This is a genomic window from Nostoc sp. PA-18-2419, from assembly GCF_005869855.1.
Classification (GTDB): Bacteria; Cyanobacteriota; Cyanobacteriia; order Cyanobacteriales; family Nostocaceae; genus Nostoc.
Window position 1 is genome coordinate 1 of record NZ_SZNH01000021.1, and the last position, 115,343, is coordinate 115,343.

Genomic DNA, 115,343 nt, shown 5'->3' on the forward strand with positions numbered 1-115,343 from the left:
TTTTTTATTTTTTTTTATTTGCCAATTCAATTTGCTGATTCAAAGTTAAGTCAGAGGATGGTTTGAGACCACTTTACCGCTAGTATGTTGTAGCAAATGGCGTTGTGGAAAACCTTTTCACCAATTAATTTAAAAGCTAACCTCTTTCTTAGGAACTGGAATCCCGACAATACCGAACTTCTGCCGCAACTACCATCGGCAATGCAAAGCATTACCGTAGATATCGCTGTCCAAAGTTTTAGTTTGAAGCTATCGATTGACTTTTGCCAAAAGCATTAGAAAAAATTAAGCATTCTCAATCACTCTTCTTGCTTAATTCGGCGTCGGACTGAATCAGCATGAGAAGGCAAGCCCTCCGCTGTTGCTAGCACATCAATGGCACTAGCCACATTTTGCAGTGCAGTTTGGGAGTATTGAATAATACTAGAGTGTTTGAGGAAAGTTTCCACCCCTAATGCCGAAGCGTACCTAGCAGCGCCAGAAGTCGGCAAGGTATGGTTAGGTCCTGCCAAATAGTCTCCTACTGCTTCTGGTGTTGAGTAACCCAAAAAGATTGCTCCAGCATGGCGAATCTGTGGTAATAACGCCCAAGGGTCTTTGATTTCTAATTCTAAATGTTCTGGGGCAAATTCGTTGGAGAGTTCTGCTGCTGCTGCCAAAGATTCCACAACAATAATCAAGCCGTAATGAGCAATCGCTTTTTCTGTATCTATTCGCCGAGGGTGATCGACTAGCTGTCTTTCCAAAGCTACTTGCACGTTCTTGGCCAAAGCAGCATCTGTAGTCAGCAAAATAGCTGCCGCCATCGGATCGTGTTCGGCTTGGGCTAATAAGTCAGCAGCTACATACACTGGGTTGGCAGTTTCGTCGGCAATCACCAGCACTTCGGAAGGGCCTGCCAAAGAATCAATCCCAACGGTGCCGTAGACAAGTTTTTTAGCTAAGGTCACATAAATGTTGCCAGGCCCAGTAATCACATTCACTTTGGGAATTGTTTCTGTGCCATAGGCTAAAGCACCGATCGCTTGTGCCCCCCCAATGCGATAAATTTCTTGCACTCCTGCTTCTTGAGCAGCTACCAGGACTGCTGGGTTAACTGCTCCACCTGGACCTGGTGGTGTTACCATCAGTACATGGGGTACACCAGCTACCTTTGCCGGAATTGCATTCATCAGTACAGTACTGGGATAAGAGGCGCGACCACCAGGCACATACAACCCCGCTCGGTCTACTGGGGTGTAGCGTTTGCCGAGTACTACTTCATCGTCGCCAAAATGTACCCAGCTTTTCGGTACTCGCTGACGATGAAATGCTTCAATTTGGCGGCAAGCTAGCCGAATTGCCCCCATCAACTCCTTGGACACCTGTTGATAGGCTGCATCGAGTTGAGAGCCTGTAACACGGAGTTCTTCTGGCTTGAGGGTTTGTTTATCAAATTCGGCGGTGTAATGCAGTACAGCTTTGTCGCCTTGGCGCTTGACTGCTTGCAAAACTTCCCGCACCGTTGCTTCTTTGTTGAGCACCTGTTCGTCATGGGTGCGATCGCAGATCCGTTGTAGTTCTGCTCTGACGTCTGCCTGCTGAGTAATGATTCGCAGCATGGAGTAAGGACAATGCCAAAATTATAATATTCCTACTTGAGATTTAGTATTGCTCTTAACCCATCTGGGTGTGGAAGCTGACTCTAATTCTCTTCTCTAGCTTAACCTGGATTTTTTTGATACTCCCAAGGTTGCCAGCAGATGCCTTCTTTCAAAAGGCGACTTAATTACTTAATCCGATCAGCCTGAATGACCGATCAGTAAAAAGGGGGCGTGCCATTTCCCACTATTCTTGTATCCTTACCCTCACTCCTTAATATGGCTAAAAATCGTGTGCTTCCACATCCAATTTTCCGGATTTACAGGGGGTAGGGTCTGAGTATAACTTTTACTTATTTTCCTAACTTTTAGTAGTTAACATGTGTACAGATACGAGATATGGGCTCTACACTATAAAGTCCCTAAAATTTATATTTTTACAGTTCTTTACCTCTGAATAATGCATCTACTTGAAGGACTACTTAATATTGACAATCGCACTCCCTGATTCAGTTAGTGGCGAGTTAGAGTGAATATTTTATTATTGATGTATTCTATTTTAACGCATTTCCTCAATTCATGACATACTCAATTGGGTATGGGGGACTGAGGTATCAGGGATTAGTTATTGGTCTTTGCGTCCTTGTAGATCCTTATTTCTCTAATTCCTTCAATCTACTTCGTCTTCCCTAGTCACCGCTCCATACTACCCATTAACATAATTTTTTTAGGAAATTCTAACATTGGCAATTTGAATGCTATATTAGTAAGTCTAGTAGTGTGTGTACATGTTAGTATATTTTCTGGAATTGACTAGTGGCGAATACAAAGTCTGCTCTTAAGCGTGCCGAAATCGCAGAACGCAATCGACTGCGTAACAAAGCTTACAAATCAGCAGTCAAGACGCTGATGAAGAAATACTTTAATGCTGTAACTGTCTATGCAGCTAATCCTACCCCAGAATTAAATCAAGAAGTACAGTCTAGATTATCTGAAGCTTACAGCAAAATCGATAAAGCAGTAAAACGGGGTGTGCTTCACCCGAATAATGGGGCAAGGAAAAAATCAAAGTTGGCAATGAGACTAAAACCCGTCACACAAACAGCTCAGTAGTCATCGTCGTTTGTCCCTAGTCGTTTGCGATGGGGACAAAAGACTAAGTGCAGAATAGAGCCAGTGACTTAAGTTAGTTACTGGATTTGTGTGTAAACAGCCAAAGGGCGGCTCTTGCTAGAGTACTGGTGTTGAGCTAAGGGTTCGTGAGGTTGAGAATTTTGTCAAAAACAAGAAAAAACAAAGCACAAAGTCACAGATCGGAGGTTTTATTTGATGACTTTGCCATCCTGCAGGGTACAGACGCCACTGAAGGAGCCGATAACCCCTAGTCGAGCAGTGGCTCAACGGCAGTTCCTTTAAGCGAGGTAACCCCGCCAACGGACTGCCTTAACTTTGTGATAGAAGACAAAGGACTAATGATGCAACTGATAGACACGCACGTCCATCTCAACTTTGATAATTTCCAGCCAGATTTACTAGCAGTTCGATCACGGTGGCAACAAGCAGGTGTAGTACATTTAGTTCATTCCTGTGTTTACCCTGAGGAGTTTCCCAGTATTCAAGCTGTAGCGCATGAGTTTCCAGAAATCAGTTTTGCTGTTGGATTGCATCCTTTAGATGCTTACAAATGGAATCAAGACACAGCCGAGAAAATTAAATATTTGGCGAGTTCTAGCTCGAATGTGGTAGCAATTGGAGAAATGGGGCTGGATTTTTACAAAGCTGATAACTATCAGCAACAATACATGGTGTTTGAATCGCAGTTAGTGATCGCATCTGAACTCGACTTACCAGTAATTATCCACTGTCGCGATGCTGCTGTCCAAACCAGAGAAGTATTAGAAAAATGGCGCTCACTTAAAGGAGATAGAGTGCGCGGCGTCATGCATTGTTGGGGAGGAACGCCAGAAGAAACTCAATGGTTTCTCGATTTGGGCTTTTACATTAGTTTTAGCGGAACAGTAACGTTCAAAAACGCCAAAGCTATCCAATCCTCAGCGGCGATGGTAAGTAGCGATAGGTTACTTATTGAAACAGATTGCCCTTTTTTAGCTCCAGTTCCCAAACGTGGCGAGAGGCGCAATGAGCCTGCTTACGTCCGTTATGTAGCAGAGCAAGTAGCTAAACTGCGTCAAGAACCTGTGGAGATTATCGCCCAGCAAACCACCGAAAATGCCTGTAAATTATTCGGTATATCAATATAAAGTGTCCTTTAGTCTATTTTATCCAGTTGCATTCAAAAAAATAAAACTTTAGGAGGACAAAAATATGCTAAGATCGTTCCCTCCAAAACATTTTGCTTGCGCCATAATGATAAAGGAAGGAACGTAAAACTTTTGAGCTTAGTTTTTGTGCTGTTATTCGGCTTGGCCATCCTTAAAATCTCTACAAGCGGATGCTCTCCACACACGACTGACCGTGCCAACTCAGGTTGAGCCATAATTTTGCACAACATCGGTTTGGTGTGTATTTAATCTATACAAAATCGTTAAATGAAATTGCCTTGTGATTACAATCCAGCAAAATAAAGTGATTCTGATTCAAAGCCAACAAAATGCGGATCGTTTCCTCAATCTTAGGATATTTAGGATATCACTGAGAAGATAGATCTTAGGCGTGGATTTAAGACACATAGTGTAGAGCTGCGTAAGCAAATTAACGCGCTTTTTGGAGGGAAGGTGAGGAAAGGAGATCGAATTGACGAATATCTTAATTGTGGATTAGGGAACTCAGACCCCCAAAAAGTTGGAATTAGGCAATGGGAATAGGCAAGAGTTTCTCAGTACCCAGTACCTAGCAACGGTTCCCGATTAGGAGTGATTACCCTCTTAGTAAAATCGCTGATTCCAGGTTTGATTGCTGGGTTTGCCCACATTTGTAAATAGTAAGTGTATAAAGAGTTTCCAAACTCGGACACTAGCTAGCAGTGGGAAGGATTAAATTACAGTGTCCAAAGAAAAATTTAACCAGGTTGACAAAGGTAGAGGCATGATTAAAGAAACATATATGGAACCCGCCTTTCTGTTGCCCGACTTGATTGAAATCCAGCGTTCTAGCTTCCGCTGGTTTTTGGAAGAAGGGTTGATAGAAGAACTCAACTCATTTAGTCCGATTACAGATTACACGGGCAAACTAGAACTGCACTTTTTGGGTCAAAACTACAAACTTAAAGAACCAAAGTACAGCGTTGAAGAAGCGAAACGGCGGGATAGTACTTATGCTGTACAAATGTATGTTCCCACACGTTTGATTAATAAGGAAACCGGGGAAATCAAAGAGCAAGAGGTATTCATTGGAGATTTGCCTTTGATGACCGATCGCGGCACCTTTATTATCAACGGAGCTGAGCGGGTAATTGTCAACCAAATAGTGCGGTCGCCAGGAGTTTACTACAAATCAGAAATCGATAAAAACGGGCGACGTACTTATTCAGCTAGCTTAATTCCCAACCGGGGGGCATGGCTGAAATTTGAAACAGACCGTAACGATTTGGTGTGGGTACGCATCGACAAAACCCGCAAACTCTCAGCCCAGGTATTATTAAAAGCTTTAGGCTTATCAGACAACGAAATATTCGACGCCTTACGCCACCCAGAATATTTCCAAAAAACCATCGAAAAAGAAGGGCAATTTTCGGAAGAAGAAGCCCTGATGGAGTTATATCGCAAATTGCGTCCTGGCGAACCACCTACAGTCTTAGGTGGACAACAGCTCCTAGATTCTCGTTTCTTTGACCCGAAACGTTATGACTTGGGTCGCGTTGGGCGGTACAAGCTGAACAAGAAATTGCGGCTTTCTGTACCCGACACCATGCGGGTGCTGACCTCCAGCGATATTTTGGCAGCAGTGGATTACTTAATAAACCTAGAGTATGACATTGGCAACATTGATGACATTGACCATTTAGGTAACCGTCGTGTAAGAAGCGTTGGTGAATTGCTGCAAAATCAAGTGCGGGTAGGCTTAAACCGCTTGGAGAGAATCATTCGGGAACGGATGACTGTATCCGATGCCGAAGTACTCACCCCGGCTTCCTTGGTAAACCCCAAACCACTGGTAGCAGCAATTAAAGAATTTTTTGGTTCCAGCCAATTAAGTCAGTTCATGGATCAAACCAATCCCTTAGCAGAACTGACTCACAAACGCCGCTTGAGTGCCCTCGGTCCCGGTGGTTTAACTCGCGAACGTGCAGGGTTTGCCGTGCGGGATATTCATCCTAGTCACTACGGACGCATTTGCCCTATTGAGACACCAGAAGGCCCTAATGCTGGCTTGATTGGCTCCTTGGCGACCCATGCACGCGTAAACCAATACGGGTTCTTGGAAACACCATTTAGACCTGTGGAAAATGGGCGGGTTAGATTTGATTTGACGCCAGCCTACATGACAGCCGATGAAGAAGATGACCTGCGGGTTGCTCCTGGAGACATTCCTGTAGATGAAACAGGGCATATTATCGGGCCGCAAGTACCAGTACGCTATCGTCAGGAATTCTCCACTACAACGCCGGAGCAAGTGGACTATGTAGCGGTATCTCCAGTACAAATCGTGTCGGTAGCTACCAGTATGATTCCCTTCTTGGAGCATGATGACGCTAACCGAGCGCTGATGGGGTCAAACATGCAACGCCAAGCAGTACCCTTGCTGAAGCCAGAGCGGCCATTGGTGGGCACAGGTTTGGAAGCCCAAGGAGCAAGAGACTCCGGGATGGTAATTGTATCGCGTACTGATGGCGATGTCACCTACGTAGATGCTACAGAAATCCGCGTGCGTCCGAAACCCAATACATCAGAAATTAAGTACACCCTTTCTAAGTACCAACGCTCAAACCAAGACACTTGTTTGAACCAGAAGCCCCTCGTTCGCATTGGTGAAAAAGTAGTGGCAGGTCAGGTACTAGCTGATGGCTCCTCCACCGAAGGCGGTGAATTGGCGCTAGGACAAAATATTGTTGTTGCTTACATGCCTTGGGAAGGCTACAACTACGAAGACGCGATTTTAATTTCTGAGCGACTGGTGCAGGATGATATCTACACCTCAATTCACATTGAAAAATATGAAATTGAGGCTAGGCAGACGAAATTGGGGCCAGAAGAAATCACTAGAGAAATTCCCAACGTTGGGGAAGATGCCTTGCGGCAGTTAGATGAACAAGGAATTATCCGCATTGGGGCATGGGTAGAAGCAGGCGATATCCTGGTGGGTAAAGTAACACCCAAAGGTGAATCCGACCAACCACCAGAAGAAAAATTGTTGCGGGCGATTTTCGGGGAAAAAGCACGGGATGTGCGAGACAATTCCCTGCGAGTACCTAACGGTGAAAAAGGGCGTGTGGTTGACGTGCGCTTGTTTACCCGCGAACAAGGCGATGAATTGCCACCAGGAGCCAATATGGTAGTCCGGGTGTATGTCGCCCAAAAACGCAAAATCCAAGTTGGTGACAAAATGGCAGGACGCCACGGCAACAAAGGGATTATTTCCCGGATTTTGCCAGCGGAAGATATGCCTTATTTGCCTGATGGTTCACCAGTGGACATCGTACTTAACCCCTTGGGCGTACCCAGCCGGATGAACGTCGGACAAGTATTTGAGTGCCTCTTGGGTTGGGCTGGTCATACCTTAGGAGTGCGATTTAAGATTACTCCCTTTGACGAAATGTACGGTGAAGAGTCATCCCGGAGAATCGTGCATGGCAAATTGCAAGAAGCACGGGATGAAACCAGCAAAGACTGGGTATATAACCCGGATGACCCAGGTAAAATCATGGTGTTTGATGGTCGTACAGGCGAACCCTTTGACCGACCAATCACCATCGGTGTGGCTTATATGCTGAAGCTGGTGCATTTGGTAGACGATAAGATCCACGCCCGTTCCACAGGCCCATACTCACTGGTGACCCAGCAACCCTTGGGTGGTAAAGCCCAACAAGGTGGTCAGCGGTTTGGGGAAATGGAAGTGTGGGCATTGGAAGCGTTCGGTGCAGCTTACACCTTACAAGAATTGCTGACAGTGAAATCCGACGATATGCAAGGACGGAATGAAGCGTTAAATGCGATCGTTAAAGGTAAGGCAATTCCCCGACCTGGAACACCAGAGTCCTTTAAGGTGTTAATGCGCGAACTACAATCATTGGGGTTAGACATTGCCGTACATAAGGTAGAAACCCAAGCAGACGGTAGCTCATTAGATGTGGAAGTCGATTTGATGGCGGACCAATCAGCCCGTCGCACACCTCCCAGACCCACCTATGAATCTCTTTCCCGCGATTCACTTGAAGATGACGAATAATTTGTAATTGATAATACTTGCCTTTGGCGAGAAGCAAGCTATGTAATTCGCAATTGAATAATTCAATTGCGAATTACAAATTAAAAATTGTTAATTACAAATTAGAAATTGTTAATTACGAATTACTAAAGATGAGACCAGCCCAAACTAATCAGTTTGACTACGTAAAAATCGGCTTAGCATCACCAGAACGTATTCGCCAGTGGGGCGAGAGAACTTTGCCCAATGGTCAGGTAGTTGGTGAAGTCACTAAGCCAGAAACGATTAATTACAGAACTCTTAAGCCAGAGATGGATGGCTTATTCTGTGAGCGGATCTTTGGTCCAGCGAAAGATTGGGAATGTCATTGTGGCAAGTATAAAAGAGTGCGTCACAGAGGGATTGTCTGTGAGCGATGTGGGGTAGAAGTTACCGAGTCACGGGTGCGTCGTCACCGCATGGGCTATATTAAACTCGCCGCGCCAGTAGCTCACGTTTGGTATCTCAAAGGCATTCCTAGCTATATTTCCATCCTGTTGGATATGCCCTTGCGGGATGTGGAGCAGATTGTCTATTTCAACTCTTATGTTGTCTTAAGTCCAGGCAATGCCGAAACTTTAACTTACAAGCAGCTACTGAGCGAAGACCAGTGGCTGGAAATTGAAGACCAAATTTATAGTGAAGATTCTCAGCTACAGGGCGTAGAGGTAGGCATTGGGGCCGAAGCGCTGCTGCGATTGCTTGCGGATATCAATTTGGAGCAAGAAGCTGAAAGCTTACGGGAAGAAATTGGTAACGCCAAGGGACAAAAGAGAGCCAAGTTAATTAAACGACTGCGGGTAATTGACAACTTTATCGCTACTGGTTCTAAACCAGAGTGGATGGTGATGGCAGTTATTCCGGTGATTCCCCCAGACTTGCGCCCAATGGTGCAGCTAGATGGCGGACGGTTTGCTACCAGCGATTTGAATGATTTATATCGGCGGGTAATTAATCGGAATAATCGTTTGGCACGCTTACAAGAAATTTTGGCGCCAGAGATTATTGTGCGGAACGAAAAGCGGATGCTGCAAGAAGCAGTGGATGCTTTGATTGACAATGGTCGTCGCGGACGGACTGTGGTAGGGGCAAATAACCGACCCCTGAAATCTTTGTCCGACATTATTGAAGGTAAGCAAGGACGTTTTAGACAAAACTTGTTGGGTAAACGAGTTGACTACTCTGGACGTTCAGTAATTGTGGTGGGACCAAAGCTGAAAATTCACCAATGCGGTTTGCCTAGAGAAATGGCAATTGAGCTATTTCAACCATTCGTGATTAACCGCCTGATTCGTAGTGGCATGGTGAATAACATCAAAGCTGCGAAAAAGCTGATATCACGTAACGACCCGAGTGTTTGGGATGTACTCGAAGAAGTAATTGAAGGACACCCAGTGCTACTTAACCGGGCACCAACACTGCACCGCTTGGGTATTCAGTCTTTTGAACCAATCTTGGTAGAAGGGAGAGCAATTCAACTGCATCCTTTGGTGTGTCCAGCATTTAACGCTGACTTTGATGGCGACCAAATGGCGGTACACGTGCCGCTGTCATTAGAAAGTCAGGCTGAGGCGCGGTTATTAATGTTGGCTTCTAACAATATTTTGTCACCAGCCACAGGTAAACCGATTATCACACCTAGCCAAGACATGGTATTGGGAGCATATTACTTAACAGCAGAAAATCCTGGTGCTACCAAAGGCGCAGGCAAGTACTTTGCTTCCTTAGATGACGTAATTATGGCTTTCCAGCAAGAGGAAATTGACTTGCACGCTTATATTTATGTGCGGTTTGACGGTGAACTCGAATCAGACCAACCCGATACAGAACCTCTTGAGGTACAAGAAAACGAAGATGGCAGCCGGACATTAAAGTATAAGTTCCGCCGAGTTAGAGAAGACGCTAAGGGAAATCTGGTTTCACAGTATATCCGGACAACACCTGGTCGGGTTATTTACAATAAAGCGATTCAGGAAGCACTAGCAAGCTAATTCGTAATTTCTAATTCGTAATTCGTAATTGAAGAATTAATTACGAATTACGAATTATGTTAATGACTAAGGACTAATGACTAATGACTGAAAACATGATTTTTCGGAATCGGGTGGTGGATAAGGGTCAACTGAGAAATTTGATTTCTTGGGCCTTTACGCATTACGGTACAGCGCGAACCGCAGTGATGGCGGACAAACTCAAAGATTTGGGATTTCGTTACGCCACCAAAGCTGGGGTTTCCATTAGTGTAGATGACTTGATGGTGCCTCCAACTAAGCGATCGCTCCTAGAAGCAGCCGAAGAAGAAATTCGTGCCACCGAAGCTCGTTACCAACGGGGTGAAATCACTGAAGTAGAACGCTTCCAAAAGGTAATTGATACCTGGAACAGTACTAGTGAAGCCCTCAAAGATGAAGTAGTTGTCCACTTCAAAAAGACTAATCCCCTGAACTCCGTATACATGATGGCATTCTCCGGAGCGCGGGGTAACATCTCCCAAGTCCGACAATTAGTAGGAATGCGGGGACTGATGGCAGATCCCCAAGGGGAAATTATCGACTTGCCCATCAAAACCAACTTCCGCGAGGGGCTAACGGTGACGGAATACATTATTTCGTCATACGGTGCGAGAAAAGGATTGGTGGATACCGCCTTGCGGACGGCTGACTCTGGTTATCTCACCCGACGTTTGGTGGACGTATCCCAGGATGTGATTATTCGGGAATTTGACTGTGGCACCACTAGAGGCATTCCCATTCGCCCAATGACAGAAGGTGCCAAAACTTTGATTCCTCTAGCAAATCGCTTGATGGGACGGGTAGTTGGCGAAGACGTGGTACATCCAATCACAAAAGAAGTGATTGCACCACGCAACACCCCAATTTCTGACGACTTGGCCAAGGAAATTGGCAAATCTGGGGTGAAAGAAGTTGTAGTGCGGAGTCCCCTAACTTGTGAAGCTGCACGTTCTGTCTGTCAACATTGCTATGGCTGGAGTTTAGCCCACGCCAAAATGGTAGACTTGGGCGAAGCCGTGGGAATTATCGCCGCCCAAAGTATCGGCGAACCAGGCACCCAGCTAACCATGCGGACATTCCACACAGGTGGTGTATTTACTGGGGAAGTGGCACAACAAGTCCGCTCTAAAATTGATGGAACTGTAAAAATTCCTCGCAAATTGCGGACAAGACAATATCGTACCCGCCACGGTGAAGATGCTTTGTATGTTGAGGCCAATGGCGTAATCGTTTTAGAACCAAAAAAAGAAGGTGATGCCACCCCAGCTAACCAAGAAGTGCAGGTGACTCAAGGTTCTACATTATATGTATTTGATGGCAATCAAGTAAAACAAGGTCAGTTGTTGGCAGAAGTTGCCCTTGGTGGACGCACAACTCGGACTAATACAGAAAAAGCCGTTAAAGATGTGGCTTCTGACTTAGCAGGGGAAGTGCAATTTGCCGAAGTTGTCCCAGAACAGAAAACCGACCGTCAAGGCAACACTACAACCACAGCTGCACGGGGTGGCTTGATTTGGATTTTGTCTGGGGAAGTTTACAACTTGCCACCAGGTGCGGAATTGGTAGTGAAAAATGGTGATGCGATCGCTTCTAATGGTGTATTAGCAGAAACCAAATTAACTACTCTGCACGGCGGTGTGGTGCGCTTACCCGAAGCTACTCCAGGTAAGAGTACCAGGGAAATTGAGATTATCACCGCTTCTGTGGTCTTAGACCAGGCAACCGTAACAGTCCAAAGTTCCCAAGGTCGGAATAACTACTTAGTCTCCACTGGCAACAACCAAGTATTTAATCTCCGCGCGACACCGGGCACAAAAGTGCAAAATGGTCAAGTTGTAGCCGAGTTAATTGATGACCGCTATCGCACAAGCACTGGTGGATTCCTGAAATTTGCGGGCGTAGAAGTCCAGAAAAAAGGCAAAGCCAAACTGGGTTATGAAGTTGTCCAAGGTGGTACACTTTTGTGGATTCCGGAAGAAACCCACGAAGTTAATAAAGATATCTCCTTGCTGTTGGTAGAAGACGGTCAGTTTGTGGAAGCTGGCAGCGAAGTTGTGAAGGATATCTTCTGCCAAAACAGCGGTGTGATTGAAGTTACCCAGAAAAACGACATTCTGCGGGAAGTGGTGGTGAAGCCAGGGGAACTGCTGATGGTGGACGACCCCGAAGCAGTCATGGGACGAGATAACACCTTCATCCAGCCAGGTGAGGAATTTCAAGGTACTGTCGCCACAGAATTACGCTATATCCAGTATGTGGAGACACCAGAAGGCCCTGCTCTGTTGAGTCGTCCAGTAGTCGAGTTCGCCGTACCGAACAATCCAGATGTGCCATCGACCACATCGGTAAGTCAACAAACTGGGCGTTCCATTCAGTTGCGTGCTGTGCAGCGCTTGCCTTACAAAGATTCTGAACGGGTGAAATCTGTCGAAGGTGTGGAACTGCTGCGAACCCAACTAGTGTTGGAAATCGAGCAAGAAGGCGAGCAAGACCACAATGCCTCCCCCCTAGCAGCAGATATTGAATTGGTACAGGATACCGAAGATGAAGAAGTTCAGCGCTTGCAGTTGGTGATCTTGGAGTCTTTGGTAATTCGTCGAGACATTACCGCTGATGCTACCCAAGGTAGCACCCAGACAACACTAGAAGTCCAAGATGGACTAACCATCGCCCCTGGTTCCGTGGTCGCACGTACTCAAATCTTGTCTAAAGAAGGCGGGATAGTCAGGGGTGTGCAAAAGGGAACTGAAAATGTGCGTCGATGTTTGGTGTTGCGGGAAACTGACATGATTACCGTAAATACCAGTAGCCAGCCGAAAGTAAAAGCGGGTGAATTGCTTGTAGCAGGTAAAGAAGTTGCCAGTGAGGTTTTTGCTGATGAATCTGGGCAAGTAATAAATGTCAAAAAAGTAACGAGTGCTGAATCTAGAGTGTCGAGTCAAGGAAATACTCAGGACTCAGCATTGAGTACTCAAAACTACGCTATTACTATCCGCCTCGGTCGCCCCTACCGAGTCAGCCCGGGTGCTGTGTTGCAAATAGAAGATGGTGATTTGGTACAACGGGGTGATAACTTAGTATTGCTGGTATTTGAACGCGCCAAAACCGGAGACATTATTCAAGGTTTGCCTCGGATTGAAGAATTGCTTGAAGCTCGCAAACCGAAAGAGGCGTGTATCCTAGCACGGCGAGCCGGAGAAGTCAAGGTAGTTTACGGTGATGGTGATGAAGCGATCGCCATTAAGGTCGTAGAATCAAATGGCGTAGTTACAGATTATCAGCTAGGTCCGGGACAAAATTTAACTATCCCAGATGGATCTCAGATTTCAGCCGGACAACCGTTGACCGATGGTCCATCCAACCCACATGAAATCTTGGAAATCTTCTTTAGCTTGGGTTCCGAAGACGGAGTTTATGCTTGTGCTAGCCATGCTTTGCAGAAGGTACAGACATTCTTAGTGAATGAAGTGCAAATGGTGTATCAGTCTCAAGGGATTGATATTTCCGATAAGCACATTGAAGTAATTGTGCGCCAGATGACCAACAAAGTCCGGATTGATGATGGTGGAGACACCACAATGCTTCCCGGCGAATTGGTGGAACTGCGCCAAGTTGAGCAGGTGAACGAAGCAATGGCAATTACAGGTGGTGCTAGGGCACAATATACCCCAGTATTGCTGGGTATTACCAAAGCATCGTTGAACACTGACAGCTTTATTTCTGCTGCATCCTTCCAAGAGACAACACGCGTCTTAACCGAAGCAGCTATTGAAGGTAAATCTGACTGGCTGCGGGGATTAAAGGAAAACGTGATTATCGGGCGATTGATTCCCGCTGGTACTGGTTACAATACCTATGAAGAAACCAGTGCGATCGATGACTATGCTGTTGATATTAGCAGTAGTGTCTTAGATGAAGTTGACGATCCCCTGGATATGGTTTTAGATGACCGCACAGCTCGTACCTATAATTTAGATTCTCCTACCCTTGGGGAATCTAGCTATGGCAACAGACGTGCAGAAAGGTCAATTTTAGATGACGACGATGACTTAATCGCCGATGAAATAGCAGACGAAGACGATTACGAAGAAGACGACGAAGAAGACGAAGACGATTTCGACGACGAGTAAAAGTACAGATGCGATTAATCGCGTCTGTACAAAAATAAAAAGGCAAAAGAAGATTTTCTTTTGCCTTTTTAGTTTGTTTTCAAGAAACACATTACAAAATTTTGATTTCTAGCATTAAACCTAAGATTATGAAGTTTTTTTACATTGTAGTAGTAGGGAATAATTTTGATGTTGATGGTTTTTTAGCTACAACTGATATTCAAGCAGATTTCTGATGGCATAAAGACGATAAAAGAATTGGTTGTGTTACAAGTTTTTCAAAATGTAGCTTTATTAAATTATTCTGAATTTTTACTATAAAAAAATCCTCTACACTTCATGATTCTTAATCATCTGAGCTTCCTTTTTTAGCTGACAGAAGTCGCACAATCTAATAGGCTAATGTTAAAGTCGTGATTTTTCACAAAGCTCAACTAATAAAAAAGTAGGCTTTGTGGTCAGTATTTTGGATTACCATGTGCAAAATGTTGCCTAACCTTTATCATCACTGAGTTGTTAATAAGTATCTATAAAGAAAATGCGTTTTAAAATCGTCCAGAACTTTGATGCCAGTTTCACTCTCGAATCACAAGCAAAAGAAACTTTATCTAAATTATTAACGAGTGAAGCTTTTTTAAACCAAATATGCCAACAATTACAGTGTAAAAAAGTTGAATTTACAGAATTACTCTTCCAGCCAGTTCCTTATAGCTTAACTACCACTAAAGGAATGCCGGCAGAATTTGAAAAGTATCATGAATCTGATGAATACGCCATCATCAACGTACCACCAAACTTTATGTTTAGTGCTAAGATTTTTCAACCTAGTCGCCTTTGTGCTATTTATCAAAAATTTGATAATACTTAATTTAGAAGAAACTTTTATTTAATCAGTAATTTTTAATTTACAGGCAATAATAACTTTTAAATTTAGTTTATGAATACTCAAACAAATACTCCTGCTTTAACAAGCTTAGAATTCAATCATTACATTGGCGATCGCGGTCAACTACCCGAACAATTTCAAGGCAAAATCGGCGTATATGCTATCTTTGACCGAGAAAAAACGCTGCAATTTGTGGGATATTCCCGTGATGTTTATCTTAGCCTCAAGCAGCATTTAGTACGTCAACCGCAACAATGTTATTGGGTGAAAGTTCAAACTATTGAACGCCCCAGCCGCACAGTTTTAGAAAATATTGAAAATGCTTGGATTGCTGAAAATGGCAGTGTGCCAACCGGAAATGGGGATAACAAGGAAAAATGGACTAATCCCATTAATGTGAAAATAGTAATGACACCCGAAGAACAGGCAAATTATCAAAATCCAGTTAATGATGAATTAACACAAATAAAAATTATTAAAAATGTGGCACGGCGAGTAGAAGCAGAAATTTCCAAAGAATTAGAAGCGCGTGGTTTGCAACTAGAAGTTCGCTTTAATCCTAAATTGAAAGAACAAGGGTTACTGGATTTGAAATGAAGGTAGTTTTGGGAAAACTATCTTATGAATATTGCTGGTAATCTGCTATGACAACACAGCTATTAAATGATCGCTATCAAGTTATCCGCACATTGGGTGCTGGTGGGTTTGGTGAAACCTACTTAGCAGAAGATACCTATATGCCCTCAAAGCGCCGTTGTGTGGTCAAACGGCTAAGACCAATTCAGAACAACCCCCAGATTTATCAGCTAGTCCAAGACAGGTTTCAACGGGAAGCAGCTATTTTAGAAGAACTTGGTGGCGCAAATGACCAGATTCCGGCATTGTATGCTTACTTCTCTTCAGGCGGGGAATTTTACTTAGTTCAGGAGTGGGTTGAAGGTGATACCCTAACCGCGAAAGTCCAAAAGCAAGGACTATTTAGTGAAGTGGCCATCCAGGAATTATTCATGAATATCTTACCCGTCCTGGATTACGTCCACTCGAAAAATATCGTTCACCGCGATATCAAACCCGATAACATCATCGTGCGTTATCGCGACGGGAAATCGGTACTAATTGATTTTGGTGCTGTGCGGGAATCAATGGGAACCGTAGTCAATTCCCAAGGCAATCCTACTAGTTCGATTGTAATTGGGACACCTGGGTATATGCCCAGCGAACAAGCCGCAGGTAGACCAGTTTATTCGAGTGATTTATACAGTTTGGGAATGACAGTAATTTATTTACTGACTGGGAGAGTAGGACAACAACTAGAGACAGATTCCCGGACTGGTGAAATTGTTTGGCGACAGTATGCTAGTCATATTAGCCAAATGATGGCAGAAATAATTGATCGCGCCATCGCTTATCATCCACGCGATCGCTATCCCACAGCTAGAGCAATGCTAGATGCTTTGCAGAGCATAGCAAATCCAATTCCCCCAACGCAACCCGTCTTGACTCAAGCAACTGTAGTATCTGCACCAGCGCTTCACACAGTCCCCGTTCAGCCACAGCTAAACCCACCAAATAAGAGTCAGAATAATATCCTCATCGGTAGTTTAATTGCAGGTGGATTAATCGGTGCAGCTGTAATTATTGGTCAAATGCTGACAAAATCTTCTCAATCGACAGCAGACAAAACAGTATTACCTTCACAAACACCGTCAACTATTTCCAGTCCGGCGATCCAAACTCCTACATTTACACCAACGACTCCATCTATTCCTACTCAATCTACACCAACTCCCACTCCATTAATAACGCCAGCCGATAACACCAGTGTTAATACTTATTTTTGGCTTTCTCAAAAACCTGTAACTGATGCAGATTTAGACGGTAAAAGCGGTTTTGAATTAGATATTATGCGAAATTCAATATTTGCTAGCCACGGTCGTCGTTTTGATACACCTGAATTACAAGATTACTTTAATAACCAATCTTGGTATCGTCCTATATATTCACCAAAAGAATTTTCACCTAAATTGCTTTCAAAGTTAGAGCAACAGAATGTAAACTATATCAGTAAATATCAAGACCGTTACGGCTTGAGATATTTTAAAAAATAAATTACTGATGCGCTTGTAACCAAACTACTAAATCTTAGATAGTAGAAAAATCTAAAAAGCTTCACCAAGTGCTTTCACTTAACTACTGGAAAGCTGTTGAATTTGTGCTTGCAACTGGGGAGAAGGTGTAGCCAGTCGGCGCATAAGTTGACGCAAAGCTAGTGATATCAAGTTCGGCTAATTACTTATAATATGTTGGTCTTTTTGGTAATTAGGAATTGAAGGTCTATTAATTACCCATTACCCATTACCTATTACCGACCCTCACAGATATCATAAGTATTCAACCGGACATAATATGACACTTTTCTCCTGACTCTCTACAAAGAACCCCCTAACCCTATCTTGTTCTGATTACCCATCTGGATACTGCATAAAGCTGGACTGATACTAAAGTTACAAGTGTAGGTTGCTAAAGATTCTTTTTGATAATTGAATACCCGAACATTGTAACCAAAGTTTCGTCCAGTGCTACCTAAACGATTCACAAAATCATAGCGCTGTACATAGTCTAATAAGCTCCAAATTTGCTGATTTACTATTAAATCTACTCGAGCAGGTTCTTTTGCAAAAGCAGGATATGCAATCCAATTATCCAATAGCTTTTCCTCAGAATTTTGTTGTGCCCACCAGAAACTAGGAACAGTTAATTGTGTTGGATTAATGGTGTTAGCTGTAATTACATAGTCTTTTGGATTGGTTAATAAATCTAGTTCTAAAGGCGCACTAGAAGGCGAGGGAATTGGGAGTGTTTGTGCTAGTAAAGGCGTGGTTAGTAAAGCAGTCAGGCTAATAGTTAGTAGTAATAAAAAAGATGTTTGGTGATGTCTCACGACAAGCCGCTTCTCTACGAGAGGCTTCTTCTGACAAAGACGCTTCGCGTAGCTTGCTTCTCGGTAGGAGTATGCCAAGGCGTCTGTGCAGAATTTAGGTATATCCATAAGTGATACTAATTCGTAATTCGTAATTCGTAATACTCGCCAGAGGCGAGTAGCAAGCTACGTAATTCATAATTAATGTGCGAATCAATATTCGCACAATTTAAATTTTAATAGCAACGATGCGAATTCTTCGATAGTCTGCCTGCCAAGTTCCCTGTTGATACAGTGTTGGCTTCAGATATTCCTCTACGACGCGAATTACTTGTATTTGTTGCTCATTAGGAAGTCCTGCTAAAAAACTGCTGGCGAACATCCGAATCCAGTTTGCCATCCCTGCTTCTCCCTGTGTTAAAGGAGTTGGACGAGCAAATAGGATGCTGTAGATGACATCAAAGCCTTGCTGTTCTAATAGGGTAGCGTACTCACCAATGCTGGGATAATACCAAGGATTCAGTGCTTGTGCGGAAATATTAATTGCTTCTAAGGCGTTGGATAAAGCTGTGACGATCGCCTGTATATTCCCCTTACCACCAAATTCTGCAACAAAACGCCCTCCAGGTTTTAGGGCTTGGCGTATGGAAGCGATCGCCCGATCTGCTGGTTTCACCCAATGCAATACAGCGTTGGAAAACACAGCATCAAACGGCTGCTCAATTTTAAAATTTGTCGCATCTGCAACATCAAAGCGGATATGGGGATAGTTTTCTTTTGCCTTTTCTATCATTGCGGGTGCGCTATCAATCCCCCAGACTTGAGCGCCAGTTTGGGCAATTTTGTCAGTGAGTTGTCCAGTCCCACAGCCAAGATCCAAAATCGATTCTCCTGGCTGGGGGTTGAGTAATTGCAACAAGTCTTCGCCATATTGCCAAACAAAGGCGTGTTTATCTTCATACAGAGATGTGTCCCAATTATTATTCAGTGTCGAAATCTTATTCATAAAACTGCGAAATTACAATGTGTTGATTTGTCAATCCTCAATTATGTGCTTGAGGTTGATGAGTGCCTAATCACTACAGTAGAAAAGATTTTTAATCATGTCCAATATATATTTTCACCCTAACTAATATTTTAAAGATATGAGTTCAGGTAACAGATGGAACTACGACACTTGCGCTACTTTATGATCTTGGCAGAGGAACTGCACTTTGGGCGGGCAGCAGAACGCTTACATATTGCCCAACCTCCCTTGAGTCAACAAATTCGGCAGCTAGAAGGGGAATTAGGTTTTGAACTGTTTCATCGCACGAAACGAAATGTGCAGTTAACAGAAGCGGGACAAGTGTTTCTCGGTGAAGTCCAGCAAATTTTCAGGCAATTACAACAAGCAATCCAAGTTGGGCAGCAAACCAGTCGGGGCGAAATTGGACAGTTAGTGGTTGGCTTTGTGAGTTCTGCTGCCTATAATATCTTGCCAACTATTCTGCGAACCTTTCGTAGTTTAGTTCCTGGTGTGAGCTTAGAATTACACGAACTAACTAMAGATCAACAGTTAGAGTGGTTGCCAGAAGGTCGAATGGATGTAGGGTTTGTGCGTCCACCTGTCGAAGAAAATAGATTTAGTTGGGAAATAATTTTTCAAGAGTCGCTAATGGTGGCATTACCTGAAGCACATTTGCTAGCTAATGAGTCTGATGTGTGTTTGACATCGCTTGCCAATGAACCGTTTATTTTATTTCCCAGGATATTAGCACCAGGACTTTACGACTTAATCATTAGTCTTTGCCAACAAGCAGGCTTTAGTCCCAATGTTGCCCAGGAAGCTATCCAGATGCAAACGATAGTTAGCCTAGTTGCAGCTGAGATGGGTGTGGCGATCGTGCCAGCATCTTTGCAAAATCTCCAACGAACTGGGGTAGTTTATAAAACTGTACAAGAATCTACACCAAAAGTGGGTATTGCGATGATTTTGCGAAAAAACGAGACATCCCCAACTGTGCTGAAGTTTGTGGAGATAGTCAGACAAGTTGCAAAGCAATTATGAACATAGGGTGTCTCGTTAAGAAATTCGATATAGTTTACTTTCTATCAGTCAACTTATCTAAGAAATCCATTTTCCCAGCAAAGTTGATAATATCTTGACCTATACGAAAATCTTTGTACTCAGCATTATTCAGAGCCATTTGATTACGAGTCAGAATAGAAGTAGGTATTGATTTCAATCCCAAATGACTGTACTTAATTTAGTACCCTGACTTATTGAAAAAGTCGGGGTTATGAGGGTCAAGTGAGTAATAGCAAGTAATTTTGCTAAACTCTGAATCATCATCAGGAGTAAGTGTAATGTTTCAAGCCTTACCGAAAACAATTACTTTTGAAGAATTCCTAAATTGGAAACCAGATGGCGGATGTTATGAACTACACGATGGGGTAATTGTTGAAATGCAGCCAGTAGGAGACCATGAAGAGATTAATGGTTTTTTAGCTAAAAAATTAAACGTCGAATTTGAACGGCTAAGTCTTCCATATCTCATACCCAAACAAGCATTAGTCAAAGTTCCTGATAAAGAATCAGGTTATTCGCCTGATGTTGTAGTGATAAATCAAAAGAATCTTTTGTCAGAACCAATGTGGAAAAAATCCTCAACGGTTATTCAAGCTGCATCGGTTCCCTTAGTTATTGAAGTTGTCAGTACTAATTGGAGGGATGATTATGCATCCAAGCTGGTTGACTACGAAACTTTTGGCGTTCCTGAATACTGGATTATTGATTATTTAGCTTTGGGCGGTAGAAGATATATAGGTAATCCCAAACAACCGACTATTTCCGTTTATTATTTGGTGGATGGAGAGTATCAAGTTAATCTGTTTCGGCATAATGACCAGATTATATCTCCTACATTTCCAGAATTAAACTTGACCGCTGAACAAATTTTTCAAGCTGGGCGTTTAGAAAATTAATTATGACCGCAATGCAGATACTCCCATTGGCCCACGAGTTACGCCCAATTGATTTTGCAACTTCAACTCTCGCCACAGTTGGGAACCTGTGATTTCACCTTGGAGTAGTTGACGATAGCAATGTATTGTTTTAGTCACTTGTTCTGCTTTCTCATTCACAAACTCAATCCGGAAGTGACGTAATCCCAGTTCTATGAGACGCTGTACATACTCGGCTCCCGTCTGAGCAGTACCGTTAAATACAGTATTACGACAGCCAACATCTGCTTTTAGAACGTGTTCGCTACCTACACGGTCTTTTAATTTCACTTCATGCTTTTCACAAGGTCGTCCACAGTTTGTGTAATCTGTTCCTGTTGAAAGAAAGGCACAAAATACACAATGTTCCATGTGAAACATCGGCATATGCTGATGAATTGTCACCTCAAACCACTGAGGTGGACAACTGGTGAGCAGGTCTTCAAGTTGGCTAATATTTAAGTCATAGGATGCTGTTAGCCGCTCCAAACTATAGCGCTGCTGAAAGTAGTCTGCCGTTAAAGAGTTGGCAACATTAAGCGAAAAATCTCCGATACAACGGTCTTGGGCAAAGAATTGCAATTGGTCATAGTTGCGTATCAGATATCCATCTGCCTTTGAAGCACGTACTTGCTGTAAAATCCAGTTTTCTCCCGGTTTAGTAATTCGGGGTGGTGCTACCCAAATAGTGGGGAGTAGGGATTGTTGTCTTTGTTGATGTACTAGCTGTACTGCTTCTCGGTAGGTGCGAGGGTCTTCAAATTCACAGTAAAGTGTCTCAATACCAGCTTTGAGGGCGGCTTGGAGTTGCTTGAAGTTTCGTACTAGAACTATGAGTGAAGGAGATGAGAGGGATAACGCAGATGAGGAGGGGAGTAAATCTTGGAAACAGATATTAGAACGTAATTCCCAACGCTTGGGTTGACTCCGCAATTCTTCCAACTGCGCCACTATATCTCGCCGCATCCGGTTTAACTCACTTACGGGCAGCATAACAGTATCACTCAGATGGTTGGTTAGCTCTCCCAAACAGAAAGGTGTATTACCGAGACGACCGAATTGTTCTTGCAAACGTTCTGTATCTAGCGGTTTGGTATGCGCCTCCACCAGTGAAATTGCAGACTCTACTTGTACAATATTACCGAGTTCATCGCTCGCGATCGCTATCAATGGCTGACCAACTTCTCCATAAATCTCCAAGTCAATCGGACGTTGGAATTGGGGATTTTCTCCAGCAAAACTCTGACGCAGTTGTTTATCGAGTTCCGGGTCACTAGTTTTCCAAACCTTATCGCCTACATGCACCCGACGTAAGTTCAAATCACTTCTACCAAACGTCAGCAGAGTTTCCTTACCTTTGGACACTACACCATAAACCCGACCGCCTTCTTCCTTCGCCTCTGGATGACCGTAGTCAAAAACAATTCCATCTCCCGGTTTGACGGGTGCTTCTAGTTTGACTGCTATCTGTTCATTGTGAATGCGAGTCACTTCACCGAGATAAACACCGCGTTTTTTACCAAAACGGGCATGAACTAATTGCTGATTATTAATCCCACCAAACCACCCTGTATACAGTCCACGAGAAAATGCCATCTCCAGGTTGTAGTGTTCTTGAGAAGCACAAATTTGTTGTACCACTTTCCCCGCGTCTAATTCCTCCATCACTCTATCCAAAGCTTGGCGATATACATGGGTAACATTAGCAACATACTCAGGGGCTTTCAAACGACCTTCAATCTTCAGACAAGTTACACCTGATTTCACTAAATCTGGCAGCACTTCTAATCCTGCTAGGTCTTGAGGACTGAGTAAGTATTTGCGTTCTTTTAAATTCACAACTTTCCCATCAGCGATTAACTCGTAGGGCATCCGGCAAGCTTGGGCACATTCACCTCGGTTAGCAGAACGTCCGCCTAAAGCCTCACTAGTCAAACACTGACCGGAATACGCCACGCACAAAGCACCGTGAACAAAAACCTCTAGGGGTAAGGAAGCATCTTGGTGGACAATCTGCTGCTGAATTTTATTGATTTCTTTGAGAGAACATTCACGCGCCAGCACCACCAATTGACAGCCGAGAGACTTGGCAAATTCCACTCCAGCCGCACTGGTAATCGTCATTTGGGTGGAAGCATGGATGGGCAAATCGGGCGAGAGGTGACGGATGAGACGGCATATACCAATATCTTGAACAATCACCGCATCTACACCTGCTGCAATAATTGTGCGGAGATATTGTTGCGCTTGTGCTAGTTCTTTAGGAAATATTAGTGTGTTGACAGTGACATAACCCTTTACGCCCCGACGGTGCAGAAATGTCATCAATTGGGGCAAGTCTGCCTCAGTAAAATTTTCTGCCCGCATTCTAGCGTTGAAGCGATTCAAACCGAAGTAAATCGCGTCTGCCCCATTTTCTACAGCAGCTTTCGCACATTCCCAGTTACCTGCTGGCGCAAGTAGTTCAGGACGTTGAAGAGAAGGTGGGGAAGAAGGGCGTAGCCCATCGGAGATATCGCTTTTCATTAGACTTGGGGTTAAGTAGCACCATAGTGATTTTATCGAAGTTATTGGGGGATGGTGGGGAAGGGAGGCGATCACTATAGTATGGTAATTCAATGGTCAGATGAAGATAATTGCTACTTAGTACACTTACCGGAATTCCCTTGGCAGCAATTCCATACTTATGGCAAGACTTATGAAGAAGCCGCTAAACACGGGCAAGAGGTGATTGAGTCTCTGATTGAATGGTATAAAGAGCAAGGAAAAGCTTTACCAGAGCCAATTACTTTTCCTCATAAACCATTAAAAGTAGCTTCAATCTTTTTAAGATGCTTTGCACAAGTAGGGTAATCGCACCTTACCCCAATCCCTCAATATCAGCACTTTCCCCTTCTGACTCTACAGGCTCAAACTTCACTTTGTTGTATAAATCTTGTAGAGAAATTTCAAATGGGACGGTTACAAGTGCGATCGCTTCATCTTCTTCGTCATATTCACGAAGCGTCCATTGCTTTTTCCCAGTTTGAGAAAATTGATCTACATGAATCCGAGTTTGGTCAATTAATAGATATTCTTGGAAGGTAGAAATTGTCCGGTAAGCCTCAAATTTATCTTCGCGATCATAGCCTTTGGTAGATTTTGATAAAACTTCCACAATAATCTGCGGATTGACAATTATATCGCTCCGGTTGTTGAAATACTCCGGTTCACCTGCCAGAATCATTACATCTGGATAGGTGTAGGTATGCTTTTGGTGTATCCACAGACGAACATCACTCATAAAAATCCGGTAATTCTGCTTTTTAAATGCAAAATTCAACTCAGTACTTAAGTTAAGTGCTATTTGATTGTGATTTATAGTTCCACGCACCATAGGAATTATTTGCCCGTCAATGTATTCACTTTTGTAATCAGCAGCTTCTTCTAGCTCTAAATATTCCTCTGGGGTATAGTATCGCTGTTGTATTATTTGCATAGTTCTATTGAGTAGTAATTTTTAATGGTATGAAGCGTCCGACACTAAAGAGATTTCACGCATCTTTACCGAACAGTTTAACGTGGTTAGATAGAGGTGTTATGTGCTTTGTACAAAGTGAGCGTAGGCGCAGCTATTTGGATTTATTAAAAAACTCGCTTCACAGATAAACGGTGTGAGGGCTGGTAGCCCCTTTTTCTATTGATAACCAGCTGCTTGTAACGAAAACAATTTAGCGTAACGTCCTCCTGCCTGTAATAATTCTTCGTGAGTTCCTTGTTCTATAACTTCGCCGTTTTCTATAACCAGGATTTTGTCAGCCATTCGTACTGTGGAGAAGCGATGGGAAATCAAAAGTACCATCTGATTTTGGGTAATAGCGCGAAAATGATTGAAAATCTCAAACTCAGCTTGGGCATCTATTGCTGATGTTGGTTCGTCTAACACCAAGATATCTGCTTGCGATCGCATAAAAGCACGAGACAAGGCAATTTTCTGCCACTGTCCTCCAGAAAGTTCTTGTCCTCCCTTAAACCAACGACCAAGTTGAGTCTGGAAGTTCTGGGGTAATTGGTCAATAAAAGATTGAGCCATGCCTTTTTCGGCAGCAGTTTGCCAACGGGTATTGCTTTCGAGATGTTCTACATCACCGACGCCAATATTCTCACCCACAGTGAACTGATAGCGGACAAAGTTCTGAAAAATCACACCAATGCGACGCCGCAGCACATCTGCGTCCCATTCCTGCAAGTCCAAACCATCTAAGAAAATTCGCCCCGAGTCAGGAGTGTAGAGTCGGGTAAGTAGTTTGATTAAAGTAGTCTTACCAGAACCGTTTTCGCCGACAATTGCTAGTTTCTCTCTAGGTTTTAAATGCAGCGAAATGTTTTTTAACGCTGGCTTGGAACTTCCTGGATAAGTAAATGAGACGTTCTCAAAACGAATACCATCTTGGGAATTTAAACCAATGGTTGCTTTACCCCAAGACTTTGGTACTTCTTCTTCCAAGAAATCATAGAGGTTTGATAGATATAAATTGTCCTCATACATCCCTCCAATAGAAGTAAGGGCATTGGAAAAAGTAGACTGTCCTTGGCGAAACACAGTCAGATACATTGTCATATCTCCCAAGGAAATCTTACCTAGCACTGTTTCCAGCACAATCCAAGCGTAAGCTAGGTAAAAAGCACCAGTACTGAGTAAACTTAGGAGATATCCCCACAATCCTCGCCGCAGAGTCAAATCCCGGTCTTCCTCATAAAGTAGATCGAATAGGTGGCGGTAACGTTCTAGTAGCATCTCTCCTAGCTGATAGAGTTTGACTTCTGTGACAAAATCTTCTCTTGCTAGCAGATTTTCTAGATAGTGCTGTTGACGAGTTTCTGGCGCACGCCAACTAAACAAGCGAAAGGCTTCTCCAGCAAACTTTGTTTCTGCAATAAATACAGGCATGGCTGCCAAAATCAGCACCACCACTGCCCAAACGGAGAAATTTACTAGCAAAATACCGTAGGTGAATAGAGAAAGGGCACTTTGCACTAACCCAAAGGTGCGGTTTACTAAAGAAAGGGGACGAACCGATGCTTCTCGTCGGGCATTGGTCAATTTGTCATAAAATTCTGAGTCTTCAAACTGCCTAAGATCCAGTGTCAGCGCCTTTTCTAAAATTAGTACATTTACTCGTTGACCCAGTAGCGCCCGCAATAACGACTGACAAATGACGATTCCTCGCTGACTACCTGCTAGTAAAATTACAGCGATCGCTTCTAATCCTACATACAATAATGGGTGATAAATATTGACACTATTGCTGTTTGAATTAACTTGAGAGGCAAATACCACCGCATCAACAATCAACTTACCGAGGTAGGATATCGCCGCCGGTAAAAGACCAGCTACTAAAGTTAAACTAGCCAGAAAAATAGTCAGCGATCGGCTAGTAGTCCATACTAAGCTTACAGCCCGTCCACTATACCGGAAAACCTTCAGTGATTGGCGTAGAATACTTCTTTTTTTTTAATTTTCATCTTTCTTTGGACGAGATACCCCTGGTGCAGCGATTTTTTGTAACTCTATATTAATCTTAATAAATTTTACATCTTTATCCCCACAATCTCCTACCTGGTTTGCCATTTAATCTCTGGTGAGTATCTGCCAATAAAGCTGGAATATCTAATTTTTCTGGACATCTTGGTAAACAGTCGCCGCATTCTGTACAGCGGTTAGCTTTCATTCCGGGGAACCAGTGACCGGCATTTTCAAACATTCCGTAACGATATTGTCCATAGTCTGTCATCTCGTATGCTAATGCCAGGTTTCTTAACCGTAATATCTCTGGAATATTGATATTTTCTGGGCAAGGCAAACAAGCATAACATTGGCTACACTTATCGATTCCTAAAGCAATTTTTTGATGATTTTCTAATCGCTCAAATGCAAAAATTTCTTCTGGTGTGAGTTGATTATCTCGGTCAGCAACTTGCAAAGGTTCGATTAATTCTTCTGGATTGGCTGCCCCGATACTCAAAGTAGTAATACGGTTATCTGCTAGTAAAAATCGATAGTTTAATTCTAAGGGTGAATACGGCTGACACAGGTCTTTTAGAGTTTGGGGTGGTGTGTAGAGGCGTCCTCCCTTATCGGCAGGGGAAATAATGAAAATCCCCATATCCTTTTGGGCTGCTAGTTGAATTGCTGAGGCGTGGCGTTGGAAAAAATAGTAATAATGCAGATTAACAAATTCAAAAAAATCTGTATTTATAGCTGCCTGAATTAGCTCTAACGAGCCGTGGGTGGAAAAACCAACGTGTCGCACTCGACCATCAGCAACAGCTTCTTCTACAGCTTGCATACAACCATTTTTGGCTTGCACCCACTCTAAATGTTGCCAAGTGTTCAAGCCATGAATGCCTAAGCAATCTAGATAATCTATTTGTAATTGTTCTAACGATTCATCGATGCACCGACGCATGGTGTCAACATCTKCTGTGGCTGGAATTTTGGTAGTGAAGTGCAGCCTTGTTCGGGGTACTGATAGACCAGCTTTTAGTGCCTGACCAAGATATTCCTGACTTTTGCCGTAACCTCTGGCAGTTTCTAGATGATTAATTCCTAAGGCTAAGGCTTGTTCGATGGTTTGCTGAGCATTTTCAAAATCAGCTAGGTAGCGCATTGTTCCTAAGGAAAAAACCGAGAGGCGTAAATTTGTTTTCCCAAAGCGTCGGTATTGCATCATCAACAGAGTTAGAAGTTTGGAGACGCGATTAATCGCGTCTGTACAAGAGTTAGGAGTTGAATCAAAATAACTCTTAACTCATAACTTAGCTGTCGCCATTACCAAAGCGCTTGATCAAATCCTCAGGACGAAGATTGGAAATAAATTCACGGAAGGCTTGCTGTTCGGCTTCATCTGCATCGCGGTCAACAGGAATAGAAGCATCAGCGATGACTTCTTCCATTACCCAAATTGGGGTATTTGTACGCAGCGCAATGGCGATCGCATCGCTAGGACGGGCGTCAATTTCCTTTTTGACCTCGCCTTGCTGGACAATTAAGGCTGCATAAAATGTATCCTTTTGCAGGGAATGAATAATCACCTTCTCTAGAGTCATGTTCCAAGTCTCTAGAAGATTCACCATCAAATCGTGGGTTAAGGGTCTAGGAGGCTTCTGATTCTCCAGTGCGCCCATAATTGCCCTGGCTTGTTCTTGACCAATATAAATTGGCAAAGCCCGCCGATCAGAAGAATCTTTCAAAAGGACGATCGGGCTACGGGTTATGGCATCTAATGCTATGCCAGCGACTTTCATTTCAATCATTGGCTAAGCCTCTACAATTTGTTGAGAGCTTTGGATGCTGTGTAACAAATAGTACCCTTTTTTGGGTGGTTTGGCGACAGTAATAAACATAAGCATTCGTTCTCTATAATTGCTTCTATTAAACTCCGAACTTGTGGTGAACACCAGAGTAAATCAAATGGGTCTACTTAAACAATAAGCTTCTTACCCAAGTATGCCTTGTGAAGGATGCTAATGTGTTAATATTCCTTATATAAAAAAAAGTCAGAAAATATACTAAGATATTCACAATCTTTGTGACAATTACTAATTAATTTCAGTCAAAATTAGGCAATAAATAGAGTTAGTTTGGCAAAAAAGTCGTGTTTACAGGATTAATCCAAGCATTAGGAACGATGAAACCCTTAGGGGGCGATTCTTGGCAAATTACTTGTGTTAGCCAGTCAATTGAAGTCATGATGCAAGATTTGGCTTATGGTGACAGTGTGGCGGTAGATGGCGTTTGTTTGACAGTAGAAAAAGTTTTAAAAGATGGGTTTATCGCCACTGCTTCACCGGAAACGCTGCGCCGCACCACTTTAGGAGGTGAGCAAACCCAGCAGAAATATGTCAATTTAGAAGCGTCGCTCAAAGTTGGCAGCAAAGTGGGCGGTCATTTTGTCATGGGTCACGTAGACGGCATCGGACGATTGCTAGTGGCAGAACAAACGGCTAGTTCTTGGGAAATGACTTTTAGTGCATCAGAGGCGATCGCACGCTACATTGTCCCCAAAGGTAGCATTGCCGTCAATGGCATCAGCCTKACAGTAGCCGCATATGAGCCAGAATTTTCGCAATTTAAGGTGGCTGTTATCCCCCTTACTTATGCTGAGACAAATCTTCGTTATTTGGCTGCTGGTAGTTTAGTAAATCTAGAAGGAGATATTCTTGGCAAATATGTGGAAAAATTCTTCCATTCAGGCAAGCCACACACCACAGACCCTGATAACAATAGTATAAACGACATTACACCCGCATTCTTAGTAGAACACGGGTATTTGTAATTTAAAAATGGGGAATGGCGCATTAGCCAAACAGGGAGTTAGGAATTCTCTCTCCCTCATCTCTCCCAGTCCCTAGTTAACTTCCTGGTTGCTGGCTGACCTGAGCAGTCTGCAAGCTTCGGACTAACTGGCTGAGGGCGCTTTGTAAATCCGCGCCTGGGTCAGCAGCAACCCACCCGTTCGGTGTTAAGTGGCGGACTTCAAAGTGCAGGTGAGGCCCTGTAGAGTTCCCTGTACTCCCAACTCGCCCGATCATAGTCCCTGCTTGTACCCATTGACCGGGTTGAACAAAGATTTCTGACATGTGGCCGTAGAGAGTTTGCTCAGCAGATTTGTGATTAAGGATAACGGTTAAACCATAACCACCAACCCAGTTAGCAGTTTCTACGGTTCCAGGAGCAGCAGCCAAAACTGGTGTTCCCATAGGCGCACCCAAGTCTGTACCAGCATGAAAGCGTTGGTTACCTGTAATTGGATGAATTCGCCAACCAAACAAAGAAGTGATAGGAGCAGGAATCGACAGTGGATACATCATTCCTGTTCCACCATAGGCAATTGTGGGACTGTAGGGGATTTGTGGCAATACTGAGGCTAGTGAGAAGTCATAAGCTACGGTGCTGGGGCGAGGTGCAACGTTGCCATCTGCCATTGGTGGCGGTAAAGTACCACCGCTGGGTGCAATGGGAGTTGCACTCACCTTCGTAGTGCTGAATTCACTGGGGTTAGGAATAAACCGATTCGGGCGGAATGCAGTCTTGCTTTCACTGTTGGAAACACTTTGAACAGCACGCCACCTGCCATTGCTAGGAGCGGTTGCAACCTGTTGCACTGGTGAAACGACTGCCAACTCTGCGTTTTGACTTCTTCTGAGCCAACTAGGTGCTAATTTACCATTAGAATTAGCTACACGCCCAGCTGGGGGCACTTTAGCGCAAACCCCACCAGATACGCCTTGTCCTGAAGGCAAAATGGCTCGGCAACCACTAGAGCGTTCTGTGAGGATTACGGAATTTGGTGCTTGATAAGTGCCTGTTGCGCCGATATCATAACTATTGGGGTCAATATAGGCGTTATTATAATCCTTAGTTTTCTGTGTCGCTGCCCTAACAGTAGTGTTTGAGTTATTTGCTGGTTGAGCAACTTCCGGGAGTTTTTCAGGTAAGGAGCGGGCAGGAGTATTAGGTTTTTGCTGTCTCACCCTTGCAGGAGCAATTTGAGAAGTTTCTGACTTGGGGTTTGACTGTCTGATAATTACAACAGGTTTAGCAGCTTCAATGGGTGTAGACTGCTTGATTGGCTCTTTTGATTGAGCAACTTCTGGCTTGTTGCGTAATCTCTGTTTGAGTCTGGCTCGCCGTTGAGCAAAATCTGACTGTGTTTGAGCTACTTCAGGAGTAACAGTCTGTTTTTTCGCTGGATTTATAACTACTGTTGGCTGGGAACTTTCAACAGTAGGAACGATATTGTCTATTTGTGTTTCCGTTTGAGCAGACACGAAGCCGCCGCTCAGGAGACTGATGCTGCTTAGCCAACAGAGACTCTGTGCTGGTAGCGTCGAGGCAAAACGTTTTTTTGTCACATCTCGCTGCCATAAGTAGTGCAAACGATGATGGGCAGAATTTTTGCGCTGCGTCATTTGTTCTCTCAGTTGTGTGTAATTAGCCTAAAGAGATGATGCTAGTAGTTTGTCTTGTCCAAAGAGCTATATTTTAGACAAACCTCAAATTTAAACGGAAGATTTATGGTATCCCAAACTGATTGTACCGGGTTGAATATAAATTTCCGGTGTGATTAGTTCTTTTGTGCCATAAGTTTCTAAATCAACTCGTAAATTTCCTTGAGGAGTCACCCCGACTATAGTACCCGAAAGATTATTGACGTACACCTTATCGCCCATGTTTGTAAGCAAGTCTAAATAGCGAGACAAGAGTATACTTATTCCTTCTTGGAAAAGGCACAGCATACCGGATTCTATTCCCAGTAAAACTGTAGAGGTGAGCATTTCCAAACAATAAATTGGTCTGGAATTTTGGGAAGCTTGCCACGATTCCAGATTAATTCCAGTTTCTGGTACTGGGTTTGCCCAGTTAATACCAACACCAATTATTGCTTGCGTAATTTGTCCTTTGTTTACTTTGGTTTCTGTCAAAATGCCGCCTAGCTTGCGACCATTTAAAATTAAATCATTGGGCCATTTTATCCCAACATTTACGTTATGCTGGCGCAATTGAGACGCTATTCCCCAAGCACTAGCAAAAGTTAACTGGTAACTGTCGGTAGCTGCTATTTTTTGGTCGAAAGAAATTGCTAGCGAAAGATACAATCCCCCAGTAGGAGAAATCCATTGGCGTCCCCATTGTCCCCGTCCAGCAGTCTGTGAAGTTGCAATTACTACTGTTCCCGAATTAGCCCCAAGGCTTAACATGTCCCAAAGGGTTTGGTTGGTTGAAGAGACGCTTTCAAAAAAATGCAGATCGAATGGTAAATATGGATGTTTACGTGCCGCTTTTAAAGCTGCTTCTAAATTTTGCAAATCAAATACCACAGCAGTTAACCCAAATAGCGTTGTTCAAGTTAGCATTAATTGGCTGATGAGTAGATTTTCTGTTTAGGTTTGGTTAACGATGCACACATGGTACTGGTGTAATTGGGAAGGACTGCCCTATCTGAGGTGTAGTATTCTGGATTGGGATCACGGTTTCTTTACCCAGCAGTTTTGGCCGCGATCGCCACAAGATCTCACACTAGTACTCCAACCGGAGGCATCAGTCTATCGTTTAAAGCAGGTACATGGCAATACTGTTCTCACCCCCCAAGAAATTGCTAAGAGTACTCTTGAGGATGGTTTAGCATCCGCAGATGGTTTAATTAGCGAACAGCCGCTACAAGCTATCTGGGTCGCTAGTGCAGATTGTACGCCCGTGCTGATTGGGGATGTGAAAACCGGACAAGTGGCAGCAGTACACGCTGGATGGCGGGGTACTGCCAAGAAGATTGTCCCCCAAGCGATCGCTCGATTACAATCCCAAGGCAGTCAACTCGATGATTTACGTGTGGCGATGGGGCCGGCGATCGCTGGTGAAGTTTACCAGGTTTCTGTTGATGTAGCTGCCGAAATCGGAGCCAGTATCATACCACATAATGAAGAACAAAAAATTGTCCAAGCATTACATCAGCTACCCAATTCACCTTTATTAGCAGACCCCAATCCAGAAAAGGTCAGGCTAGATGTCCGGCGGATAAATGCTTTACAACTAGAAAGTTTGGGAATTAGTGGAGAACAAATTGCGATCGCTCCTTATTGTACTTTCCAAACTCCAGAGCATTTCTTTTCTTACCGCCGCGAACAAGAGAAAAAAGTCCAGTGGTCAGGGATTGTCAGTGCTAAAACTAGTCAATAGCCTATATTTTTATCAATCGAGTAAAGCTGCAACAGGAAATAAAATTTCTTGACTTTTAGTCAAGTTAATGCGCTATACAAAACTTCACGATGCATTAATGCTCTATCTACTAAAGATTGTATTTGCTCAGGTGATAAAGGATCGCCATTGGCATAATGCTCTATCCAAGTCAGACTAATTAAATTTGGGTCATCTGGTAAAGTTGCTAAATCCCACCCAGGTATTGCCAATTCTTCCATAAGACGATTTACTTTTGGATCGTAACTGAGAGCAAAGCAGCGACAACCTTCAGCAGCAGCCATAATTAAGCTGTGCAAGCGCATTCCAATTGCCATTTCCACACCGCGAAACACGCCTTTCAAAAGTTGCGGATCTTCCAGATACAAAATTTTGCTAACATCTTTGAGATGTGGTTGAATAGCTTCAGCAATAGTTAAATCTTCACTTTTTTGAAACGGCAGTAATAAAATGAAAGCTTGCGTAGCTTTTTGAAAATCTACTAAAGCACGAGTTAAGTTTGCTAGGCGTGTTTGTGTAAGTTGGGGATGCGATCGCAATGTTATTGCAACTCTGGGCGCAGGTAAATCCCAAAGTCCTGGGACTGGTTGAGATTCCAATGCCCAAACTGGGTCTGGAGCTATAATACAAGGAATTTGCCAATCAGATAACAAAGCAGCACTGGCGCGATCGCGGACACTGATTTTGGTACAATTACCAAAGGTTTGCCGTGCCAACCAGCGAGTTTGCGGACGCAGCAAAGGGCCGATACCCTGCGCCCAAGCAACAGTTTTCAAATTCATTTTCTGCGCCAACGCCATTAGTCCGCCATAATAAAGTGGGCTGATGGCACTGGTAACATCTTGAATGATACTCCCACCACCCCAAATCAAGGCATCACAAGAGCGCAAAGCTTGCAGTACAGGTAAGGCAGCCATGCGATCATAGGTTTCTACATTGTGGCGATCGCGGGTTTGGTTTGGATTGCCCGAAAGCACTACAGGCGTCACATCAGGTGGTAACATTTGCAAAAGCGTTGCCAATAAAGCTTCGTCACCACCATTACCTTTACCGTAATATCCAGACAACAACGCCCGCATCTTTGCCATTTAAAATTTTGGATAAAAGGATTTTAGATGATCAACTTTTCTTAAAAATTGATCAGATGTTAGCCATCCTACCAACAACAGATAAATTTTCTTATGGGAAGATGATGTTATGGAAAGACAAGAGAACTAAATTATTCTTACCTTTTGACTTTTAACTTTTGACTTGTTATGCACGCCCTTTCAATTCCCACCTGGATTATTCATATTTCTAGCGTTATTGAGTGGATTGTCGCCATTTGGTTAATCTGGACTTACGGCGAACTCACTGGTAACCGCAATTGGTGGGGATTGTCCCTTGCCATGTTACCAGCTTTGGTCAGCGCCATGTGTGCTTGCACCTGGCATTATTTCGATAACGCCGAATCTTTGGAATGGCTGGTAACGCTTCAAGCTACCATGACCTTAGTTGGTAATTTTACACTTTGGGCAGCAGCATATTTGATTTGGCGTTCTACCAAGCCTGCTAATACTGTTGAACCAAAACCTATCAAATCAGAGCAATGATGTCTAAAGGAACCCTGTTTGCCCTTTCTCTGTTTCCCTATTTGGGTTTCTTGTGGTTTCTCAGCCGCAGTCCGCAAATGCCGCGTTTTGCTCTATACGGATTTTACGGCACTCTTGTATTTGTTGCCGTCACTATTCCAGCAGGAATTTACGCGCAAGTGCATTATGGAGAGTCTTTAGCAAATGTAGATTGGTTGCACGGCAGTGCAGAAGTATTTTTGACCCTTTCTAACATTTTGATTGTGCTAGGTTTTTGGCAAGCAATCAAACAATTAAAAATTAAACATTAAAGATACCAAACCCAGCTATAGCTAGTGTTTGATTGCATTAAGTTATGAGGAACAAGTAAATGGATGTAATTCCAGCAATAGATTTACTAGAAGGTCGTTGCGTGCGATTGTATCAGGGAGACTACGATCGCTCGCAAGTTTTTAGTGAAGACCCGGCTGATGTTGCTAAACAGTGGGTTGAACAGGGTGCTACCAGATTGCACGTGGTCGATTTAGATGGTGCAAAAGCAGGTAAAGTAGTAAATCTTCGAGCAATAGAGGCGATCGCTCAAGTGGTATCGGTGCCAATTGAAATTGGTGGAGGATTGCGCGATCGCACCAGCGTTCAACAAGTGTTTAATTTGGGCGTACAGTGGGCAATTCTCGGCACCATCGCTGTAGAACAACCCCAACTAGTGCAACAACTGTGTGAAGAATTTCCCAAACAAATTATTATCGGTATTGACGCCCGTAATGGCTACGTAGCAACTCGCGGCTGGTTAGAAACTTCAGAAGTTTTAGCAACCCAACTGGCTGTGAGAATGCAAGAATTAGGTGCAGCAGCTATTATTTACACCGATATCCACCGTGATGGTACACTTATAGGCCCGAATTTAGAAGCTTTGCGAGAACTAGCTGCGGCAATTTCCATACCAGTAATCGCTTCTGGTGGAGTTAGTTCCGTTACCGATTTGTTAAGTTTGCTGGCGTTAGAACCACAAGGCGTAACTGGTGTGATTGTCGGACGTGCCTTGTACACTGGGGATATTTTACTCAAAGAAGCATTGCGAGCGATCGGCCCTGGACGGATTCAGGATATACCCCCCAATTTCGGTTTCTCTAGCTTTGCTTGACAAACTACCCCTGTTCTGTCACTCTCCGAAAACATTTGCCATTTGTGAATTCTAGAGCTTTTATCTACCAGGCGATCGCTCGATTATTTTCTAATAACAAATACAAGACCTATTTTTTTCTAATAGTAAAGCCTGTATTGACCGACTGATATAGCTTTCAAAGATTGGTTACTCGGAAAGTGACAAAAGAGGGCTACACACACTGACTCGTCCTTTTGAGTACAGTGTTGTCTGTCTTAACTAGTCTGGCTATTTGTTCTAGCTAAACAATCAACACTACGGGGGATGAGATGGTTGTTACATTGCAACTGCGCCAAACCGAAGTTCAACCAGGCCAGTGCTTGATATTGCGCGAGATTAGTTGGGCAGAGTTTGAAGCAATTCTAGAGGAACTTGGAGAACATCGTGCTACACGAGTTGCTTACTATCAAGGGCTGTTAGAGATTCGGATGCCTTCACCAGAACATGAAGTAGACAAAGAATTAATTGGTGATATGGTTAAAATCCTACTTGATGAGTTACAACTTGATTGGGAACCTTACGGCTCGACAACACTGAAGCGATCGCAAATGGCAGCAGGTGTAGAACCGGATACCTGTTTTTATATCCAAAATGCTGGCCAAATTATTGGCAAGCGACGATTAGATTTGTTGGTAGATCCACCACCAGATTTAGTAATTGAAATCGATGTTACCTCAAAGACTCAGCTTAGTGCTTATGTGGCCTTGGGCATACCTGAGTTTGGTGTTACGGAAATGGCAAGTTGCGAGTATTTGTCTTAAATCAAGCAGAATATATTGAGATGAAAACTAGTCCCACATTTGAAAAGTTACCTGTAATTGAGGGAATATTGCAGTTTTTGCAACTCAGCCTAACACAAGGATCTAGTACAGCACGACGAGCATTTAGGCAGTGGGTGCGTGAAGCAATAGCATAGTAAGAAATATCAAGTTTGGTTAAATATCCCTCGATATAGATTGGGTAGAACGAAATTTAGGTGTTGCTGATTGAAAATATGAATCTGCCTTAGGCAATATGATATTAGATTACCTATTTGCTATAGCCAGCGAGCACTAACTCATATATTAAGATTTGTACCTGTTTTATTAAAAGTTAAGCTGACTACAAAGGCAAGATTATCTACTAACTTTTTTCAATAAATTTAAATTTTTTTCAAATATTTCTGTAATCGACAATACCCGTAATGTAGATTAAATGGTACTAAATTTAAAAATTAAATATTATGGCTAATCAAGAGCAACATTCCAACCAAGCGTTGAATCAAGCACAGGCTAACGGAACAAAGAAGAAACTACAACCTCCCCCAGACATCAAAAGACCAAAGAAAACTGAATAAAAACTGTATTTGGTGTTGTCAAGAAAATATTGCAGCTATTTAAAAATTTAAAGATTTATAGCTACTAACTAAAGACTATAAGCGCTCCCAGCCACAGCGTTTTATAATCAAAGTAGAGCGCTGTGGCCTATGTAACTTTTTGTAAAGGAAATCTAAAAGAATTGACCTTAGTAGAAGCGCGGTTGCACTTAGGCTAGATAATAGATGTAATCATCCTAATTGATACAACCACAGTCCTAGACTTTTGTGATATCAATGTATACCAGTGAATCGACCAAATACTCTGCCAGAACGGACATTGGACAAACCAGCCGGATTTTGGTAGTAGAAGATGAAGAACTAATCCAGGAAATGGTAGCTGTAGCCCTGGAAGAAGAGGGTTACGGGGTGATAACTGCGCCCGATGGGCGGTCTGCTGTTGAGTATCTCAAAAGTTTTGAAACCAACTCAGGGGAACTTCCCTTTGACTTAATCGTTCTTGATTTGATGCTGCCTCAGATCAATGGTTTAGATATTTGCCGTTTGCTACGTCACCAAGGAAACCCAGTACCAATTTTAATGCTCAGTGCTAAGGGTAGCGAAACCGACCGCGTTTTAGGTTTGGAAGTAGGAGCAGATGACTACCTCACTAAACCCTTTAGTATGCGGGAGTTAGTGGCTCGCTGTCGTGCTTTACTGCGGCGTCAGCGCTTAAGTACTTTGCCACAGCTACCGGTATTGAAATTTAAGGATGTAACCTTAAATCCTCAAGAATGTCGCGTACTGGTTCGTGGTCAAGAGGTAAGTCTTTCCCCCAAAGAGTTTCGCCTGCTGGAACTGTTTATGAGTTACGCCCGTCGGGTGTGGTCGCGTGAACAATTGCTAGACCAGGTTTGGGGTCCAGATTTTGTAGGGGATAGTAAAACCGTAGACGTTCACATTCGTTGGCTGCGTGAAAAATTAGAGCAAGACCCTAGCCATCCAGAATATATTGTGACTGTACGAGGTTTTGGCTATAGGTTTGGATAATTAGTTTAGATAGTTGTTAGTTTTGAGTAATCATCAAAAAACTAACAACTCAAATGCTCTTATTGGGATTTTTTCTGGGTTTAGCGGTAGGCATTGGGTTTTGGGTTTGGCAACAGGTTCAACTTAACCGCTACCTGAGGCGCGTACTCCAACCGTTAACCCCACATTTTCACAAAGTGGGACTGCTACTAATTCCTGGGTTACGGCAGGAAATTATGCTCTTGAAAGAGCAGCGACAAGATTTACAACAGTCGCTGCAAACTTACCAAGACTTGCTGGAATTTGCACCAGTGGGATATTTACAGGTAGATGAAGAAAATCAACTGCTGTGGTGCAATCAGCAGGCACAGGAAATTTTATATCTGCAAAGGTGGCAACCAGGACAAGTACGGTTGCTGCTGGAGTTAGTACGGTCTTATGAACTTGATCGCTTAATTGAGCAAACTCGTGATTACCAAAAACCACAGACAAAGGAGTGGGTGTTTCATCCATCTTGTGATAGTGCAGCAGAGATACAAACAGTAAAATCTTTAACTTTGCGGGCTTCTAGCTTGCCTTTACCCGATGGACAAGTAGGAGTGTTTCTAGAAAATCGTCAACCCCTATTGGATATAAATCAAGCACGCGATCGCTCTTTTTCTGATTTAGCACACGAACTCAGAACGCCGTTGACTTCGATTCGTTTAGTTGTAGAAACTTTACAAAACCGTTTGGAACCACCTTTAAATCGCTGGGTTAACCGTCTGATGCAAGAAGTTGATCGGCTGATTAACTTGGTGCAAAGCTGGTTAGAACTCACCCAAATGGAAACCAACCCCAACATCCAATTGCAAACCGAAGCTGTAGAATTGCGATCGCTAATTGCATCTGTTTGGGAAAATCTAGAACCTCTAGTACAACGGCAAAATCTGTCTCTGAGTTATTCGGGGCCAGAAAATCTTTGGATTAAAGCAGACCCAGCCCGCATCCACCAGGTTTTTCTCAACTTGCTGGACAATAGCATTAAGTATAGTCTTCCTTCTACTTGCGTTCACGTCCAGGCAAAAATTCTATCGATGAGTAATAATGGCGGCAATGCTAGTTTCTCATCTGTCGAAATAAATCTTATTGATTCTGGGTTAGGTTTTTCCCAAGCAGATTTACCCCACGTTTTCGAGCGATTTTATCGGGGAGATAAAGCTAGAACCCATTCGCAGCAGGATAATAATTCTATAGGGGCGATTGTTGGCAATGGTTTAGGGTTAGCGATCGTTCAACAAATTCTTCTGGCTCACGGCGGTTCAATCAAAGCGATGAACCATCCAGAAACAGGTGGAGCTTGGATGCAAATTCAATTTCCTCAAGTCATGGCAAACTCTTTAAGCCAAGACTATAGTTAAAAAATATCTTCACGTTTGAGATTACAAGTGTGAAAGCTGTCCGTTACAGTCCCAATCCTCAGAGACCCCAACTGGCACGCGCTATTAGGCGTTTAGAACGGGATGTATTACGCATGGGAGCTTTGGTAGAACAATCATTTCGCCTCAGCCACCAAGCGTTATTTGCTCGTAACTTAGCAGCAGCGGAGGAACTTCCCCGGTTAGATAAAAAAATTGATCGTTTTTATAGACAAATAGAATCAGACTGTACAGCAATTATGACGTTGCAATCACCTACAGCACAAGATTTGCGTTGCTTGAGTGCTTTTATGCAGCTAGTGCGAGACTTAGAGCGCATTGGTGATTATGCTAAGGATTTAGCTGAGATTGCAATTAAAATCTTTCCCTATGCGCCTCATATGTCTTTACCAGAGATTGAAGTTATGTCCCGTCACGCTCAAGCAATGTTAGCAACTAGCTTAGTGGCTTTAGCAGATTTTGATGAAGCAGGTGGACGAGGTTTAAAGCACTTGGATGATACTGTAGATGATGCTTATGATCGCGTTTATCAGACTTTAGCTCAACAACGCGACGTACCAGGCGTTGTTGAGCCAATTGTACTGTTGGCACTGGCGATTCGTTGTTTGGAACGTATGGCCGATCATGCGACTAATATCGGTCAAAGGGTTGCATATATCGTCACTGGTCAACGCTCTTAAATCTAATCAGCGAACAATTACCACTTATCAGTTATCAGATTTATCTTGATAACTGATAACTGTTCGCGGTTGACTGATAAAGCTTGGTTGGATCGGAAGTTTCCAAGACAGTCAATTATAGCCGTAGCCATATCAGAAAATCCCAAAACTGAGAATAAAAAATAAATATATCCTACTTTCTACTTTCTTTTTTTAAAGTAAAGAACACGAAGAAATAATTCAGATAATTCTTGCGTAACTACCTAACTCAAACCAAGCTCTGTTATAAAATATTTATCAATAGTATGAGTTTTTCTAATCTATCAAATAAAATTAAGTTAACTAGATATTTTACAAAAAGCTTACCTTTTCTTAAACTTACACAATTAAGGTAACGGATAAATAGCTAAATGATTTTCAACTATCTCTTCGTGAGATAGTTGGATATAAAAGTTATTGACTACAAATGGAGCATTATTTTGTAGTTACTAAAATCAACTAATTATTCAAAGAGTTGCAGGTTTGGGAACCCACGTTTAAAAACGATTGCAAAAAAGACACCGTTCTTCTGGTGCTATGCGTCCCCTGAAAACATCTTTTTTTTAATAGGCTTTAAACCCATAACTAAAGTTTTTATTAGAATTCCCCCACACCCTAACCAGGCAACCCCACGCCCTGTTATTTGTAACTCTAATTCAGCAGAATATTAACTTGCTTGTGTTAATTAGAGGAGATAAGGTATAATCGGTGCTGTGATTTTGTGTGAAATCACCATAGGTAAAGTGTTGATAAACATGTTGCCATGATTCGATTTAATTAGGTGTGAGTGAAAGTAAAAACATGACAAAGCAATTTTGGAATCTAGTTAAGGTTAGTCCAATTGTGATCGTGGCTACATTTTTAGCTGCAAATAGTGCCTTTGCTGCTGAAATTAACGAAGAAGTGACAACTGTTAATCAGTTATCTCAAGCTGAAGATTCAAACAATATTGATCAAGTAACATCTGTTTCTCAGTTTTCGGATGTGCAGCCCACAGATTGGGCATTCCAAGCTTTACAATCCCTGGTTGAGCGCTACGGTTGTATTGCAGGTTATCCCAACAGTACCTATCGCGGTAACCGTGCTTTGACCCGTTATGAATTTGCCGCAGGTTTGAATGCCTGTTTAGACCGAGTTAACGAATTGATTGCTACAGCCACCGCTGATTTGGTAACTAAACAAGACTTGGCTACCTTACAGCGTTTACAAGAAGAATTTTCTGCGGAACTAGCAACTCTGCGGGGTCGTGTAGATGGGTTAGAAGCCCGCACTGCGGAGTTGGAAGCTAATCAATTCTCCACTACTACCAAGTTGGTTGGAGAAGCAATTTTCGCCGTGTCTGATGTTTTTGGCAATCAAAGGGCTGATACAGATGCTAACCCTGACAATAACCCAGACTTAGATAGCAATGCCACTTTTTCTGACCGGGTTCGTTTGAACTTATATAGCAGCTTTAGTGGTAAAGACCAGTTGCAAATCCGTTTGAATGCTAATAACACTATCTCTAATGCTGGTGTGAGTGGGACTAACATGACCCGTTTGGGTTTTGATGGTAATAATGGCAACTCTGTTGTCATCGATAAAGCTAACTATGCTTTCAACTTCTCTGATGCAGTGCGTGTCAAAGTTGATGCCACTAATGGAGAATTATACGAAAACGTTAATACCTTCAACCCTGACTTTGCTAGCTCCGGTAGAGGTGCGCTCTCTCGTTATGGACGTTTCAGCCCAATCTATCGCCAAGGTCAAGGTGGTGCAGGTTTAACTGTTACCCTCAATCCTAAAGGACCGATCAGTTTGACTGGTGCTTATCTAGCCAGGACTGCTAACGATCCTACTGATAATAATGGTCTGTTTAATGGTGATAACGCTATCTTTGGTCAGTTATCTTTCCAACCCACCAAAGCCTTTAATATTGGTCTAACTTACGCCCGTACTTATCAAAGTGATGGTGCTGCTAACAATTTTTTCCAAGGTACAGGTAGTATTTTCGCGAACAATCCTTTTGGAGCTGGTACTCGTAGTCTAGCCAATAACTATGGTGTAGAAGCTAGTTTCCAATTTAGTCCTAAATTGGTCATTAGTGGTTGGGGAGGTTATACAACTGCTGATGCTAAAACTGGTATTAATGCGGGTGCAGATGCAGATATTTGGTACTGGGCCGGATCGCTTGCTTTGAAAGACTTTGGTGGAGAAGGTAACGTCTTAGGCGTTATCTTTGGTCAACCACCTAGAGTTAGTGGTGGAAGTATAAAAAATGCTGCCGCCAATGTTGATTTAGACGACGATACCTCTTATCACTTAGAGGGTCTTTACAAGTTTAGAGTCTCCGATAATCTGCAAATCACCCCTGGCTTGTTAGTAATCTTCAATCCAGAGCATAATAACAACAACGATACTGAATACGTAGGTACTTTGCGTACTACCTTCAGCTTCTAAAATTGGCAATTATGATGAACAAAAACCCCATTTTGAAGTGGGGTTTTGTTTAGCAAAAAATTGGCTATGTTGGATTATAATCTGGCTGGTTGGATAAATCTTTTGGGCGGCGATCGCTACTCCAAGCCCACCATACACAACCACATTGGCAATAATAGAACTCTTGCCATTTACGACGACGGTCTTCTGTAAGTACAGGCGAGCGCCGATTTAACCAAACTTTTTCAGCTTCAAGGCTACTTGAGTAACAGCTAGGACAGCAAAACTCATAAGCGTGTACTGCCTTATTCGTCCATTCAGGTGGGAGCAGAGCAAAAGCATCCATGATCGAGACAGGGAGTAGAGAGTAGTGTAATTCAATCAATTGAAAAACACTGTAAAATGAGTGAATCAATATTCTTAAAAGCTTGTCTATTTGATTGATAAATCTGAATTTGCAAAATCTTTCACCAATAAAAGACTTATTTTTTAAGAGTATTAAAGAGAGATTACAAATCAAAGATTAACACAAAAAGTCAATCTTTTTCGGGTCTTCGACTCATGGGTAACCCCACAAATCTATAAAATTACTGTAGATGAGCAGCTTAGCCATCCTACTATTATCAATTATAAAAGACTGATAAATAAAAAAATATCTCAACATTTACAGTCATCAGTCATCAGGAGACCAACTTCAAGTATTGTTTTTATTTCTTGGAGTTCCCTAACAAATTTGATATTTTAGGAACTGCTCAACTATGGACATTATGGCTAATAATTAAAATTATGGAGCCAAATGCTGAAATTCGTCGTTTATTAGATGTCATGCCTGCTTCTGGTCGGATGATGACAAAAATTGTTAGCAAGCCGGAGCAGGCAAAAGTAATTGACGCCTCCTTTCCTCAACCCTGGAATCAGGCGCGACCGATATATATTAATTTTGATTTGTGGCGTCGTCTGACAAAGCCGCAAAGAGACTTACTGTTGTTGCAGATGGTTAGCTGGTTAACAGGGGTAAAGTGGTTTAAACCCGACATTTATCAAGGTGTAGTGCTGGCAGGGCTGTTGGGTGGATTATGGGAAGCAGCACAATCGGATGCGGTGGGTGTAGTGGTAGCTGGGGGATTAAGTGCGATCGCCTTTGTTCGCATCTGGCGGGCTAACAAATCTCAAGAGTCAGAGTTAAATGCTGATGCAGCAGCAATTCGGGTAGCACAACGACGCGGTTATTCAGAAGTTGAAGCAGCACAGCATTTGTTATCGGCAATTGAAGCCCTAGCCAAAATTGAAGGGCGTTCCAGTTTAAATTTTAGCGAATTGATTCGTTGTCAAAATTTACGAGCGATCGCTGGTTTGTCACCAGTGAGTATGCCTGAAAATTATCAGTAGAAATGAGTCATAATTTCAGATTTAGCAGATGAAGTTAAAAGCTGCTTAGTCAGTTCATTTCATTAATTCAAATTTTACATTTAATTATGTCTACCTATTTCAAAAGTAGAAATAAATGTCTTTGTAAATCAGGGAAAACCAACTGCATATATAAACTTTAGCAAAATCAATTTAATTTTTAGCCAACAATGTTAAATAAAAAAAATATCAATTTAACTTCAATATTACCTTTTCGTTCTCCTTGGTTTCTTATCATCATTTTTTCTACTCTTGGTTTAATTGGTATTCTCAACCATTCGATGTGGCGAGATGAACTAAATCCCTGGCTTATCGTTAGAGATAGTAAATCTTTGGCAGATTTAATTGCAAACATTCATTATGAAGGTCATCCTGTTCTCTGGTATTTTTCTCTCGCATTTATGAGAAAAATAGTAGATCATCCTATTATTATGCAAATTTTTCATTGGGCAATTACTGTTGCTTCGGTTACTCTTTTTTGCCTATATAGCCCTTTTAACTATCAACAAAAACTTCTGTTCTGCTTTGGTTACTTTACTTTTTATGAATATCTTTTAATTTCTCGAAACTATGCCTTTAGTATGTTGTTTATTTTCGCATTTTGTACAATTTTCCCATCCAGAAAAATAACTTATATTTATTTGGCAATTTTATTGAGCCTACTAGCAAATAGTAGTGCTTATGGTTTACTAGTATCATTTTCTTTATTATTAACTTTACTAGTTGAATTTTGTTTTGATAGTGAACATCGCAATCGATATTTTAGTCAAAGTCAAAAATATGATTTATTTTTAAGTATTTTGATTATTATATTTTCTTTTGTTTTTTCAATTTATATTTTAACACCTCCAGCAGATAGTTATCTTTATGGGGGCTTAAATAATGGTTGGGTAATTCAATTAGATTTTCGCCATTTTTTGAGAAGCATAGGTAGAATATTTGGTGGTTATTTATTAATTATTCCTCAACACAAAAGATGGCTCGATTTAATTATTTGTGCAACAATTGTTTTATTTATTACTATCTTAATATCACTCAAATTATCTAAAAAACCAGTTATTTTATTTTTTTATATTATAGGAAATGGTGTAATATTTGCCTTTACATACTTGAGATTTTTAGGTATGCCGAGGCATTTTGGACATTTCTATTTAATTTTGATAGCAGCTTTATGGCTCCAAAGCTATTATCAAGAGTCTTTAGCTATAGTCAATAAATTTCCTGTAGGTTCCCATTCAATTGCATTTGTTCGCAATTGGTATAATATCGCTTTCATGTTAATTCTTTATGTTCATTTTCTGGGAGGTATTTATAGCTTCTCAAGAGATTTAGTCGTACCATTTTCTGCCAGTCGGGAAACAGCCCAATATCTTCAAAAAGCTGGTTTAGATAATGAATTTATTGTTGCCAGTCGCGATGCAAATATGGCTCCTTTATCGGGTTATCTGAATCGCCAGTTCTACTATCCTGAACTCAAAAAAATGGGAAGCTTTACTCTATTTAACAAAAGTCGTCAAGATGTTGAACAAGTTGAGATTTTAAGCCAAATTAATTCTCTACTAAAACAAGATGGGCAAAAGAAAATTTTGCTGATTCTAAATAAAAAACTAAATATCAGCCACAATAATTTGAAGATTGTTCCGATTAAAGATTTTGAAAGAGACTGGGTGGATAGCGAACGATATTATCTTTATTGGGTAAATGAAGTATAAGGATAATACACCAAAGATTTTTGGAGTTTTCAGGCAGAGATTACGGTAATCTTTAGTAAAAGATATTTCATAAAAGCTACAGCAAGGAACTAATCCTGCTATCATAGGCGTTTTACAGCACTGTTCTGTTTGAGAAAATAAAGGCTTGTTTGTTCTACAAGCAGAATGTATTGCCACTCCCAAAAATCAAGCTTTTACATCCTTTGACTAGCTGCGATCGCTAAAGCTACTTTACACTGGAATATGAGAATCAGAGACTAAGGAGTTTATTCATACCTTCTTGGTATTGGTTATAAACTACTTACCTTGTGTAGAAAAACTTAATTTAAATTCTGTCAGTGACTAACGGAGTTGATGAGAATGAACTTTATTCTTTTTGTCTTAGCAGTGGTTTATGTAGGCGGCGCTTGGAAGTTTTGGAATGGGTTTACACGGACTAATTTTAATCCAAGTTTGACCAATCGCATCGGTTTATCTTTGCTATGGCCAGCTTTGTTTATTACTAATCAATCCTATCGTCGAAACTTTAGAAAGGCATTAAAGGGTTAAAATTTACTATTAAGTAAATCTAAACTTAACAGTGACATCTATCTTAATATAAATCTAACACACAATCCCCCTTTCTTATTAAGAAAGGGGGGTTAGATTTACTCATCCGAAAATGAGATAAGTTTTGGATAAATTCCTAATGTTATCGATAGTAGGAATTATTTACCATTGGTGAGAAGATGGATTGCTCCACCGACAGCTGCACCATCAACAGCGTTACCAAGGGTATCTCTACGATCACCAGTAATTACGCCGGTCAATGCGCTAGCGCCTGCACCGACTCCGACATCTTGAACAGCACTCCGGTGACGATGATTTCTTCTGAGTCCGTTTGCACCGTTGACGGCTGCACCAGTGGCACCACCCTTAACAGCATTACCTAATACCCCACCATTTCCTCTGATGGCTCCGGTCACTACGTTAGTAGCAGCGCCTATACCGATATCGCGTAATACTTGATCATCAGCTGCAGCCGGTTTAGCGGGTGCTAAAGTTACACCAGCTAGACTTGCAGCCATCAGGCTAGGTAAAAGTGTACGTTTTAAAATTGTATTCATTGTGTCACCTTCTCAAAACATCAAACAATTGAATAAAGTTCAAAGTTACTGGAGTCAGACAAAATCTGATTTTTTCGTTTGGACAACAGCAACTATTTATTGTTTGAGAACACATACATGATGACATTTACAAAACCATAATTACTTCTACTACAAGCATGAGTTTACATTCAGTCTAGAGAAGGTCTTGCAGATTTAGTAGATAATTCTGGGGATTACATATTGACAAAATGAATGAAATATAGTTTAAAGTTTTTAGGATCTGAGATCTGTAGTTTTTCATGACTAGTAAGGGATTTGTGATGCTAAACCCTATGCGGTTTACCCTATCTATCTAAAGGTAGTTGCCAAAATAGTTAAACTAAACTAGTAGAGTTAAAATTTAATTATCAAGCTTAGCAGCCAAGCGTTTTGCTCGTAGCCTGTGCTTTCTTTGGGCGATCGCTGTTTGTTGCTTCTTGCTCAGTATCTCCTGCGCCTAAAGCGGTTCGATTTGCACGATTCGGGAAATGTAATACCAATTTGAAAAAAGAATGGGACAGATGCATATCTCCAAAACCTTGTCCTGTCTGGATTCTTAATGCGTGAATTTTGAATTGGTATAATTGCCTGCTCATACTTAAAATCAAGTGAAACATCAAGCGATCGCTAGGCTATCTTGAGTATCAAGCTGAAACTTGAGCCTCCAAGGCGCAAGTGCAGCAATAATTAACCTGACAACCACATCAACAATTAGAAACCACATAGATGTTTGGATCTTAAAAGATAGCCGTGTATGGTATAGAAATGTATAGAATCTTGAAAAGATATAAAATATAGTTTTTAAATGCACACATTTTCACCATCTTCCTCAATGCAGCTGTCTGTACCGCCAAAACACTTTCAGCCTATGAAGATCGTCGCACTGGGGGACAGCTTAATATATGGATTTGGCGACCCGGAAAAAGGGGGTTGGATTGAACAACTACGGCGATGGTGGATGTTGCCGGATAGTGTCGGTCATGTTCTTTATAATTTAGGCGTTAGGGGCGATCGCACGCAACAAGTAGCCCAAAGGCTGGAAGTTGAATTTCGCCATCGTGGTGAACTGCGAAATCGCGTTCCTGACTTGATTATTTTATCAGTAGGCGTCAACGATTCAGCGCGTTTAGCGCGTGCTGATGGGCGAAGTTACACAGATTTTAACTTATTTGAAAAGGAAATCGCTTCTCTGTTAGATTTGGCACAGCAACTCTGTCCTGTGTTGTTTGTCGGTATGGTGCCAGTCGATGAAGCTAAGATGCCATTTTTAGATTGTTTTTACTATAATCATGCGGATCAGTACCGCTACAAACAAGCAACGCAGATTGCTTGTTATAAACGGCAAATTCCCTATTTAGATATTTTTGATAAATGGATGGAACGCGGTGAACCTTGGCGGCTCAAACGTTTGAGCTATGACGGACTACATCCTAATACACTAGGTTATCAAGCCTTATTAGAAGATGTGATAAATTGGGACGCTATTGCAAATTATCACTCTCTAAATTTGGTTACCAGCTAAAATCATGCCAGTTTGAGATTTTAGGTTGCATCTTTAGTCCGCTGACAGCACAACTTTAATTTGGAATTGAAATTAAAATCTCAAATCCAGAATGATTGACCGAATAATTTGTAATTGGTAATGACGCTCCTACGTCGCTATAAATTACGAATTATTTTGACTTTTAACTCTCTACTCTTCACTCATGACACCAACTTTATTTGGTCGCTGGCAAACTCGATTATTATTACTTGCAACTGTAGGCGTACTTATATCTTTACCCTTTGCAATAGGTTTGATTGGTTCTGGTGCTAACTCAGTTTATTTTTGGATACTTGGTTATATCGCTGTCTTTGGCTTAGGTTGGGATTTACTTTATAACTATCTCCAAAAATTTCGCTGGGACAGGGATTGGCCGGCAGTTTATCAACTTTTAGCTGGTATTTGGGAATTCATTTTTGTCTTCTGTGGAATCAAAGTATTTGGCTTCTTACCAATACCTTTACCAAAGGAAGAACTGTCACCAACAGATTTTTTATTGCACTATAGTGTCGTGTGGTTAGCAGTTTTTATTACTTCTCAAAGCCTGATGCGAATCATCTTTCTCCGTTGGCGTTTCCGGGGTGGGCAGTGGTTATAATTCGTAATTTTTGAAAATAAAATTTTATCTGCATTTATAAATACTTGTATTTGTCATTAAATAGTACTAATGTGCTACCCAGCCTTTGTATTCAAATAAAACGARATGTATTGTAAGTTAAATCTTTAGCTATAAGAGTTGATTTATAAAATAAATCTTAAATTGTAGAGTACGTTATGGCCACGCCTAACGCACCCATAAAGATGCTGCGTTAGGGCTAATCCTGATTCCCTCTATCTCCCTCCCGAATCCTTGCATAGCCTTAAGACAGCCTACTTAATGTCTATTTTAGAAATACCCTCTAAACCCTATCTACACAGATGACAAAACAAGGAACTTAAGCTCCTTGTCGTTTTTCTCTTAGCTGATAAAGATGGGCTACTTTTATATAAAATTCTATTCACAATTGCTGAATTTGACACCAATAGGTATTACTGTGCTAATAAAAATATACTCGTATTATTGTTGACTTCAATTTCAACCATAAAATACTAATGTCAACAGCAAGTTGCTGTTTTTTTAACTCATGCTAAAACTGCAATAAAGGATATTTCCAGGTCTAACCTGGAAAAGATATTTTCTCGGAGGGAAATCAAGTAAGTATTTTATACTTCTTAAACATTCTCTAAAGGTTTTCAATTTTAATTTCTACTCAATAAAGTACAATGTCGAATTTTCAACTAGTTATTCAGCTATTTCTGCAACTCACGCTAATTTTAGCTACTTGTCGGGTCATCACGATTTTAGGACGCCGCTATCTTGGTCAAACTGATGTTGTTTGCGAAATGATTGCAGGTGTCATGCTAGGGCCATCATTTTTAGGTTTGATTGCACCAAATTTTCAGCAGTGGCTATTTCCTAAACTGCCAATTATTACTGCTTTAGGAGATAAGATACCCAATCCATCAATGTCGATTTTATATGCTATTAGCCAAATTGGGTTAGTAATTTATATGTTTTTGATTGGTTTAGAGTTCAATACAAAACTCTTGAAACACCATATCAAAAGCGCAGGTTTGTTATCTGCTGCCGGAATTATTACTCCGTTTATCTTAGGAGCGATCGCTTCTTTTTGGTTATATCACAATGGCAATTTCTTTCAGCCAAAAGTAGTGCCTTGGTCAGCGGCTTTATATCTAGGTGCATCGATGACAATTACCGCTTTTCCGATGTTAGCTCGCATTCTTTACGAACGCGGACTTGCACAAACTCGCTTCGGGACTTTGGCTTTAGGCGCAGCATCAGTAGATGATGGAGTTGCTTGGTGTTTGCTGGCGATCGTGCTTGCCAGTGTGAAAAATTCGATCAACATCGCCATATTAGCAATTGGTGGTGGCATTTGCTACGTATTATTTGCAATTTTTATTGGACAACGTGGACTTAAAGTTTTCACGCGCATGACAAAACGTGATGGGGGTGTGAACAGACAAACGCTGACTTTATTGTTAATAATTTTGATGTTTTGTGCCTGGTTTACTGATATCACAGGTATCTATGCAATATTCGGTGCATTTGTGTTGGGAGCAATAACACCACGCGGAGAGTTTGCCCAACAAATTCGCCAATATACAGAGTTTTTCACTACTTCTTTTTTGTTGCCGATATTTTTTGTCTTTTCTGGATTAAACACTCAAATCGGATTAGTAAACACACCTGCATTATGGGGAATTACCTGCTTAGTTGTGGCGATCGCAATTCTCGGTAAAGGTATTGCTTGTATGTTAGCAGCAAAATTAGCAGGAGAAAATTGGCGGGAATCAGCAACTATTGGCGCTCTGATGAATGCTCGCGGTTTGATGGAGCTAATTATCCTCAATATTGGGCTTGAACAAGGTATAATCACCCCTACTTTATTCACTATCATGGTTATCATGGCTGTAGTTACTACACTCATGGCATCACCGCTGATTACCTTTTTGTTGCAGGGTACAAGTTATGAAAAATTTACCGTTTAAGCACATCTATATAGAAAATTAAGTATCAATTCCTGATATTAACTACTCCACTGCTGTTAACGGTAGTGGGGCGTTTGGCCTGGTATTGTTAGCTTTCTTCTCTACACGAGGCTACGTCAACAGGGCATTTAGCCCGTCCTGAGTTTGAGTAAAGAGTTAGGTAGAGACGCGATTAATCACCTCTGTACAAGAGTTAAGGAACTCCGAAAAATAAATTATTCCGTTTAAAGCGTTGACTGTTGAGTGTTGACTCTGAGTAATAGTAATGGAATATTTTTTACTTATCAGTTCCTTATTTTCTCTCATTTACATCACCTGCTTACCCTCTCTCTCTTACTAACAGCAACTAATATCGCAAATAAGTACAAATTAATCTTGAATGTATTTAAGAAAATTGCTTTAATAATTCCTAATTCATAATTAATCGTACAAGCCGATAAATTGATTCATTCAGATGTTAATGCCTGAATTTGCAATTTTTAATTTCTAGTTTGTGTAGTCTATCAGTTAGAGCAGGGGTTGACATTTTCCAGTCTGATAAACAATTATCTTAGTGAAACCAGATAGTTACTTTTGAGGAAACCATGCACACAGTTATTCTCGTTCTGGTTGAGGTGCTGATTGTTATTGGACTTTCACGGCTAGTAGGGCTAGGATTTCGCTCTATTAAGCAACCGCTGGTAATTGGTGAAATTGTTGCTGGGATTATGCTTGGCCCATCTTTATTTGGTTTAGTTGCTCCTCACGCCGCAGTCACTTTATTTCCACCAGAAACTATTCCTTTTCTAAATGTTTTGTCTCAGGTGGGACTGATATTTTTCATGTTTCTGATTGGGCTAGAACTAAATCCAAAATACCTCAGCGGTCAGCTAGAAGTGGCAGTTTTAACTTCTCATGTCAGTATTTTGGTGCCTTTCTCCTTAGGAACGTTACTAGCAGTGGTGCTTTATCCCCTGGTTTCCAACGCTAGTGTATCGTTTACCGCCTTTGCCTTATTTTTGGGGGCGGCTATGTCGATTACTGCCTTTCCGGTATTAGCACGAATCATTACAGAGAGTAATTTACAAGGAACACGCTTAGGAACATTAGCATTAACTTGTGCAGCGGTGGATGATGTCACAGCTTGGTGTCTATTAGCAGTAGCGATCGCTGTAGTTCGGACTGGAAATTTTATTGGTGCAGTACCGACAATTATTGTCAGCATAATCTATATCGGCTTCATGCTGACGCTAGGACGTTGGTTGCTCAAAGGTCTTGCCAAACATTACCAGCGTGCGGGACGCCTCAGCCAATTGCTGTTAGCCGGGATTTACATGGCAGTGGTTGCATCGGCACTAATCACTGAACTGATTGGCATTCACTTAATTTTTGGGGCATTTTTATTGGGAGCAGCAATGCCCAAAAATGAAGATTTAGTGCGGGAATTGGCAGTCAAAACCGAAGATTTTGTCCTGATATTCTTGCTGCCAATATTTTTTGCCTATAGTGGTTTGCGGACACAGATTGGCTTGCTCAACCGTCCAGAATTATGGCTATTGTGTGCATTAGTTTTAGCAGTGGCGATCGCAGGTAAATATGTTGGCACTTATGTAGCGGCTCGTGTCAGTGGCATTAATAAGCGGGAAGCTTCGGCACTCGGTTGGTTAATGAATACTCGCGGCTTGACTGAGTTGATAGTGCTAAATATTGGTCTGGAGTTAGGAGTAATTTCTCCTTTAGTGTTTACCATGCTGGTAATTATGGCGCTGGTAACTACATTTATGACCTCGCCACTGTTGGAATGGACATATCCGAAAAAGCTCATCAGGTTAGATGTTGTAAAGCCACAGTCAGAATCAGAAACCGAAAAAGATTTAGGTACAGAAAATACCATTATTCAAGATGAAACTTACACTCGTTCCTACCGGATTTTAGTGCCAGTGGCGAATCCGAATACGCAAAAAGGTTTAGTACAGTTGGCAGTAGCAATTGCTCTCAACTATCGACAACCAGCTGTTGTTCATCCCCTGAGCTTGATTGAATTTGAAGAAGACTATGCCTTCGAGAGTACCCCAGTTGAAGCAGACCGACTAATCGCTCAGCGCCGTCAGCAGTTAGAAGAATTAATTAATACTCTCGAGCCTCCACAAACACGCTCTTACGTGCATCCCATTGTTCGCACATCCAGCAATGTTGCACGGGAAACAGCACAGATTGCCGCACTAGACCAAGTTGATTTAATTCTCGTGGGATGGCATCGCCCAGCTTTTAGTAGTAACCGCTTAGGGGGAAGAGTCGGCCAAATTCTTACTACTGCACCAGTGGATGTAGCAGTGTTTGTAGACCGAGGAGGTGAGCGATTAGAAAGCTTATTAGTACCTTATTCTGCAAATATTCACGATGATTTAGCATTAATACTTGCTTTGAGACTGCTAATCAATCATGAAACTTGTATGTTGCATATTTTACACGTTTTACCAGAAAATCGCCTCAAAGATGAATTGAGTTACGAACTGGACATGATGATGGAGCAATTACCGAATAGTGTACGCGATCGCATAGAAATCAAACTTGTCCAAGCCCCAGATCCCATCCAAGCCGTCGTCGAAGCCTCAAAAAGTGTAGACTTGACAATCGCCGGCACCAGTCGCACTTGGGGTATTGAGCGTCAAACCTTGGGAAGATATACAGATCAACTAGCCATCCAATGCCGCTCTTCCCTGCTGATTACCCGCCGCTACAGTCAAGTCACTGCTCATCTGGCTTCCGTACTTCCTGAGGTTATGAGTCAACAGCCAACAACTCAAGAGTTGAGATTATGAATTATTCTAATTTCAAATCTTTGGCTTTTTATGGACTAACAATAGCTTCAGTTTTACTGTTGTTTAAAACTGTAACCGTTTATGGAGAAAACAATCTCAAAGCTCCTGCTAAAGTTAGCAGGAGCTATCGTCTAACACTAGCTGAAAATTTGCCCAACTGTAAAAAATCCGATACCCTGATATTAAATATTGAACAGTCGGGTATCTACTTAAACGCCTCTGTCTCACCGACAAACACCAACGCTAACACTGACGAAAAGTATTCTCTCATCGGCATCTTAAGAAATCAACAGTTAAATTTGTCTGGTAAAGTTAACAGTTCAAGCTTTTGTAATATTCGTCATTCCCAGAACGAGCCTTTGAACTCAGTCACAATTCAAATGCAACTAGTCAACAGAGGTAGTATACCAGGGCAATTAACTTTTAATGGCATTCCACAAACTCTAAAATTTACTGCTGTGTCAGAAAAAGTTCAAGAATCTCAAAAGTCTAACAGCCATTAAAAGGAGATTGGGAGTGCTGAGTTAGGTAGTTAGCAATTGGCAGTTGTGAGTTAGGTAGAAATGCAATTGAATCGCCTCTGTATAAGAATTAAGAGTATTCTCCCCCATCTCCCAGTTGGTGAGTTTCGACTACGCTCAACTACCACCAAGTCGAACCACATCTCCCTTATCTCCTTCATTTATGACCAAAGCTTTCAAAGTCTTCGGCGAGGCTGCTGAATTCTGCTATAAAAAGTTAAAAGTATAATTTTATTCATAGCTTATACTAGAAATTTCTCAAAATTTAATATTAAAGGCATGAATATAATGGCTCAGAGATTAAAGACCTGGTATTACTACTGGAGCAAACAGCTACTTAGCTTTAGTGTATTCGGTTTTTATGCAGCGATCGCTTTTGAAACTTCCACCATTGCTGCTACACCAGTGGCAAAGCTAAATAATTGGCGTTTTTCTCCGAAAACACAGCAACTCGAAATCACCCTCTCAACAGCCACAACTCCTCGTTATTTCTACCTTGCCCAACCACCTCGTCTGGTTGTAGATCTACCGAATACCAAGTTAGGTTATGTTACCACTCAACAAAATTATTCTGGAGCCATCAAAAGCATCCGTGTTTCTCAACTCAATGAAAAGGCCACACGTATTGTTTTAGATTTAGCACCGGGAATTGTTGTAAATCCCAAACAGGTACAACTGCAACCAGTTTCCCGAAAAAACCCCACTCGCTGGGTATTTCATCCTGTTATTTCTGGTAAAAGTACTGCCGTCAAAACAGCAAACTCACCAGCTTCACCCAAAAAAACACCTCAAAAACCGCCTACTAAACCAGTTGTAACTACTAATTCACAACCGCTGACTAAGCCACCCCTAACTACTCCTAATTCCCAACCACCTACTAACCTACCCGTAATTACTCCTAACTCACAACCGCCTTTACTCACAGCTCCCCCTGTATCGAGTCAGCTGCCCTCAACCACTACTAACTCAAGTCAACCTTTTGTAACTGTACCTCCCCTGACCCCCAATGCATCTTCTGAACAACCTAGTTTTACTCTCCCCCCTGCTTCTTTCTCAAATCAATCTGGTACATTGAATAGCATTCCTACTTTCGGTATGTCTGAATTTCCAGTCCCAACAGCCCCTAATGTTCCCAACCCCCAAATTATTGAGTTTGGTCAACCTCTTCCTAAAACTAAGTAGAGAATCAGGAGTGGAGAGTGCAAAGCTAAGGAAGTAGATGAAGCAGACAAGGGATAGCCTGAGATGAGGAAGAAAAAACTTTCAATAAACAAGACAAAAGGCAGGAGGCAAGAGGATTTGACTTGTTTGTTTCATTTATAGCGAATGGTAGCGCTGCCAGTAAGGCTGCTTCTAAGGAACTTCCTTTTTAGAAAATACCCCCCTCTCCACAGTTAACCGTCAACTGTCAACAGTCAAGACTCTTAATACTCCATTCCTAATCTAAAATCTGTCCGTTTCCTGGGGTGTTCCAACTGCTCCTGGTTGAGCTGTGAAGAAGTTTTGAGCAGCTTCATTCTGATATATACATCTGATATCAGGTTTGTCACTATCCAAGTTCCCTGTAAAGCCAAATGTGTTCAAACGATTCTTACAATCTCTTACCTGATCAGATGTCACTAATTTACGTTGTTCTAAAAGTGCCCAGTTATTTTGTCGAAGCACGCATCCAGGACGCATACTCGGCTGAGAAACATAGACATTGAACGGGTTGAGAGTCACGAACAGTCTAGCGTCCATCACCATAGCACTGGCTCCATACTGCACACAAATCTCAGGGTTCGGTGCTTTAGTGTCAATAAATTCACGGGAAGCCACATTTGATGGAGCTAACGTGGTTGTAGAACTAAAAGCAATGCCAATTCCAATCCCCAAAATCAACACCCCTCCCATAATCGCTATGGTGAAGAGGTTAAACATCGGAGATAGGAAACTAGAGGGTTTAGAAGTGCTAGCCGGTCTAGCAGTAGATTTACGTCTCATTGTTGCTTAATCACCTTCACGCCAATTGGGTAGGGAGTAGTCTCAAGTTTGCTCCCTCTTTCAGTATGCCTAGTCTTGACTACAATTGCTCGGAACTTTTTGTCTAACATTCTTATAAGATGACGAAAATAGCAAATCATTTAGATGAATCAATCTAATTTTAACCTGAGTTGCTTCTAATTGTTATCTGCAATAATTAGCTATTAATGTTATTTGTTTTAAAAATCAGAAATTTTATGATTTATCTTTATAGTTTTTCTCTGATTATTTATAGGCTAAATAAACTTAATTAGGCACTCAATAATATTAATAAATTATGAGATTTTATGATTTTCAGATAGTCTCGTTTCAATAGGCTAGCAAAATGCATAACTAAGATGCATTTCGCATTTTTTCATTTGAAAAAATTTTTACCTCTAGTAATTAATGTATCAAACAATGTAAATTAAGCTTAAATACAATTTAAATACGTAATTACAAGCAAGTGAGATTTCAAAGAGCGCTACTATCGGACAAGAGGTTCAAAACTTCACAATTTAAAATGCTCCTAGCTGATAGTCTAACTATTTTTTGGGGAGATTGGCTGGATTTACGTGTAAGAGTTGTACAAGTTGCTGCATCAGGTCTAATATCTCCACTGATATATATTTTAGCTTTTGGCTTAGGTTTGGGTAGTTCCATCAAACCCGGCTCAGCTATTAGTGGTAACTACAATAGCTATTTGGAATTCATATTACCTGGAATGGTGGCGCTGTCGTCAATGACCATTAGCTTTGGTGGGACGACATTTTCCATTTGTGGAGACAGATTATTTAGCAAAACTTTTGAGGAATTGTTATTGACTCCCATACATCCGTTAGCAATGCATATTGGCAAAATGTTGGCGGGAGTAATACGAGGGTTGATGACATCCGGTTCCGTAATTTTGGTAGCGGTAGTATTTACTGGAAACTGGAATTTTCTTAACCCGGTATTTCTACTTTTACTTGTACTCAATTGTGCTGTATTTGCTGGTTTAGGGGTGATTGTAGGGTTGAGTGTGCGATCGCTCGAATCAGTCGGACTCTACAACAATTTTATAATCATCCCTATGTCTTTCTTAGGAGCCACCTTCTTTGACCCTGGGACATTACCAATAGCTCTGAAAGTTCTAGTTTACGTCTTACCCCTAACCTATGCCAGCATTGGACTACGTGCAGCTGCTCATTTACCTTTGTCCGAGTTTCCTTGGTATAGCATACCGATTTTGTTAGTAATAGCGATCGCTCTTTCTCTGTGGGGTGGCTATAAATTTGCTCGCCAACAAGATTAGATTTAAATACACCAAGGAAATTTTCTCTTAAAATCGAATATTTTATTATGGTGATTCGCCGAGCTACTACAACTGACGTACCCCAAGTTTTACCAATGGTTGCCAAAATTTGTGCTTTGCATGAGTCTTGGGATGACGCTAAATATGGTTTTCTAACCTATCCAGAACAGCGCTATGAAAAATGGTTAACGCGTTTGGCAAATAACGAGCGCAGTGTATTTTTGGTAGCAGAAAATCAAGGGCAACTTATAGGGTTTTTAGTAGCGACAATTGAGCAAGAAATCCCAATTTATCGTTTACAAGAATTTGCTTTTATCCATGATATTTGGGTTGAGCCAGAATATCGGCAAAAGGGAATTGCGCGACAAATGGTAATGCAAACTGTTGAAAGCTTTTCTCAAATGGGGGTCAAGCAAATTCGGCTAGATACAGCGAATGCAAACGAATCTTCGCGGCGGTTGTTTGCATCCTGCGGTTTTCGGTTCAGCACTATCGAAATGTTAATTGAATTAAGTCATTAGTCATTAGTCATTCGTAAAAAATAAATGACTATGACTAAGCGCAAAGTCTGAGTGCCAGCTTCCGGCGTAGACGCCCAAAGGGCGACTTGCCGGAGGCATCAGTTAGCGCAGCGTTAGCGACGCAGCGAAAAGTCGGAGCGATGGCTTTTGCCTATCTGAACTTTTCAAGACAGGAGCGTCACTTTGTAACAGGGGACAAATGACAAAGGACTAACTAGCTAACAGAGTCTTTTCTAGAGAAGTCCAACGGAAAGCGCGATCCCCACCCCTCTCAATGACTACTCTCACTCGTGGTTCTAGCTTCGGCAAGTTCGCTAAATATTCAATTTCCTGATCGGAAAGAATATTCCCTTCGATAATCCACAAGACCAGCCCTTTTGATTTTGGTGATAGCTGTTCTAAGTGAGTACTGATAAGTGGCGGCGCATAGTATACATGACCTACCGCTGCACCGTTACCAGTAGTTTTTTTGCCCAGATGAGGAGGTCTAACTCCATGAATTCTTGTGAGATACGCAGCTACGTCGCCTAGTCCTCTAGCAGTAATGTGCAGTGTGGTATAGCCAGCCGCACGTAATCGGCGCTGATAGCGACCTTCATAACCTCCTTCTAGAGGTACATACACTCCAAGAGCGCCAAATTTTTCCAGATCCCGGATTAAAGCGTTGCCAGTGGTAATTAGTGCCATAGATTTTTGTCTTATCCCACCTTAGATATCTCTATTATTTACCGTGAATTGAGAGATAAAGCATTTTTTTCGGTATTAACAATGTTGACTGTTGATGGTTGACAGTTGAGCTTATCTGTTTCATCTTCCTAAAAAAAATACTAGACAATCATAAATAAATGATTTATATTATTAGATTGTGACCAAACGCGCAAATTTAGCTTGCCGAACTTATGTCATTCTGAAATAGTGTTAGCATCGAAGGCTGATTAGTCAATTTCAAGGTGATAACTTAACTTAGATTGTTCATAGGCTGGTAAACTAAGAAAGCTTCAGGTTAACATTGAAGCTTATGCAGGAATAAGCTAAGCTAATCCTCAGCTTCAGACTAAGTTGACTAATGCGCCTCTCAAAAAAGGCAAAATCTTAAACTACTGTTTAAGGTGTTTGGAAAACTAAAAACTGAGCAGCAATGCTGGCTTAGTTAATGGATACTGGGTGGTAAAACCAGCCTAAGTCCAACTGCAACAAGGCAGTCGCCAACCTCAGGGAAGCCGTCCTTTGGGCAGATACAAATCGAAAACCCAGCGGCAACGCTGCCTGCAAAAAGTGCCACAGCAATTGCTTGGACAAAAGCATTGCTGCACACAGTTCAAAGCTGTAGCGCATTGCATTGATTCCAAAAGTTACTCCTTCCCAAAGGGAAGAGACTTGTGGCTGTTTTGGTAATCTCGTGAGTGAAACTAAACAGATTCACCAAGCAGTACGGACACGGTTTGTTGTGTCCCAAAGTGTTTGGAGGGTTTAAAGCCATTCCAAATTTCCCAGGCCGTAGCCTAAACTGATGCGTACAAAGCGTGTCCTCTAGAGTCGGATTCCAAGGTCAGTAAGTAGAAAGGAGAACCAGTTACTGTGTCTGTAGGTATTCTCGGCACCAAGCTGGGCATGACCCAAGTGTTTGATGAGGCAGGAGTAGCCATTCCTGTCACCGTTATTCAAGCAGGGCCATGCACTGTTACACAAGTTAAAACAAAACAAACCGATGGTTACGCCGCCATTCAAGTTGGTTATGGCGAAGTAAAACCAAAGGCACTGAACAGACCACTGTTGGGTCACTTAGCCAAATCATCTGCCCCAGCATTGCGTCATTTGAATGAGTATCATACCGATAGCTCTAGTGATTATGCTTTAGGTCAACAGATTAAAGCAGATATTTTTAGTGCAGGTCAAACTGTAGATGTAATTGGTACAAGTATCGGTCGCGGCTTTGCGGGTAACCAGAAGCGTAATAACTTTGGTCGGGGGCCGATGTCACACGGTTCTAAAAACCATAGAGCGCCCGGTTCTATTGGTGCTGGTACTACACCCGGTCGTGTCTATCCAGGTAAGCGGATGGCAGGACGTTTAGGCGGTAGCCGCGTCACAATCCGCAAACTGACTGTAGTGCGAGTAGACGCAGAACGCAACTTACTGCTAATTAAAGGAGCCATTCCTGGGAAACCAGGCGCTTTAGTAAGTGTTGTACCTGCTAAGCGAGTCGGCTAGTCAAAGGACAAATAATAAACATGGTTGAAAGTGTAGTTAAAAATTGGCAAGGAGAAGAAGTCGCCCAGACCAGCTTTGAGTTGCGAGTTGCTAGAGAGCAAACGGCGTCTCATATTGTACACCGTGCTTTAGTACGGCAATTGACCAACGCCCGTCAAGGAACTGCCAGTACAAAAACTCGTTCCGAAGTTAGAGGTGGTGGACGCAAACCTTGGCGACAAAAAGGTACTGGTCGCGCTCGTGCTGGGTCGATTCGTTCACCACTATGGCGTGGTGGTGGTGTAATCTTTGGACCAAAGCCCAGAGACTTCAACCTGAAAATGAACCGCAAAGAGCGGCGTTTAGCACTGCGGACAGCATTTATCGGTCGCGTTGACGATTTGATTGTGGTCGAAGAATTTGGCGAACAGCTATCACGCCCAAAAACCAAAGATTTAGTAGCAGCATTGGCTCGTTGGGGAGCAGATCCAGAAAAGAAGACACTATTAATACTGTCAGAGTTTCCAGAAAACGTTTATTTGTCTGCCCGCAACATCGAAAATTTAAAGGTAATTGCAGCTGATCAGTTAAATGTTTACGATTTACTGCACGCTGACAAGATTGTGCTTACAACATCAGCCTTAGAAAAAATTCAGGAGGTCTACAGTGCCTAGCTTTGACCCCCGTGACCTTGCGGATTTAGTGCGTCGCCCAATTGTTACCGAGAAAGCGACAATCTTAATGGAGCAGAATAAATACACCTTTGAAGTAACTCCAAAAGCGTCTAAGCCAGAAATTAAGGCAGCGATCGAAGACTTATTTCAAGTTAAGGTTGTAAAAGTTAATACCGCAGTACCACCACGTAAAAAACGGCGTGTTGGCAAATTTGTTGGTTATAAGCCTCTATATAAGCGAGCCATTGTCACTGTTGCACCTGGAGATGTAGATAAGATTAGACAAGTTCTATTCCCAGATGTTTAAAAAAGTTAGGAGTTAGAGCAAAACCGGAGATTTGAAAGCTCCGGTTATGAGTTAGGAGTCACTACACTCAAAACTTATAACTCCAAATCCACCACTGGCTCAACGCCTTGTTGGCGCAGCCTCTCGTAGAGAAGAAAGCTAACAGCACTCAGCACTCAAAAAATATGGGTACTCGTTCTTATCGCCCTTATACCCCCAGCACTCGCCAAGTTACGATTTCTGACTTTTCAGAAATCACCAAAACAGAGCCAGAAAAATCCCTAACTAAATCCGTACACCGCGCCAAAGGTCGGAATAATCAAGGGCGGATTACCAGTMGTCGCCGGGGTGGCGGACACAAACAGCTTTACCGAATTATTGATTTTAAAAGGGATAAGCGTAATATTCCCGCCCAAGTCGTAGCAATTGAATACGATCCTAACCGTAATGCCCGGATTGCTTTGTTGCATTATGAAGATGGGGAAAAACGTTATATCCTCCAACCGAACGGCTTGAAAGTTGGCACAACAATTATTGCTGGACCTGAAGCTCCTTTTGAAGATGGTAATGCCCTACCGCTATCGAATATTCCCTTAGGTACTAGCGTTCACAACGTAGAACTGACTCCAAACAAAGGCGGTCAAATTGTGCGTGCGGCTGGTGCTAGCGCCCAAGTAGTAGCAAAAGAAGGTAATTATGTAACTCTCAAATTACCTTCAGGAGAAGTGCGCTTGATTCGGCGGGAATGCTACGCCACTATCGGTCAAGTAGGCAATACCGACGCGAGAAACCTGAGTGCAGGTAAAGCAGGGCGAAATCGCTGGAAAGGCCGTCGTCCTAAGGTCAGAGGTAGTGTGATGAACCCAGTTGATCACCCACATGGTGGTGGTGAAGGTAGGGCACCTATCGGTAGATCTGGGCCTGTAACACCTTGGGGTAAACCTACTTTGGGTGCCAAGACACGCAATCCCAAGAAACTCAGCAGTAAATATATCGTGCGTCGTCGTCGGAAATCTTCTAAACGCGGTCGTGGTGGTCGTGAATCTTAAAGAGTTAGGAGTTAAGAGTTATGAGTTAAGAGAAAAGTTTAACTTCTCACTCCTAAATTTTAATTCCTAAGTTCTAATTCATAAATCTAAAATCCAAAATTGAACTATGGGTCGTTCTTTAAAAAAAGGTCCTTTCGTTGCGGATCATCTCCTCAAAAAAATTGAAAAGCTCAACGACAATAATAGAAAAGAAGTTATAAAAACTTGGTCGCGAGCTTCAACAATCCTGCCTCTAATGGTTGGTCATACCATAGCTGTTCATAACGGACGCCAACACGTTCCAGTATTTGTAAATGAACAAATGGTAGGACACAAGTTGGGTGAGTTTGCCCCAACACGCACCTACAGAGGTCATGGCAAAAGTGACAAAAAATCAGGTAGGTAGTCATTAGTCATTAGTAGAGAAGCTATTAATCGCTTCTGTACAAGATTCATTAGTCATTCGTTCTCAAGAAAGGACAAAGGACAAAGCACAAAGTTTGCAGACGCTTCTGCGGCTTAAGGCAGGGTGTAGAGGTTTCGTCCGATCAGAACTTTGTAAGAGAGGACAAATGACAGAAGACAAATGACAAAAATGGAGAAAATTATGGCTACTGATACTACTGAAGTCAAAGCGATCGCCCGTTTTATACGCATTTCTCCTTTGAAAGTGCGTCGTGTCCTCGATCAAATCCGGGGGCTATCGTATCGAGAAGCATTAATTATCCTGGAATTCATGCCCTATCGTGCCACGGAACCGATATTGAAGGTTCTCAGAAGCGCTGCTGCTAACGCCGAACACAATGCAGGCTTAGATCGGACTCAATTAGTAATTACTCAGGCTTATGCCGATCAAGGACCAGTGCTGAAACGATTCCAACCAAGGGCTCAAGGTCGAGCTTACCAAATTCGCAAGCCGACGTGTCATATTACTGTCGCCGTTGCAGCCGCCCCAGAAAAATAACGATTCAGTCAGAAATTTTAGAGGACGCATTCGTGGGACAGAAAATTCATCCAGTTGGTTTTCGCCTGGGTATTACACAAGAACATCAATCCCGTTGGTTTGCCGTTCCGGAACGCTATCCAGAACTTTTACAAGAAGACCACAAACTCCGTACATATATAGAACAAAAGCTCGGTAGACTCGCTCAAAACAATGCCGGAATTTCTGAGGTGCGGATTGAGCGCAAAGCCGATCAAATCGACTTAGAAGTACGCACAGCTAGACCAGGGGTAGTAGTGGGTCGTGGTGGACAAGGAATCGAATCCTTGCGTACTGGACTCCAAGGACTATTAGGTAGTAATCGCCAAATTCGCATTAACGTAGTTGAAGTACAACGAGTTGATGCTGATGCCTACCTAATTGCTGAATATATTGCTCAACAATTAGAACGCCGTGTTTCCTTTCGGCGGGTAGTGCGACAAGCGATTCAGCGTGCCCAACGTGCTGGTGTCCAAGGTATTAAAATTCAAGTCAGCGGTCGGCTCAATGGCGCAGAAATTGCTCGCACAGAGTGGACTCGTGAAGGTAGAGTACCTCTACATACCTTACGGGCTGATATTGACTACTCTTATTGCACCGCAAAAACTATTTACGGTATTTTAGGCATCAAAGTATGGGTGTTTAAGGGAGAAATTATCCCCGGACAGGAAGAAACTGCACCACCACCCGCAGTTCGGGAACGTGATCGCGGCGAACGCGAACGCGAACCACGTCGTCGTCAACAACAACGCCGTCGTCAACAATTTGAAGACCGTTCAAATGAAGGGTAAATCGGGACTGGGGACTAGGCACTGGGTAAAAATTCTCAATCCTAATCCCTAATCCCCAATCCCTAATCCCCAGTACCTAGTACCCAGTACCCAATCATGTTAAGTCCTAGAAGAACTAAATTCCGCAAACAACAGCGCGGACGGATGGAGGGACTAGCCAGCCGTGGTAGTACCCTTAACTTCGGTGATTTTGCACTTCAAGCTCAAGAACCTGCTTGGATTACCTCCCGGCAAATAGAAGCTTCTCGTCGGGCAATGACTCGCTATATCCGCCGGGGTGGACAAATTTGGATTCGGATTTTCCCTGATAAACCTGTAACCATGCGTCCCGCTGAAACCCGGATGGGTTCAGGTAAAGGTTCACCCGAGTTTTGGGTAGCTGTAGTCAAGCCAGGGCGCATTTTGTTTGAAATAGCTGGGGTTTCAGAAGAAATCGCTCGTGAAGCTATGCGTTTAGCCTCATTTAAGCTGCCAATAAAAACTAAATTTATTGTGCGCTCTCAACCACAGGAGCAGGAGTAGGTTATGCCTCTTCCCAAAATTTCAGAAGCTAGAGAATTAAGTGACGAGAAAATTTCAGAAGAAATTCTCGCTGTTAAAAGACAACTATTTCAATTGCGCTTGCAAAAAGCTACAAGACAGCTAGATAAGCCCCACCAGTTCCGACATGCTAAGCACCGCTTATCCCAATTGCTGACGGTCGAGGGAGAACGCAAACGGGCAGCAAATCAACCGCCGCAACCAGAAAAGTAGGAGATTATGGCAGTTAAAGAACGAGTTGGCTTGGTAGTGAGCGACAAAATGCAAAAAACGGTAGTAGTCGCTGTAGAAAACCGCGCTCCTCATCCCAAGTACGGCAAGATTGTAGTCAACACCCAGCGCTATAAAGTTCACGACGAAGAAAATCAGTGTAAAGTGGGCGATCGCGTCCGGATTCAAGAAACTAGACCTTTGAGTAAAACCAAACGCTGGAAAGTCACAGAAATCCTCAACGTCAAACCTACTTAAACTTCATGGTTGTTATTTTAACAACATTATAAAGGACTAAAATCGTGATTCAACCCCAGACTTACTTAAATGTCGCAGATAATAGCGGTGCCCGTAAACTAATGTGCATCCGTGTATTGGGCGGTGGTAACCGTCGTTATGGTTTTATTGGCGATAAGATTATTGCTGTTGTTAAAGATGCTACACCCAACATGGCTGTTAAGAAGTCTGATGTTGTGGAAGCAGTAATTGTCCGGACTCGTAAAGCCGTAAATCGTGATAGTGGTATGAGTATTCGTTTTGACGATAACGCCGCTGTAATTATTAACAAAGACGGTAATCCAAGAGGAACGCGGGTTTTTGGCCCAGTTGCTCGGGAACTACGCGATAAAAACTTTACCAAAATTGTTTCTCTGGCTCCGGAGGTGCTGTAATGGCAGCCAAACAGGGTACGCCCAAAGTATTCCACAAAATGCACGTCAAAACTGGCGACACCGTACAAGTAATTGCAGGTAAAGACAAAGGAAAAGTTGGGGAAATTATCCAAGCGCTTCCCCAACTGAGTAAAGTTGTCGTTAAAGGTGTCAATATTAAAACTAAGCACGTCAAACCCCAGCAAGAAGGAGAATCAGGGCGGATTGTCACCCAAGAATTCCCCATTCATAGCTCCAACGTCATGCTTTATTCCACCAAGCAAAACGTTGCCAGTCGTGTTTGTTATACCTTTACGCCAGAAGGCAAAAAAGTCAGAAAGCTCAAAAAAACTGGTGAAATTCTGGATAAATAGTTATTAGTCGTTGGTCATTTGTCACTTGTACTAAGCGAATGCCAGTGCGTCTGGTAGAAAAGCCGAAGTATCAGTTATTGGACAAAGCGCAAAGTGTGAGCTAAGGCTTTCTTAGATCAGAACTTTGTAAGAGAGGACGAATAACAAACGACAATAAAGCTTCCCTGACCAAGTCCAGGGATATAGGACAAAAAACTATGGCGACAACAAGACTCAAAACCTTATACCAAGAGACAATCATCCCTAAACTGACTTCTCAGTTTCAATTTACCAACGTTCATCAAGTACCAAAGTTGGTAAAAATTACTCTTAATCGCGGTTTGGGTGAAGCAGCTCAAAATGCGAAGGCGCTGGAAGCATCTATCAACGAAATTGGGGTAATCACTGGTCAAAAACCAGTAGTGACGCGGGCGAAAAAAGCGATCGCTGGCTTTAAAATTCGTCAAGGTATGCCTGTGGGGATTATGGTAACCCTCAGAGGCGAGAGAATGTATGCCTTTCTCGACCGACTCGTTAGCCTGTCACTACCCAGAATTCGAGATTTTCGCGGTGTCAGTCCTAAAAGCTTTGACGGACGCGGTAACTATACTCTGGGTGTCAGAGAACAGTTAATTTTTCCAGAGGTCGAGTACGATAGCATCGATCAAGTCCGTGGTTTAGATATTTCTATCATCACCACAGCAAAAAATGACGAAGAGGGTCGCGCCTTACTTAAAGAATTAGGAATGCCCTTTCGCGATCAATAAGTTCATCTATAGAGGGAACGATGGCGGCTAACGACACAATTGCAGATATGCTGACGCGCATCCGCAATGCCAACCTGGCACGGCATCAAACTACACAAGTGCCAGCTACAAGAATGACCCGTAATATTGCCAAAGTGCTGCGGGAAGAAGGTTTTATTGGTGAATTTGAAGAAGCAGGAGATGAAGTAAAACGCAATTTGGTGATTTCCTTGAAATACAAGGGTAAGAATCGTCAGCCTCTGATCACCGCTCTCAAGCGAGTCAGTAAGCCTGGTTTGCGTGTTTACTCCAATAGAAAAGAATTACCAAGGGTACTAGGCGGCATTGGCATCGCCATTATTTCCACATCCAGTGGCATTATGACTGACCGTGAAGCGCGGCGTCAAAACTTGGGTGGCGAAGTACTTTGCTACGTTTGGTAGTCATTTGTCATTAGTCATTGGTCATTAGTCATTAGTCATTAGTCATTGGTCATTAGCAAAGAACAAGGGACAAATAACAAAGGACAAAGAACGAAGGACAAAAGACAAATAACAGATAACAAAGGACAAAAAGTCATGTCTCGTATTGGTAAACGTCCAATTACTATTCCCGCCAAAGTACAAGTGGCGATCGATGGTACTAAGGTTGTGGTGAAAGGACCTAAAGGAGAACTTTCTCGCAATTTACCTACTAACGTTATGGTCTCCCAAGAGGGAGAAATATTACAAGTAACTCGCCGAGATGATACCCGTACTTCCAGACAGCTACACGGTTTAAGCCGAACTTTAGTTGCCAATATGGTTGAGGGAGTTTCCCAAGGTTTTCAGCGGCGTTTGGAAATTCAAGGGGTTGGTTATCGGGCACAAGTTCAAGGACGTAACCTAGTTTTAAATATGGGTTACAGCCATCAGGTGCAAATTGAACCACCAGAAGGAGTTCAGTTTGCAGTAGAAGGTACCACTAACGTCATCGTTAGTGGCTACGACAAAGAAATTGTCGGCAACACAGCAGCTAAAATTCGTGCCGTTCGCCCACCAGAACCTTACAAAGGCAAAGGTATTCGCTATGCGGGCGAAGTGGTGAGACGTAAAGCTGGTAAGACTGGTAAGAGTGGTAAGAAGTAAAAATGAAACTTACTCGTAGAGAATCAAAACAGCGTCGCCATCGACGCGTTCGTGGCAGAGTTATTGGCTCCGCAGAACGCCCGCGTTTAGCAGTATTTCGTTCTAATGAGCATATTTATGCCCAAGTAATTGATGATACACAGCATCACACTATAGTGGCAGCATCAACTGTAGAACCAGAGTTGAAAYCGAGTTTAGCTTCAGGTGCTAACCGCGACGCATCGGTACAAGTTGGTAAGTTGATCGCAGTGCGATCACTAGAAAAAGGTATCACCAAAGTAGTCTTTGATCGTGGTGGCAACTTATATCATGGTCGTGTTCAAGCACTAGCTGATGCAGCCCGCGAAGCTGGTTTAGATTTCTAAAGTCATAAGTCATTAGTCATTGGTCATTAGTTATTGGTCATTAGTTATTAATCATTAGTTATTGGTCATTAGTCATTTGCAAAGGACAAATGACAAAGGACAACTGACAAATGACAAAGGACAACTGACAAACGACGAAAGACAAATGACAAAAGACAAATGACAACTGACAAATGACACTAAGAGAACATTGATTATGGCAACAGAGCGTAAAAGTCGAACCAAGCGTGCCAAAAAAGAAGAAACTACTTGGCAAGAGCGGGTAATTCAGATCCGACGCGTGAGCAAGGTCGTCAAAGGCGGTAAAAAACTTAGCTTCCGCGCGATCGTTGTTGTTGGTAATGAACGCGGTCAAGTTGGTGTCGGAGTAGGCAAAGCCTCAGACGTAATTGGTGCAGTAAAAAAAGGTGTAGCCGATGGCAAAAAACACCTCATTGATATTCCAATCACCAAATCAAATTCCATTCCCCATCCCATTGATGGTGTCGGTGGTGGTGCCAAAGTAATTATGCGTCCAGCTGCACCTGGTACTGGGGTAATTGCTGGCGGTGCTGTACGGACTGTATTGGAATTGGCAGGAGTTCGCAACGTCTTAGCTAAGCAACTTGGCTCTAATAATCCGCTCAATAATGCTAGAGCCGCAGTCAACGCTTTATCTACACTGCGTACTCTTTCTGAAGTTGCTGAAGATCGCGGTATTACTATTGAAAATCTCTACATCTAATTTAGTCATTGGTCATTAGTCATCGGTCATTACTTATTTGCAAACGACAAATGACAAAGGACAAATGACAAACTACAAAGGACACTTTTAGCTTATGAGACTCAACGATGTTAAGCCGCAAGTCGGCTCAAAAAAACGCCGCCGCCGTGTAGCTAGGGGTATTTCTGCTGGTCAAGGTGCTAGTGCTGGTCTAGGTATGCGGGGTCAAAAATCTCGCTCTGGTAGTAGTACTAGACCAGGTTTTGAAGGTGGTCAACAGCCATTGTACCGCCGCTTGCCCAAACTCAAGGGCTTTCCGATTGTGAATCGGAAGAATTACACTACGATTAATGTAGAGAAGCTCGCCTCCCTTCCCGCTAATACAGAAGTTACTTTGACCTCCTTAAAAGCAGCAGGTATCATCACTGGTGCTAAAGGGCCGTTAAAAATTTTAGGTAACGGGGAATTGAATGTTCCGCTCAAGGTACAAGCGGCAGCTTTCACAGGTACAGCTCGGAGCAAAATTGAAGCAGCTGGTGGGAGTTGTGAAGTTTTATGAGTGAGCCGGAATAGCGCACTTAAATGCAAGCCAACTCGCTGCCAGCGCCTGGTTCACTATAAAGGTAGCACTCTATGATCAGTCGAGACAAAGCCCCAACGGCTCAAGAAACTTTTATGCAGATGGCACAAGCAGCTGGGCTTAGAGGTAGGCTGCTTGTGACTGTTGGTATTTTAATTTTGGTTCGCTTAGGCATCTTTTTGCCTGTGCCAGGAATCGATAGAGGGCGGTTTCATGACGCCATATCGGGCAATAATTCCATATTCGGTTTATTGGATATATTCTCCGGGCGAGGACTTTCAACTTTGGGAGTCTTTGCTTTAGGAATTTTGCCGTTCATTAATGCGTCTATTATCATCCAATTGCTTACGGCTGCAATTCCATCTTTAGAAAATTTACAGAAAAATGAAGGTGAAGCTGGTCGGCGGAAAATATCACAAATTACCCGCTATGTATCCTTAGGGTGGGCAATTGTTCAAAGTACCGCTTTTTCGGCATTATTCTTGCAGCAGTTTGCCTTAAACCCAGGGCCACTATTCGTAGCTGAAACTGCGATCGCCCTGACCGCTGGTTCCATGTTCGTCATGTGGGCATCAGAACTAATTACAGAACGGGGAATTGGCAATGGTGCATCATTGTTAATTTTTGTCAACATTGTTGCATCATTACCAAAATCTTTAGGTCAAACCATTGAGTTGGTGCAAGTCGGCGGTCGGGAAACAGTAGGTCGCGTAATCGTGCTAATCTTAGTTTTCCTGGCAACAATTGTTGGTATTGTGGTTGTGCAGGAAGGAATGCGTCGCATCCCAATTATTTCGGCTCGTCGCCAAGTAGGTCGGCGAGTTTTGGCAGAACAGCGCAGCTTCCTACCCTTGCGGCTGAATCAAGGCGGCGTGATGCCAATTATTTTTGCTGCTGCTATCCTCAGTTTGCCACTATTAATCGCCAATTTCACCAAAAATGCGGAATTGGCAAACATAGTTAACACTTACTTGAGTCCCAGCGGTTCTAGCTCTTGGGTTTATGCTTTGGTGTACATGATCTCCATCGTTTTCTTTAGCTACTTCTATTCTTCGTTGATTCTCAACCCAGTAGATGTGGCGCAAAACTTAAAGAAAATGGGTTCTAGTATTCCTGGTATTCGTCCTGGTAAGGCAACTAGCGAGTATATCGAACGGGTGTCGAACCGACTTACTTTTTTGGGTGCTATCTTTTTAGGCTTAGTCGCTATTATCCCAACTGGTGTAGAAAGTGCTTTAGGAGTACCTACATTTAAGGGATTGGGTGCTACGTCTTTGTTAATTTTAGTTGGTGTGGCGATTGATACGGCAAGACAAATTCAAACTTACGTTATCTCTCAGCGCTATGAAGGAATGGTGAAACAATAGTGACGCGACTAATCTTCTTGGGACCGCCTGGAGCTGGTAAAGGAACACAAGCCAAGACATTAGCTGACCATCAACATGTTCCCCATGTTTCCACGGGTGACATATTGCGCCAAGCATTGTCCAATCAAACCCGTTTGGGCATTAAAGCTCAAAGTTATATGGATAAAGGTGAACTAGTCCCAGACATTCTAGTACAGGAAATGGTACAGGAGAGGCTGAATCAGTTAGATGCCAAGTATGGTTGGATTCTCGATGGTTTTCCTCGGACTGTTAAACAAGCAGTTTTTCTTGAGGAATTACTCGAACAATTAGACCAGTCTGGTGAAAGAGTAGTCAGCTTAGAAGTCCCAGATGAGATAGTAATAGGACGTTTACTTGCACGAGGACGACAAGATGATAACGAACAAGTGATTCGTCGTCGTTTAGAAGTTTATCGTGCTGAAACTGCACCTTTAATTAATTATTACCGTGATCGCCAAAAACTCTTAACAGTCAATGGCAATCAGTCCCAAGAAGAAGTCACTAATGAGCTGCAAAAGATAATTGCTTAAGTATGAGTGAGATTAGAGGGATAAGGGAATGTGGAAAGATGAGGGAGTGTAAAGAGATGATAAAAAAGCTTTCTATTTCTACATCTCTCCCACAATCCTTGTTTGACACATATCCACTCAGGAAGTTGAACAAATTTAGCTAAAATATATTAAGAAACTGTTGATATATTTCTTAAAGTATGTTCTATGGCAGATAAAGTACTGCAAATGAACTGGAGATTATTGAGTTGAGGAAAAAACAAATTGTCTAAGCAAGATTTGATTGAAATGGAAGGCACGGTTACAGAGTCTTTGCCTAATGCGATGTTTCGCGTTGACTTAGACAATGGTTTTAACGTGCTGGCACACATTTCGGGCAAGATTCGCCGCAATTATATCAAGATTTTGCCTGGCGATCGCGTCAAGGTAGAGCTAACTCCCTACGACTTGACTAAAGGCAGAATTACCTACCGATTGAGAAAGAAGTAAGTATATGTAGAGGATATTACCATAAAACCATCTTTTTGACTGTCTCTTAATCACTTAGCTGAATATTTTCCTAATAAATGCTATAATTTACTATTTGGAGTCAAAATATAAAAGGCATGAAAGTCAGAGCCTCAGTAAAGAAAATCTGTGAAAAATGTAATGTGATCAAACGTCGTGGTCGCGTTATGGTGATTTGTGTTAACCCCAAACACAAGCAACGTCAAGGATAGCACTCTCAATCAACATAGTAGAGTTGCAATAGGCATAATCATTATTAAACGAAAAGACGCGATTCATCACGTTTTTCCAACTACCAGTAATTGCGAAAAAAATAGGGAGAGTTGATTGTGGCACGTATTGCCGGAGTAGACCTTCCACGCGATAAGCGCGTTGAGATTGGTCTGACTTATATTTATGGAATTGGGTTATCGCGATCGCAAGAAATTCTAGCGAGTACAAGTGTCAACCCAGACACCCGCGTTAAAGACTTAAGTGATGCTGATGTAGCCAACCTGCGAGCAGAAATAGAAACCAACTATGAAGTTGAAGGTGACTTACGGCGCTTGGAGTCCATGAACATCAAGCGCTTAGTTGACATTGGTACCTATAGAGGCCGTCGTCATCGCATGGGCTTGCCAGTCAGAGGACAGAGAACTCGTACCAACGCTAGAACCCGTCGAGGTAGAAGGCAGACAGTCGCTGGTAAGAAGAAAGCACCAGGTAAATAAATAATTTGACAACCCTTGCTAAACAAAGCAAGTCTTACCTTAAATCAATAAAACAAGTATGGCCAGACAACCAACTAAAAAATCTGGGAGCAAAAAGCAGAAACGGAACGTCCCCAATGGGATGGCCTACATCCAGTCTACTTTCAACAATAGCATTGTCACCATTACTGATCAAAATGGAGATGTGATCTCTTGGGCTAGTGCAGGTTCGAGCGGTTTTAAGGGAGCAAAAAAGGGAACTCCCTTTGCAGCGCAAACCGCAGCAGAAAGTGCAGCTCGTCGAGCCATTGATCAAGGGATGCGCCAAATCGAGGTAATGGTCAGTGGTCCAGGAGCAGGTAGAGAAACAGCTATCCGCGCACTTCAAGGAGCAGGACTGGAAATTACATTGATTCGGGATATTACTCCGATTCCTCACAATGGTTGCCGTCCACCCAAACGCCGTCGAGTTTAATTATCAAAACTTGGGCAGTGAGGACGAAAAGTCGCAGTCAAAGTCAATTCACTTGCAATGTTGATCGCTTGGGCGTCTAGTGGTGAAACGGCATTGAATCAAGGCTGAAACTTTGGACGATTTGGGCGACCAGAAGTGCCTCAGATCTTCTTATAAACAGAGCTGTTAAACTTCGGTCAACCAAAAATACTATCAACCTATTTTGGATTTGAGATTTGCGATTTGAGATTAATCCTGAACAAAGGTGGGGACTTTGTAGATTTTAAGTTAATGATAGCCCAGTCAAGCCCATCGAGGATGTTTGAGATTTATTCCCTCTATAAAAAGAGGAAATGAACCGAAAATATACAATCTAAAATCAAAAATCCGTCTTGAAAAGGTTTGAGTGCCAGCTTTTGGTAATCAAACTTTTTGCTGAATCTAAAATTGACACTCATTTTGGGAGGCAATTGATTTGTCTGCTAGCAGCACCTTAAAAGAGGGAGGCTAATCCGTGGCGCAGTTTCAAATTGAATGTGTAGAGTCTTATACTGAAGAAAGCCGCAACCATTACAGTAAATTTGTTCTGGAACCTCTAGAGCGCGGTCAAGGAACAACGGTTGGCAACGCGCTGCGGCGAGTTTTACTGTCGAATTTAGAGGGTACGGCAGTAACAGCAGTCCGGATTGCAGGCGTTTCACATGAGTTTGCTACAGTTGCGGGCGTGCGAGAAGATGTGCTGGAAATCCTCATGAAAATGAAGGAAGTCATCCTAAAAAATTATTCTTCGCAACCCCAGATTGGTAGATTACTCGTTAATGGGCCAGCAACAATTACTGCGGCGCATTTTGATTTACCTAGTGAAGTAGAAGTCATCGATCCGACCCAGTATGTAGCCACCATTGCTGAGGGTGGAAAGCTAGAAATGGAATTTAGGATCGAGAAAGGTAAAGGTTATCGCACTGTAGAGCGAGGGCGTGAGGAAGCAACATCGTTGGACTTTCTTCAAATCGACTCAGTGTTTATGCCAGTGCGAAAAGTAAACTATAGTGTAGAAGAAGCGCGTGGGGATGGCTCAATTACCAAAGACCGACTATTGTTGGAAGTTTGGACAAATGGCAGCATCTCTCCCCAAGAAGCACTATCCTCCGCTGCTGGAATCTTGGTAGATTTATTTAATCCGTTGAAAGACATTTCCTTAGAACCAACAGATACAGGTTCGGAAATTTCAGAAGACCCAACTGCTCAGATTCCAATTGAAGAGTTGCAACTTTCTGTACGGGCATATAACTGTCTCAAACGGGCACAAGTGAATTCTGTAGCCGACTTGTTGGATTATACCCAAGAAGACCTCCTAGAAATTAAAAACTTTGGTCAAAAGTCAGCAGAAGAGGTCGTAGAAGCTTTGCAGCGTCGCTTAGGCATTACCTTGCCCCAAGAAAGAGGCTCTAAACATCCTTAAGTGATTATCGAGTCTGGTTAATTACTTATTATTGAAACAGACACACAGACACAGAAAGTTTTTTTAATAAGTGATTAAGTGGACATGATATGAAAACCGTTTGTAGTTCATAAGTGCTTAATTATGCGTCACCGTTGCCGCGTCAAAAAACTAAGTAAACCAGCAGACCAGCGCCGCGCTTTACTGCGATCGCTCACCACCGAACTGATCCGTCATGGTAAAATTACTACCACTTTAATTCGCGCTAAAGTTTTGCGAAGTGAAGTAGACAAAATGATTACCCTAGCCAAAAACGGCTCCTTGGCTGCACGCCGGGAAGCCCTTGGCTACATTTTCGACAAAGACTTAGTTCACGCTCTGTTTGAACAAGCTCCCACTCGGTATGGTAATCGTCAAGGCGGTTATACTCGTATCCTACATACCGTACCGCGTCGGGGCGATAAGGCCGAAATGGCAATAATTGAATTGGTTTAACTCATCAGTTCTTGGTCATTAGTCATTAGCAAAAGACAAATGGCAAACATAGAAGTCTGAGCTAAGCTTCCTTAGATCAGAACTTCACAGACAAAATCTGTATGTTAGAAAGCCACCAGCCTAAACAAACTCATCGAGTAGCCTTGGTAATCCAATACCTGGGCACTCATTTTCATGGCTGGCAAAGGCAAAAAAACCAGCGTACAGTCCAAGAAGAAATAGAAAAAGTGATCGCTACTATTCTTGGACATCATGTGACATTACACGGTGCCGGACGAACCGATGCTGGCGTCCACGCTGCTGCTCAAGTCGCCCATTTTGAAGCAACAGGTTTAATTCCGGCTCACAAGTGGGCAACAATCCTCAACAGCTATCTGCCACCAGATATATTAATCAGGGCTTCAGCTGGTGTAGACTGCCGTTGGCACGCTCGCTTTAGTGCAGCCTATCGGCGGTATCGCTACACAATATACACTGAAGATCGACTTAACTTGTTCGTCGAACCCTTCAGTTGGCATTATTATTATGCACCCCTAGATGAATCATTAATTCAAGCTGCTCTCAAACCTCTATTAGGAAAGCATCACTTAGCTGCTTTTCACCGTGCAGGCTCAAAGCGATCGCATTCCTGGGTAGAAGTGCAAGCAGCAGAATGTCATCGCAGTGGGTCATTTATCCATATTGAAATACAGGCAGATGGATTTTTATATGGCATGGTACGGCTGTTGGTAGGGATGTTAGTACAAGTAGGTTCTGGACAACGGACACTTACCAACTTCACCGAACTCTGGAAAGAGCAACGCCGCCAAGAAGTCAAACACGCCGCACCAGCTCAAGGTTTGTGCTTGTTGCGAGTCGGCTATCCAGATTTTCCCTTTCCAAAAGAGATTTGGTACGATACTCTGCCAAAGTTGGTCATTAGTCATTAGTAGAGACGCGATTAATCGTGTCTGTACAATAGTCATTCGTCATTAGTAAATAACAAAGGACAAATGACAACTGAACAAATGACAAATTATAAAGGACAAAGGACAAATAACAAATGACGATAGTTAAAACATACCTTCCTCCTCAAGCATCCCTTGAGCGTGAGTGGTACGTAGTAGATGCTACCGATAAACGCCTCGGACGCCTGGCTAGTGAAATCGCTCAAGTCTTGAGAGGCAAAAACAAACCCGAATTTACACCCCACCTAGATACAGGTGATTTCGTGATTGTCGTCAATGCTGAAAAAGTAGCAGTCACAGGTAAAAAGCGCACTCAAAAAGTGTACCGTCGCCATTCTGGTCGTCCTGGCGGGATGAAAACGGAAACCTTCACTAAGCTGCAACAGCGTCTACCAGAGCGGATTATAGAACACGCTGTCAAAGGTATGCTACCCAAAAATAGTTTAGGTAAGCAGTTATTTACCAAGCTGAAAGTTTACGCTGGGCCAACTCATCCCCACGATGCTCAAAAACCCAAAGAACTAAAAATTAGTACAATTCCTGGAGAACAAAATTAATGGTAGCAACAGACACTAACAGTGGTCGCGCCGTGTACTGGGGTACTGGTCGTCGGAAGTCCGCAGTAGCAAGAGTACGTTTGGTTCCAGGTACTGGTCAACTAACTGTGAACGGTAAAGATGGAAACTTATATTTCCAATTCAATGCCAACTACCTGGGAGTGATCAAAGCACCCTTAGAAACTTTGGGACTAGAAAACGAATATGACATTTTGGTAAAAGCAGAAGGCGGCGGCTTAACCGGACAGGCTGATTCTGTTCGCTTAGGAGTTGCTCGTGCTTTGTGTCAACTAGATCCAGATAACCGCCCACCCTTGAAAACCGAAGGTTATTTAACTCGCGATCCTCGGGCAAAAGAACGGAAAAAATATGGTCTACACAAAGCCCGGAAAGCACCTCAGTACTCTAAGCGTTAGGCGATTGGATACTGGGGATTGGTATTAAATAAAAGCAAGTCAGTTTTTTGTTTCTTTTGCCAGTCCTCAGTCCCCAGTCCTTAGTCCTAATTGCAAGCGAAAAGTTATAATTCTTTATAGATTCACCATAAAAGGAACAATGGCTAAATCTGATATTCATCCCAAGTGGTATCCAGAGGCTAAAGTCTACTGTAACGGTCAGGTTGTGATGACCGTTGGCTCTACCAAGCCAGAACTACACGTAGATGTTTGGTCTGGAAATCACCCATTTTACACCGGCACTCAGAAGATTATTGACACCGAAGGGCGAGTGGAGCGTTTCCTTCGCAAATACGGTATGTCAAGCGAACAAACCTCCGGCACTAAAAAGAAAAAGTAGCGGGTTGGCTCTGCTGTTAACGACGACCCTGCAATTTTTCGGGGTCGATTGTCATTTATATGCTCGAGCCAATTTGTTATTTTTTTAAGGAGCGATCGCACTCGTCATGGCTGAAACATACTTACTGGAAAAACTAAAATCCGTTGAACAAACCTTTAATGAATTAACGCGTCGTCTTGGCGACCCCGATACCGCTAGCAACCCTGATGAGTATCAACAAATTGCTAAGTCTCGTTCTTCTTTGGAAGAGGTAGTTAATACCTATGAAACTTGGAAAACAGCCCAAGAAGACTTGATCGGAGCACGTCAGGTTTACAAAGAATCTGCCAGTGACCCAGAGTTGCAAGAAATGGCAGCACTAGAAGTTGATGAACTTGAGGAAAAAATAGAGTATTTAGAGTCTCGCTTGAAAGTCTTACTGCTACCACGCGACCCCAATGATGAAAAGAATATCATGTTGGAAATTCGCGCTGGCACGGGTGGCGATGAAGCCAGTATTTGGGCTGGGGATTTGATGCGAATGTACACTCGCTACGCCCAAACTCAAGGTTGGAAAGTTTCTCTGGTGAGCGAATCTCTAGGAGAAATGGGTGGCTGGAAAGAGGTCATTCTAGAAATTAAAGGTGATGACGTTTACAGCCAGTTAAAGTTTGAAGCTGGAGTGCATCGTGTGCAGAGGGTGCCCCTTACAGAGGCAGGTGGGCGGGTTCATACTTCCACTGCTACGGTGGCAATTATGCCAGAGGTGGACGATGTCGAAATTCATATTGACCCGAAAGATATTGAAATGACCACGGCTCGTTCTGGTGGTGCTGGTGGACAAAACGTCAACAAGGTAGAAACAGCCGTTGACTTGATGCACAAACCAACGGGAATTCGGATTTTCTGTACGGAAGAACGCAGCCAGTTGCAAAACAAAGAACGGGCAATGCAAATTCTGCGGGCGAAGTTGTATGAGATGAAGTTACGCGAACAACAAGAAGCTGTAACTTCAATGCGGCGATCGCAAGTTGGTACAGGATCGCGATCGGAAAAAATTCGCACCTATAATTATAAAGACAACCGCGTTACTGACCACCGTTTAGGTCAAAACTATTCTCTTAACCCTGTGTTGGAAGGTGATTTAGAGACTATTGTCCAATCTTGTATCTCCCAAGACCAACAAGAACGTCTAGCTGAATTGGCAACTGCTAGCGCTAATTAATTTTTATTAGTAAAAATTCTATTAAACCGCTTGTTGTACTGTTATTTTTAACACATGCAAGCGGTTTTCTCATGCAGGGCAAAGTGCATCTTCAATTTCACTGAGATATAGCAGAAGGCAGTTCGCGTAGCATGTCGAAGACGTTGGTTTTTAAGAATTAGGGAACAGCGTCGTGCCATCCACAGGCATTTGCGACAGAACCATAGCTTAAAGTCTCGAATAGAAGAAACCTTGTTAGATGGCTTTGAAGCAGGAGTCGATTTAGCGCTACGAGAAACTAACTTACCATTAAGAACTTTTCCAGAGTACTGCCCTTATCTATTTGATGATGCGCTCGCAGACAATTTTCTGTGCGATACTTGTCAAGATTGGAAAAATAATTCCTGCAATTTTTTTGATTAATTTATAACGGTATACCTGAACAGTGAATGATTGATTTTAATCATATAAATATTGAGGAAACCACTAATTATCAATTACTTTTTCAGTATCTTTAGGCTTTTATTTAGCTATATAGTGACAAAAATTGCAAGGTTATAAGTAGGATTAATTGATGAAAATATGGTGAAAACAGACCAGTAATAAGGACTGAAATATCAAGTAGCCCAAGACCCCGCTAGTAATTATAAACTTATGACAATAAATACTATTAACCATCTGAGCAAAATCTCCCTACTGGCAGGTAATAAAAAATGGTTTTAAAATGGTGAAATCTTAAATGATTTAGAGGGGTGTCTATGTCGCTACGCAATCAACCTTTAGACTGGCAAGTTGAAACGAACAATGCTTATATACCAATTTACCATCAAGGCAATTTAGTTGAATTTTTTAAACAAGAATACGCAAGTGAAATAATTAAGTTTTTAAATGAAGAAGAAGTTTTAAAAAAAGCACTTAAGCAAGCTTGCACTGATTTAATCAAAAAAATGGGTGGTGACACTAATAAGGTAAATTATTTAATTCAAAAATATGTCAAAAGTAGCGAACGCCCCAAGTATGGAACTAGAGCGATCGCTCTTTTACTTCGGGACCGACAAAAGGAACTTGACTTAAGTAATCAGGAATTTGCTAAATTTTGCGATACTTTTAAATTATCGCCCACTGAACTGAATAATATTTATGCGGGAGAAGTGTTTGATGATAGTTTATTAGCACCAGTTTCACGGATATTAGGAATAACAAAAGAGCGGTTGCTAGAAGTAAGAGACGGTTCAGAAAAAGAAAGTTACGTATGAACTGCAAATCAAAAGTCCTGAAGTTTAAAAAATTATGAAGACAGACAGTATTTTTTACCGTCTCTTTCAAGAATTTCCTAATATCTTCTTTTAACTTCTTGGTAATCCGTCCGAAGAAGCGAGCCTTTATCGATTTTCATCAATTGAAATCAAACAAACAGCATTCAGAATTGATGGTGTATTTTTGCCTAAACAAGGAACTGAGAAGCAAATTTATTTTGCTGAAGTACAGTTTCAGGTTGATGCAGAAATTTATTCATGACGATTTGCCGAAATATCTTTATACCTCCGTCAAACCAACCAAAAAATGACTGGAATGCTGTAATTTTATACCCCAACAGAAGTCTAGATACAGGAGATATTAAACATTATCGTGAATTCTTTGCCAGTCAGCGAGTCAGACGAATTTATTTAGATGAATTAGGTGAAACTGCATCGCTTCCAATTAGTATTGGAACTGTTAAATTAGTAATTGCAGCCGAAGATATAGCAATTCTAGAAGCAAGGAAGTTGATAGATAGAACCAAATTAGAGATAGACTCACTACTAAAACAGCAGCAATTATTACAATTTATAGAAACTATTTTGGCTTACAAGTTTCCGACAATGGGTAGGGAGGATATAGAGAAAATGTTTGGCTTAAGTGAATTAAAACAAACCAGATATTTATCAAGAAGCCTTTCAGGAAGGTATTCAACAAGGGATTGAACAAGGTAAACTAAAAGCGGTACGACCCATGTTGACAGCAGGTTTGACTGTAGATTATATAGCACAAGCCTTAGATTTGAGTATCGAAGAAGTAAGACAAGCCGCACAGTAGCAAGGTTCATGTTTGGCTCAAGCTAAATTTTATTTGCAGCTTCAGAACTTTGCGGCGACAAATTTACAGTTAATTTTTGTTAAGATTGGAAGCGGTATTAGTACTTCGTCCTCAATCACCCATTTCCTACCTGAGAGAAACTTAATGCTGCGACTTGAACATATTAGTAAAATTTATCCTACAGGCGAAGTTCTCAAAGATATCAACTGGGAAGTTAAACCAGGCGATCGCATTGGCTTAGTTGGTGTTAATGGTGCTGGAAAATCCACCCAACTCAAAATCATCACCGGGGAAATTGAACCTACAGCTGGAGAAATCATTCGTCCCGCGAGTTTACACATAGCTTACCTCAACCAAGAGTTTGAAGTAGACCCCACGCGCACCGTTAGAGAAGAATTTTGGACAGTTTTCAAACAAGCCAACCAAGTACAGTTATCTCTGGCGCAGGTGCAACGTGATATGGAAGCGGCTACCCCAGAGGAACTGGATCGGTTAATCAACAAATTAGACCTTTTGCAGCGCCAATTTGAAGCCTTGGATGGCTATGGCTTAGACGCCCGCATTGGGAAAATCTTACCAGAAATGGGGTTTGGGGTAGAAGATGGCGATCGCCTCGTCAGTGCCTTCAGTGGCGGTTGGCAAATGCGGATGAGTTTGGGTAAAATTCTCCTGCAAAAACCGGACTTGTTGCTGCTGGATGAACCGACTAACCACCTAGATTTAGAAACCATTGAGTGGTTGGAAAATTACCTCAGAGGGCTGGTTACGCCGATGGTAATAGTCTCCCATGACCGAGAGTTCCTTGACCGCCTCTGCACGCAAATTGTGGAAACTGAACGTGGTGTTTCCAGTAGTTACCAAGGTAACTACTCGGCATATTTGTCACAAAAAGCTGAAAATCAATCAGCACAACTTAGTGCCTACGAACGCCAACAGAAAGAATTAGAGAAACAGCAAACCTTTGTTGATAGATTTCGCGCCAGTGCTACCCGCAGTACCCAAGCAAAAAGCCGGGAAAAGCAATTAGAAAAAATCGAGCGCATTGAAGCACCTATAGCTGGAGTAAGAACTTTACATTTCCGTTTTCCGCCTGCACCCCGCAGCGGACGCGAAGTGGTGAACATTAAAGATTTAACTCATATTTATGATGATAAGATTTTGTTTTTGGGAGCCAATCTCTTAATTGAAAGAGGCGATCGCATTGCTTTTCTCGGCCCCAACGGTGCTGGAAAATCGACACTTTTGCGCCTAATTATAAATATGGAACAATCCACAGAGGGTATTGTCCAATTAGGGGATCACAACGTTCTTCCAGGCTACTTTGAACAAAACCAAGCTGAAGCTTTGGACTTGAAAAGAACTGTCATGGAAACAATCCATGATGAAGTTCCCGATTGGAAAAATGAAGAAGTTCGTACACTTTTAGGACGATTTTTATTCACTGGGGATACAGTATTTAAAGCAGTTGGAGCATTAAGTGGGGGAGAAAAAGCTCGTTTGGCGTTGGCAAAAATGCTTTTACGTCCTGCCAATTTATTAATTTTGGATGAGCCGACAAATCACTTAGATATTCCCGCCAAAGAAATGCTGGAAGAAGCGCTGCAAAACTATGATGGCACAGCAATTGTTGTATCCCATGACCGCTACTTTATCTCTCAGGTAGCTAATAAAATCGTCGAAATTAGAGATGGCGAATTCCGCGTTTATTTAGGAGATTATCATTACTATCTCCAGAAAATTGCGGAAGAAAAAGAAGAAGCAAGATTAGCAGCGATCGCTGCCGAAAAAGCCGCTAAAAAAGCTGCTAAAGCTACTAAGGCTGCCACAAAACAAAAATGAGCAACTAGAAAATTGCTTAATAGTAAAGCTTAACAGTGATCATTTGTTAGTTTTCTGCTTTGGTTAATAGCCTCTTTGCCCTACAGTTATCAGTGATACTGATAACTGTTCAATCATTTAAAGTGTAAATTATACAGTTATTAACTGTATAATTTACACTTTAAATGCTATTAACCTAACGCGCCTAGATGTTGGATTTTTTTCAAGCTCGTCATTAGTCATTAGTCATTTAGTCATAGGTTACAACCAACAAATGATCAAAGACAAACGAGAAAGGACAACCTGATGAGTTGATGTGCAACTTAAATAGATGACAGTTTACTAAATAATCACTCTTTATTCAAGAGCAAAAACAACATAGAAAAATTACTAATATTTAAAAAATGTCTCAAAAAGCTGCAAGTCGTTCATGAAATAAGTTAATAAGCAGAAATTCACTTGCGGCGGTGATTAGCAATGGTATCATTCGGGTATTACAAAAAGTAAAGGGCAATTTTACTATGACCAAAGCACCTGTTGCTCCTGTGGTGCTAGTCATTTTAGACGGATGGGGCTACTGCGAGCAGACGCGAGGAAACGCTATTGTTGCTGCTAAAACTCCGATTATGGATAGTTTATGGGCAGCTTACCCGCATACCCTCATCCATACATCAGGAAAAGCCGTAGGGTTGCCAGAGGGTCAAATGGGCAACTCAGAAGTTGGTCATTTGAACATTGGTGCTGGGCGAGTGGTACCGCAAGAACTGGTACGCATCTCTGATGCGGTCGAAGACGGTTCCATTACTTTAAATCCAGCACTTGTCAAAATTTGCCAGGAAGTTCGCTCTCGAAATGGCAAGCTACATCTAATAGGGCTTTGTTCTGAGGGAGGGGTACATTCGCATATCACCCATCTGTTTGGACTACTTAACTTAGTCAAAGACCAGCAAATTCCAGAAGTTTGTATCCACGCAATTACTGATGGTCGTGACACCGCCCCAACCCAAGGCATAAAAGCGATCGCGCTTCTACAAGATTATATAGACCGCATAGGAATTGGGCGTATAGTCACCCTCAGCGGTCGCTATTATGCGATGGATCGCGATCGCCGCTGGGATCGGGTAAAACGCGCCTACGATGTCATGACACAAGATGGTGTAGGTGATGGTCGCAAGGCTGTGGAAGTTTTGCAAGCATCTTACGCCGAAGGGGTAAAAGATGAGTTTGTCAACCCAACTAGAATTGCTCCTGGTGCAGTAGAACCAGGTGATGGAGTAATATTCTTCAACTTCCGCCCCGACCGCTCTAGACAACTGACTCAAGCTTTTGTCAGTCGAGAATTTATCGGTTTTGAAAGACAGCAAATTACACCGCTATCGTTTGTCACGTTTACCCAGTACGACCCAGATTTACCCGTGGCTATAGCTTTTGAGCCACAGAATTTCAATAATATTCTGGGACAAGTGATAGCCAATCATCAACTCAAGCAATTACGTACCGCCGAAACAGAAAAATACGCCCACGTTACCTATTTCTTTAATGGGGGTTTGGAAGAACCTTTTGCCGGAGAAGACCGGGAACTAGTAAGCAGCCCGATGGTAGCGACTTACGACCACGCCCCAGCAATGTCAGCAACAGCAGTTACAAATGTAGCGATCGCTGCCATTCAAAAGGGTTTATATTCTTTAGTTGTGATTAATTATGCCAACCCAGACATGGTAGGGCATACTGGTCAGATTGAAGCTACCGTTACAGCCATTGAAACAGTCGATCGCTGTTTAGGACGCTTATTAGAGAGCATTAGCAAAGCTGGCGGCACAACAATTATTACTGCCGATCATGGCAACGCTGAGCATATGCTAGATGAACAGGGAAATCCCTGGACAGCTCACACCACCAACCCAGTCCCCTTTATCCTCGTGGAAGGAGAAAAAGTCAAAATCCCTGGATATGGTACAAATGTCGAACTGCGAACCGATGGCAAGCTAGCCGACATCGCCCCCACGATTCTAGAGATTTTACAGTTGCCTCAGCCACCAGAAATGACAGGGCGATCGCTGCTCAAAACAGCAGAATATGACCTGCAACGCACTCGCACCCCTGTGCAAGTAGGCTGATAAAAGAGTTAGGAGTTAAGAGTAATGAATTAAGTCTTTTCTAACTTTTAACTCCTGACTCTGCTAATTTTAGATTTTGAATTTTGAATTTTGGATGAAACGAAAATCTAAAATCTAAAATTGAATAACTCCTGTTTTTTTAAACTTCTTAATAAATGAGATTGCTACCATGATAGTTACTAGTATTGTGCAAGGCATTTGGGCATTTTCTGCTGTCGGTCTAATTATTTTGGTTTTGCTGCATAGCCCCAAAGGTGATGGTATTGGAGCCATTGGCGGACAAGCTCAACTATTTAGCAGCACTAAAAGTGCAGAAAACACCTTGAACCGGGTTACTTGGGCATTAACAGTCATTTTTCTGGGTTTAACAGTAGTTTTAAGTGCTGGTTGGCTGCCTAAATAAAGATAGGTGAGGGGGAAATGAGGAACACAAGAAAATATCCAATATCTAAAACCCCAAAAAATTTAATTAGACAGCAATTATTAGCAGCCCTTGGCTTAAGTATAGGCACAGGGCTGCTAGTTATTTTTACTAACCTGGGGTATGGCGCATTGGGCATGGAAAGAGATATGGGGCAGGGAGCAGGAGGCAGAGAAGAAAATTCCTCATCACCCCTTGGCTCAAAACCTCATCCCCTACCACCCACACTCGCACAATGGCAAGATAACACCAACAGTGGTGACTACTTTTCCCAAGTCAGAACAACTCAAGTTGGTTATTTGGTTTGGTCAAAATTTCCTATTCGAGTTTACGTAGAAACACCAAAAGCCGTTAATGAAAAACAAGCTCAAACATGGGTTAACGGTGTCTTACAGGCTATCCAGGAATGGAGTGCTTATTTGCCTTTGACAGTAATCCAACAGCCAGAAGTTGCTGATATTAGGATTCTGCGAAAAGCACCACCTCTACAAATTTCCCCAGGTAGTAATATACCTCGTGCGCGATCAGCACAAACGACTTACGAGTTATACACCAACAATAATGTTTTATGCCACCGCTTCACCATCTTGCTAAGTCCCAGTCAAACAGGTGAATACATCCAAGCAGCAGTTCGCCACGAACTCGGACACGCCTTAGGAATTTGGGGTCATAGTCCGCTACAAACTGATGCTTTATACTTTTCCCAAGTTCGTAAACCGTTGCCTATTTCTTTGCGGGATGTGAATACTTTGAAGCGAGTTTATCAACAGCCAACTACTTTGGGATGGTCTATTTAAGTTTAAGKTAAGCAATTTTTATCCAAAATTTGCTCTAAGGCATAAGGACATAATTCAGGTAAATTAGTTAGCTTTGTTTTAGCCTTAATATAATCTAAGGCATGACTATAAATTATGCTGAAATTTGCCTCTAAATGATTACGTAAATTTGCACTTAAATCTTCATTAATTTGATTACGAAAACTAATAATTTCCGCAGCCCAATGAGCGATATTTCTTAAGTTTTTTAAATCCCAATATTGATAAAGCAATAAATGTCTAATAATCTGTTCCAACAGACTTCTGACTCGCCTTTTTTCATTTTTTACCAAATCTTCCAGTTCTTCTATTAAGTTTTTATAGTCAACCTCTTCTAATTGCCTAGCTTTGAGACATTTAATAGTCTTTTCTAACCATTGTAGGTAATTGGATTTATATAATTCTGGAGTCAGTCGAACAGTCACAACTTCGCTTTGAGACATCAGCAACTCTCCTTTTATCAGTCATTCTAACTTTGTATATTCGATGTATACAAGCGAATACTGATGAATAAAAGGTGTCTGTACATAATAAGACGAGCCTAAAAATACGTGGGTGCAGCCCGCCGTAGGCATCTCACTTTTTTCCCTACGCTCTGCGAGTGAGCGGTAAAGGTTGGTGTGTTAAAACTTGTTTATAAAGTTCTTCTAACAAAGTAATATTCTTACTGAGGGTGTAGCGGTCTAATACACGCTGTCTAGCTTTTTGCCCCAGTAGCGTTGTTAACTCTGGATGATCTTGTAACACTGGTAAGAGAGTTCTCAATTGCGATCGCACTGTTTTGGTATTAATAATTATACCCGCTCCCTTTTCCAATACTTCTCCATCTGCACCGACATCTGTTCCCAAACAAGCCACCCCAGATGACATTGCTTCTAACAAAGACAAAGACAGTCCCTCTACCATTGAAGGCAAAATAAACACATCTGCGCCGCGCAAAATTTCGATGCGCCGAGCTTCACCAGCAACAAATCCTAACCAAATAATCCCGTATTCCCACCCATAAAATGGCTCTAAAGAAGACTTCAAAGGCCCATCGCCAACAATCAAAAGCTTACTATTAGCCTCCATTGGTGACTGCTTCCAAGCTCTCAAGAGGGCCTCAACATTTTTCTCTGGTGCTATCCGACCTTGATAAACAAACAAGCGTTGGGCTTTAAATTCTGCTTTGACTTGAGAAGCCCCTGGAGAATACTTAATCGTATCGACACCATTGGGAATTACAGCAATATTTTGTTCTCTTACACCCATACGCGCCAATAATTCCCGCTGAATTTGAGAAAATACAATCACGCGATCGTAGTTAACCAAAAAAGGCGCGTAGAGTTGATAAGCTAAAAGTTGTGTTCCTGATATCAGTTTTGCTCCTTTACCAGCAAAAGGTGTATGAAAGGTAGCAATTAAAGGCAACCTCAGTTCCTCACAGATTTCTGGTAGAACAAAGTCAAGCGGAGATAGGGTTAAGGAAGCATGGACTATATCTGGTTTAATTTTCCGCAGCGACTCGGTTAAAACTTTAGTCGCTTTCAAAGTGGGAATTGTGTAAACCTGGGATTTATAAATAAAAGGCAGAGGAACTTCTTGGAGATTTGGCCAATTCTCAGGTTCTGATTCTTCTTGGGCGAAGTGGAGAAAACTGACTTGATGTCCCTTGTCTAGCAAGGCATTTGTAATTTCTCTACTATAGGTGACATTACCGCAAAAGGGCGATTTTTTTCCAATCCAGGCTATACGCATTCTTTATTCAGCTGTAAGAAAAGCAGGTTTGATGTATCAGTTTTGCATCCTTTGTTGCTTTTATCGTGTTATACTTGCTGATTTTTTTTATTATAAATAAATGCCAAAAACTAGCTTAAAAAGCTAATTTTTAGCTAATTAAACTGGTGAACTTATGGCTTTATTTATTTCCTAATAAATTGTTAATCTCTTGTATTTCAACAACTTATTCTGGCTAATGTCAGATTAATATCCGGCAAGTATGCGATAAATTTTGGCTGGTCTTAGTTTAGCACGAAGACAAATTTTTTAAGTAAATTACTAATTATTTCAAGTTAATGAATAATAGCTCCTGTTGATAACTACTTATGTGAGTTATACCAAGTTAATATTCCTCCCGAAAAAACGATCGCTGCTAATCCCAAAAAAACTGCCTGTAATCCCACAAAAGTTTCTGCTACACCAGCTAATGCCAAAGGTAAAGACAGAGCAATGTTAATTACATTGTTCTGTAGACCAAAAACTTTACCACGCATTTCTGGAGGTGTTTCTGTCTGGATCGCAGTTTGCATAGGAATGCCTATTAATGCCCCAAAGATCCCTACTAAACTTATTAGCAATAAAACTAACCATAAATATGTTGTAAATACTGAAATTCCAATCAGGGATGCTGCCATACCGAAACAACCACACAGACTTAGTTGGGTGTAAGAGAAGCGTTGACCAAATTGACCAAGAATTGTTGCTCCAGCCGCAATCCCAACACCGCCTGCTGCAAGTAAAAAGCCGAATTGGGAGGCTTTCATATTGGGAATTATTTCTGCCATGCGAACGGCTAAAACAGTTAACGCGGCGAAGACAGAAAACAAGATAATTAGCTGGAGTAAAGCATTACGGATACGATGATTGTCTTTGAGGTAGGCCAAGCCATCTTGCAAGTCAGAAAATACGTGAGGGAATTCTGTTTCGAGTGCGTGAGGTTTTTCGTTAGTTTTCAAGAGGAACAAAATTATTCCAGCGATCGCATAACTGCCACCAACTAAAAGTTCTTTGCCCAAACCATTACTACCACTAAATTGCAACCAAAGTCCATCAGCTATAGCTAACAACGGTTCCCCAACGGCAAACCCAATAATTACCGATGCCATCATCGTTGTTGTGTAAAGCGAATTAGCCGAGAGTAAATGATGTTCTTCTACTACTAAAGGAATTGCTGCTTGTTCTGCTGGCGCAAAAAACTGCGTCAGTGTGGAAACTAAAAAAGTCACACCCAAGATAATTAAAAAACCCACTGGCAATACTCCTATGGGTTTCCAATCATGAGTCAACCACAACATCAAGGGAATTGACAAAACTAGGATACCGCGCCAAACATTCGTTGCCACCAGTACAACTTTTTTTGACCAGCGGTCTACAAATACACCAGCGACAGAACCAAACAATACCGCTGGAATCGTAAAAGCCATCATCAAGGCTGACACCCATCCACTAATGCTCTGATCGCTAGCCTGAAACTGTGTATTAATCAAGGCAATCATCAGCACCAAATATACTTTATCTGCTAGTTGGCAGAAAACTTGACCTCCCCAAAGAGCCAAGAAATTAAAGTTTTTTAATACTGGCAAAAATCCCTGCTGTTTTTCATTCTTTGAACCAGCTGCATCTAATTTTGGTAGTTCTATTTCTGGAATAGTGTTTACTGGTATCTGCCCATTGCTTAGGTCTAGACTGCTACAGGCATCATTCTTGTTATCTACCTCGCCAGTGGTTAATTGGTCTTTTAGCGTTTCTGATTTATTTTGAACATGAGTTTTTGGTATTTCTTCTATACCACTTTGGCTGTTTTGAGAAACGTCTTTTGGGGACATTTCTTGCCCGTTAATTTGATTAGTTGTAGACTTAGAGACAGCACTCGGGTGATTAGTTACTGTATGGTCCGATGTCCTATTCTGTTTTTTGCCGGGGCTTGGTGATAAAGGTAAAATTTTTGTATCAAAATCAGACGATTGCATCATGGTTGGCAGCAAAATAAGAGTCAATCAAGGTAGCAGAGCGAATAGGGCGGCCTAATTGATATTGAGCATACTGGCGTAAAATCTGCTCAACAGATAACCAGTTAGGATCTCTAGCACCATCAATTTGTACGATCTCTGGTTGCGATAGATGTTGAAGCAAAGCTAGTTCCATTGCACCAGGACGACTAGAAATCATAGGTATTTCTTGCCGATGGACAATAATTGTTTGGGCATTGGGAGTGCTGTTAGTCGTACCGGGGTCTTTAGCCCGTGCTGTTAAGGGTAGTGGGGCGTTTAGCTCGTGCTGAGTACTGTAAGCAGTAGCGGGGCCTTTAACTCGTACTGAGTTGGGAGTTACCATTATCTCCTCTACTCGTGTATTCCTCATCTCCTCCTTTGGCCTTGTCCCCTTTTGTTGTTCTGTTCGCAAACGTTCCCAAGCTTCTAAACAAACCGTTCCACCAGCAGCGATGCTAAATCCTACTTGCCAGTTGGGGTCTGTAAAGTCTGGCGTGAGTAGTCGTCCAGACAAGCAACAAACTTGCACTTGCGGTGTCAGTCCTGCTAAGGCTAAAAGGTGAAAAACTCCATGAGCTAAATGAGCTAAAACACCAGATGTATTCCTAGTAGACAACATCTCCAATCGATGGAGGTGTTCATTGAATAACTCATAAAGTTCTTCTTGGGGTTGTTCGCTCAAAGCCTGACACAGTACTATTTCTGCTAAATACTGGCTAGCAGCCAGTTTTCCCAAATCTTTGGCTAGACCTGGATAAGTTTTTAACGTCTGTGCTTGAGTTATTTTATCGAGCGATCGCCCTTTGGCAATCAATAGTTCATTAACAACAAACATACCGCTCCTACCGCCCAAGCTTGAGTTGTGCTTGCGTGCCCCTGGAGCCACTGCTCGAATTAAACCGAATTCTGGGGTCAAAATTGTCACTATCTTGTCCGATTCTCCGAGCGCCTGGGTTTTAAGATTAATTCCGGTTGCTTTGTAGGTTCTACTCATTAGTTATCAGTCATTGGTCATCAGTGAATGACAAAGGACAAAAACAGAAGTCCGCTCAGCAGAGGGTTTCACCATAGACGCCCGGAGGGCGGCTTGTCGTACTCCTGCAAAGAAGCAAGACTGGGCGTAGCGTCTTTTAGAGAACACAAGGCATCAGAACTTCAAAGACAAATGACTATTCACCTTTTTGTAGGTTATCGCGCTGGCGAATCAAGTCGATACCGCGAGATGTGCCTAATCTTGTAGCACCCGCTACAATTAAGTCTAGAGCTTGATTGATAGTACGGATACTACCTGAAGCTTTAATTCCCACCCTTTCTTTGGCCAATTCTTTCAAAAGTCGCACATCTGCCACTGTCGCACCACCATTCCAACCAGTACTAGTTTTTAAGAAACTTGCTCCCGCATCCATAGAGATTTCAGCAGCGATTTTTTTCTCCGCATCTGTCAACAGGTTGGTTTCCAAAATAACTTTCACAGTTTGTCCAGTCTCCTCGCAAATTTTGGCAATCTCGCGATGAACTTGTTCCGTTTTGCCACCTTTCAACCAGCCCAAGTTGATTACTACATCCAACTCGGTAGCCCCACTTTCTACTGCTTCTTGAGCCTCATACAACTTGACTGCTGAAGTTGTCGTCCCAGCAGGAAAGCCAATCACTGTACAGACTTTCGGGTTCTTACCGTGGAGCAGTTCAACTGCTTGCTTGACATAAGCCGGATACAGACAAACCGCTGCAAAATTGAATCTGTATGCTTCTTCACACCATTGCTCAACTTGCTCTGTAGTAGCTGTTGGCGTTAACAGGGCGTGATCGATAAATGGCGCAATATCAATGTCTGGATAGTCTGCTGCCATCGTGTCTTCTGCCAGTGATTGATTATTAAAGTTTCTAAAAAATTAAAACATTTCTTATATATATATTAAACCACATTTATTACGAGTTTATTCTGAAAATAAGCTGCTGACTTCATCTTGGATACCAGCTTTGCAGATGTCCCAGATTTAAGGTAAGTATTTAAGTTGACATTAAGTGCCAGTATGGTTAAGAATGTCAACAGTGTTTTTGACGCCAGTTGCTAAGAAGTTAACAATAGTTTGGGCTAAGCCTTTCGATGCCAAGTATGGTACACCGTTACCAATAGTTTTAAACATATTCGTGAGCGACATCTGCTCTGGAAATACAAAATTTGCAGGCAAAGATTGGATAGCTAAAGCTTCTGCAACTGAAATTCGCCGAAGTTTGTAAGGATGTAAATGCACTTCATTATTTCCATAGCAAGCTGTTGGAGAATAACGCCATCTATGCAGGCGTTTAAAAGATTTTTTAGAATTATCTCCTTCATCAATAGCAGCAAATTTTTTCATACCTGCTTTGGGTTGAAAATAGTGTTCAGTATTAGGATGCTTAAGAACATTATTTTTTTGAAACCAGTATTCAACTGTTAATTCTTGAAGAATGCCTTCAGGACAAGGCATAATCGAATTCTCTTGGAATGGTTCGCACTTAGGCCAAGGGTAAGTAAAAATATTTTCTTGCTTGGATAAAATGTAATTATTCCAAGGAAAAGTCTCTTGATTTAGTGAATTTTTTTGATTAAATTCTATTCTCATTTGCTTAAGAAAATTACTTTGGAATCCAATCAAAATAATTCTTTGCCTATCTTGGGGAACACCGTATTCTAGAGAATTAATTAACCGCTCTGTTAATATATATCCTGCTTGCTGTAATTGTTGCTTCAATGATTCAAAAAATAAACGGTGTTTCTTCGTCTTCCACAAACCCTTAACATTTTCAAATAAAAAGAAATCTGGAATATTGTGACAAATTAATTCAATATAGGAAGCCGAAAGCTTGCCATTATCTCCGAAACACCCTTTATTTTTTCCCCCAATAGAAAAATCAGGACAGGGAGGACCACCAATAAAGCCAATAATATTATGAGATTTGCGGCAGTCAATGACTAACTCTTGAAAGTGTTGTGCTGGGCTTCCCTCAAACAGTTTGCTTACGTCTGCTACCTCGCCGTGATGATATCCATATTCTGGCAACGCTAGATTGAGAACTTGCCGTGAATAACGGTATGCTGCCATGAATGGAGAAAAAATTTCATTAACATAAACAATGTTAAAACCACTGGTTTCAAAACCTAAATCGAGGAAACCTGAACCAGCAAAAAAAGAGAAAATACAAGGGCGATCGCTCATTTAATCATTAGTATTGTGAAATATTGGTATTAATTTTATAAAAATTGGGGTTTTTACCTACGTACCAATCAAAAATAAACACTTTAATCCTGGATGAAATAGTAAAAAATATTCACACACTCCCTAAGGATTTAATATCAAAGTTTACTCAATCTTTAAGGAAAATCCCTGACAGAAAATGACTCGGAAGCCACAATTAAATATAGGAGTTTCCAACCTCCCAGAGATATTTAACACAAATATTGTCATTAAATAAAAACCGGGGTACTTGAGACTAATTCTCTATGCGAATTTTAATTTACTCGTACAACTACCATCCAGAACCAATTGGTATTGCCCCACTGATGACTGAATTAGCAGAGGGACTAGTGAAGCGGGGACACCAAGTGCGTGTAGTCACTGCCATGCCTAATTATCCTGAACGTCAAATTTACCAGGAATATCGGGGTAAGCTGTATCTCACAGAATATAAAAATGGCGTTGAAATTCAACGTAGTTACGTTTGGATTCGTCCCCAACCTAATTTACTAGATCGAGTATTGCTAGATGCTAGTTTTGTTGTCACTAGTTTTATACCCGCCCTCATTGGTTGGCGACCAGATGTTATTATCTCAACCTCACCATCTCTGCCAAGCTGTGTACCAGTTGCTCTTCTAGGATGGTTACGTGCCTGCCCTATAATTTTAAATCTTCAGGATATATTACCAGAAGCAGCTGTTCACGTCGGTTTACTTAAAAATAAGTTACTCATCCAGTTATTTACATTATTAGAAAAATTCGCTTATCGCAGTGCGAATAAAATTAGCGTAATTGCCGATGGATTTGTGGAGAATTTGCTATCTAAAGGCGTAGAATCTGACAAAATTGTCCAAATTCCTAACTGGGTTGATGTCAATTTTATCCGCCCGTCGCCTCAAGAAAATAACCCTTTTCGCACAACACATAACCTGAATGATAAATTTGTAGTACTTTATTCTGGCAACATTGCCCTCACCCAAGGTTTAGAAAGTGTTGTCAAAGCTGCTTCTTTGTTGCGCCACATCCCAAATATTGTCTTTGTCATCGTTGGAGAGGCAAAAGGTTTACAGCGATTGCAACAGGAATGTTTAGACTGCGGTGCAGATAATGTTTTGCTACTGCCATTTCAACCCCGGAAAAATTTACCACAAATGTTGGCAGCTGCGGATGTTGGTTTAGTGGTGCAAAAGAAAAATGTTATATCCTTCAATATGCCGTCAAAAATTCAAGTACTACTTGCCAGTGGACGGGCTTTAGTTGCCTCTGTCCCCGATAATGGTACGGCAGCAAGAGCTATCAGGCAAAGTGGCGGTGGAGTTATCGTACCTCCAGAAGATCCCCAGGCTTTAGCAATGGCAATTTTAGACTTGTATCAAAACCCAGAAAAAGTTAAAACTCTGGGTTATAAAAGTCGTCAATACGCCGTTGAGCAGTATGCTTTTGAGCAAGCTTTAAATCAGTATGAGTCGTTATGTTACTCATTGATCGCAGATCGTAGAACAACTCACTCGACAATAGTTACAAAACAAGAAGTTTAATCTCTGGCAAATATATTACATTTTATACTCGGGTTTTCAGTAGGTTAAATCTCAAAAACAAGTATTTAACAGTAATTTATTTTACTGATAAATACTAAATAACAGCAAATTTTCATATACATTATTTACCTAAAAATCCCACGGTTTGAAGTCAATCCGTGGGAATAGCAATTTTTTACTCAATATAATTAAGAGTATTATTTAGTATTTTTAAATACTAAATAATACTGTTACGCATAATTCATAATTACTGTTATATAAGGGTTTTAGACATTTCAAATGGATGGCGTGGTTTAGCCGTCCTGTAGTAGTACATTTATGCCAATCAGACTTTTGATATATCGTGCATAAGTACGCTATGTTCTTTGGTGACTTGTAGTAAACAGGCTAAAGTTTAGTGCTGCAAACCAAAATTCGTAATATTTGTCTGAAAGCGAAAAGGAATCGCACCTTAATTTATAATTCGTATTCTCAAACTAGCCTCCATAGATACCTGTTTTTTTGTTAGTATTCAAAAAAACCTATTGACACATTTTCAAAGCAATTGTTTGTTATTTGTAAATAAATATAAACAATTGTTTCAAAATGAAGAAACTACCTGAGGTTTAATGACTGATTATTTCCAAGGAAATTTCCCATTACAATCTGTCCCACTGACAAAGAGTGTGTTGAGAAACCCTAAGCAAATAGAAGACGCAAGCGGAAAATTAGCTGCAAAAATCGCTGAAGCTGCATCAGATCGCAAAGCTGGTGATATTTTATTGCTCAGAGTAGCTGACGTATCTTATCTGGCAGATTACTTTGTGATGATGACTGGTTATTCTAGGGTACAGGTAAGGGCGATCGCTCAAGCGATTGAAGCAAAAGTCGAAACCGAGTTGCAACGACGCCCGTTGAGGACAGAAGGAAAAGCTGAGGGGAGTTGGATACTACAAGACTACGGCGAAGTGATAGTTCACATCATGATGCCCAAGGAACGCGAGTTTTATAATTTAGAAGCGTTCTGGATTCATGCAGAACGTATTTCCCTTCCAGAATCTGATGAGGGTGGGGGTAAACCAACATGATCGGGTCTTCGCTTTCAAATTGCCCAGTTCCCAAAGACCAACAACCACTTAACGAGTATGAAGAGCTAAAAGTTTCCTGGCTGTTTCGTGATAGCACCTTACATTGGCGCGGTTATATCACAAAAATGGTTTGGATTTGGGGTTTATCTTGGTTAGTAGCGGGCCCGGTCGTAGCAGCAAGTTTTCCCCCACAAAAGTATATTGGGCATTTTCTGCTCTGTGGTGCAGCAGCAGCGAGTATCGGCGTAGTGCTAGCAGTAGTAAGGTTATATTTAGGCTGGTTTTACGTGTGCGATCGCCTTTGCTCTCCCACAGTATTCTATGAAGAGTCAGGCTGGTACGACGGTCAAACCTGGACAAAGCCACAAGAAGTTCTCAATCGCGATCGCTTAATTGTGGCATACGAAATCAAACCTATCCTACAGCGGTTGCAATTTACCTTTGCTGGCTTGGCGGGAATGTTCGTTACTGGTACTATAGTTTGGCATTTGTTATAAAACAGTCATTGGTCATTAGTCATTAGTCATTGATAAATAAACGAACGACGAAGCGCAAAGTAAGATTGCGTACTCCCGATCTACGACACGCTACGCGAACGCTAACGCTAAGGGCAAACAGAACTTCGGGGGACGGGGAGAGTTTTAAATTATCAGTAATTAAGCGAACTTGAGATGACAAATGACAAATGACAAATGACAAATGACAAATAATAAATAAGTGATAAAAATAAACCCATGACAATGGGAAAACGAACTCAAGCTACAGCACTGGAAGTCCGGTTGCTGCGTGAAGGGATTATTGAATCCAAGCATATAGTCCAAGCTGTTGTATGCGACGAACGCGGACGGGTTTTAACCGTCGCTGGAAACTCTGAAACTGCTGCATTTATTCGTTCAGCACTTAAACCATTTCAGGCACTTGCAGTCACTACTACAGGTACACTGGAACGCTATGACTTAAGCGATCGCGATTTAGCAATTATCACGAGTTCCCATCGAGGAACAATAGAGCAAGTCCGACAGGTATTTAACATCCTTTGGCGGGCTGATCTCGACCCGACTTTACTCCAGTGTCCGACTCCTGAAGGCAAACGCAGTCCTCTGGAATACAATTGCTCTGGGAAACATGCGGGGATGCTAGCCGTTTGTCAGCAACGCCATTGGCCTTTAAATAACTACTTGGAACGCAAACACCCAATACAGCAATTGATTTTAAGCAAAGTAGCAGAACTGCTACGAATGCCAGCAGAGGAATTTATCAGCGCCCATGATGACTGTGGCGCACCAACTTATTTGATGCAACTCGGTCAAATGGCGTCCTTATACGCACTGCTAGCCTCTAGTAGCAATTTGGATATGGAGCGCATTGTCCGTGCCATGACTCATCACCCAGCGATGGTAGCAGGAGATGGAGAATTTGATACGGAACTAATGCGTTTAGCTCCCGGAGAACTGGTCAGCAAAGCCGGTGCTGAAGGAGTGCAGTGCATTGGTAGACTTGGCGAGGGCATGGGATTAGCAATTAAAGTTATGGATGGGGCAAAACGAGCAAAACATGCCGTTGCTATTCATTTACTCCAACAAATGGGTTGGATTAGTCCCAGTGCTGCCGATAGCCTCTGTGAAAAGTTTGTCACCTTAGGAAAATACAAGCGTTTAGAAGTAATTGGAGAATTATCGTTTTTGTAGTTGTCAAACTCTTGACTTTAAGTTAGACTAGAAAAGTCAAGGAACGACGCGGGATAGAGCAGCCTGGTAGCTCGTCGGGCTCATAACCCGAAGGTCAGTGGTTCAAATCCACTTCCCGCCACCAAGTAGAATAACAAAAGCAAAACCCTACAATCAGTAAAGATTGCAGGGTTTTGTTTTATTTTGATCTATTCTGGAAGAAATGGCCATCTAAAAAGCGCGGAGAGTCATGGTTGTGAAGTTGCAGCGACCAATTTTAGTGGGAGGATTGGGACTATCCTTTTCTCTGTGGATGTTACAAAGTTGGCATCATTTAATAATGCAGGTGGGTGAGTTTGGTTTATTGAGTGCCTTAGCTGTCGGGGGTGGTTTGTGGTTATTCCAACAAAATCGGCCGCAAAAAACTTTAGAGCAGCTAAATAGTATGCTTGTAGATCGGGCGAGTGTGGAAAGTGCGATCGCCAAAGCCCAAGCCGTAATTAACCAACTGGCACAAGAAGCAGAAAACCATTTAGCACTAGAGACACTCAGAGAACAAGTTGCCCAATTATCGCTGGAATTAGACAGGCAAGAAATTAAAGTAGCTGTGACCGGTGGAAAATCTGTCGGCAAAAGCAGTTTAATTCAAGTGCTAGAGCAAAATCTAGAGACCGTAAATTTTGTGTCTCTACAAGAAACAGCACCTTTGTTTAAACAAGCAGGTGAAAATTCAGATACTGCTGTTTTGGTAGAAGTGGCAAAATCTGATTTTGTACTGTTCTTGACAAATGGTGATTTGACCGACTCAGAATTTCAAACCTTACAGCAAATAAAAGCAGCAAATCAGCCTACAACACTGGTTTTTAACAAACAAGACCAGTATTTAGCTGATGAACGTGGTAGTGTCTTTACTCAATTGAAACAGCGGATGCAGGGAAATGTAGTTGCAACTGCGGCTTCTCCCATTCCCATTAAAGTCCGAAAGCATGAGGCTGATGGTTCTGTACAAGAGTGGATGGAACAACCACCACCAGATGTCCAGCAGTTAACCCAGCAGTTGGGTGAAATTTTGGCACAGCAAAAGCAACGGCTAGTTTGGCTAACTACCATTAGGAAAGCCGGGTTGTTGAAAGCTGAAGCGAAAAACTGGCTCAATGGCATCAGATGTGATCGCGCCACCCCAATTATTGAACAATATCAGTGGATAGCTGCTGCTGCTGCCTTTGCTAACCCAGTACCAGCCCTCGATATTCTGGCGACTGCGGCGATTAATGCTCAGATGGTAATGGATTTGGGTAACATCTATCAGCAGAAATTTTCCCTGGAACAGGCGCAAACCGTAGCTGGAACAATGGGAAGTATGATGCTCAAACTCGGTTTAGTTGAACTTTCTACTAAGGCTGTTAGTACTGTTCTCAAAAGTAATGCTGTTACCTTTGTCGCTGGTGGATTGGTGCAAGGAGTAAGTGCAGCTTATCTCACCAGAGTCGCAGGATTAAGTTTAGTCGAGTATTTCCAACAACAAGAAATAGCAATAGATTCTGGAACTAATTTGAATTTGGAGAAGTTGCGGCAAACTTTGCAAAAAGTATTTGGGCAAAATCAGCAGATTGGCTTTTTGCAGGGGTTTGTGAAGCAAGGTGTGAAGCGTTTGTTACCAGAAGTACAGCAGGTTGAAGTAGTTGGTGTTCAAAAAGCGGTTGGGTAATTTCACACTCCAAGGGCAGAGTTTTTCTTAGCAGCTTCGCACCAAGCTCAAAAGTCGCGTTGCCCAATTGAGATTTGAAATTCACGAATCAACTCTTCTCAACTTTTGCTCTGTGCGACCCAAGCGCTTGGAGCGTGATCCAAATTCATAAAATACACCCAAGCTCCTAATGGGCTTGGGTTTATCTAACAATTATCGTCAGAGTTGCAAGTTACCAAAAAATTGTAAATAAGGATAATTAGCTAAACAGCACCACTGTTTTTGCGAAACAGAACCGCTATAGTTTTGAAAATTAGCTTTAAATCATACACCAAACTCCAATTTTTTTGATACTGCAAATCTAGGCGAATTACATCTTCAAAACTACGGACTGTAGACCGTCCATTGACTTGCCATTCGCCAGTCATACCAGGTTTGACATCTAAACGTTGCCATTCAGGTACTTCGTAGCGTTCTACTTCATCGGGTGTGGGTGGTCTGGTACCTACTAAACTCATTTCTCCTTTAAGAACGTTCCAAAATTGGGGTAGTTCATCAAGACTAGTTCGCCGTAAAAAACGCCCCACCTTGGTAATTCTGGGGTCATTTTCATTCTTAAAAAAAGCACCTTGCACTTGGTTTTTGACTTCGGATTTCTTTGCTTCCGCATCCACACACATAGAGCGGAATTTCCAAATTTTAAACCGTTTTCCCATCCAACCACAGCGGGTTTGACGAAAGAAAATTGGTCCGGGATCGTTAATTTGAATAGCAAGTGTAATCGGTATGAACAAAATTCCTGTAATTAATAAACCAATCACTGACCCAACAATATCTAAGAACCGTTTCATCCAAGATGCTACAGAAGGATGAGTCCTGGGTAATGGCTCTACTTGGCGAGAAGCTGTCCTCCGGTTATCTACTATACGTTGTTGCTCTATTAGCGACTCATTGTTTACAGACTCTAGGGGGAAAACTTGATCCAATCCCGTGAGTTTTAAAACTGCCATAACCTGAGGTGTCACATTCCGGAGTCTAAATGTAATTCCTTTAGCCTGGGCGTATTTCAAATTACTCACTAACGCACCTAAACCACTACTATCTATAAAAGTAGTTTGGTGAAAGTCAATGATGATTTGGTTAGGATTTGAATTGGGTTGGATTAAGCTTTGGCAGGTTTGCTTAAAGCTTAAAGCCTCCAATACGCTTAACCGTGTGGGCACCTGCACTATAACAGTGTCGTTTAAGGAATGAACTGAAAAATCGACCTCTGTCGGTTGGCTAGTCATGAAGCTCTGCACTTTCGTTGCCATGTATAATATAATCCGCCAAACATAATTTTGTCCTATAAAATTACTTAAATGTAATCAGGACTAATTGGTATCTGCTTTTTGTGTGATTGTGAATCGCCAACGACGATTCACAATAGAACAAGAAGCTAAAAAATATTCTTGCTGTTTTGCCGAAGCAGCGCGCTTGCACTGCCGCGATCAAATGATTACTAAAACTACGGTTACATCTACCGCACGCCTGGTTGAGGTCTTCTCTGCCATTCAAGGGGAAGGACTGAATGTAGGGACACGTCAGATTTTTATTCGCTTTGCTGTGTGTGATTTGCGCTGTCACTTTTGCGATAGCGCCTACACTTGGAATGCACCTGTTAATTGCCGGATAGAGCGATCGCCCGGATTGCGTGACTTTGAAATTTACTCTAATCCTGTCCCATTACCCATATTAATCGAATGGGTTCAAAGACAAAATCTACCTTCCTTACACGATAGCATTAGCCTAACGGGAGGCGAACCACTTCTTCATGCCCAATTTTTAAGGCAGTTTCTACCTGAAGTGCGAGCTATAACTGGTCTACCTATATATTTAGAAACAGGCGGACACCGCCCAGAACAACTGGCAATGATTCTTCCTTACTTAGACTCTGTGGGGATGGATCTTAAGTTGCCCAGTGTCAGCGGCGAAAGTCATTGGCAAGAACATGCTAAATTTCTYCAATTATGTCATGACTCATATTTAAATGTTTTTGTCAAGATAATTGTGTCTCAAAACACAGATCCCGCCGAGTTAAGACGTTCAGCTTTGCTGGTGGCAGATGTAAGTCCACATATACCAATATTTTTACAACCTGTTACCCCTCTAACAGAGTTGGAACAATTTTCTTTAATACCCATGCTTGCTCCTGCACCCGATCAAGTTTTGATCTGGCAAGCTTTGATGAAACAGTTTCTCAAACAAGTGCGGGTAATACCCCAGACACATAAAATGCTCAACCAACTCTAAAAGTTGCTATCAAATCCACGTATTACTAAAGACGTAGTGAGAGAAAAAATAAATTTATATTAATTTTATTAACAAAAATTAATATAAATTTATATTAATTTTTTGTTGCTTGATAAAGTTGCTAGCTATGAAAAAGCACTTTGGTTGAAGTCCTAAGATTTCAGATTAACCTTGCTAATAAATGGATCGAGTTCAGAGATTCTAAATTTCGATTTTTTGATTTGTGTCACCCACTTTATTGTGTTAGCTTGGCGGTAGGTTAATCGGGCATAAACCAAAAGAATCTGAAATCTCAAAATTAGCAAGCTCAACTATTGAGATATTTTTCGGGGTGGGTAGCCCCCACCCAACCTACTTTCTGGTTGCTACAGTGCGCCTTCATCTATAGTTTTGGATTTAGCTTTTGCCTTATTAGCACTGCGTTTGAGTGCAGAGAGCCTTGCTTCGTATTTCGACCGTTGACGCTTGCTAGGTGTGTTATCAATCAGGGTTTTTAAGGCGCTACCAAGACTTTTGTAGGCATTGGGGAGGGTATAACCAAAACGAGTTGCTAAGGCGATCGCTTTTTCATCAGCATTGAGCAGTTCTCTTGTTTGCTTTTCCCCATTGTTCTTTTGATACAATCGCCAACCTGACACGCCACACAGCGCTAAAGCTAACACTAAAAGCAATCCATCTTGTACCCACAATTCACCGACAGCACCCCCTAAACCGATAGCTAGTGCTGCCATTTCCCAACCATCTTTGGGAATTGTGTCATTTTGAACGCGAGCAACTTCATGCCAGAACAGCAGATTACGCTGATCCATTGCGAGGGCATCCCATTTTACCAAGTCAATTTGAATTTCTACCTGGTCTTTACCAATTTCTTCGCAGCGGATCAGGGGTGGATTGACCTCAGTGGTGCCTTCTACCGTGACCCAGCTCTGCAATTCTGGCGGTAGTAAGCCTTTCAACCGCCGGAGTTCACTCATTTCCGCTTTGGCAGAGGAGGTTGCATAGGATGTCATAATATCCAGCCCCAGAAAATTTCAGTATATAGTGAGGGTATCACTTTGGAGTATAGCTATTTCAGTGATGATCCGTCTGACTCGTTGGGAAAACTTCCCCGTTTTTTTCGCGCTTCCATTGCCTTTTCCAGTAAATCTAGTAATCCTGGCGCTTCTTCTTGGATACTGAGTAATAATCTTTCTCCAAGTTCTATATTTCCCGGATCGAGGCCTGTTGCCATAACTTCTTTTAAGCGAGGAATCGCTATACCATCTACAATCTGAATTAACCCACTCAAACAACGGTGAAATTGCCTTTCTGTAAGAATTGAGTCTTCTAGAGGGAATTCAATAATGGCACGGATTTCACCATCAGATGGATCGTACTCCCATTGCAGCATTTTGGTTTCCCAGGAAATCGCAAGCATTGTCTGTAGGATAGCTCCCTTATAAGGGTGGTCTTGAATTCCTGCTAAAACTTGAGGAGCAAATACTCGGAAAAATTTTCCCTCTTCATCTAGCTGGACAACTATTAGGAAATCTTCTAAGTTATCAGCTTCCACACCTGTTATAATTCGGTCTTCTTCATCATCAAAACGGTAGTCCCAACCAAGATTATCTAAGTACTTGGCAATCTGTTTGAGGTTAGCTCCCATAAAAGCCTCATAAGGAATAGTGGAGCAGCTGTTACCAGACCTAGTTTAACCTGCTAGTGGTAGTTGTTTGAGTTAGTGTGGCTACTTCTGGTAAATAGGGCATGGGGCATGAGACATCGAAAATAGAAAAAACAGATTTTGATGCTGGGCTATGAATAGTTTTTGACTTTTTACCAATTCTTAGGCAGTGAAGAATATAGAATTGGTATCACTAAAACTTTAATATTATCTTCCAGATTTTATAAGTAGATTGCTATATCAAGCATTGTGATTGGATTTAAATCCAAGTTGGAAGCCGAAGCAAAATTGAGATAATCTCCATCAACTAAAGGACTGTTTTAATTTACTTCTCCTTTGGCAAAAGGCAAAGACTAATTGCAAAAGCACTTTTTGACTATTGCCTTGAAGTATAAGATATGTTGTGAAAAATCAAATCGGATTGCTATATCTGAAGCTTGGAAAAAATTAGTAAAGACTTGAAATACTGCTTTGAAAGATAAATAAATACAGTCCAGAGGCTGGTAGAGTCTTAGATGATAAGCAGCAAATTATTTTCACTAAAATGAATAATTGTAGTAAATAATACATTTTTATTATCCAGTCACTATGAATTTGATACATAAATCAGGTTTAATTGTCGCGATCGCTCCCCTCATCTTTAGCATCACTGCTTGTGGTGGAGAGTCAGGAGAAACAGCAAATACACCCGGCACTCCAGGCGGTAATTCACCAGTATCAGCAACTCAAAATCGTTGGAATACTATTAAAAGCCGAGGTCAAGTAATTTGCGGTGTTAGTGGTGAAATTCCAGGGTTTAGCTTTGTGGGAGCTGACGGGAAATACAGCGGCATTGATGTAGATATTTGTAGGGCGATCGCAGCTGCTTTATTTGACAAACCAGATGCAGTAGAATTTCGCAATCTCAATGCAAAAGAGCGGTTTACAGCCTTGCAAACTGGAGAAGTAGACGTTCTCAGCCGTAACACTACCTGGACTCTGAGTCGTGATAGTTCAGTTGGTCTAGAATTTGCACCTGTAGTCTTTTACGACGGACAAAGCATTATGGTTCGCAAAAATAGCAATATTAAATCCTTGGCAGATTTGAAAGATAAAGCTATTTGTGTTCAAACTGGCACTACTACTGAACAAAACTTAGCAGACCAAATGCGAAAAAGAGGCATCACTTACAAACCCGTTGTCTTTGAAGATGTTAATGTGACCTTTGCTACCTATGTTCAAGGGCGTTGCGATGGCATTACAGCCGATCGCTCGGCATTGGTTTCTCGGCGCACAACCCTACCCAAACCAGAAGATAACGTGATTCTTGAAGAAGTGATTTCTTCAGAACCCCTTGCACCAGCAGTCGCTAAAGGAGACACTAGGCTGGGTGATGCCCTCAAGTGGGTGGTTTATTCATTGGTAAAAGCTGAAGAGTTGGGCATTACTTCCCAGAATGTAGGTCAATTCACCACTAGTAATGACCCAGACATTAAGCGCTTTTTAGGTACAGAAGGCAATCTGGGTGAAGGACTCGGCTTAACAAACGACTTTGCAGCACGAGTAATTAAGCACGTCGGTAACTATGCCGAGATTTACGATCGCAACCTCGGCCCCAAAACAAAACTTAATCTAGCTCGCGGTCAAAATCAACTCTGGAATAAAAACGGACTGCTTTATTCCCCGCCGTTCCGGTAGGAGTGGGGATTAGAGGCAATGGGGTACTCAGGGCCCCCAGAAAGTGGGGATTAGAGGCAATGGGGAGGTGGGGGAGAATAACTCTTAACTCCTAGCTCAGCACTCGTAATCACTAATGACCAATGAGCAATGACAAATGATTAATGACTACCGTTTTTGGAGAATTGCTGGACAATTATTGGCATTATTTTTAACAGTAATTGTAGTAGTAATACTATGGGTAAATCTGAACCGTAATTTGCAGCAATTGGGCATTCAGTTTGGATTTGATTTTCTCAACCAACAAGCTTCCTTTGATATTGGTGAAACGCAGATTAACTACAAACCTACTGATACCTATAGCCGCGCTTTGTGGGTGGGGTTAATTAACTCCTTGCGGGTGGCGATCGCCGGAATTTTTCTCACCACAATTGTCGGGATTAGCGCTGGGATTGCTCGACTTTCTGACAACTGGCTGGTGCGAAATGTCACTATGGTCTATGTGGAGATTTTTCGTAATACACCCTTGCTGCTGCAATTGTTATTTTGGTACTTTGCTGTTTTCCTCAGTTTTCCGAAAACAGAAAATAAAATATCTCTTTGGGGTTTAATTAAACTGAGTCAAAACGGCTTAGAAATTCCTTGGTTGACTCTATCACCAGAGTTTTCAGCTTTGTTGTTGGGATTAACTTTTTATACAGGTGCGTTTATTGCGGAAATTGTCCGAGGTGGGATTCAATCAGTATCTCAGGGACAATGGGAAGCAGGGCGATCGCTAGGATTAAAACCAGGATTAATAATGCGACTGGTAATTTTTCCCCAAGCCTTGCGGGTAATTATTCCACCGTTAACAAGTCAATATCTGAACTTGACGAAAAATTCCAGCTTAGCGATCGCGATCGGCTACCCTGATATTTATTTTGTCGCCTCCACCACTTTTAACCAAACTGGGAGAGCTGTAGAAGTAATATTACTGATTATGGTCACCTATCTCATTTTGAGTTTGAGTATCTCTCTAGTTATGAATTTGTTTAATCGCACCGTGCAAATTAAAGAGAGATGAGAAAGATGTAGTTCGACTTCTCTACGAGACGCTACGCGTAGCTTGCTTCCCCGTAGGGGTACGCTCACGCTCACTAACCGGGAGATAAGAGGGATGAGGAAGCAGTTGAGGCTGAAAGTTGAGCCTCTGAGGTTGAAAGTTGAGCCTCTGAGGTTGAAAGTTGAGCCTCTGAGGTTGAAAGTTGAACCTCAGAGGCTGAAAGTTGAGCCTCTGAGGCTGAAAGTTGAGCCTCTGAACTCGGAAGTTGAACCTCTGAGGCTAGTTGAACCTTTGAGGCTGAAAGTTGAGCCTCTGAACTCGGAAGTTGAGCCTCTGAACTCGGAAGTTGAACCTCTGAGGCTGAAAGTTGAACGTTTAAAGTTAAATTATGACTCTTGGCAAATGACCAATGATCAATGACAAATTAACTTGGCTGCGTAAAAACCTATTCAGTACTTGGTACAACAGCTTGTTAACTATTATGTGTTTGATGTTGTTGTTTTGGGTAGCACGAGGAGTGCTAACTTGGGCAATTACTCAAGCACAATGGGCAGTAATTCAGGTTAATTTACGTTTATTTTTGGTTGGTAGGTTTCCCCAGACGCTATATTGGCGGACTTGGATTGTGCTGGCGATTACTGCGATTTTAGCTGCTATAACTGGGGGTGTATTCTTTAGCAAGCAACAGTTAACAAGACCTGGAATTGCTTTTTTTACGTTCCTAGTCGGGATTTTCTTGATTATTTTACCACTGGATTTGATATCCCGCTTCCAATTACTATTAATTGCAGGTTTAATATTTATAGGCTTTGGGGTTGGAAGAAACTTTACTGAAGTATTAACTCCTTGGCTTTCCCTTTCATGGTTATTATCTTTCCCCATCATTCTTTGGTTAATTGGTGGTGGATTTGGACTGCAATCTGTACCTACAAATTTGTGGAATGGCTTGCTACTTACCTTACTAATGGCAGCAGTTAGTATTGTGCTTTCCTTTCCCATTGGAGTTTTACTGGCTTTAGGGCGGACAAGTGATTTACCTGTCGTGCGTTGGTTCTCTATTTTGTATATTGAAATCGTTAGAGGAGTCCCATTGATTGGGATTTTGTTCCTTGCTCAGGTAATGCTTCCCTTATTTTTGCCAGCAGATGTACGTTTAGATCGGGTATTGCGAGGAATTGCTGGATTGGTTTTATTTAGTGCTGCTTACATGGCAGAAAATGTGCGTGGTGGACTTCAATCAATTACTCGTGGGCAAATTGAAGCTGCCAAAGCATTAGGATTAAATACAGCTTTGGTAGTTATATTAATTGTTCTACCTCAAGCTTTACGTGCTGTTATTCCGGCGATAGTTGGTCAATTTATCGGATTATTTAAAGACACTTCACTATTGTCTATTGTGGGATTAGTAGAACTCACAGGTATTGCTCGTTCTATCCTCGCACAGCCGCAATTTATCGGTCGTTATGCAGAAGTTTATTTGTTTATTGGATTGATTTACTGGGTATTTTGTTACTCAATGTCGCTAATTGCTCAGCGGTTAGAAAGAAAATTAGGTAATTAGTTATTAATAATTTGTTATTTATAAATACAGAGGACTGATAAAGGCGATCGCTGCATCCATCACACTTTCTAATTGTTCCACACTCTCACTCTCCAGCCTTACTGCTACTGAGGATGGAACCTCGCCAAAGCGTCGTTGGAATACCCAAATTAATTGCCTCGCGCACCCTGCTGTACGCCTTGCTCAAGACCAAGTTTTTCACCTTCACCCTACGGGTTCGTCAGTTTGGCGGGACGGAAACCGACTTTGCCAACTGACTCATTAAAACATCTATTTCGCGGCTAATCCGCTGAAACTCAAAACCTAAAATTTCTTTCGCCACGACTTCGGAACGCTAGGTAACCCATTTTACCCATGCATCGGCAGCAAGACTAATTAATCACTTATCACCTGTATCTGCTGCTTTTGGCACAGGATTTTTGGCATCAATACTAGTCTTTAATAATATATCAAATCCAAAATTTCCGAACAGCAGGTTTGATAGAATTCTGGCAGTATTTTCATTTGCTAGATATTTTAGAAAATAAAATTTAAAGGTAAAAATCAATGACTACAGAACAAAAACCTATAATTATTGCCGAAGATGTTCACAAGTGGTATGGCAAATTTCATGTTCTTCAAGGTGTGAGTTTGACAGTAAATCGCCAAGAAGTAGTAGTTTTGATGGGCCCTTCAGGTTCAGGAAAATCTACTTTTATTCGTACATTTAATGCGCTAGAAGAATACCAAAAAGGAAGAATAGAAATCGATGGTATTACCCTGAGCCATGATTTAAAAAATATTGAAACAATTCGGCGAGAAGTGGGAATGGTATTTCAGCAATTCAATTTATTTCCCCATCTTACCGTACTACAAAATATTACCTTAGCACCAATTTGGGTACGTAGGTTGTCAAAGATAAAAGCTGAAGAATTAGGAATGCAACTCTTAGAAAGAGTTGGAATTTTAGAACAAGCACAAAAATATCCAGGACAATTATCTGGTGGACAACAGCAACGGGTGGCGATCGCTCGTGCTTTAGCTATGCAACCCAAAATTATGTTGTTTGACGAACCCACCTCAGCTTTAGATCCAGAAATGGTAAGGGAAGTATTAGATGTCATGCGAAGTCTCGCCCGTGATGGAATGACAATGGTAGTCGTCACCCACGAAGTAGGATTTGCCCGCGAAGTCGCCGACCGAGTTATTCTCATGGATAGCGGTACTCTCGTCGAGTCAGCTACGCCAGAGATATTTTTCAGCAATCCCAAACAAGAAAGAACACGCAAATTTTTATCACAAATTCTCTAAAACCTCTGCGCTCCTTTGCGCTTATACCATTTCACGAAATATTTGATACAAATGATTGGTCTTTAATTCTTTCCCCCTGCCCCCTGCCCCCTGCTCCCTGCTCCCCTGCTGCTGCATCAATTTTAAAGTCAAACGGTATTACCTCTGCACCCCTTTGGGTTTCACTTCTAAGCCTTTTGTCCCACAACTTCACACCAACAATATTTGTATGAGTATCATAAGCAGGCAGTTTTCAGATGTCCAATATATATTGATATAAAATTGAGACTTATAAAATATCAAAAAAAATGGAATTGCGACATCTGCGCTACTTTATCGCTGTGGCTGAAGAACTGCACTTTAGCAAAGCCGCCGAACGATTGCACATTGCTCAACCGCCCTTAAGCCAGCAAATTCAGCAACTAGAGGCGCAATTGGGAGTAGAACTGTTTCAACGCAAAACCAAGCGACAGGTACAACTAACAGAAGCTGGACAAGTATTTTTGCAAGAAGCTTATCAGCTTTTAGCTCAACTCCAAAAAGCAATTGAGCTAACTCAAAAAATTGGCAGAGGTGAAAAGGGACAACTACGAATTGGGTTTACCAGTTTAGTAACTTATAATTTACTTCCTGTAATTTTGCGACAATTTCGAGAACAGTTTCCCGAAGTAGAGTTGATTTTGCAGGAATTAACCACAACTGAGCAGGAACGAGCGCTACAGGAACGCCGCATTCATGTAGGCTTTGCTCATCCACCATTGGAAGACAACACACTCAATAAAAAATGTATTCAGCAAGAAGCTTTAGTTGTGGCTTTAGCAGAAACTCATTTCTTATCTGAACAAGAAAAGATTTCAGTGCGATCGCTAGTAAATGAAAACTTTATCATGTTTCCTCGCCATTTAGGTTCTGGGCTTTACGACCAAATTGTGAGTCTTTGTCTGCAAGGAAATTTTAGCCCTAAAGTAACTCAAGAAGCGATTCAAATGCAGACAATTATCGGTTTAGTTTCAGCAGGAATGGGAATTGCGATCGTGCCATCTTCATTGCAAAATCTTCAGAGAACTGGTGTAGTTTATCGTAATTTCGAGGAGAAAACACCATTAATAGAAACGGCTGTAGTTTGGCGGGAAGAAGATATGACGCCTGTACTAAGGGAATTTCTACATTTTTTTCAAGCTGTCTATAATTAACTAATTAGCTGTCTTTACGCCAGGTAAAAATAATTTGCTCATCAGCTTGCCTAAACTCAATATTAAATTTATCAAATACAATTTCTCTTCCTAAAAGTAATTGCTTACCACCTGTATTAGTTTGTAACCATGCTACAGGAGCAATAAAACTGTGTTCATCAATTCTCATTTCAACATTACGTAAAACATACTCAATTCCGCCAATAGTTTCTGCTAATAATGTTGATTCTGCATCAGCCAAAGCATAGCCTAAATCTTGACCAACTTTTAATGATATTAAACTCAGTTCAGCACCTGAGTCTACCAACATCGTTGTAGATATTTCTATATCTCTATGTTTAAGTTTTACATGATAATTTGGTTGCCAATCATGGCGGGTAACAGTGCGAAATCGAATAGGTAGAATTTGAATAGAAGTAGTGCGACGCGGAACTAAGTAAATTGCAAATATCTGGTTTGACGCTTCTGCTAATTTTAAAACTTCACGTAAATTTTCACTGTGAGCGATTAAGCCGTCGGCATTGTAAGCAAAATGTTGATTTTTATATAAATCTAATAACATTTGGCGATTTTGGTTCAGCCACTTCAGCATTTGCTGACTTTCATGAAGAGAGGGTGTTTTATTCATAGATTTCTCTCATCATCAATTGATAAGCTAAAAAGGCGATCGCCCACTCAAGCTAACTATAATATTTAATCCTCTGGAGGATGCCAACCCGCAAGTACCCAATAACTGCGAACTTCTAGCGCGTCTGCATCATCACTTAAATGTAGAGTTGCAACACTTGCTCTACCAATAGGCGTTTTACCAAAAATACGTAGGCCATCTTCAGTCCAGCCAAAATGCTCAAACTAAACTTGAGTACGAGGGTTAAACAGTTTTACAGTCTCACCCGTTTCCACATCAACCCCTATAGTTTTATCACTTTTGTAGCCATTACAAAGCGGACAAGCTAGCCACAAATTTGATTCATCATTACTACCACTTTTAGAAATGGGAATGATGTGTTCAATTTCCAAACGCGCCATTACCAAACGTTGAGGACTCAAGCAATAGCCACAGCGGTTTCTAGCAGTTGTGCGGACACGACGTTCTATCTCTACAGGAATGTAAAAGCGAGCCATTGCTTTAATTGAGAGGTGATATTAAGCCACGTTCAACAGCCACTTTTAATGCTCTGGCTTTACTTATCAAGCCACGTCGGTACACTTGCATAAGTTCATCTAATTGACGAGCTTCTAAATCATTTATTTGTCCCTCTCGATGACACGCTAACAGTTCGCTCAAAACTTCTTGCTGTTCAGCCTCCATCTGCATATCACACATCGCCAAAACCTCAGCATCAGGTAGTGACTCTAGAGGTAGTTCGCTAATAGCGCGGTCTATCCATTCTAGTAATACATCTTCAAGTCGCCGATGTGTGAAAGCAGCAATTTCCTTTGCTCTTTGTGCGAGTGTTTCAGGGAGTTGAAGGGTGACAATTTCAGTCATGTGCTATAGGCTTATGTTTTATATTTAATTGTAGGCATGACTTTGCAGCATTATAGTGATCGCCTCAACTAAAATAATTTCATCTGCTCAATAATATTTCTTATTCATAATGATATTTACAAGTCAAAATAATCAACAAATCTTCTTCGATTTTGTAAACATTGCCATATTTTTTTGAGGTCTTTTAAAAGAGCGATCGCCTAAATATAATAGTAGTAGCTTAAGATTAAGTTCACTGGTTCTTGAACAGATGTATAGTTTATGTTCTGCCGTGGTTCGTCTTCCATAAATTTTTGATGCCTCATTATATAGTTGTGAATAACTTAAAATAGCTTTGACTACATACAAATATCAGTCGTAGATTTACGTAATAAATTTGATTATCTAATGTCTCCTCTTCTGCTGCTTGAAATAAAAAAAGGCGAACCTAAAAGTTCGCCTCTACTCACACAGTATTATGGTATTGCCCAATAAAAACCCAAATTTTAAATCTTCGCTTCTTCCTTCACTAACTTCTCCCAACCCAAATCTTTCAAATTATTATTGCGACGCAACGGACGAGTCACCAACTCTAACATGTCACGCGCATTCGTAAAGCCGTGAATTTGAGCAAAAGTGAACTCCACAGACCATTTTGTATTAATCCCGCGTGCTTCTAATGGGTTAGCATGAGCCATACCAGTAATAACCAAATCTGGTTTCAACTCATAAATTCGCTGGAGTTGATTGTAATTATCTGGCTTCTCCACAATCTTTGGCAGAGGTGAACCCATTTCTTGGCAAGTTTTCTCCAGTAGCGCCAACTCAGCAGCTTGATAGCGCTTATCCATGTAAGGAATGCCAATTTCATGAACTGTCATCCCACAGCGCACTAAAAACCGTGCTTGAGAGATTTCCAGCAAGTTATCACCCATGAAGAATACAGACTTACCGCGAATCAGTTTGACGTAATCTTCCAAGCTTTCCCAAATTTGGGCTTCCCGTTCATCTAAACCCTTGGGAGTAATACCGAACACCGAGCAAATTTTCTCAATCCAAGCGCGAGTACCATCGGGGCCAATGGGGAACGGTGCGCCGATAAGTTTACACTTACGGCGGCGCATTAAAGTTGTAGCTGTGCGGCTGAGGAAGGGGTTGACACCAGCGACATAATACCCTTCTTCCAATACTGGCAGTTCAGTGAAGCGCTTCGCGGGTAGCCAGCCGGAAACTTTGATGCCTTGTTTCTTCAGTTCCAAAGTTAACTGAGTAACCACGGGGTCAGGAAGGGAACCAAACAGAACTAAGGGCGGGTGGTCTACGTACTCAGATTCTTCTTGGACGACTTCTTCTTTTTTCTTACCGAAGTTGAGCAGCTTTTGAATGGCGTTGCGTTCGTTTTTGTCTGTTTCCGCCACAGGAGCCTTATCAGGACAACGATTAGCCATTGCAGCTAATACAGTGTCTTCTCCTTGGGTGAAGGCGTAATCTAGACCATTTGCACGCGCAACAACGATGGGAATACCAATTTCGGATTCCAGTTTCGGTGCTAAGCCTTCCAAGTCGGTTTTGATAATTTCTGTGGTGCAAGTGCCAATCCAGACAATTACACTAGGATTGCGATCGCGTTTAATTTGCAAGCACAACCGCTTCAACTCTTCATAATCATTCAGTTGTGCCGAAATATCCCCCTCTTCTAACTCTGCCATTGCATAGCGGGGTTCGGCAAAAATCATCACCCCCATCGCATTTTGCAGGAAATAGCCACAAGTTTTTGTCCCAATCACCAAAAAGAAACTATCTTCAATTTTTTGGTATAACCACGCCACGCAGCTAATTGGGCAAAAGGTATGGTAATTCCCAGTTTCACACTCAAAGTTTAAAGCTTCTGGTTGTTGAGCGACAGTCATTTTGGTTTTTTCTCCCCTTGATTTTTTCAGTTAGGAGTAGAGACGCGATTAATCTAGGTCTCTACTCCTAACTTAGTAATTAAGCGTTGGGGAAGAGACGGGCAATTTCGGATTCATCAAAAACGCCAGCTGGCAGTTCTTCCCCTAACAAATCATTATTTTCTTCAGCCTTTTGTAGTGATGTTTCATCACCCCAGACATCTGACAACACGTCGCTAAACGCATTTTCGTCTAGCGGACTATCTTCAAGTGCCTGGTCATCATCTAGGTTTACTTCTATTGCAGCCGTTGTGTCGAAGGTAATTTCGCCAAACTCATCTGCTTCTACATTAGAAGTTTGGATGGACTGATGTTTTGAGTCTTCCTTATTAGATAAGGAAATATCACCAAAGCCATTTTTACTTTCCTGAGACTCGCTTAATCCCAAATTTTCATCATCAGAATCCACCATTGTGAACTGTTGAGATACCACCATCGACTCAAAGCCATTTGTATGTGAATGTGTCAATGTTTCATCTTCAGGTTTTTCATCAATGACAACGGCTGAATTATCCAAATAATTTTCTGGTTCCGGTTTGACTTGAAAGCGGTTCCCAAGAGCATAATCTGGGTCAAAATGCAAATCTAGCACTTCAATCAGGGTATCGGCATCAGGATTAAGTTTGGCAAAGGGCAACATTAATTGCGCTAACTTTGGTTCTAGCGCGTTAACTACTCCCAGGATGAGGTAAGAAGGTGGTCGCTTCCCGCCATCAGGTGTGTACACTGATTCCACTTCCATGTGCAACACAATCCAGTCCCGATTGGTCTGGAAAAATTGCAACCACTTCTGCTTTAATGAATCTGTAAAGCTGTCAAAGAATGCCATGTTGTTATCCCCCATCCTGAGAACTTGGTGATTTATACAATCATCAAGTCTAGTTCCTCTTCGGAATTAGGAACCTGGGGTTTACCCGGATTTAGATAAAAATCGGACAACAAAGAGAACAATTCCCGATCTGGTGAATCGTTAGGTACGACTCCTTCGGGACGCGCTAATATTTGGTCAGCGATGTTGAGATAGTAATCGCAAACGTAGTCCAGAGAAGGATCTTGTTCTGCCATTTCAAATAAAGTCTTACCTTTAACACGAGAAACGCGGATATCTTCAATCAAAGGTAAAACCTCTAGAACTGGCATTGGCACAGCTTCTACATATTTTTCAATCAAGTCGCGCTTCGAGGTGCGGTTGCCAATTAACCCAGCTAAACGCAATGGGTGAGTTCGTGCTTTCTCCCGGACTGAAGCTGCAATCCGATTAGCAGCAAATAAAGCATCAAAGCCATTGTCTGTAACAATCAGGCAGTAATCTGCATAGTTGAGTGGTGCTGCAAATCCACCACAAACTACGTCACCGAGAACGTCAAACAAAATTACATCGTACTCATCAAAAGCGTTGAGTTCCTTAAGTAATTTCACGGTTTCGCCAACGACGTAACCACCACATCCAGCACCCGCAGGTGGACCACCAGCCTCTACACAATCAACACCACCGTAGCCTTTGTAAATTACATCTTCCGGCCAGACATCTTCGTAGTGATAATCCTTTTCTTGCAGGGTGTCGATAATTGTGGGAATCAAAAACCCCGTCAGGGTGAAGGTGCTGTCATGTTTTGGGTCGCAGCCAATTTGCAGCACTTTCTTGCCACGTTTAGCTAGGGCGACGGATATATTACAGCTAGTTGTGGATTTGCCAATACCACCTTTTCCGTAGACTGCTAGTTTCACTTTTGTTTGCCTCTTATAGCTTCTTGTCAAACTTGTGGCTTAAACATTTGCCTTCACCTAGCCTAAGACGGCGATTTGTGAGGTCTTGTGGTTGTCATTATTATGCAAATTACATAGAAAAGAAAGTGGCTCGGAATCTGTAAAACCTTGTTATTTGATGAATTTAAAGTTAGATATGACTATTTAGGGTTTTAATCTACTCAAAGTTTTACTTAGCTCTAATATTCCTCAAAAAAAGTTTTTTATTACTTAATTTTATAAAATTAGTTACAAAATACAAAAAGCTGTAATTCCCTTTTACAAAAGGTTTTCATAGAATTAGCTGATTCTCACACAACCTATTTACAGAGGATTACGGCGTAGAGGACGTAGAGTCAAGGGTAGATGCAGGCGGATGATGCAAATTTCAGTGATATTTGCGATCGCACTAAAATTGCCAGCTTTCGGTCGTTTGCCAACACCACTTGAGACCAAGTTAATCTGATTTTGTAAAATATTATTAAATTACCAAATATTGCCTAATGGTGCTACTCGTTCACCTGATGCATCTTAGATTAAATTGGAGCGCTGGAATAATTTAACAGAAGCACAAAAAGCTTCTTTTGCACCAATATGTCCTGATTTTGTAATTGAGCTACGTTCCTCTAGCGTAGGCGTAGCCCGTCGTAGACATCGCCTCAAAGAATTACAAGAAAAAATGCAGGAGTATATTGACAAAGGTGCATCATTAGGATAACTAATCGATCGCCAGAATCGGAAGATTTATTCTTTACCGTCCTCATCAACAACTCGAGATTTTAGATAATCCTGAAACAGTTAGTAGTAAGCCAGAATTGCCAGGATTTGTGTTAAAGATGTCCAAAATCTGGTAAATATGCGAAGATAGCTCTATTTTTAATCAGAAACTTGTGGCTTGAGAACACTAGGAATTGCCTCAAGTACTCGCTTGGCAACGTCTTGAGGGGTATCTCCCTCTCGCTCGCTAATGTGTAAATCGGCTTGAGAGTAAAGTGATGTTCGTTGTTCGAGGAGCGATCGCAACTTTGCTTGAGGATCGACATCTTGTAGTAGTGGTCTTGTGATATCCTCAGCTAAACGGCTGTAAATCAATTCCACTGGCGCATCTAGCCAGACTATCAAACCGTGGTGTAGGTAACTCCAGTTTTCTCGCTGCAATACAATACCGCCACCAGTTGCGATCGCTAACTTTGTAAAAGCACAAACCTTTGACAGGACATCACTTTCTAACTGGCGAAATGCTGCTTCTCCTTCCTCGGTAAATATCTGATTGATGGATTTACCTGCTGCTTGGGCAATAACATCATCGGTATCCACAAACCCATAACTTAGCTGCTTGGCTAGTAAGCGCCCTACCGTCGTCTTACCAACGCCCATCATCCCAACTAAGTACAGGTTGACTCCTTGTAATAAACTGCCCACAAGTTGCTTCGCTCCAATTCTAAGTCACTGAAGATTTGATTTAAGGAAGCC

At 41.9% G+C, this 115,343-nt stretch carries 114 protein-coding genes, 1 tRNA gene and 4 pseudogenes; 85 read left to right on the forward strand and 34 right to left on the reverse strand.

The window, feature by feature from the left end; translation table 11 throughout:
• Positions 1–96: 96 nt before the first annotated feature.
• Positions 97–279 carry a hypothetical protein gene (locus tag FCR06_RS20385; RefSeq protein ID WP_138502958.1) on the forward strand — a complete coding sequence of 61 codons (183 nt, stop codon included), beginning with the start codon at positions 97–99 and terminating at the stop codon, positions 277–279.
• Between the two features lie 20 nt (positions 280–299).
• Here FCR06_RS20385 and hisD read toward each other — a convergent pair whose 3' ends face one another.
• Positions 300–1,601 carry a histidinol dehydrogenase gene (hisD, locus tag FCR06_RS20390; protein WP_138502960.1) on the reverse strand — a complete coding sequence of 434 codons (1,302 nt, stop codon included), beginning with the start codon at positions 1,599–1,601 and terminating at the stop codon, positions 300–302.
• A 795-nt stretch (positions 1,602–2,396) separates the two neighbouring features.
• Between hisD and rpsT the strand changes: the two genes are divergently transcribed.
• The 8 genes from rpsT (at position 2,397) to FCR06_RS20430 (ending at position 17,058) form a co-directional block, all read left to right on the forward strand.
• The gene (gene rpsT, locus FCR06_RS20395) at positions 2,397–2,693 is read left to right on the forward strand and encodes a 30S ribosomal protein S20 (RefSeq protein WP_138502962.1); all 297 of its coding nucleotides are present in this window, start codon (positions 2,397–2,399) and stop codon (positions 2,691–2,693) included.
• Positions 2,694–3,055: 362 nt separating this feature from the next.
• Complete coding sequence (locus FCR06_RS20400; protein WP_138503150.1) at positions 3,056–3,841, forward strand: TatD family hydrolase; 786 nt, start codon at positions 3,056–3,058, stop codon at positions 3,839–3,841.
• Between the two features lie 784 nt (positions 3,842–4,625).
• The gene (rpoB, locus tag FCR06_RS20405; protein WP_138503152.1) at positions 4,626–7,925 is read left to right on the forward strand and encodes a DNA-directed RNA polymerase subunit beta; all 3,300 of its coding nucleotides are present in this window, start codon (positions 4,626–4,628) and stop codon (positions 7,923–7,925) included.
• A 131-nt stretch (positions 7,926–8,056) separates the two neighbouring features.
• Positions 8,057–9,934: a DNA-directed RNA polymerase subunit gamma gene (locus FCR06_RS34325; protein ID WP_138502964.1), complete on the forward strand. Its 1,878-nt coding sequence runs from the start codon at positions 8,057–8,059 to the stop codon at positions 9,932–9,934.
• Positions 9,935–10,017: 83 nt separating this feature from the next.
• Positions 10,018–14,085, forward strand: coding sequence for a DNA-directed RNA polymerase subunit beta'' (locus tag FCR06_RS20415; RefSeq protein WP_138502966.1), 4,068 nt, complete (start codon positions 10,018–10,020; stop codon positions 14,083–14,085).
• A 517-nt stretch (positions 14,086–14,602) separates the two neighbouring features.
• Entirely contained in the window at positions 14,603–14,932 is a 330-nt protein-coding gene (locus FCR06_RS20420; protein ID WP_138502968.1) for a hypothetical protein, read from the forward strand.
• Positions 14,933–15,001: 69 nt separating this feature from the next.
• Positions 15,002–15,547, forward strand: coding sequence for a GIY-YIG nuclease family protein (locus tag FCR06_RS20425; RefSeq protein ID WP_138502970.1), 546 nt, complete (start codon positions 15,002–15,004; stop codon positions 15,545–15,547).
• 47 nt (positions 15,548–15,594) lie between these two features.
• Positions 15,595–17,058 (forward strand): protein kinase domain-containing protein, encoded by a 1,464-nt coding sequence (locus FCR06_RS20430; RefSeq protein WP_138502972.1) that lies wholly within the window; start codon positions 15,595–15,597, stop codon positions 17,056–17,058.
• Between the two features lie 320 nt (positions 17,059–17,378).
• On the opposite strand, the gene FCR06_RS20435 is transcribed toward FCR06_RS20430, so the two are convergent.
• Positions 17,379–17,891 (reverse strand): hypothetical protein, encoded by a 513-nt coding sequence (locus FCR06_RS20435; protein WP_138503154.1) that lies wholly within the window; start codon positions 17,889–17,891, stop codon positions 17,379–17,381.
• 208 nt (positions 17,892–18,099) lie between these two features.
• Complete coding sequence (locus FCR06_RS20440; RefSeq protein WP_138502973.1) at positions 18,100–18,876, reverse strand: class I SAM-dependent methyltransferase; 777 nt, start codon at positions 18,874–18,876, stop codon at positions 18,100–18,102.
• 156 nt (positions 18,877–19,032) lie between these two features.
• Here FCR06_RS20440 and FCR06_RS20445 point away from each other — a divergent pair, with 156 nt between their 5' ends.
• Positions 19,033–19,920: a LysR family transcriptional regulator gene (locus FCR06_RS20445; protein ID WP_138502974.1), complete on the forward strand. Its 888-nt coding sequence runs from the start codon at positions 19,033–19,035 to the stop codon at positions 19,918–19,920.
• A 299-nt stretch (positions 19,921–20,219) separates the two neighbouring features.
• Positions 20,220–20,837 (forward strand): Uma2 family endonuclease, encoded by a 618-nt coding sequence (locus tag FCR06_RS20450; RefSeq protein WP_138502976.1) that lies wholly within the window; start codon positions 20,220–20,222, stop codon positions 20,835–20,837.
• Here the strand turns inward: FCR06_RS20450 and FCR06_RS20455 are convergent, their stop codons facing one another.
• On the reverse strand, positions 20,838–23,381 hold the full coding sequence (locus FCR06_RS20455; protein ID WP_138502978.1) for a U32 family peptidase: 2,544 nt from the start codon (positions 23,379–23,381) through the stop codon (positions 20,838–20,840).
• Between the two features lie 51 nt (positions 23,382–23,432).
• On the opposite strand from FCR06_RS20455, the gene FCR06_RS20460 reads away from it, so the two are divergent.
• Positions 23,433–23,708 (forward strand): type II toxin-antitoxin system HicB family antitoxin, encoded by a 276-nt coding sequence (locus FCR06_RS20460; RefSeq protein ID WP_138502980.1) that lies wholly within the window; start codon positions 23,433–23,435, stop codon positions 23,706–23,708.
• A 7-nt stretch (positions 23,709–23,715) separates the two neighbouring features.
• On the opposite strand, the gene FCR06_RS20465 is transcribed toward FCR06_RS20460, so the two are convergent.
• From FCR06_RS20465 to FCR06_RS20480, 4 genes are all read right to left on the reverse strand, one after another.
• Complete coding sequence (locus tag FCR06_RS20465) at positions 23,716–24,333, reverse strand: Uma2 family endonuclease (protein WP_138502982.1); 618 nt, start codon at positions 24,331–24,333, stop codon at positions 23,716–23,718.
• Positions 24,334–24,531: 198 nt separating this feature from the next.
• On the reverse strand, positions 24,532–26,337 hold the full coding sequence (locus FCR06_RS20470) for an ABC transporter ATP-binding protein (protein WP_138502984.1): 1,806 nt from the start codon (positions 26,335–26,337) through the stop codon (positions 24,532–24,534).
• A gap of 97 nt (positions 26,338–26,434) precedes the next feature.
• Entirely contained in the window at positions 26,435–27,565 is a 1,131-nt protein-coding gene (locus tag FCR06_RS20475; RefSeq protein WP_138503156.1) for an aldo/keto reductase, read from the reverse strand.
• Between the two features lie 88 nt (positions 27,566–27,653).
• Positions 27,654–28,151, reverse strand: a complete 498-nt coding sequence (locus FCR06_RS20480; RefSeq protein WP_138502986.1) for a bifunctional nuclease family protein — start codon at positions 28,149–28,151, stop codon at positions 27,654–27,656.
• 341 nt (positions 28,152–28,492) lie between these two features.
• Here FCR06_RS20480 and FCR06_RS20485 point away from each other — a divergent pair, with 341 nt between their 5' ends.
• The gene (locus FCR06_RS20485) at positions 28,493–29,173 is read left to right on the forward strand and encodes a riboflavin synthase (protein ID WP_138502988.1); all 681 of its coding nucleotides are present in this window, start codon (positions 28,493–28,495) and stop codon (positions 29,171–29,173) included.
• Between the two features lie 76 nt (positions 29,174–29,249).
• Here the strand turns inward: FCR06_RS20485 and FCR06_RS20490 are convergent, their stop codons facing one another.
• Both FCR06_RS20490 and FCR06_RS20495 read right to left on the reverse strand, forming a co-directional pair.
• Positions 29,250–30,809, reverse strand: a complete 1,560-nt coding sequence (locus tag FCR06_RS20490) for a M23 family metallopeptidase (RefSeq protein ID WP_138502990.1) — start codon at positions 30,807–30,809, stop codon at positions 29,250–29,252.
• Between the two features lie 90 nt (positions 30,810–30,899).
• Entirely contained in the window at positions 30,900–31,718 is an 819-nt protein-coding gene (locus FCR06_RS20495; RefSeq protein WP_138502992.1) for a biotin--[acetyl-CoA-carboxylase] ligase, read from the reverse strand.
• A gap of 79 nt (positions 31,719–31,797) precedes the next feature.
• Here FCR06_RS20495 and pgeF point away from each other — a divergent pair, with 79 nt between their 5' ends.
• Positions 31,798–32,574 carry a peptidoglycan editing factor PgeF gene (gene pgeF, locus FCR06_RS20500; RefSeq protein WP_138502994.1) on the forward strand — a complete coding sequence of 259 codons (777 nt, stop codon included), beginning with the start codon at positions 31,798–31,800 and terminating at the stop codon, positions 32,572–32,574.
• A 59-nt stretch (positions 32,575–32,633) separates the two neighbouring features.
• Here pgeF and csaB read toward each other — a convergent pair whose 3' ends face one another.
• On the reverse strand, positions 32,634–33,671 hold the full coding sequence (gene csaB / locus FCR06_RS20505; RefSeq protein WP_138503158.1) for a polysaccharide pyruvyl transferase CsaB: 1,038 nt from the start codon (positions 33,669–33,671) through the stop codon (positions 32,634–32,636).
• Positions 33,672–33,848: 177 nt separating this feature from the next.
• Between csaB and FCR06_RS20510 the strand changes: the two genes are divergently transcribed.
• From FCR06_RS20510 to FCR06_RS20545, 8 genes and pseudogenes are all read left to right on the forward strand, one after another.
• Positions 33,849–34,184 (forward strand): DUF2499 domain-containing protein, encoded by a 336-nt coding sequence (locus FCR06_RS20510; protein ID WP_138502995.1) that lies wholly within the window; start codon positions 33,849–33,851, stop codon positions 34,182–34,184.
• A complete protein-coding gene (locus FCR06_RS20515) occupies positions 34,181–34,474 on the forward strand; it encodes a DUF3593 domain-containing protein (RefSeq protein ID WP_138502997.1) in 294 nt (97 codons plus the stop codon). The genes FCR06_RS20510 and FCR06_RS20515 overlap by 4 nt, the downstream gene beginning before the upstream one ends.
• A 59-nt stretch (positions 34,475–34,533) precedes the next feature.
• On the forward strand, positions 34,534–35,307 hold the full coding sequence (hisA, locus tag FCR06_RS20520; protein WP_138502999.1) for a 1-(5-phosphoribosyl)-5-[(5-phosphoribosylamino)methylideneamino]imidazole-4-carboxamide isomerase: 774 nt from the start codon (positions 34,534–34,536) through the stop codon (positions 35,305–35,307).
• Between the two features lie 290 nt (positions 35,308–35,597).
• Positions 35,598–36,244: pseudogene (locus FCR06_RS20525) on the forward strand (Uma2 family endonuclease).
• 675 nt (positions 36,245–36,919) lie between these two features.
• Positions 36,920–37,672 carry a winged helix-turn-helix domain-containing protein gene (locus FCR06_RS20530; protein ID WP_138503001.1) on the forward strand — a complete coding sequence of 251 codons (753 nt, stop codon included), beginning with the start codon at positions 36,920–36,922 and terminating at the stop codon, positions 37,670–37,672.
• 53 nt (positions 37,673–37,725) lie between these two features.
• On the forward strand, positions 37,726–39,051 hold the full coding sequence (locus FCR06_RS20535; protein WP_138503002.1) for a sensor histidine kinase: 1,326 nt from the start codon (positions 37,726–37,728) through the stop codon (positions 39,049–39,051).
• A gap of 29 nt (positions 39,052–39,080) precedes the next feature.
• Positions 39,081–39,749, forward strand: coding sequence for a phosphate signaling complex protein PhoU (gene phoU, locus FCR06_RS20540; RefSeq protein ID WP_138503004.1), 669 nt, complete (start codon positions 39,081–39,083; stop codon positions 39,747–39,749).
• 819 nt (positions 39,750–40,568) lie between these two features.
• Positions 40,569–42,206 carry an iron uptake porin gene (locus FCR06_RS20545; RefSeq protein ID WP_138503006.1) on the forward strand — a complete coding sequence of 546 codons (1,638 nt, stop codon included), beginning with the start codon at positions 40,569–40,571 and terminating at the stop codon, positions 42,204–42,206.
• Between the two features lie 64 nt (positions 42,207–42,270).
• Here FCR06_RS20545 and FCR06_RS20550 read toward each other — a convergent pair whose 3' ends face one another.
• Positions 42,271–42,531, reverse strand: a complete 261-nt coding sequence (locus FCR06_RS20550) for a hypothetical protein (protein WP_138503008.1) — start codon at positions 42,529–42,531, stop codon at positions 42,271–42,273.
• Positions 42,532–42,971: 440 nt separating this feature from the next.
• On the opposite strand from FCR06_RS20550, the gene FCR06_RS20555 reads away from it, so the two are divergent.
• The 3 genes from FCR06_RS20555 (at position 42,972) to FCR06_RS20565 (ending at position 45,853) form a co-directional block, all read left to right on the forward strand.
• Entirely contained in the window at positions 42,972–43,574 is a 603-nt protein-coding gene (locus tag FCR06_RS20555) for a DUF3318 domain-containing protein (RefSeq protein ID WP_138503010.1), read from the forward strand.
• Positions 43,575–43,762: 188 nt separating this feature from the next.
• The gene (locus FCR06_RS20560) at positions 43,763–45,304 is read left to right on the forward strand and encodes a hypothetical protein (RefSeq protein WP_138503012.1); all 1,542 of its coding nucleotides are present in this window, start codon (positions 43,763–43,765) and stop codon (positions 45,302–45,304) included.
• A 360-nt stretch (positions 45,305–45,664) separates the two neighbouring features.
• Positions 45,665–45,853 carry a hypothetical protein gene (locus tag FCR06_RS20565; protein WP_138503014.1) on the forward strand — a complete coding sequence of 63 codons (189 nt, stop codon included), beginning with the start codon at positions 45,665–45,667 and terminating at the stop codon, positions 45,851–45,853.
• A gap of 158 nt (positions 45,854–46,011) precedes the next feature.
• Here FCR06_RS20565 and FCR06_RS20570 read toward each other — a convergent pair whose 3' ends face one another.
• Together FCR06_RS20570 and FCR06_RS20575 are read right to left on the reverse strand one after the other, a co-directional pair.
• Positions 46,012–46,410 (reverse strand): hypothetical protein, encoded by a 399-nt coding sequence (locus tag FCR06_RS20570; RefSeq protein WP_138503016.1) that lies wholly within the window; start codon positions 46,408–46,410, stop codon positions 46,012–46,014.
• A 395-nt stretch (positions 46,411–46,805) separates the two neighbouring features.
• A complete protein-coding gene (locus tag FCR06_RS20575) occupies positions 46,806–47,027 on the reverse strand; it encodes a hypothetical protein (RefSeq protein WP_138503019.1) in 222 nt (73 codons plus the stop codon).
• A 209-nt stretch (positions 47,028–47,236) separates the two neighbouring features.
• Here FCR06_RS20575 and FCR06_RS20580 point away from each other — a divergent pair, with 209 nt between their 5' ends.
• The 6 genes from FCR06_RS20580 (at position 47,237) to FCR06_RS20605 (ending at position 55,031) form a co-directional block, all read left to right on the forward strand.
• Positions 47,237–47,953: a GDSL-type esterase/lipase family protein gene (locus tag FCR06_RS20580; RefSeq protein ID WP_411268013.1), complete on the forward strand. Its 717-nt coding sequence runs from the start codon at positions 47,237–47,239 to the stop codon at positions 47,951–47,953.
• A 184-nt stretch (positions 47,954–48,137) separates the two neighbouring features.
• Positions 48,138–48,572: a hypothetical protein gene (locus tag FCR06_RS20585; protein ID WP_138503021.1), complete on the forward strand. Its 435-nt coding sequence runs from the start codon at positions 48,138–48,140 to the stop codon at positions 48,570–48,572.
• A 665-nt stretch (positions 48,573–49,237) separates the two neighbouring features.
• Positions 49,238–50,527 carry a cation:proton antiporter gene (locus FCR06_RS20590; RefSeq protein WP_138503023.1) on the forward strand — a complete coding sequence of 430 codons (1,290 nt, stop codon included), beginning with the start codon at positions 49,238–49,240 and terminating at the stop codon, positions 50,525–50,527.
• A 584-nt stretch (positions 50,528–51,111) separates the two neighbouring features.
• On the forward strand, positions 51,112–53,328 hold the full coding sequence (locus FCR06_RS20595; protein ID WP_138503025.1) for a cation:proton antiporter: 2,217 nt from the start codon (positions 51,112–51,114) through the stop codon (positions 53,326–53,328).
• Positions 53,325–53,831: a hypothetical protein gene (locus tag FCR06_RS20600; RefSeq protein WP_138503027.1), complete on the forward strand. Its 507-nt coding sequence runs from the start codon at positions 53,325–53,327 to the stop codon at positions 53,829–53,831. Before FCR06_RS20595 ends, FCR06_RS20600 begins: the two co-directional genes overlap by 4 nt.
• 306 nt (positions 53,832–54,137) lie before the next feature.
• Complete coding sequence (locus FCR06_RS20605; RefSeq protein ID WP_138503028.1) at positions 54,138–55,031, forward strand: AMIN domain-containing protein; 894 nt, start codon at positions 54,138–54,140, stop codon at positions 55,029–55,031.
• 261 nt (positions 55,032–55,292) lie between these two features.
• On the opposite strand, the gene FCR06_RS20610 is transcribed toward FCR06_RS20605, so the two are convergent.
• Positions 55,293–55,832, reverse strand: a complete 540-nt coding sequence (locus FCR06_RS20610; RefSeq protein ID WP_138503030.1) for a DUF3172 domain-containing protein — start codon at positions 55,830–55,832, stop codon at positions 55,293–55,295.
• 484 nt (positions 55,833–56,316) lie between these two features.
• Between FCR06_RS20610 and FCR06_RS20615 the strand changes: the two genes are divergently transcribed.
• Together FCR06_RS20615 and FCR06_RS20620 are read left to right on the forward strand one after the other, a co-directional pair.
• Positions 56,317–57,144, forward strand: a complete 828-nt coding sequence (locus tag FCR06_RS20615; protein ID WP_138503032.1) for an ABC transporter permease — start codon at positions 56,317–56,319, stop codon at positions 57,142–57,144.
• Positions 57,145–57,191: 47 nt separating this feature from the next.
• The gene (locus tag FCR06_RS20620) at positions 57,192–57,665 is read left to right on the forward strand and encodes a GNAT family N-acetyltransferase (RefSeq protein WP_138503034.1); all 474 of its coding nucleotides are present in this window, start codon (positions 57,192–57,194) and stop codon (positions 57,663–57,665) included.
• A gap of 210 nt (positions 57,666–57,875) precedes the next feature.
• Here the strand turns inward: FCR06_RS20620 and FCR06_RS20625 are convergent, their stop codons facing one another.
• On the reverse strand, positions 57,876–58,352 hold the full coding sequence (locus tag FCR06_RS20625; RefSeq protein ID WP_138503036.1) for an NAD(P)H-quinone oxidoreductase subunit N: 477 nt from the start codon (positions 58,350–58,352) through the stop codon (positions 57,876–57,878).
• 459 nt (positions 58,353–58,811) lie between these two features.
• Entirely contained in the window at positions 58,812–59,000 is a 189-nt protein-coding gene (locus tag FCR06_RS32820) for a hypothetical protein (RefSeq protein WP_189523505.1), read from the reverse strand.
• 243 nt (positions 59,001–59,243) lie between these two features.
• Here FCR06_RS32820 and rplC point away from each other — a divergent pair, with 243 nt between their 5' ends.
• The 38 genes and pseudogenes from rplC to FCR06_RS20825 all read left to right on the forward strand — a co-directional run bounded on the left by rplC (position 59,244) and on the right by FCR06_RS20825 (position 85,084).
• Entirely contained in the window at positions 59,244–59,876 is a 633-nt protein-coding gene (gene rplC, locus FCR06_RS20635) for a 50S ribosomal protein L3 (RefSeq protein ID WP_138503037.1), read from the forward strand.
• A gap of 20 nt (positions 59,877–59,896) precedes the next feature.
• The gene (gene rplD, locus FCR06_RS20640) at positions 59,897–60,529 is read left to right on the forward strand and encodes a 50S ribosomal protein L4 (RefSeq protein ID WP_138503039.1); all 633 of its coding nucleotides are present in this window, start codon (positions 59,897–59,899) and stop codon (positions 60,527–60,529) included.
• Entirely contained in the window at positions 60,522–60,836 is a 315-nt protein-coding gene (locus FCR06_RS20645; protein WP_138503041.1) for a 50S ribosomal protein L23, read from the forward strand. Before rplD ends, FCR06_RS20645 begins: the two co-directional genes overlap by 8 nt.
• Before the next feature lie 164 nt (positions 60,837–61,000).
• Complete coding sequence (gene rplB, locus FCR06_RS20650; RefSeq protein WP_138503043.1) at positions 61,001–61,864, forward strand: 50S ribosomal protein L2; 864 nt, start codon at positions 61,001–61,003, stop codon at positions 61,862–61,864.
• Positions 61,865–61,970: 106 nt separating this feature from the next.
• The gene (gene rpsS / locus FCR06_RS20655; RefSeq protein ID WP_073641947.1) at positions 61,971–62,249 is read left to right on the forward strand and encodes a 30S ribosomal protein S19; all 279 of its coding nucleotides are present in this window, start codon (positions 61,971–61,973) and stop codon (positions 62,247–62,249) included.
• 201 nt (positions 62,250–62,450) lie between these two features.
• Positions 62,451–62,807: a 50S ribosomal protein L22 gene (gene rplV / locus FCR06_RS20660; RefSeq protein ID WP_138503045.1), complete on the forward strand. Its 357-nt coding sequence runs from the start codon at positions 62,451–62,453 to the stop codon at positions 62,805–62,807.
• A gap of 32 nt (positions 62,808–62,839) precedes the next feature.
• Positions 62,840–63,616, forward strand: coding sequence for a 30S ribosomal protein S3 (rpsC, locus tag FCR06_RS20665; protein ID WP_138503047.1), 777 nt, complete (start codon positions 62,840–62,842; stop codon positions 63,614–63,616).
• 96 nt (positions 63,617–63,712) lie between these two features.
• Positions 63,713–64,138, forward strand: coding sequence for a 50S ribosomal protein L16 (rplP, locus tag FCR06_RS20670; protein ID WP_138503049.1), 426 nt, complete (start codon positions 63,713–63,715; stop codon positions 64,136–64,138).
• Between the two features lie 3 nt (positions 64,139–64,141).
• On the forward strand, positions 64,142–64,369 hold the full coding sequence (rpmC, locus tag FCR06_RS20675) for a 50S ribosomal protein L29 (protein WP_138503051.1): 228 nt from the start codon (positions 64,142–64,144) through the stop codon (positions 64,367–64,369).
• A 6-nt stretch (positions 64,370–64,375) separates the two neighbouring features.
• Positions 64,376–64,624 (forward strand): 30S ribosomal protein S17, encoded by a 249-nt coding sequence (rpsQ, locus tag FCR06_RS20680; RefSeq protein WP_138503053.1) that lies wholly within the window; start codon positions 64,376–64,378, stop codon positions 64,622–64,624.
• 44 nt (positions 64,625–64,668) lie between these two features.
• A complete protein-coding gene (gene rplN / locus FCR06_RS20685) occupies positions 64,669–65,037 on the forward strand; it encodes a 50S ribosomal protein L14 (RefSeq protein ID WP_073641953.1) in 369 nt (122 codons plus the stop codon).
• The gene (gene rplX / locus FCR06_RS20690) at positions 65,037–65,390 is read left to right on the forward strand and encodes a 50S ribosomal protein L24 (protein WP_138503056.1); all 354 of its coding nucleotides are present in this window, start codon (positions 65,037–65,039) and stop codon (positions 65,388–65,390) included. The genes rplN and rplX overlap by 1 nt, the downstream gene beginning before the upstream one ends.
• A 197-nt stretch (positions 65,391–65,587) precedes the next feature.
• Complete coding sequence (gene rplE / locus FCR06_RS20695; protein WP_138503058.1) at positions 65,588–66,136, forward strand: 50S ribosomal protein L5; 549 nt, start codon at positions 65,588–65,590, stop codon at positions 66,134–66,136.
• Between the two features lie 20 nt (positions 66,137–66,156).
• On the forward strand, positions 66,157–66,558 hold the full coding sequence (gene rpsH / locus FCR06_RS20700) for a 30S ribosomal protein S8 (protein ID WP_138503060.1): 402 nt from the start codon (positions 66,157–66,159) through the stop codon (positions 66,556–66,558).
• A 135-nt stretch (positions 66,559–66,693) separates the two neighbouring features.
• On the forward strand, positions 66,694–67,242 hold the full coding sequence (gene rplF / locus FCR06_RS20705) for a 50S ribosomal protein L6 (protein WP_138503062.1): 549 nt from the start codon (positions 66,694–66,696) through the stop codon (positions 67,240–67,242).
• Between the two features lie 2 nt (positions 67,243–67,244).
• A complete protein-coding gene (gene rplR, locus FCR06_RS20710) occupies positions 67,245–67,607 on the forward strand; it encodes a 50S ribosomal protein L18 (protein ID WP_138503064.1) in 363 nt (120 codons plus the stop codon).
• 196 nt (positions 67,608–67,803) lie between these two features.
• Complete coding sequence (rpsE, locus tag FCR06_RS20720) at positions 67,804–68,331, forward strand: 30S ribosomal protein S5 (RefSeq protein WP_138503068.1); 528 nt, start codon at positions 67,804–67,806, stop codon at positions 68,329–68,331.
• A 94-nt stretch (positions 68,332–68,425) separates the two neighbouring features.
• Positions 68,426–68,869 carry a 50S ribosomal protein L15 gene (gene rplO / locus FCR06_RS20725; RefSeq protein ID WP_138503070.1) on the forward strand — a complete coding sequence of 148 codons (444 nt, stop codon included), beginning with the start codon at positions 68,426–68,428 and terminating at the stop codon, positions 68,867–68,869.
• 74 nt (positions 68,870–68,943) lie between these two features.
• Positions 68,944–70,257 (forward strand): preprotein translocase subunit SecY, encoded by a 1,314-nt coding sequence (gene secY / locus FCR06_RS20730; RefSeq protein WP_138503072.1) that lies wholly within the window; start codon positions 68,944–68,946, stop codon positions 70,255–70,257.
• A complete protein-coding gene (locus FCR06_RS20735) occupies positions 70,257–70,808 on the forward strand; it encodes an adenylate kinase (protein WP_138503074.1) in 552 nt (183 codons plus the stop codon). Before secY ends, FCR06_RS20735 begins: the two co-directional genes overlap by 1 nt.
• Positions 70,809–71,051: 243 nt before the next feature.
• Positions 71,052–71,276, forward strand: a complete 225-nt coding sequence (gene infA / locus FCR06_RS20740) for a translation initiation factor IF-1 (protein WP_006276978.1) — start codon at positions 71,052–71,054, stop codon at positions 71,274–71,276.
• Between the two features lie 116 nt (positions 71,277–71,392).
• Complete coding sequence (rpmJ, locus tag FCR06_RS20745; protein ID WP_015129703.1) at positions 71,393–71,506, forward strand: 50S ribosomal protein L36; 114 nt, start codon at positions 71,393–71,395, stop codon at positions 71,504–71,506.
• A gap of 117 nt (positions 71,507–71,623) precedes the next feature.
• Positions 71,624–72,004, forward strand: coding sequence for a 30S ribosomal protein S13 (gene rpsM / locus FCR06_RS20750; protein WP_138503076.1), 381 nt, complete (start codon positions 71,624–71,626; stop codon positions 72,002–72,004).
• Positions 72,005–72,062: 58 nt separating this feature from the next.
• Positions 72,063–72,458, forward strand: a complete 396-nt coding sequence (gene rpsK / locus FCR06_RS20755; RefSeq protein ID WP_010998331.1) for a 30S ribosomal protein S11 — start codon at positions 72,063–72,065, stop codon at positions 72,456–72,458.
• A 493-nt stretch (positions 72,459–72,951) separates the two neighbouring features.
• Complete coding sequence (locus tag FCR06_RS20760; protein WP_138503078.1) at positions 72,952–73,899, forward strand: DNA-directed RNA polymerase subunit alpha; 948 nt, start codon at positions 72,952–72,954, stop codon at positions 73,897–73,899.
• A 123-nt stretch (positions 73,900–74,022) separates the two neighbouring features.
• Positions 74,023–74,373, forward strand: coding sequence for a 50S ribosomal protein L17 (gene rplQ, locus FCR06_RS20765; protein ID WP_138503080.1), 351 nt, complete (start codon positions 74,023–74,025; stop codon positions 74,371–74,373).
• A 101-nt stretch (positions 74,374–74,474) separates the two neighbouring features.
• Positions 74,475–75,302, forward strand: a complete 828-nt coding sequence (truA, locus tag FCR06_RS20770; RefSeq protein WP_138503082.1) for a tRNA pseudouridine(38-40) synthase TruA — start codon at positions 74,475–74,477, stop codon at positions 75,300–75,302.
• A gap of 119 nt (positions 75,303–75,421) precedes the next feature.
• On the forward strand, positions 75,422–75,877 hold the full coding sequence (gene rplM, locus FCR06_RS20775; RefSeq protein ID WP_189523506.1) for a 50S ribosomal protein L13: 456 nt from the start codon (positions 75,422–75,424) through the stop codon (positions 75,875–75,877).
• Positions 75,877–76,293: a 30S ribosomal protein S9 gene (gene rpsI, locus FCR06_RS20780; RefSeq protein WP_138503085.1), complete on the forward strand. Its 417-nt coding sequence runs from the start codon at positions 75,877–75,879 to the stop codon at positions 76,291–76,293. The genes rplM and rpsI overlap by 1 nt, the downstream gene beginning before the upstream one ends.
• 139 nt (positions 76,294–76,432) lie before the next feature.
• On the forward strand, positions 76,433–76,672 hold the full coding sequence (gene rpmE, locus FCR06_RS20785; RefSeq protein WP_138503087.1) for a 50S ribosomal protein L31: 240 nt from the start codon (positions 76,433–76,435) through the stop codon (positions 76,670–76,672).
• A 106-nt stretch (positions 76,673–76,778) separates the two neighbouring features.
• A complete protein-coding gene (gene prfA / locus FCR06_RS20790; RefSeq protein ID WP_138503089.1) occupies positions 76,779–77,876 on the forward strand; it encodes a peptide chain release factor 1 in 1,098 nt (365 codons plus the stop codon).
• A gap of 141 nt (positions 77,877–78,017) precedes the next feature.
• Positions 78,018–78,278 (forward strand): annotated as a pseudogene (locus tag FCR06_RS20795) (DUF29 family protein); the annotation flags it as partial.
• 335 nt (positions 78,279–78,613) lie between these two features.
• Positions 78,614–79,111: a hypothetical protein gene (locus FCR06_RS20800; RefSeq protein ID WP_138503093.1), complete on the forward strand. Its 498-nt coding sequence runs from the start codon at positions 78,614–78,616 to the stop codon at positions 79,109–79,111.
• A gap of 34 nt (positions 79,112–79,145) precedes the next feature.
• A pseudogene (locus tag FCR06_RS20805) lies at positions 79,146–79,931 on the forward strand (Rpn family recombination-promoting nuclease/putative transposase).
• A gap of 144 nt (positions 79,932–80,075) precedes the next feature.
• Positions 80,076–81,770 (forward strand): ABC-F family ATP-binding cassette domain-containing protein, encoded by a 1,695-nt coding sequence (locus FCR06_RS20810; RefSeq protein WP_138503095.1) that lies wholly within the window; start codon positions 80,076–80,078, stop codon positions 81,768–81,770.
• A gap of 500 nt (positions 81,771–82,270) precedes the next feature.
• On the forward strand, positions 82,271–83,866 hold the full coding sequence (gpmI, locus tag FCR06_RS20815) for a 2,3-bisphosphoglycerate-independent phosphoglycerate mutase (protein WP_138503097.1): 1,596 nt from the start codon (positions 82,271–82,273) through the stop codon (positions 83,864–83,866).
• Between the two features lie 169 nt (positions 83,867–84,035).
• Positions 84,036–84,269 (forward strand): preprotein translocase subunit SecG, encoded by a 234-nt coding sequence (gene secG, locus FCR06_RS20820; RefSeq protein ID WP_138503099.1) that lies wholly within the window; start codon positions 84,036–84,038, stop codon positions 84,267–84,269.
• A gap of 17 nt (positions 84,270–84,286) precedes the next feature.
• A complete protein-coding gene (locus FCR06_RS20825) occupies positions 84,287–85,084 on the forward strand; it encodes a peptidase (protein ID WP_138503101.1) in 798 nt (265 codons plus the stop codon).
• A gap of 2 nt (positions 85,085–85,086) precedes the next feature.
• On the opposite strand, the gene FCR06_RS20830 is transcribed toward FCR06_RS20825, so the two are convergent.
• The 6 genes from FCR06_RS20830 to FCR06_RS20855 all read right to left on the reverse strand — a co-directional run bounded on the left by FCR06_RS20830 (position 85,087) and on the right by FCR06_RS20855 (position 92,051).
• Positions 85,087–85,545, reverse strand: coding sequence for a DUF29 domain-containing protein (locus FCR06_RS20830; RefSeq protein ID WP_138503102.1), 459 nt, complete (start codon positions 85,543–85,545; stop codon positions 85,087–85,089).
• 145 nt (positions 85,546–85,690) lie between these two features.
• Positions 85,691–86,839 (reverse strand): glycosyltransferase family 4 protein, encoded by a 1,149-nt coding sequence (locus FCR06_RS20835; protein WP_138503104.1) that lies wholly within the window; start codon positions 86,837–86,839, stop codon positions 85,691–85,693.
• 341 nt (positions 86,840–87,180) lie between these two features.
• Entirely contained in the window at positions 87,181–88,830 is a 1,650-nt protein-coding gene (locus tag FCR06_RS20840; RefSeq protein WP_138503161.1) for an MFS transporter, read from the reverse strand.
• Positions 88,817–89,845, reverse strand: coding sequence for a DNA repair protein RecO (gene recO / locus FCR06_RS34845; RefSeq protein WP_138503106.1), 1,029 nt, complete (start codon positions 89,843–89,845; stop codon positions 88,817–88,819). Before recO ends, FCR06_RS20840 begins: the two co-directional genes overlap by 14 nt.
• Positions 89,846–90,020: 175 nt before the next feature.
• Positions 90,021–90,701, reverse strand: coding sequence for a deoxyribose-phosphate aldolase (gene deoC, locus FCR06_RS20850; RefSeq protein ID WP_138503108.1), 681 nt, complete (start codon positions 90,699–90,701; stop codon positions 90,021–90,023).
• A 171-nt stretch (positions 90,702–90,872) separates the two neighbouring features.
• Entirely contained in the window at positions 90,873–92,051 is a 1,179-nt protein-coding gene (locus FCR06_RS20855; protein WP_138503110.1) for a DNA cytosine methyltransferase, read from the reverse strand.
• A 284-nt stretch (positions 92,052–92,335) separates the two neighbouring features.
• Here FCR06_RS20855 and FCR06_RS20860 point away from each other — a divergent pair, with 284 nt between their 5' ends.
• The 6 genes from FCR06_RS20860 (at position 92,336) to FCR06_RS20885 (ending at position 98,049) form a co-directional block, all read left to right on the forward strand.
• Positions 92,336–93,607: a glycosyltransferase family 4 protein gene (locus FCR06_RS20860; protein WP_138503112.1), complete on the forward strand. Its 1,272-nt coding sequence runs from the start codon at positions 92,336–92,338 to the stop codon at positions 93,605–93,607.
• Between the two features lie 608 nt (positions 93,608–94,215).
• Positions 94,216–94,674: a ribosome silencing factor gene (rsfS, locus tag FCR06_RS20865; RefSeq protein WP_138503114.1), complete on the forward strand. Its 459-nt coding sequence runs from the start codon at positions 94,216–94,218 to the stop codon at positions 94,672–94,674.
• Positions 94,671–95,171 (forward strand): CGLD27 family protein, encoded by a 501-nt coding sequence (locus tag FCR06_RS20870; protein WP_138503116.1) that lies wholly within the window; start codon positions 94,671–94,673, stop codon positions 95,169–95,171. Before rsfS ends, FCR06_RS20870 begins: the two co-directional genes overlap by 4 nt.
• A gap of 237 nt (positions 95,172–95,408) precedes the next feature.
• The gene (locus FCR06_RS20875; RefSeq protein WP_138503118.1) at positions 95,409–96,362 is read left to right on the forward strand and encodes an asparaginase; all 954 of its coding nucleotides are present in this window, start codon (positions 95,409–95,411) and stop codon (positions 96,360–96,362) included.
• A 47-nt stretch (positions 96,363–96,409) separates the two neighbouring features.
• Positions 96,410–96,486: transfer RNA gene (locus FCR06_RS20880), tRNA-Met, on the forward strand.
• A 105-nt stretch (positions 96,487–96,591) separates the two neighbouring features.
• Complete coding sequence (locus tag FCR06_RS20885; protein WP_138503120.1) at positions 96,592–98,049, forward strand: YcjF family protein; 1,458 nt, start codon at positions 96,592–96,594, stop codon at positions 98,047–98,049.
• Positions 98,050–98,291: 242 nt separating this feature from the next.
• Here FCR06_RS20885 and FCR06_RS20890 read toward each other — a convergent pair whose 3' ends face one another.
• Positions 98,292–99,341 carry an anti-sigma factor antagonist gene (locus FCR06_RS20890; RefSeq protein WP_138503122.1) on the reverse strand — a complete coding sequence of 350 codons (1,050 nt, stop codon included), beginning with the start codon at positions 99,339–99,341 and terminating at the stop codon, positions 98,292–98,294.
• A gap of 181 nt (positions 99,342–99,522) precedes the next feature.
• On the opposite strand from FCR06_RS20890, the gene FCR06_RS20895 reads away from it, so the two are divergent.
• Complete coding sequence (locus tag FCR06_RS20895; RefSeq protein ID WP_138503163.1) at positions 99,523–100,320, forward strand: 7-carboxy-7-deazaguanine synthase QueE; 798 nt, start codon at positions 99,523–99,525, stop codon at positions 100,318–100,320.
• A gap of 365 nt (positions 100,321–100,685) precedes the next feature.
• Here FCR06_RS20895 and FCR06_RS20900 read toward each other — a convergent pair whose 3' ends face one another.
• On the reverse strand, positions 100,686–101,330 hold the full coding sequence (locus FCR06_RS20900) for a DUF3318 domain-containing protein (RefSeq protein ID WP_138503123.1): 645 nt from the start codon (positions 101,328–101,330) through the stop codon (positions 100,686–100,688).
• Between the two features lie 56 nt (positions 101,331–101,386).
• A complete protein-coding gene (locus FCR06_RS20905) occupies positions 101,387–101,965 on the reverse strand; it encodes a hypothetical protein (protein WP_138503124.1) in 579 nt (192 codons plus the stop codon).
• A gap of 606 nt (positions 101,966–102,571) precedes the next feature.
• On the opposite strand from FCR06_RS20905, the gene FCR06_RS20910 reads away from it, so the two are divergent.
• The 6 genes from FCR06_RS20910 (at position 102,572) to FCR06_RS20935 (ending at position 108,704) form a co-directional block, all read left to right on the forward strand.
• Positions 102,572–103,660 (forward strand): amino acid ABC transporter substrate-binding protein, encoded by a 1,089-nt coding sequence (locus FCR06_RS20910; RefSeq protein WP_138503125.1) that lies wholly within the window; start codon positions 102,572–102,574, stop codon positions 103,658–103,660.
• 136 nt (positions 103,661–103,796) lie between these two features.
• Positions 103,797–104,702 carry an amino acid ABC transporter permease gene (locus FCR06_RS20915; protein ID WP_138503127.1) on the forward strand — a complete coding sequence of 302 codons (906 nt, stop codon included), beginning with the start codon at positions 103,797–103,799 and terminating at the stop codon, positions 104,700–104,702.
• 93 nt (positions 104,703–104,795) lie between these two features.
• Positions 104,796–105,101, forward strand: coding sequence for a hypothetical protein (locus FCR06_RS20920; protein WP_138503129.1), 306 nt, complete (start codon positions 104,796–104,798; stop codon positions 105,099–105,101).
• A complete protein-coding gene (locus FCR06_RS20925; protein WP_138503131.1) occupies positions 105,091–106,242 on the forward strand; it encodes an amino acid ABC transporter permease in 1,152 nt (383 codons plus the stop codon). Before FCR06_RS20920 ends, FCR06_RS20925 begins: the two co-directional genes overlap by 11 nt.
• Positions 106,243–106,788: 546 nt before the next feature.
• On the forward strand, positions 106,789–107,532 hold the full coding sequence (locus FCR06_RS20930; protein WP_138503133.1) for an amino acid ABC transporter ATP-binding protein: 744 nt from the start codon (positions 106,789–106,791) through the stop codon (positions 107,530–107,532).
• A 287-nt stretch (positions 107,533–107,819) separates the two neighbouring features.
• A complete protein-coding gene (locus tag FCR06_RS20935) occupies positions 107,820–108,704 on the forward strand; it encodes a LysR family transcriptional regulator (RefSeq protein ID WP_138503135.1) in 885 nt (294 codons plus the stop codon).
• Positions 108,705–108,708: 4 nt separating this feature from the next.
• Here the strand turns inward: FCR06_RS20935 and FCR06_RS20940 are convergent, their stop codons facing one another.
• The 7 genes from FCR06_RS20940 to FCR06_RS34330 form a co-directional block, all read right to left on the reverse strand.
• A complete protein-coding gene (locus FCR06_RS20940) occupies positions 108,709–109,332 on the reverse strand; it encodes a retropepsin-like domain-containing protein (protein ID WP_138503137.1) in 624 nt (207 codons plus the stop codon).
• A gap of 224 nt (positions 109,333–109,556) precedes the next feature.
• Positions 109,557–109,829 (reverse strand): HNH endonuclease, encoded by a 273-nt coding sequence (locus FCR06_RS33650; protein WP_223280211.1) that lies wholly within the window; start codon positions 109,827–109,829, stop codon positions 109,557–109,559.
• A gap of 4 nt (positions 109,830–109,833) precedes the next feature.
• Positions 109,834–110,196, reverse strand: a complete 363-nt coding sequence (locus tag FCR06_RS20950) for a hypothetical protein (protein ID WP_138503139.1) — start codon at positions 110,194–110,196, stop codon at positions 109,834–109,836.
• 485 nt (positions 110,197–110,681) lie between these two features.
• Complete coding sequence (locus tag FCR06_RS20955) at positions 110,682–112,085, reverse strand: ferredoxin:protochlorophyllide reductase (ATP-dependent) subunit N (RefSeq protein ID WP_138503141.1); 1,404 nt, start codon at positions 112,083–112,085, stop codon at positions 110,682–110,684.
• Positions 112,086–112,164: 79 nt separating this feature from the next.
• Positions 112,165–112,953 (reverse strand): DUF5331 domain-containing protein, encoded by a 789-nt coding sequence (locus FCR06_RS20960; protein WP_138503143.1) that lies wholly within the window; start codon positions 112,951–112,953, stop codon positions 112,165–112,167.
• Between the two features lie 32 nt (positions 112,954–112,985).
• Positions 112,986–113,852: a ferredoxin:protochlorophyllide reductase (ATP-dependent) iron-sulfur ATP-binding protein gene (gene bchL / locus FCR06_RS20965; RefSeq protein WP_138503144.1), complete on the reverse strand. Its 867-nt coding sequence runs from the start codon at positions 113,850–113,852 to the stop codon at positions 112,986–112,988.
• A gap of 342 nt (positions 113,853–114,194) precedes the next feature.
• The gene (locus FCR06_RS34330) at positions 114,195–114,326 is read right to left on the reverse strand and encodes a hypothetical protein (RefSeq protein ID WP_262984692.1); all 132 of its coding nucleotides are present in this window, start codon (positions 114,324–114,326) and stop codon (positions 114,195–114,197) included.
• 40 nt (positions 114,327–114,366) lie between these two features.
• On the opposite strand from FCR06_RS34330, the pseudogene FCR06_RS20970 reads away from it, so the two are divergent.
• Positions 114,367–114,724 (forward strand): annotated as a pseudogene (locus FCR06_RS20970) (Uma2 family endonuclease); the annotation flags it as partial.
• 22 nt (positions 114,725–114,746) lie between these two features.
• Here the strand turns inward: FCR06_RS20970 and FCR06_RS20975 are convergent.
• Positions 114,747–115,292 (reverse strand): shikimate kinase, encoded by a 546-nt coding sequence (locus tag FCR06_RS20975; protein ID WP_138503146.1) that lies wholly within the window; start codon positions 115,290–115,292, stop codon positions 114,747–114,749.
• Between the last annotated feature and the right edge of the window lie 51 nt (positions 115,293–115,343).

Coding starts and splice junctions, on each gene's coding strand:
- FCR06_RS20385 (WP_138502958.1), top strand. CDS start 97: ATGGCGTTGTGGAAAACCTTTTCACCAATTAATTTAAAAGCTAACCTC.
- hisD (WP_138502960.1), bottom strand. CDS start 1,601: ATGCTGCGAATCATTACTCAGCAGGCAGACGTCAGAGCAGAACTACAA.
- FCR06_RS20400 (WP_138503150.1), top strand. CDS start 3,056: ATGCAACTGATAGACACGCACGTCCATCTCAACTTTGATAATTTCCAG.
- rpoB (WP_138503152.1), top strand. CDS start 4,626: ATGATTAAAGAAACATATATGGAACCCGCCTTTCTGTTGCCCGACTTG.
- FCR06_RS34325 (WP_138502964.1), top strand. CDS start 8,057: ATGAGACCAGCCCAAACTAATCAGTTTGACTACGTAAAAATCGGCTTA.
- FCR06_RS20415 (WP_138502966.1), top strand. CDS start 10,018: ATGACTGAAAACATGATTTTTCGGAATCGGGTGGTGGATAAGGGTCAA.
- FCR06_RS20420 (WP_138502968.1), top strand. CDS start 14,603: ATGCGTTTTAAAATCGTCCAGAACTTTGATGCCAGTTTCACTCTCGAA.
- FCR06_RS20425 (WP_138502970.1), top strand. CDS start 15,002: ATGAATACTCAAACAAATACTCCTGCTTTAACAAGCTTAGAATTCAAT.
- FCR06_RS20430 (WP_138502972.1), top strand. CDS start 15,595: ATGACAACACAGCTATTAAATGATCGCTATCAAGTTATCCGCACATTG.
- FCR06_RS20440 (WP_138502973.1), bottom strand. CDS start 18,876: ATGAATAAGATTTCGACACTGAATAATAATTGGGACACATCTCTGTAT.
- FCR06_RS20450 (WP_138502976.1), top strand. CDS start 20,220: ATGTTTCAAGCCTTACCGAAAACAATTACTTTTGAAGAATTCCTAAAT.
- FCR06_RS20455 (WP_138502978.1), bottom strand. CDS start 23,381: ATGAAAAGCGATATCTCCGATGGGCTACGCCCTTCTTCCCCACCTTCT.
- FCR06_RS20460 (WP_138502980.1), top strand. CDS start 23,433: ATGGTGGGGAAGGGAGGCGATCACTATAGTATGGTAATTCAATGGTCA.
- FCR06_RS20465 (WP_138502982.1), bottom strand. CDS start 24,333: ATGCAAATAATACAACAGCGATACTATACCCCAGAGGAATATTTAGAG.
- FCR06_RS20480 (WP_138502986.1), bottom strand. CDS start 28,151: ATGATTGAAATGAAAGTCGCTGGCATAGCATTAGATGCCATAACCCGT.
- FCR06_RS20490 (WP_138502990.1), bottom strand. CDS start 30,809: ATGACGCAGCGCAAAAATTCTGCCCATCATCGTTTGCACTACTTATGG.
- pgeF (WP_138502994.1), top strand. CDS start 31,798: ATGCACACATGGTACTGGTGTAATTGGGAAGGACTGCCCTATCTGAGG.
- csaB (WP_138503158.1), bottom strand. CDS start 33,671: ATGCGGGCGTTGTTGTCTGGATATTACGGTAAAGGTAATGGTGGTGAC.
- FCR06_RS20510 (WP_138502995.1), top strand. CDS start 33,849: ATGCACGCCCTTTCAATTCCCACCTGGATTATTCATATTTCTAGCGTT.
- FCR06_RS20515 (WP_138502997.1), top strand. CDS start 34,181: ATGATGTCTAAAGGAACCCTGTTTGCCCTTTCTCTGTTTCCCTATTTG.
- hisA (WP_138502999.1), top strand. CDS start 34,534: ATGGATGTAATTCCAGCAATAGATTTACTAGAAGGTCGTTGCGTGCGA.
- FCR06_RS20530 (WP_138503001.1), top strand. CDS start 36,920: ATGTATACCAGTGAATCGACCAAATACTCTGCCAGAACGGACATTGGA.
- FCR06_RS20535 (WP_138503002.1), top strand. CDS start 37,726: ATGCTCTTATTGGGATTTTTTCTGGGTTTAGCGGTAGGCATTGGGTTT.
- FCR06_RS20545 (WP_138503006.1), top strand. CDS start 40,569: ATGACAAAGCAATTTTGGAATCTAGTTAAGGTTAGTCCAATTGTGATC.
- FCR06_RS20550 (WP_138503008.1), bottom strand. CDS start 42,531: ATGGATGCTTTTGCTCTGCTCCCACCTGAATGGACGAATAAGGCAGTA.
- FCR06_RS20555 (WP_138503010.1), top strand. CDS start 42,972: ATGGAGCCAAATGCTGAAATTCGTCGTTTATTAGATGTCATGCCTGCT.
- FCR06_RS20560 (WP_138503012.1), top strand. CDS start 43,763: ATGTTAAATAAAAAAAATATCAATTTAACTTCAATATTACCTTTTCGT.
- FCR06_RS20565 (WP_138503014.1), top strand. CDS start 45,665: ATGAACTTTATTCTTTTTGTCTTAGCAGTGGTTTATGTAGGCGGCGCT.
- FCR06_RS20570 (WP_138503016.1), bottom strand. CDS start 46,410: ATGAATACAATTTTAAAACGTACACTTTTACCTAGCCTGATGGCTGCA.
- FCR06_RS20575 (WP_138503019.1), bottom strand. CDS start 47,027: ATGAGCAGGCAATTATACCAATTCAAAATTCACGCATTAAGAATCCAG.
- FCR06_RS20580 (WP_411268013.1), top strand. CDS start 47,237: ATGCACACATTTTCACCATCTTCCTCAATGCAGCTGTCTGTACCGCCA.
- FCR06_RS20585 (WP_138503021.1), top strand. CDS start 48,138: ATGACACCAACTTTATTTGGTCGCTGGCAAACTCGATTATTATTACTT.
- FCR06_RS20590 (WP_138503023.1), top strand. CDS start 49,238: ATGTCGAATTTTCAACTAGTTATTCAGCTATTTCTGCAACTCACGCTA.
- FCR06_RS20595 (WP_138503025.1), top strand. CDS start 51,112: ATGCACACAGTTATTCTCGTTCTGGTTGAGGTGCTGATTGTTATTGGA.
- FCR06_RS20600 (WP_138503027.1), top strand. CDS start 53,325: ATGAATTATTCTAATTTCAAATCTTTGGCTTTTTATGGACTAACAATA.
- FCR06_RS20605 (WP_138503028.1), top strand. CDS start 54,138: ATGGCTCAGAGATTAAAGACCTGGTATTACTACTGGAGCAAACAGCTA.
- FCR06_RS20610 (WP_138503030.1), bottom strand. CDS start 55,832: ATGAGACGTAAATCTACTGCTAGACCGGCTAGCACTTCTAAACCCTCT.
- FCR06_RS20620 (WP_138503034.1), top strand. CDS start 57,192: ATGGTGATTCGCCGAGCTACTACAACTGACGTACCCCAAGTTTTACCA.
- FCR06_RS20625 (WP_138503036.1), bottom strand. CDS start 58,352: ATGGCACTAATTACCACTGGCAACGCTTTAATCCGGGATCTGGAAAAA.
- FCR06_RS32820 (WP_189523505.1), bottom strand. CDS start 59,000: ATGCGCTACAGCTTTGAACTGTGTGCAGCAATGCTTTTGTCCAAGCAA.
- rplD (WP_138503039.1), top strand. CDS start 59,897: ATGGTTGAAAGTGTAGTTAAAAATTGGCAAGGAGAAGAAGTCGCCCAG.
- rpsS (WP_073641947.1), top strand. CDS start 61,971: ATGGGTCGTTCTTTAAAAAAAGGTCCTTTCGTTGCGGATCATCTCCTC.
- rplV (WP_138503045.1), top strand. CDS start 62,451: ATGGCTACTGATACTACTGAAGTCAAAGCGATCGCCCGTTTTATACGC.
- rplP (WP_138503049.1), top strand. CDS start 63,713: ATGTTAAGTCCTAGAAGAACTAAATTCCGCAAACAACAGCGCGGACGG.
- rpmC (WP_138503051.1), top strand. CDS start 64,142: ATGCCTCTTCCCAAAATTTCAGAAGCTAGAGAATTAAGTGACGAGAAA.
- rpsQ (WP_138503053.1), top strand. CDS start 64,376: ATGGCAGTTAAAGAACGAGTTGGCTTGGTAGTGAGCGACAAAATGCAA.
- rplX (WP_138503056.1), top strand. CDS start 65,037: ATGGCAGCCAAACAGGGTACGCCCAAAGTATTCCACAAAATGCACGTC.
- rplE (WP_138503058.1), top strand. CDS start 65,588: ATGGCGACAACAAGACTCAAAACCTTATACCAAGAGACAATCATCCCT.
- rpsH (WP_138503060.1), top strand. CDS start 66,157: ATGGCGGCTAACGACACAATTGCAGATATGCTGACGCGCATCCGCAAT.
- rplF (WP_138503062.1), top strand. CDS start 66,694: ATGTCTCGTATTGGTAAACGTCCAATTACTATTCCCGCCAAAGTACAA.
- rpsE (WP_138503068.1), top strand. CDS start 67,804: ATGGCAACAGAGCGTAAAAGTCGAACCAAGCGTGCCAAAAAAGAAGAA.
- rplO (WP_138503070.1), top strand. CDS start 68,426: ATGAGACTCAACGATGTTAAGCCGCAAGTCGGCTCAAAAAAACGCCGC.
- secY (WP_138503072.1), top strand. CDS start 68,944: ATGATCAGTCGAGACAAAGCCCCAACGGCTCAAGAAACTTTTATGCAG.
- rpmJ (WP_015129703.1), top strand. CDS start 71,393: ATGAAAGTCAGAGCCTCAGTAAAGAAAATCTGTGAAAAATGTAATGTG.
- rpsK (WP_010998331.1), top strand. CDS start 72,063: ATGGCCAGACAACCAACTAAAAAATCTGGGAGCAAAAAGCAGAAACGG.
- rplQ (WP_138503080.1), top strand. CDS start 74,023: ATGCGTCACCGTTGCCGCGTCAAAAAACTAAGTAAACCAGCAGACCAG.
- truA (WP_138503082.1), top strand. CDS start 74,475: ATGTTAGAAAGCCACCAGCCTAAACAAACTCATCGAGTAGCCTTGGTA.
- rpsI (WP_138503085.1), top strand. CDS start 75,877: ATGGTAGCAACAGACACTAACAGTGGTCGCGCCGTGTACTGGGGTACT.
- rpmE (WP_138503087.1), top strand. CDS start 76,433: ATGGCTAAATCTGATATTCATCCCAAGTGGTATCCAGAGGCTAAAGTC.
- prfA (WP_138503089.1), top strand. CDS start 76,779: ATGGCTGAAACATACTTACTGGAAAAACTAAAATCCGTTGAACAAACC.
- FCR06_RS20800 (WP_138503093.1), top strand. CDS start 78,614: ATGTCGCTACGCAATCAACCTTTAGACTGGCAAGTTGAAACGAACAAT.
- FCR06_RS20810 (WP_138503095.1), top strand. CDS start 80,076: ATGCTGCGACTTGAACATATTAGTAAAATTTATCCTACAGGCGAAGTT.
- gpmI (WP_138503097.1), top strand. CDS start 82,271: ATGACCAAAGCACCTGTTGCTCCTGTGGTGCTAGTCATTTTAGACGGA.
- secG (WP_138503099.1), top strand. CDS start 84,036: ATGATAGTTACTAGTATTGTGCAAGGCATTTGGGCATTTTCTGCTGTC.
- FCR06_RS20825 (WP_138503101.1), top strand. CDS start 84,287: ATGAGGAACACAAGAAAATATCCAATATCTAAAACCCCAAAAAATTTA.
- FCR06_RS20835 (WP_138503104.1), bottom strand. CDS start 86,839: ATGCGTATAGCCTGGATTGGAAAAAAATCGCCCTTTTGCGGTAATGTC.
- FCR06_RS20840 (WP_138503161.1), bottom strand. CDS start 88,830: ATGCAATCGTCTGATTTTGATACAAAAATTTTACCTTTATCACCAAGC.
- recO (WP_138503106.1), bottom strand. CDS start 89,845: ATGAGTAGAACCTACAAAGCAACCGGAATTAATCTTAAAACCCAGGCG.
- deoC (WP_138503108.1), bottom strand. CDS start 90,701: ATGGCAGCAGACTATCCAGACATTGATATTGCGCCATTTATCGATCAC.
- FCR06_RS20855 (WP_138503110.1), bottom strand. CDS start 92,051: ATGAGCGATCGCCCTTGTATTTTCTCTTTTTTTGCTGGTTCAGGTTTC.
- FCR06_RS20860 (WP_138503112.1), top strand. CDS start 92,336: ATGCGAATTTTAATTTACTCGTACAACTACCATCCAGAACCAATTGGT.
- rsfS (WP_138503114.1), top strand. CDS start 94,216: ATGACTGATTATTTCCAAGGAAATTTCCCATTACAATCTGTCCCACTG.
- FCR06_RS20870 (WP_138503116.1), top strand. CDS start 94,671: ATGATCGGGTCTTCGCTTTCAAATTGCCCAGTTCCCAAAGACCAACAA.
- FCR06_RS20875 (WP_138503118.1), top strand. CDS start 95,409: ATGACAATGGGAAAACGAACTCAAGCTACAGCACTGGAAGTCCGGTTG.
- FCR06_RS20885 (WP_138503120.1), top strand. CDS start 96,592: ATGGTTGTGAAGTTGCAGCGACCAATTTTAGTGGGAGGATTGGGACTA.
- FCR06_RS20890 (WP_138503122.1), bottom strand. CDS start 99,341: ATGGCAACGAAAGTGCAGAGCTTCATGACTAGCCAACCGACAGAGGTC.
- FCR06_RS20900 (WP_138503123.1), bottom strand. CDS start 101,330: ATGACATCCTATGCAACCTCCTCTGCCAAAGCGGAAATGAGTGAACTC.
- FCR06_RS20905 (WP_138503124.1), bottom strand. CDS start 101,965: ATGGGAGCTAACCTCAAACAGATTGCCAAGTACTTAGATAATCTTGGT.
- FCR06_RS20910 (WP_138503125.1), top strand. CDS start 102,572: ATGAATTTGATACATAAATCAGGTTTAATTGTCGCGATCGCTCCCCTC.
- FCR06_RS20915 (WP_138503127.1), top strand. CDS start 103,797: ATGATTAATGACTACCGTTTTTGGAGAATTGCTGGACAATTATTGGCA.
- FCR06_RS20920 (WP_138503129.1), top strand. CDS start 104,796: ATGAGGAAGCAGTTGAGGCTGAAAGTTGAGCCTCTGAGGTTGAAAGTT.
- FCR06_RS20925 (WP_138503131.1), top strand. CDS start 105,091: ATGATCAATGACAAATTAACTTGGCTGCGTAAAAACCTATTCAGTACT.
- FCR06_RS20930 (WP_138503133.1), top strand. CDS start 106,789: ATGACTACAGAACAAAAACCTATAATTATTGCCGAAGATGTTCACAAG.
- FCR06_RS20935 (WP_138503135.1), top strand. CDS start 107,820: ATGGAATTGCGACATCTGCGCTACTTTATCGCTGTGGCTGAAGAACTG.
- FCR06_RS20940 (WP_138503137.1), bottom strand. CDS start 109,332: ATGAATAAAACACCCTCTCTTCATGAAAGTCAGCAAATGCTGAAGTGG.
- FCR06_RS33650 (WP_223280211.1), bottom strand. CDS start 109,829: ATGGCTCGCTTTTACATTCCTGTAGAGATAGAACGTCGTGTCCGCACA.
- FCR06_RS20950 (WP_138503139.1), bottom strand. CDS start 110,196: ATGACTGAAATTGTCACCCTTCAACTCCCTGAAACACTCGCACAAAGA.
- FCR06_RS20955 (WP_138503141.1), bottom strand. CDS start 112,085: ATGACTGTCGCTCAACAACCAGAAGCTTTAAACTTTGAGTGTGAAACT.
- FCR06_RS20960 (WP_138503143.1), bottom strand. CDS start 112,953: ATGGCATTCTTTGACAGCTTTACAGATTCATTAAAGCAGAAGTGGTTG.